Origin of the sequence: Streptomyces sp. SP18CS02, assembly GCF_036322365.1 — a bacterium.
Lineage (GTDB): Bacteria > Actinomycetota > Actinomycetes > Streptomycetales > Streptomycetaceae > Streptomyces.
The window spans coordinates 56996-170008 of the sequence record NZ_JAQYXC010000275.1 but is presented as its reverse complement, the minus strand read 5'-3'; the positions used below and the strand labels follow the sequence as shown (position 1 = coordinate 170008).

102 protein-coding genes, 1 tRNA gene and 10 pseudogenes (2 of these 113 only partly in view) are annotated in these 113013 nt (G+C 70.7%); 58 read left to right on the top strand and 55 right to left on the bottom strand.

Features of this window, described 5'->3' with window-relative positions; genetic code table 11:
* Both PUR26_RS11875 and PUR26_RS11870 read left to right on the top strand, forming a co-directional pair.
* Nucleotides 1-835 carry the final stretch of a CocE/NonD family hydrolase gene (locus tag PUR26_RS11875; protein ID WP_329871872.1) on the top strand. 902 nt of this gene lie to the left of the window's left edge, so the window shows 835 of its 1737 coding nt (coding positions 903-1737); its start codon lies beyond the left edge, outside the window; its stop codon occupies nt 833-835.
* A 127-nt stretch (nt 836-962) separates the two neighbouring features.
* Nucleotides 963-3020, top strand: coding sequence for a pectinesterase family protein (locus tag PUR26_RS11870; RefSeq protein ID WP_329871870.1), 2058 nt, complete (start codon nt 963-965; stop codon nt 3018-3020).
* Between the two features lie 295 nt (nt 3021-3315).
* Here the strand turns inward: PUR26_RS11870 and PUR26_RS11865 are convergent, their stop codons facing one another.
* On the bottom strand, nt 3316-3660 hold the full coding sequence (locus PUR26_RS11865; RefSeq protein ID WP_329871868.1) for a hypothetical protein: 345 nt from the start codon (nt 3658-3660) through the stop codon (nt 3316-3318).
* A 581-nt stretch (nt 3661-4241) separates the two neighbouring features.
* Nucleotides 4242-4556: a hypothetical protein gene (locus tag PUR26_RS11860; protein ID WP_329871866.1), complete on the bottom strand. Its 315-nt coding sequence runs from the start codon at nt 4554-4556 to the stop codon at nt 4242-4244.
* Nucleotides 4557-5130: 574 nt separating this feature from the next.
* On the opposite strand from PUR26_RS11860, the gene PUR26_RS11855 reads away from it, so the two are divergent.
* The 3 genes from PUR26_RS11855 to PUR26_RS11845 all read left to right on the top strand — a co-directional run bounded on the left by PUR26_RS11855 (nt 5131) and on the right by PUR26_RS11845 (nt 6963).
* Nucleotides 5131-5373, top strand: a complete 243-nt coding sequence (locus tag PUR26_RS11855; protein WP_329871865.1) for a hypothetical protein — start codon at nt 5131-5133, stop codon at nt 5371-5373.
* Nucleotides 5374-5745: 372 nt separating this feature from the next.
* Nucleotides 5746-6345 (top strand): hypothetical protein, encoded by a 600-nt coding sequence (locus PUR26_RS11850; protein WP_329871863.1) that lies wholly within the window; start codon nt 5746-5748, stop codon nt 6343-6345.
* Nucleotides 6346-6783: 438 nt separating this feature from the next.
* Nucleotides 6784-6963 (top strand): DUF6381 family protein, encoded by a 180-nt coding sequence (locus PUR26_RS11845; RefSeq protein WP_329871861.1) that lies wholly within the window; start codon nt 6784-6786, stop codon nt 6961-6963.
* A gap of 307 nt (nt 6964-7270) precedes the next feature.
* On the opposite strand, the gene thpR is transcribed toward PUR26_RS11845, so the two are convergent.
* Nucleotides 7271-7855 (bottom strand): RNA 2',3'-cyclic phosphodiesterase, encoded by a 585-nt coding sequence (gene thpR, locus PUR26_RS11840; RefSeq protein WP_329871859.1) that lies wholly within the window; start codon nt 7853-7855, stop codon nt 7271-7273.
* Nucleotides 7856-8201: 346 nt separating this feature from the next.
* Here thpR and PUR26_RS11835 point away from each other — a divergent pair, with 346 nt between their 5' ends.
* The 3 genes from PUR26_RS11835 (at nt 8202) to PUR26_RS11825 (ending at nt 10416) form a co-directional block, all read left to right on the top strand.
* Nucleotides 8202-8774, top strand: coding sequence for a dihydrofolate reductase family protein (locus PUR26_RS11835; RefSeq protein ID WP_329871857.1), 573 nt, complete (start codon nt 8202-8204; stop codon nt 8772-8774).
* A gap of 291 nt (nt 8775-9065) precedes the next feature.
* Nucleotides 9066-9407: a DUF5713 family protein gene (locus PUR26_RS11830; RefSeq protein ID WP_329871855.1), complete on the top strand. Its 342-nt coding sequence runs from the start codon at nt 9066-9068 to the stop codon at nt 9405-9407.
* Between the two features lie 535 nt (nt 9408-9942).
* Nucleotides 9943-10416, top strand: a complete 474-nt coding sequence (locus tag PUR26_RS11825) for a hypothetical protein (RefSeq protein WP_329871853.1) — start codon at nt 9943-9945, stop codon at nt 10414-10416.
* Between the two features lie 365 nt (nt 10417-10781).
* Here PUR26_RS11825 and PUR26_RS11820 read toward each other — a convergent pair whose 3' ends face one another.
* The 3 genes from PUR26_RS11820 to PUR26_RS11810 form a co-directional block, all read right to left on the bottom strand.
* Complete coding sequence (locus tag PUR26_RS11820) at nt 10782-13229, bottom strand: ADP-ribosyltransferase domain-containing protein (RefSeq protein ID WP_329871851.1); 2448 nt, start codon at nt 13227-13229, stop codon at nt 10782-10784.
* Nucleotides 13230-13490: 261 nt separating this feature from the next.
* Entirely contained in the window at nt 13491-15767 is a 2277-nt protein-coding gene (locus tag PUR26_RS11815; protein WP_329871849.1) for a S9 family peptidase, read from the bottom strand.
* A 123-nt stretch (nt 15768-15890) separates the two neighbouring features.
* Entirely contained in the window at nt 15891-16559 is a 669-nt protein-coding gene (locus tag PUR26_RS11810) for a DUF4097 family beta strand repeat-containing protein (RefSeq protein WP_329871848.1), read from the bottom strand.
* A 666-nt stretch (nt 16560-17225) separates the two neighbouring features.
* Between PUR26_RS11810 and PUR26_RS11805 the strand changes: the two genes are divergently transcribed.
* Genes PUR26_RS11805 through PUR26_RS11795 form a run of 3 tightly spaced genes read left to right on the top strand, consistent with a single transcriptional unit; the run spans nt 17226 to nt 21825 of the window.
* A complete protein-coding gene (locus PUR26_RS11805; RefSeq protein WP_329871847.1) occupies nt 17226-18695 on the top strand; it encodes an aldehyde dehydrogenase family protein in 1470 nt (489 codons plus the stop codon).
* The gene (locus PUR26_RS11800) at nt 18692-20227 is read left to right on the top strand and encodes an APC family permease (protein WP_329871845.1); all 1536 of its coding nucleotides are present in this window, start codon (nt 18692-18694) and stop codon (nt 20225-20227) included. The genes PUR26_RS11805 and PUR26_RS11800 overlap by 4 nt, the downstream gene beginning before the upstream one ends.
* 35 nt (nt 20228-20262) lie before the next feature.
* On the top strand, nt 20263-21825 hold the full coding sequence (locus PUR26_RS11795; RefSeq protein ID WP_329871843.1) for a GMC family oxidoreductase: 1563 nt from the start codon (nt 20263-20265) through the stop codon (nt 21823-21825).
* 163 nt (nt 21826-21988) lie between these two features.
* Here the strand turns inward: PUR26_RS11795 and PUR26_RS11790 are convergent, their stop codons facing one another.
* The 3 genes from PUR26_RS11790 to PUR26_RS11775 form a co-directional block, all read right to left on the bottom strand.
* Nucleotides 21989-23266: an FAD-dependent oxidoreductase gene (locus tag PUR26_RS11790; protein WP_329871841.1), complete on the bottom strand. Its 1278-nt coding sequence runs from the start codon at nt 23264-23266 to the stop codon at nt 21989-21991.
* A gap of 619 nt (nt 23267-23885) precedes the next feature.
* Nucleotides 23886-24434: a hypothetical protein gene (locus PUR26_RS11780; protein WP_329872023.1), complete on the bottom strand. Its 549-nt coding sequence runs from the start codon at nt 24432-24434 to the stop codon at nt 23886-23888.
* Nucleotides 24435-25056: 622 nt separating this feature from the next.
* Complete coding sequence (locus tag PUR26_RS11775) at nt 25057-25575, bottom strand: cupin domain-containing protein (RefSeq protein ID WP_329871839.1); 519 nt, start codon at nt 25573-25575, stop codon at nt 25057-25059.
* Between the two features lie 249 nt (nt 25576-25824).
* Here PUR26_RS11775 and PUR26_RS11770 point away from each other — a divergent pair, with 249 nt between their 5' ends.
* On the top strand, nt 25825-26484 hold the full coding sequence (locus tag PUR26_RS11770) for a hypothetical protein (RefSeq protein WP_329871837.1): 660 nt from the start codon (nt 25825-25827) through the stop codon (nt 26482-26484).
* Nucleotides 26462-26538 (top strand) — tRNA-Met (locus PUR26_RS11765). The genes PUR26_RS11770 and PUR26_RS11765 overlap by 23 nt, the downstream gene beginning before the upstream one ends.
* Before the next feature lie 549 nt (nt 26539-27087).
* Here PUR26_RS11765 and PUR26_RS11760 read toward each other — a convergent pair.
* From PUR26_RS11760 to lanL, 4 genes are all read right to left on the bottom strand, one after another.
* Nucleotides 27088-27894 (bottom strand): ABC transporter permease, encoded by an 807-nt coding sequence (locus PUR26_RS11760; protein WP_329871835.1) that lies wholly within the window; start codon nt 27892-27894, stop codon nt 27088-27090.
* Between the two features lie 96 nt (nt 27895-27990).
* Entirely contained in the window at nt 27991-29091 is a 1101-nt protein-coding gene (locus tag PUR26_RS11755) for an ATP-binding cassette domain-containing protein (RefSeq protein ID WP_329871833.1), read from the bottom strand.
* Nucleotides 29092-29806: 715 nt separating this feature from the next.
* Nucleotides 29807-29962, bottom strand: coding sequence for a VenA family class IV lanthipeptide (locus tag PUR26_RS11750; protein WP_329871832.1), 156 nt, complete (start codon nt 29960-29962; stop codon nt 29807-29809).
* Between the two features lie 3 nt (nt 29963-29965).
* Nucleotides 29966-32674 (bottom strand): class IV lanthionine synthetase LanL, encoded by a 2709-nt coding sequence (lanL, locus tag PUR26_RS11745; RefSeq protein WP_329871830.1) that lies wholly within the window; start codon nt 32672-32674, stop codon nt 29966-29968.
* Nucleotides 32675-33575: 901 nt separating this feature from the next.
* Between lanL and PUR26_RS11740 the strand changes: the two genes are divergently transcribed.
* A complete protein-coding gene (locus PUR26_RS11740) occupies nt 33576-35084 on the top strand; it encodes a DUF4246 domain-containing protein (RefSeq protein WP_329871828.1) in 1509 nt (502 codons plus the stop codon).
* Between the two features lie 12 nt (nt 35085-35096).
* Here PUR26_RS11740 and PUR26_RS11735 read toward each other — a convergent pair.
* Nucleotides 35097-35384 (bottom strand): annotated as a pseudogene (locus tag PUR26_RS11735) (nucleotide disphospho-sugar-binding domain-containing protein); the annotation flags it as partial.
* Here PUR26_RS11735 and PUR26_RS11730 point away from each other — a divergent pair.
* Both PUR26_RS11730 and PUR26_RS11725 read left to right on the top strand, forming a co-directional pair.
* Nucleotides 35380-35967 (top strand): GlxA family transcriptional regulator, encoded by a 588-nt coding sequence (locus tag PUR26_RS11730; protein ID WP_329871826.1) that lies wholly within the window; start codon nt 35380-35382, stop codon nt 35965-35967. The pseudogene PUR26_RS11735 and the gene PUR26_RS11730 overlap by 5 nt on opposite strands.
* Before the next feature lie 593 nt (nt 35968-36560).
* Nucleotides 36561-37751: a glycoside hydrolase family 6 protein gene (locus PUR26_RS11725; protein ID WP_329871824.1), complete on the top strand. Its 1191-nt coding sequence runs from the start codon at nt 36561-36563 to the stop codon at nt 37749-37751.
* A gap of 364 nt (nt 37752-38115) precedes the next feature.
* Here the strand turns inward: PUR26_RS11725 and PUR26_RS34670 are convergent, their stop codons facing one another.
* Entirely contained in the window at nt 38116-38871 is a 756-nt protein-coding gene (locus PUR26_RS34670; RefSeq protein ID WP_443077041.1) for a helix-turn-helix domain-containing protein, read from the bottom strand.
* A 238-nt stretch (nt 38872-39109) separates the two neighbouring features.
* Here PUR26_RS34670 and PUR26_RS11710 point away from each other — a divergent pair, with 238 nt between their 5' ends.
* The gene (locus tag PUR26_RS11710; protein ID WP_329872011.1) at nt 39110-39775 is read left to right on the top strand and encodes a DUF4097 family beta strand repeat-containing protein; all 666 of its coding nucleotides are present in this window, start codon (nt 39110-39112) and stop codon (nt 39773-39775) included.
* A 324-nt stretch (nt 39776-40099) separates the two neighbouring features.
* Nucleotides 40100-40699: pseudogene (locus PUR26_RS11705) on the top strand (Tn3 family transposase); the annotation flags it as partial.
* Nucleotides 40700-40748: 49 nt separating this feature from the next.
* Here the strand turns inward: PUR26_RS11705 and PUR26_RS11700 are convergent.
* Both PUR26_RS11700 and PUR26_RS11695 read right to left on the bottom strand, forming a co-directional pair.
* Nucleotides 40749-41462 carry a response regulator transcription factor gene (locus tag PUR26_RS11700; protein ID WP_329871822.1) on the bottom strand — a complete coding sequence of 238 codons (714 nt, stop codon included), beginning with the start codon at nt 41460-41462 and terminating at the stop codon, nt 40749-40751.
* Nucleotides 41459-42298: a sensor histidine kinase gene (locus PUR26_RS11695; protein ID WP_329871820.1), complete on the bottom strand. Its 840-nt coding sequence runs from the start codon at nt 42296-42298 to the stop codon at nt 41459-41461. The genes PUR26_RS11700 and PUR26_RS11695 overlap by 4 nt, the downstream gene beginning before the upstream one ends.
* Before the next feature lie 137 nt (nt 42299-42435).
* On the opposite strand from PUR26_RS11695, the gene PUR26_RS11690 reads away from it, so the two are divergent.
* The 3 genes from PUR26_RS11690 (at nt 42436) to PUR26_RS11680 (ending at nt 46779) form a co-directional block, all read left to right on the top strand.
* Entirely contained in the window at nt 42436-43146 is a 711-nt protein-coding gene (locus PUR26_RS11690) for an ABC transporter ATP-binding protein (RefSeq protein WP_329871818.1), read from the top strand.
* Nucleotides 43143-45452 carry an ABC transporter permease gene (locus PUR26_RS11685; RefSeq protein WP_329871816.1) on the top strand — a complete coding sequence of 770 codons (2310 nt, stop codon included), beginning with the start codon at nt 43143-43145 and terminating at the stop codon, nt 45450-45452. Before PUR26_RS11690 ends, PUR26_RS11685 begins: the two co-directional genes overlap by 4 nt.
* Nucleotides 45453-46587: 1135 nt before the next feature.
* Nucleotides 46588-46779, top strand: coding sequence for a hypothetical protein (locus PUR26_RS11680; RefSeq protein WP_329871814.1), 192 nt, complete (start codon nt 46588-46590; stop codon nt 46777-46779).
* Between the two features lie 162 nt (nt 46780-46941).
* Here the strand turns inward: PUR26_RS11680 and PUR26_RS11675 are convergent, their stop codons facing one another.
* The 4 genes from PUR26_RS11675 to PUR26_RS11660 form a co-directional block, all read right to left on the bottom strand.
* Nucleotides 46942-47982 (bottom strand): vWA domain-containing protein, encoded by a 1041-nt coding sequence (locus tag PUR26_RS11675; protein WP_329871812.1) that lies wholly within the window; start codon nt 47980-47982, stop codon nt 46942-46944.
* 588 nt (nt 47983-48570) lie between these two features.
* Complete coding sequence (locus PUR26_RS11670) at nt 48571-48696, bottom strand: hypothetical protein (RefSeq protein ID WP_329871811.1); 126 nt, start codon at nt 48694-48696, stop codon at nt 48571-48573.
* Between the two features lie 305 nt (nt 48697-49001).
* Nucleotides 49002-49130, bottom strand: coding sequence for a hypothetical protein (locus tag PUR26_RS11665; protein WP_329871810.1), 129 nt, complete (start codon nt 49128-49130; stop codon nt 49002-49004).
* Between the two features lie 73 nt (nt 49131-49203).
* Entirely contained in the window at nt 49204-50163 is a 960-nt protein-coding gene (locus PUR26_RS11660; RefSeq protein ID WP_443077048.1) for a GlxA family transcriptional regulator, read from the bottom strand.
* A gap of 150 nt (nt 50164-50313) precedes the next feature.
* On the opposite strand from PUR26_RS11660, the gene PUR26_RS11655 reads away from it, so the two are divergent.
* A complete protein-coding gene (locus tag PUR26_RS11655) occupies nt 50314-50769 on the top strand; it encodes a hypothetical protein (RefSeq protein WP_329871806.1) in 456 nt (151 codons plus the stop codon).
* A gap of 604 nt (nt 50770-51373) precedes the next feature.
* Here the strand turns inward: PUR26_RS11655 and PUR26_RS11650 are convergent.
* Nucleotides 51374-52261 carry a DUF1963 domain-containing protein gene (locus tag PUR26_RS11650; RefSeq protein ID WP_329871804.1) on the bottom strand — a complete coding sequence of 296 codons (888 nt, stop codon included), beginning with the start codon at nt 52259-52261 and terminating at the stop codon, nt 51374-51376.
* Between the two features lie 256 nt (nt 52262-52517).
* Between PUR26_RS11650 and PUR26_RS11645 the strand changes: the two genes are divergently transcribed.
* Complete coding sequence (locus PUR26_RS11645) at nt 52518-52835, top strand: hypothetical protein (RefSeq protein WP_329871803.1); 318 nt, start codon at nt 52518-52520, stop codon at nt 52833-52835.
* Between the two features lie 34 nt (nt 52836-52869).
* Here PUR26_RS11645 and PUR26_RS11640 read toward each other — a convergent pair.
* Both PUR26_RS11640 and PUR26_RS11635 read right to left on the bottom strand, forming a co-directional pair.
* Nucleotides 52870-53142, bottom strand: a pseudogene (locus tag PUR26_RS11640) (transposase); the annotation flags it as partial.
* 551 nt (nt 53143-53693) lie between these two features.
* On the bottom strand, nt 53694-54092 hold the full coding sequence (locus tag PUR26_RS11635; RefSeq protein ID WP_329871801.1) for a winged helix-turn-helix transcriptional regulator: 399 nt from the start codon (nt 54090-54092) through the stop codon (nt 53694-53696).
* Between the two features lie 77 nt (nt 54093-54169).
* On the opposite strand from PUR26_RS11635, the gene PUR26_RS11630 reads away from it, so the two are divergent.
* Complete coding sequence (locus PUR26_RS11630) at nt 54170-55114, top strand: NADP-dependent oxidoreductase (protein ID WP_329872010.1); 945 nt, start codon at nt 54170-54172, stop codon at nt 55112-55114.
* 119 nt (nt 55115-55233) lie between these two features.
* Here PUR26_RS11630 and PUR26_RS11625 read toward each other — a convergent pair whose 3' ends face one another.
* Both PUR26_RS11625 and PUR26_RS11620 read right to left on the bottom strand, forming a co-directional pair.
* A complete protein-coding gene (locus tag PUR26_RS11625) occupies nt 55234-55398 on the bottom strand; it encodes a hypothetical protein (RefSeq protein WP_329871800.1) in 165 nt (54 codons plus the stop codon).
* Between the two features lie 133 nt (nt 55399-55531).
* Nucleotides 55532-55930, bottom strand: a complete 399-nt coding sequence (locus PUR26_RS11620) for a thiol-disulfide oxidoreductase DCC family protein (RefSeq protein ID WP_329871798.1) — start codon at nt 55928-55930, stop codon at nt 55532-55534.
* 289 nt (nt 55931-56219) lie between these two features.
* On the opposite strand from PUR26_RS11620, the gene PUR26_RS11615 reads away from it, so the two are divergent.
* Nucleotides 56220-57464, top strand: coding sequence for a WD40 repeat domain-containing protein (locus PUR26_RS11615; RefSeq protein ID WP_329871796.1), 1245 nt, complete (start codon nt 56220-56222; stop codon nt 57462-57464).
* An 806-nt stretch (nt 57465-58270) separates the two neighbouring features.
* Here PUR26_RS11615 and PUR26_RS11610 read toward each other — a convergent pair.
* Nucleotides 58271-58789: a HEAT repeat domain-containing protein gene (locus tag PUR26_RS11610; RefSeq protein ID WP_329871795.1), complete on the bottom strand. Its 519-nt coding sequence runs from the start codon at nt 58787-58789 to the stop codon at nt 58271-58273.
* 430 nt (nt 58790-59219) lie between these two features.
* Between PUR26_RS11610 and PUR26_RS11605 the strand changes: the two genes are divergently transcribed.
* The gene (locus PUR26_RS11605; RefSeq protein ID WP_329871793.1) at nt 59220-59753 is read left to right on the top strand and encodes a 2'-5' RNA ligase family protein; all 534 of its coding nucleotides are present in this window, start codon (nt 59220-59222) and stop codon (nt 59751-59753) included.
* A gap of 353 nt (nt 59754-60106) precedes the next feature.
* The gene (gene yidD / locus PUR26_RS11600; RefSeq protein ID WP_329871791.1) at nt 60107-60547 is read left to right on the top strand and encodes a membrane protein insertion efficiency factor YidD; all 441 of its coding nucleotides are present in this window, start codon (nt 60107-60109) and stop codon (nt 60545-60547) included.
* A gap of 582 nt (nt 60548-61129) precedes the next feature.
* Here yidD and PUR26_RS11595 read toward each other — a convergent pair.
* The 4 genes from PUR26_RS11595 to PUR26_RS11580 all read right to left on the bottom strand — a co-directional run bounded on the left by PUR26_RS11595 (nt 61130) and on the right by PUR26_RS11580 (nt 64739).
* A complete protein-coding gene (locus PUR26_RS11595; protein ID WP_329871789.1) occupies nt 61130-61840 on the bottom strand; it encodes a hypothetical protein in 711 nt (236 codons plus the stop codon).
* Between the two features lie 184 nt (nt 61841-62024).
* Nucleotides 62025-62999, bottom strand: a complete 975-nt coding sequence (locus PUR26_RS11590; protein WP_329871788.1) for a hypothetical protein — start codon at nt 62997-62999, stop codon at nt 62025-62027.
* A gap of 307 nt (nt 63000-63306) precedes the next feature.
* Nucleotides 63307-64149, bottom strand: coding sequence for an alpha/beta fold hydrolase (locus tag PUR26_RS11585; RefSeq protein WP_329871786.1), 843 nt, complete (start codon nt 64147-64149; stop codon nt 63307-63309).
* The gene (locus PUR26_RS11580) at nt 64146-64739 is read right to left on the bottom strand and encodes a TetR/AcrR family transcriptional regulator (protein ID WP_329871784.1); all 594 of its coding nucleotides are present in this window, start codon (nt 64737-64739) and stop codon (nt 64146-64148) included. Before PUR26_RS11580 ends, PUR26_RS11585 begins: the two co-directional genes overlap by 4 nt.
* Before the next feature lie 201 nt (nt 64740-64940).
* Between PUR26_RS11580 and PUR26_RS11575 the strand changes: the two genes are divergently transcribed.
* From PUR26_RS11575 to PUR26_RS11565, 3 genes are all read left to right on the top strand, one after another.
* Nucleotides 64941-65369 carry a hypothetical protein gene (locus tag PUR26_RS11575; protein ID WP_329871782.1) on the top strand — a complete coding sequence of 143 codons (429 nt, stop codon included), beginning with the start codon at nt 64941-64943 and terminating at the stop codon, nt 65367-65369.
* 429 nt (nt 65370-65798) lie between these two features.
* Nucleotides 65799-66395, top strand: coding sequence for an SMI1/KNR4 family protein (locus PUR26_RS11570; protein ID WP_329871781.1), 597 nt, complete (start codon nt 65799-65801; stop codon nt 66393-66395).
* Nucleotides 66396-66912: 517 nt separating this feature from the next.
* Nucleotides 66913-67494, top strand: a complete 582-nt coding sequence (locus PUR26_RS11565) for a GNAT family N-acetyltransferase (RefSeq protein WP_329871779.1) — start codon at nt 66913-66915, stop codon at nt 67492-67494.
* Nucleotides 67495-67548: 54 nt separating this feature from the next.
* Here the strand turns inward: PUR26_RS11565 and PUR26_RS11560 are convergent, their stop codons facing one another.
* Nucleotides 67549-67767 (bottom strand): hypothetical protein, encoded by a 219-nt coding sequence (locus PUR26_RS11560; protein WP_329871778.1) that lies wholly within the window; start codon nt 67765-67767, stop codon nt 67549-67551.
* A 624-nt stretch (nt 67768-68391) separates the two neighbouring features.
* On the opposite strand from PUR26_RS11560, the pseudogene PUR26_RS11555 reads away from it, so the two are divergent.
* A pseudogene (locus PUR26_RS11555) lies at nt 68392-68551 on the top strand (transposase); the annotation flags it as partial.
* Between the two features lie 57 nt (nt 68552-68608).
* On the top strand, nt 68609-69040 hold the full coding sequence (locus PUR26_RS11550) for a VOC family protein (protein ID WP_329871776.1): 432 nt from the start codon (nt 68609-68611) through the stop codon (nt 69038-69040).
* 144 nt (nt 69041-69184) lie between these two features.
* Here PUR26_RS11550 and PUR26_RS11545 read toward each other — a convergent pair.
* Both PUR26_RS11545 and PUR26_RS11540 read right to left on the bottom strand, forming a co-directional pair.
* Nucleotides 69185-69354 (bottom strand): annotated as a pseudogene (locus tag PUR26_RS11545) (IS5/IS1182 family transposase); the annotation flags it as partial.
* A 230-nt stretch (nt 69355-69584) separates the two neighbouring features.
* Nucleotides 69585-69974, bottom strand: coding sequence for a Dabb family protein (locus PUR26_RS11540; protein ID WP_329871773.1), 390 nt, complete (start codon nt 69972-69974; stop codon nt 69585-69587).
* A gap of 81 nt (nt 69975-70055) precedes the next feature.
* Here PUR26_RS11540 and PUR26_RS11535 point away from each other — a divergent pair, with 81 nt between their 5' ends.
* On the top strand, nt 70056-70682 hold the full coding sequence (locus PUR26_RS11535) for a TetR/AcrR family transcriptional regulator (RefSeq protein WP_329871772.1): 627 nt from the start codon (nt 70056-70058) through the stop codon (nt 70680-70682).
* 46 nt (nt 70683-70728) lie between these two features.
* Here PUR26_RS11535 and PUR26_RS11530 read toward each other — a convergent pair.
* From PUR26_RS11530 to PUR26_RS11520, 3 genes and pseudogenes are all read right to left on the bottom strand, one after another.
* A pseudogene (locus PUR26_RS11530) lies at nt 70729-71504 on the bottom strand (transposase family protein).
* A gap of 44 nt (nt 71505-71548) precedes the next feature.
* Nucleotides 71549-72178, bottom strand: coding sequence for a class I SAM-dependent methyltransferase (locus tag PUR26_RS11525; RefSeq protein WP_329871771.1), 630 nt, complete (start codon nt 72176-72178; stop codon nt 71549-71551).
* A gap of 514 nt (nt 72179-72692) precedes the next feature.
* Nucleotides 72693-73169 carry an LIC_13387 family protein gene (locus tag PUR26_RS11520; RefSeq protein WP_329871769.1) on the bottom strand — a complete coding sequence of 159 codons (477 nt, stop codon included), beginning with the start codon at nt 73167-73169 and terminating at the stop codon, nt 72693-72695.
* 544 nt (nt 73170-73713) lie between these two features.
* Between PUR26_RS11520 and PUR26_RS11515 the strand changes: the two genes are divergently transcribed.
* Nucleotides 73714-74298 (top strand): TetR/AcrR family transcriptional regulator, encoded by a 585-nt coding sequence (locus PUR26_RS11515; RefSeq protein ID WP_329871768.1) that lies wholly within the window; start codon nt 73714-73716, stop codon nt 74296-74298.
* A gap of 297 nt (nt 74299-74595) precedes the next feature.
* Here the strand turns inward: PUR26_RS11515 and PUR26_RS11510 are convergent, their stop codons facing one another.
* Nucleotides 74596-75168, bottom strand: coding sequence for a hypothetical protein (locus PUR26_RS11510; RefSeq protein ID WP_329871767.1), 573 nt, complete (start codon nt 75166-75168; stop codon nt 74596-74598).
* Nucleotides 75169-75471: 303 nt separating this feature from the next.
* Between PUR26_RS11510 and PUR26_RS11505 the strand changes: the two genes are divergently transcribed.
* Nucleotides 75472-75672: a DUF1918 domain-containing protein gene (locus PUR26_RS11505; RefSeq protein ID WP_329871765.1), complete on the top strand. Its 201-nt coding sequence runs from the start codon at nt 75472-75474 to the stop codon at nt 75670-75672.
* A gap of 458 nt (nt 75673-76130) precedes the next feature.
* Here PUR26_RS11505 and PUR26_RS11500 read toward each other — a convergent pair whose 3' ends face one another.
* Both PUR26_RS11500 and PUR26_RS11495 read right to left on the bottom strand, forming a co-directional pair.
* Entirely contained in the window at nt 76131-76571 is a 441-nt protein-coding gene (locus tag PUR26_RS11500; RefSeq protein WP_329871764.1) for a hypothetical protein, read from the bottom strand.
* Between the two features lie 634 nt (nt 76572-77205).
* Nucleotides 77206-78285, bottom strand: coding sequence for a tetratricopeptide repeat protein (locus PUR26_RS11495; RefSeq protein WP_329871762.1), 1080 nt, complete (start codon nt 78283-78285; stop codon nt 77206-77208).
* A 368-nt stretch (nt 78286-78653) separates the two neighbouring features.
* Between PUR26_RS11495 and PUR26_RS11490 the strand changes: the two genes are divergently transcribed.
* Entirely contained in the window at nt 78654-80171 is a 1518-nt protein-coding gene (locus PUR26_RS11490) for a SpoIIE family protein phosphatase (RefSeq protein ID WP_329871760.1), read from the top strand.
* 111 nt (nt 80172-80282) lie between these two features.
* Here the strand turns inward: PUR26_RS11490 and PUR26_RS11485 are convergent, their stop codons facing one another.
* Nucleotides 80283-80939 carry a DUF5701 family protein gene (locus tag PUR26_RS11485; RefSeq protein ID WP_329871758.1) on the bottom strand — a complete coding sequence of 219 codons (657 nt, stop codon included), beginning with the start codon at nt 80937-80939 and terminating at the stop codon, nt 80283-80285.
* 542 nt (nt 80940-81481) lie between these two features.
* Here PUR26_RS11485 and PUR26_RS11480 point away from each other — a divergent pair.
* Nucleotides 81482-82261, top strand: coding sequence for an alpha/beta fold hydrolase (locus tag PUR26_RS11480; protein WP_329871757.1), 780 nt, complete (start codon nt 81482-81484; stop codon nt 82259-82261).
* A 483-nt stretch (nt 82262-82744) separates the two neighbouring features.
* Here the strand turns inward: PUR26_RS11480 and PUR26_RS11475 are convergent, their stop codons facing one another.
* Nucleotides 82745-84022: an epoxide hydrolase family protein gene (locus PUR26_RS11475; RefSeq protein WP_329871755.1), complete on the bottom strand. Its 1278-nt coding sequence runs from the start codon at nt 84020-84022 to the stop codon at nt 82745-82747.
* 62 nt (nt 84023-84084) lie between these two features.
* On the opposite strand from PUR26_RS11475, the gene PUR26_RS11470 reads away from it, so the two are divergent.
* Nucleotides 84085-85047: a helix-turn-helix transcriptional regulator gene (locus PUR26_RS11470; protein WP_329871753.1), complete on the top strand. Its 963-nt coding sequence runs from the start codon at nt 84085-84087 to the stop codon at nt 85045-85047.
* Here the strand turns inward: PUR26_RS11470 and PUR26_RS11465 are convergent.
* The 3 genes from PUR26_RS11465 to PUR26_RS11455 all read right to left on the bottom strand — a co-directional run bounded on the left by PUR26_RS11465 (nt 85044) and on the right by PUR26_RS11455 (nt 88228).
* Entirely contained in the window at nt 85044-85268 is a 225-nt protein-coding gene (locus tag PUR26_RS11465; protein WP_329871751.1) for a hypothetical protein, read from the bottom strand. The two genes, PUR26_RS11470 and PUR26_RS11465, sit on opposite strands and share 4 nt — an antisense overlap.
* A gap of 897 nt (nt 85269-86165) precedes the next feature.
* The gene (locus tag PUR26_RS11460; RefSeq protein ID WP_329871749.1) at nt 86166-86822 is read right to left on the bottom strand and encodes a hypothetical protein; all 657 of its coding nucleotides are present in this window, start codon (nt 86820-86822) and stop codon (nt 86166-86168) included.
* Nucleotides 86823-87874: 1052 nt separating this feature from the next.
* A complete protein-coding gene (locus tag PUR26_RS11455) occupies nt 87875-88228 on the bottom strand; it encodes a hypothetical protein (RefSeq protein WP_329871748.1) in 354 nt (117 codons plus the stop codon).
* Nucleotides 88229-88727: 499 nt separating this feature from the next.
* Here PUR26_RS11455 and PUR26_RS11450 point away from each other — a divergent pair, with 499 nt between their 5' ends.
* Nucleotides 88728-90782: a PA14 domain-containing protein gene (locus PUR26_RS11450; RefSeq protein ID WP_329872008.1), complete on the top strand. Its 2055-nt coding sequence runs from the start codon at nt 88728-88730 to the stop codon at nt 90780-90782.
* Here PUR26_RS11450 and PUR26_RS34665 read toward each other — a convergent pair.
* Nucleotides 90746-91046, bottom strand: a pseudogene (locus PUR26_RS34665) (precorrin-6A/cobalt-precorrin-6A reductase); the annotation flags it as partial. The gene PUR26_RS11450 and the pseudogene PUR26_RS34665 overlap by 37 nt on opposite strands.
* A 42-nt stretch (nt 91047-91088) precedes the next feature.
* Nucleotides 91089-92033 (bottom strand): LysR family transcriptional regulator, encoded by a 945-nt coding sequence (locus tag PUR26_RS11440; protein WP_329871747.1) that lies wholly within the window; start codon nt 92031-92033, stop codon nt 91089-91091.
* An 89-nt stretch (nt 92034-92122) separates the two neighbouring features.
* On the opposite strand from PUR26_RS11440, the gene PUR26_RS11435 reads away from it, so the two are divergent.
* The 7 genes from PUR26_RS11435 to PUR26_RS11405 all read left to right on the top strand — a co-directional run bounded on the left by PUR26_RS11435 (nt 92123) and on the right by PUR26_RS11405 (nt 97803).
* Complete coding sequence (locus PUR26_RS11435) at nt 92123-93043, top strand: zinc-binding dehydrogenase (RefSeq protein ID WP_329871746.1); 921 nt, start codon at nt 92123-92125, stop codon at nt 93041-93043.
* Nucleotides 93040-94032, top strand: coding sequence for an alpha/beta hydrolase family protein (locus PUR26_RS11430; RefSeq protein ID WP_329871744.1), 993 nt, complete (start codon nt 93040-93042; stop codon nt 94030-94032). Before PUR26_RS11435 ends, PUR26_RS11430 begins: the two co-directional genes overlap by 4 nt.
* 250 nt (nt 94033-94282) lie before the next feature.
* The gene (locus PUR26_RS11425; protein WP_329871743.1) at nt 94283-94798 is read left to right on the top strand and encodes a lytic polysaccharide monooxygenase auxiliary activity family 9 protein; all 516 of its coding nucleotides are present in this window, start codon (nt 94283-94285) and stop codon (nt 94796-94798) included.
* 329 nt (nt 94799-95127) lie between these two features.
* Nucleotides 95128-95508 carry a hypothetical protein gene (locus PUR26_RS11420; protein ID WP_443077037.1) on the top strand — a complete coding sequence of 127 codons (381 nt, stop codon included), beginning with the start codon at nt 95128-95130 and terminating at the stop codon, nt 95506-95508.
* A gap of 188 nt (nt 95509-95696) precedes the next feature.
* Nucleotides 95697-96476: a calcium-binding protein gene (locus PUR26_RS11415; RefSeq protein WP_329871741.1), complete on the top strand. Its 780-nt coding sequence runs from the start codon at nt 95697-95699 to the stop codon at nt 96474-96476.
* A gap of 581 nt (nt 96477-97057) precedes the next feature.
* The gene (locus tag PUR26_RS11410) at nt 97058-97465 is read left to right on the top strand and encodes a hypothetical protein (RefSeq protein ID WP_329871740.1); all 408 of its coding nucleotides are present in this window, start codon (nt 97058-97060) and stop codon (nt 97463-97465) included.
* Nucleotides 97466-97470: 5 nt separating this feature from the next.
* Nucleotides 97471-97803, top strand: coding sequence for a winged helix-turn-helix domain-containing protein (locus PUR26_RS11405; RefSeq protein WP_329871739.1), 333 nt, complete (start codon nt 97471-97473; stop codon nt 97801-97803).
* A 168-nt stretch (nt 97804-97971) separates the two neighbouring features.
* On the opposite strand, the gene PUR26_RS11400 is transcribed toward PUR26_RS11405, so the two are convergent.
* A complete protein-coding gene (locus PUR26_RS11400; RefSeq protein WP_329871738.1) occupies nt 97972-98763 on the bottom strand; it encodes an alpha/beta fold hydrolase in 792 nt (263 codons plus the stop codon).
* Between the two features lie 125 nt (nt 98764-98888).
* Between PUR26_RS11400 and PUR26_RS11395 the strand changes: the two genes are divergently transcribed.
* The 4 genes from PUR26_RS11395 to PUR26_RS11385 all read left to right on the top strand — a co-directional run bounded on the left by PUR26_RS11395 (nt 98889) and on the right by PUR26_RS11385 (nt 103114).
* Entirely contained in the window at nt 98889-99530 is a 642-nt protein-coding gene (locus tag PUR26_RS11395) for a TetR/AcrR family transcriptional regulator (protein ID WP_329871737.1), read from the top strand.
* A gap of 822 nt (nt 99531-100352) precedes the next feature.
* Complete coding sequence (locus tag PUR26_RS11390; RefSeq protein WP_329871735.1) at nt 100353-100862, top strand: DinB family protein; 510 nt, start codon at nt 100353-100355, stop codon at nt 100860-100862.
* Between the two features lie 452 nt (nt 100863-101314).
* Nucleotides 101315-101968 (top strand): WD40 repeat domain-containing protein, encoded by a 654-nt coding sequence (locus tag PUR26_RS34660; protein WP_443077036.1) that lies wholly within the window; start codon nt 101315-101317, stop codon nt 101966-101968.
* Between the two features lie 234 nt (nt 101969-102202).
* Nucleotides 102203-103114, top strand: coding sequence for a MerR family transcriptional regulator (locus tag PUR26_RS11385; protein ID WP_329871733.1), 912 nt, complete (start codon nt 102203-102205; stop codon nt 103112-103114).
* A 271-nt stretch (nt 103115-103385) separates the two neighbouring features.
* On the opposite strand, the gene PUR26_RS11380 is transcribed toward PUR26_RS11385, so the two are convergent.
* Nucleotides 103386-104615: a hypothetical protein gene (locus tag PUR26_RS11380; protein WP_329871731.1), complete on the bottom strand. Its 1230-nt coding sequence runs from the start codon at nt 104613-104615 to the stop codon at nt 103386-103388.
* Between PUR26_RS11380 and PUR26_RS11375 the strand changes: the two genes are divergently transcribed.
* The 4 genes and pseudogenes from PUR26_RS11375 to PUR26_RS11360 all read left to right on the top strand — a co-directional run.
* Nucleotides 104524-105114 carry a DUF2625 family protein gene (locus tag PUR26_RS11375; RefSeq protein ID WP_329871730.1) on the top strand — a complete coding sequence of 197 codons (591 nt, stop codon included), beginning with the start codon at nt 104524-104526 and terminating at the stop codon, nt 105112-105114. The genes PUR26_RS11380 and PUR26_RS11375 overlap by 92 nt on opposite strands.
* A 14-nt stretch (nt 105115-105128) precedes the next feature.
* On the top strand, nt 105129-105740 hold the full coding sequence (locus PUR26_RS11370) for a DinB family protein (RefSeq protein ID WP_329871729.1): 612 nt from the start codon (nt 105129-105131) through the stop codon (nt 105738-105740).
* 310 nt (nt 105741-106050) lie between these two features.
* A pseudogene (locus PUR26_RS11365) lies at nt 106051-106155 on the top strand (IS5/IS1182 family transposase); the annotation flags it as partial.
* A gap of 107 nt (nt 106156-106262) precedes the next feature.
* Nucleotides 106263-106445 (top strand): annotated as a pseudogene (locus tag PUR26_RS11360) (IS5/IS1182 family transposase); the annotation flags it as partial.
* A gap of 45 nt (nt 106446-106490) precedes the next feature.
* Here PUR26_RS11360 and PUR26_RS11355 read toward each other — a convergent pair.
* Nucleotides 106491-107483: a GlxA family transcriptional regulator gene (locus PUR26_RS11355; RefSeq protein WP_329871728.1), complete on the bottom strand. Its 993-nt coding sequence runs from the start codon at nt 107481-107483 to the stop codon at nt 106491-106493.
* Between the two features lie 52 nt (nt 107484-107535).
* Here PUR26_RS11355 and PUR26_RS11350 point away from each other — a divergent pair, with 52 nt between their 5' ends.
* Nucleotides 107536-107931, top strand: a complete 396-nt coding sequence (locus tag PUR26_RS11350) for a cupin domain-containing protein (RefSeq protein ID WP_329871727.1) — start codon at nt 107536-107538, stop codon at nt 107929-107931.
* Between the two features lie 106 nt (nt 107932-108037).
* On the opposite strand, the pseudogene PUR26_RS11345 reads toward PUR26_RS11350, so the two are convergent.
* A pseudogene (locus tag PUR26_RS11345) lies at nt 108038-108175 on the bottom strand (IS5/IS1182 family transposase); the annotation flags it as partial.
* A gap of 642 nt (nt 108176-108817) precedes the next feature.
* Here PUR26_RS11345 and PUR26_RS11340 point away from each other — a divergent pair.
* Together PUR26_RS11340 and PUR26_RS11335 are read left to right on the top strand one after the other, a co-directional pair.
* Complete coding sequence (locus tag PUR26_RS11340; protein ID WP_329871725.1) at nt 108818-109012, top strand: hypothetical protein; 195 nt, start codon at nt 108818-108820, stop codon at nt 109010-109012.
* Nucleotides 108966-109382: a hypothetical protein gene (locus PUR26_RS11335; protein WP_329871724.1), complete on the top strand. Its 417-nt coding sequence runs from the start codon at nt 108966-108968 to the stop codon at nt 109380-109382. The genes PUR26_RS11340 and PUR26_RS11335 overlap by 47 nt, the downstream gene beginning before the upstream one ends.
* 62 nt (nt 109383-109444) lie before the next feature.
* Here the strand turns inward: PUR26_RS11335 and PUR26_RS11330 are convergent, their stop codons facing one another.
* The 4 genes from PUR26_RS11330 to PUR26_RS11315 form a co-directional block, all read right to left on the bottom strand.
* The gene (locus PUR26_RS11330) at nt 109445-110449 is read right to left on the bottom strand and encodes an NADP-dependent oxidoreductase (RefSeq protein ID WP_329871722.1); all 1005 of its coding nucleotides are present in this window, start codon (nt 110447-110449) and stop codon (nt 109445-109447) included.
* Nucleotides 110450-110566: 117 nt separating this feature from the next.
* Nucleotides 110567-111124, bottom strand: coding sequence for an aldo/keto reductase (locus PUR26_RS11325; RefSeq protein WP_329871720.1), 558 nt, complete (start codon nt 111122-111124; stop codon nt 110567-110569).
* A gap of 159 nt (nt 111125-111283) precedes the next feature.
* Complete coding sequence (locus PUR26_RS11320; RefSeq protein ID WP_329871718.1) at nt 111284-111640, bottom strand: aldo/keto reductase; 357 nt, start codon at nt 111638-111640, stop codon at nt 111284-111286.
* 36 nt (nt 111641-111676) lie between these two features.
* Nucleotides 111677-112363, bottom strand: coding sequence for an SDR family oxidoreductase (locus PUR26_RS11315; protein ID WP_329871717.1), 687 nt, complete (start codon nt 112361-112363; stop codon nt 111677-111679).
* Between the two features lie 113 nt (nt 112364-112476).
* Here PUR26_RS11315 and PUR26_RS11310 point away from each other — a divergent pair, with 113 nt between their 5' ends.
* A protein-coding gene (locus PUR26_RS11310; RefSeq protein ID WP_329871716.1) for a TetR/AcrR family transcriptional regulator crosses the window boundary here: on the top strand, nt 112477-113013 show its 5' portion. 24 nt of this gene lie beyond the right edge of the window; only the first 537 of its 561 coding nucleotides appear in the window; its start codon is at nt 112477-112479; the stop codon falls past the right edge of the window.

The following is a 113013-nucleotide window of genomic DNA, read 5'->3' as shown; positions in this document are numbered from 1 at the left end:
CACCACCCTGCTCGTCGGTCCCTGGAGTCACACCTCTGCGCTGCAGCAGGGCTGGCCCGAGGTGTTCGCCGAGAGTCTCGCCTGGCTGCGCGCACACCTGTGCGACGACCCCACCGGCCTGCGCCCCACCCGGGTGCGCGTCCACGTCGGCGGCGAGGACGCGTGGCGGGACCTCAAGGACTGGCCGCCCACGGCCGGAGAGGCGTCCTGGTTCCCCGACACCGACGGAACCCTCACCCAGGACGCGCCCGGCCGGTCCGGACCGCTGGCGTCCTTCCGCTACGACCCGGACGACCCCACTCCCTCCGTGGGCGGGCCCCTGCTCTCCCCGGGGGCGGGCGCACGCGACAACACCGCCCTGGAAGCGCGGAAGGACGTCCTGACCTTCACCGGCCCGCCGCTGGCCGAGCCCCTGGACGTCATCGGCCCCGTCCGCGCGCGGCTGCGGGTCTCCACGGACGGCGGCCACACCGACGTCTTCGCCCGCCTGTGCGACGTGGACCCACACGGCCGTTCGGTCAACGTCTGCGACGGACTGGCCCGGCCACGCACCACCGGGCAGGGCCCCTCGGAGGTCACCGTGTCGATGAGCTCCACCGCCCACCGCTTCGCCGCCGGGCACCGTCTGCGCCTCCAGATCAGCGCGGGCGCCCATCCGCGCTTCGCCCGTAACTCCGGCACCGCCGAGCCGTCGGTCGAGGCCACCACCCTCGTGCCGGTGCGGGTCACGCTTCACGCCGGCTCGGCGCTGTCCGTTCCGCCGGAGCCGGGGGCGCACGGCCCCACGACATCGGACAGCCCGGCGGCGATCCGGTGGAGCGGGACCCCGGAGTGACACGCGGCCGGTGCGGCCGGCACGCGGAACAGAGATCGGCAACCTTTCCGGCGGCGGCGGCAACTCACCCATGGCCGTCCCGCCGGGTGCGGGCGGCACACCCCCACATACGGAACGGAAGCCGAACATGCATGAGAAGCGCAGCAAGCCACGTCACCGCAGGCGCAGGAGGGCACTGGCCGTCGGCGCTCCGCTGGCACTGACCGCCGCCGTCGGCCTGTCCTACGGCACCGACTTCGGGCTGCTCGGGGAGGACGCCGGATCCCGGGCCGCCGCGGCGGCCGCGCCGTCCTGGGCCGATGACGTCGCCGACGGCTTCGCGTCGGTCGACGCACTGGGCCAGAACGGGACGTACGGCGGACGGGGCGGCAAGACCGTTACCGTGCGGACACCGGCCGATCTGGAGAAGTACGCGACGGCCTCCGAGCCCTACGTCATCGTGGTGGCCGGGGTGATCACCATGAATCCCAAGGGCAAGGAGATCAGGGTCGCCTCGGACAAGACGATCGTCGGGTCGGGCACCTCCGGCCATATCGTGGGGGGCGGCTTCTTCCTCGGTCAGGGCGTCCACAACGTCATCATCCGGAACCTCACCATCCGGGACTCGTACGAGGGCGTCTGGATGGACAAGGAACACGACTGGGACGCCATCCAGATGGACGGCGCGCACCACGTGTGGATCGACCACAACGACCTGCGCCACATGGCCGACGGCCTGATCGACAGCCGCAAGGACACCACTTTTCTGACGGTCTCCTGGAACAAGCTCAGCCAGAACAACAAGTCCTTCGGCATCGGCTGGACGGAGAACGTCACCGCCGACATCACGATCCACCACAACTGGATCCGCGAGTCGGAGCAGCGCAACCCGTCCACCGACAACGTGGCCCACGCGCACCTCTACAACAACTACCTCCAGGACCTGCCCGGTACGGCCATCACCACGGCGTACGGCAACTACGCCCGCGGCAAGACCAGAATGGTCCTGGAGAACAGCTACTTCGAGGGCCTGAAGAACCCCGTCACCAAGGACGCCACCGCGGCCCTCGTCCAGCGCGGGAACGTCTTCTCGGGCACCAGCGGACGCAACGAGAGCGGCGGTACGGCGTTCGATCCGAAGGCGTACTACGACTACACCCTCGACAAGGCGGCCGACGTCCCGGCGCTGCTCACCTCGGGCGCCGGGCCGCGGGCCTCGCTGGGCACAACGGCGTCCACCGCTGCCGCCGGCACGACCCTCACGGTCGCGAAGGACGGCAGCGGCCAGTACACGAGCGTGCAGAAGGCCGTCGACGCCGTCCCGGCCGGAAACACCTCCAGAATCGTGATCCAGGTCAAGCCCGGTACCTACCGCGAGACGGTCAAGGTCCCCTCGAACAAGCCCTTCGTCACCCTCCGGGGCACCGGCGCCGGCCGCAAGGACACCGTCATCGTGTACGGCAACGCCGCCGGAACGCCCAAGCCCGACGGATCGGGGACCTACGGCACCGGTGGAAGTGCCACCGTCGCCGTGGAGGCCGACGAGTTCCAGGCCCGCAACCTCACCATCTCCAACGACTTCGACGAGGCGAGGAACCAGAGCCTGAGCGGGCACCAGGCGGTCGCGTTGCGTACCGCCGCCGACCGGGTCCTCCTCGACGGCGTCATCGTCAGCGGAGACCAGGACACCCTGCTCCTGGACAGCGCGGGCAAGGACAGACTGGGCCGGGTCTACGTCACCAACTCGTATGTGATCGGCAACGTCGACTTCATCTTCGGTCGCGCCACCGCCGTGATCGACAGGTCCGTCATCACCCTGAAGAAGCGCTGGGACGGTACTTCGGCGGGCTATGTCACCGCTCCCAGCACCTCCGCCGATCGCAAGGGGTTCCTCATCACCCGTTCGGCCGTGAACGGTGACGTCTCGGACAGGAGCTTCTTCCTCGGCCGTCCGTGGCACGCCGGAGGCGACGCCACTCTCGACCCCCAGACCACCGTCCGCGACTCCACGCTCAGTGGTGCGATCAAGTCCGCCCCCTGGACGGACATGGGCGGCTTCTCCTGGAAGGGGGATCGTTTCGCCGAATACCGGAACACCGGACCCGGCGCCGGTTCCGCCGGTGGCGACCGGCCGCATCTGACGGACTCCCAGGCAGCCGGACAGGAGATCGCGGACTGGCTCGGCGACTGGACCCCGGCCTCCTGATCGCCCTCCTCCGAGCAAGGCGCCACAGGGGGCTCCGAGCGCGCGGCGACGACGACGCGGCCGGCCCGGGCGTGCCGGTCCACCCCCCGTCGTCCGACGCTCCGGCCGTACCGGTCGATCGCACGGTCGGGGCCATCGACGCCTGAGCGGCGAACGACCTGACAGATGACCGGGGGAGTAAAGGGAGGGCGGGAGCGGCAGGGGGGAGGAACCGGCGATCCCGCCGGATCGGCCGGGTGGACGGCCCGGACCACAGTCTGCTCGGCACGCCCCTTCAGGCGTGCCGAGCGGCGACTCAGGTCAGCAGGTCGGAGGCCGAGTCCTTGGCGGGACCGAGGACGTTCTCCAGCGCGGCGCCCCGGTGGACGAGGACGCTCCTGGCCGAAGCCGGTACATGGGCGATTCTGCGCTCGTCGGTCTCGTAGACCACCTTGCCCTGACAGTCCTTGTCGTCGTACAGCTTGGCCTCGTACCCCTTGGGCACCTCGATGGTCCTGGTCTTGTGCGTGAAGTTCACGCACACCTGCTGTTCGTTCGTGTCGACGGCGAGGGTCTCGCCGGGGCCGGCGGCATACGCGCTCTGCGCCCCCAGGACCGGTGCGAGGACCATGACGGCCAGCAGCATCACTCTGTTGCTCATGCCCGGCACAACGACCGGACCGCGCCCGCGTCACCGCGATGCTCCCGTCGACGCGGGCAGGACACTCCGGCCGGCCACCGGCGGGTGCTCCGGCGGCCGTCGGCCACTGAGGGGGCTGGGCGGTGCCGTTGCCCGCGCCACTGACAGGGCCTTGACGTTGCCGGATCCCATCGGTCGGCCCATGGGCGAGCGTGTGCTTGTCCGCACCCGCCCTCACCGATGACGGCACGGCTGCCCGACGTGCGGGCCCGCGCCGGTCCCGGCGGCGGAGGTGCGGGCCGCCGTACGAACGGGCTTGTCGTCCGCGGTTCTGGCTGTGTCTCGCGCGCGCATGTGCGGGCCGGTCCGCACGGGCTGCCCGGGTCCTGGTCAACCCCTGTCTCTCGCGGGCGCATGCGTGGGCCATTCCGGGGGCATGGACTCGACCACTCCTGGATACGCCCGCGCGCGTCATACGGCCAGGTACGCGAGGGCCGGGCAGTCAGGGGCGCCCGGCCGGACCGCACCGAGGGTACGGAGCGTCTGCGCGGCCCGGCCTGCCGCGACGGGGCCTGTGGCGGCGGGTCTCACCGCGGACACCGTCAGCTGCCGGTCCAGCCGAACTCGCTGTGCAGGACATCGGTTTCCTCTCTGCCGAGCCAGTCCAGCACGTACCGTCGGTCCCCGAGCCGGAAGACCCCCATGGACCAGTCGGCGAGCTCCTCGTCGAGTTCCTCGGCCGAGATGAGACCGTCGTCCGGACCGGCGGTCCCCTGGCCCGGCCCGACAGGCGACAACGCCCACTCGGGGAGCTCCTGGGCGTCCACCCACCGCCTTCGCCAGAACGGTCCGGTCCGCCACCACACCGTCGTGACCCGGATCAGCAGCAGGCCGACCAGTTGTTCCCCATCCAGCACACGCGCGGCGGCGTGCCGGTAGGGATCAAGGCGCGCATCTGTCGGCGGCTTCGGCCGCTCACGTCGGAACACCCCCACATTGTCCAGGCCGCCGTGGCGCGAACGGGCCACCACCGCCTCCCTTGACCCGATCGGTACGGCCGAACCCGAGCGGAGAGGAGGGACGCAGGGCGGAAAGCCGTATGCGAACCGATGGAAGCGCACATCGGGGGTACACGCGGAACATGGCGTCGTGAGTGTGTCGCCCCGGTGGAAGAGGCAGCGACGTCAAGAGGACAGCGGAACTCTACGACTGTGGGGAATCACAATGACCCGGATGACAATGGCCGCCCTGGACGCCTCCGCCGCCCCCGCGTGGCTGCACCTCGCGATCATGGTGGCAGCCGTGCTCGTACTTGTCTACAGCCTGACCAGGCGCAGCAGCTGACTTCTTCGGGTGCTTCGGCACCAGCCCGGTCCGCGGGGGACCTGACGACGGCTGTGAGGAGCGGCGGACCCCCGACGGCCCGCCCGGCCCGTCCGAGTACCCTCTGTCCGGCGGCCGCACAGCGGCCGACCACGGGGGGAGAGACCGATGTTCGACTGGATCGAGTTGTGGCTGCGCAAGACCGGCGGGCTGTGGGTGATGGGCGCGGGCATGGTGGTGTACGCGTTCGCCCGCGACTGGTGGATGCCGTTGCGTGCTGTCGTTCTGGTGACCGGCGTGATGGTGCTGGTGGGCGGTGCGATGGAGACGGGCAAACTGATCCGGAGACGGCGCTCCGCCACGGCCGAGCTGGACCGCCTGGAGTCCGAGCAGCACAACAGCGTGTCCTGATTTCCCCACGTCCCGTCCGTACCGTGAGCTACGGGTCAGGGTGACCCGGCCACCACCGCGTGTGGACGGTCCGCACCACGGGCGGTTCGAGTACGCGGTGCGGGACCGGAAGTGCCTGGACGGCTGCCGCGACGCCCTGCGGGCGGGCGAACGGCAACGGTGCCGATCTGAAGGCGACCCATCCCGTCGGGGGCTGTGAGCGACCCGGTGCGAACCTCGCGCGGCCGACCCGGTGCGAGCACGCCGTGTGCGTCTCCCGGCTGCTCCGTTCGCACCATCCGCGATGGCGCGCGCGCTCACCGCGGGTGAGGGTGAGGAGAGTGCCGGCCGTCTTCGCCGGTGCTTCGACGACCCGCGCGAGGGAGCCCGATCATGTCCGAACGCAACACAATGCTGCGCAGTTTGCACGATGTGGGGCTGGCCGCCTGGTTCGGCGGCTCCCTGATGGGCGCGGTCGGGCTCAACGGCGCGGCCCGCGAGGAGGGCGGCACCTGGGCCGCGACCGCGAGGATCGCCAGCTCCGGCTGGGCGAAGTGGACGCCTGTCAACGCGGCGGCGATCGCCGCCCACCTCTTCGGTTCAGGCGGCCTGCTCGTCGCCAACGCGCCCCGGGTGGCCGCCCAGCAGGGCGTCGCCGCCTCGACGCTCGCCAAGACCGTCCTGACCGGCGCCGCCCTCGCGGCCACCGCCTACACCCGGATGCTGGGAAAGAAGATCGAACTCGCCTCGTCGTCGAACCCCGAGGACGCCGAGAAGGCGGCCAAGCACCCGATCGACACCGAAAAGGCCCAGAAACACTTGGCTTGCATGCAGTGGACCATCCCGGCGCTGACCGGCGGCCTGTTGATCCTCAACGCCCTGCACGGGGAGCAGCAGCGTCCCGCGGAGCAGGTCCACGGGATGTGGCAGCGTGCCCGCTCCATGACTCCCGCGATGGTGCCGTCCATGCCGCACTGGCACGGGTCGCACTGACCGGGCGCCAGGCAGGCCATGCACCGGGCCTTGTCGGACCGGGCGAGGAGCCCCACGAGCCGCTTCGCCCGCCGGCCTCCGCCCGCCGCCTCCGGCGCACCGGCCCGCCGCGGGCCGAGTCGGCGTCCGCCGTGCGGACACGGCGGGACGTGACCGGCAACGGCCTCCTTGGCGCCGGTGACGGGCTCGTAGGGGACCCGACGGTTCTCCCGGATACGGGCGCCCGGGGCCCCGCGGGTCCTGTCGGCGACTTCGGCACACGGCCCGAAGCCGATGGACGGGCCCGAGGCCGGCCTTGGTCTGACCGACGTCGCGTCCAGGACCGGCGTCCGAACGGATGACGGCATGTGCCGCCCCGGGATGCGCGCACCCCGGGGTGCTGTTTCGCTGGAGTTGCCCGCCCGGTCCGGGGCCGGCCGATGTCTGATGGAGTGGATCATGAGCGGCGCAGATGAGTTCGATGAACGCATCCGGCACATGCGTGCCAAAGCCCAGGAGATGGAGCAGGAGGCGGAACGGGCCACGAACCCGCAGGAGCGTCAGCGGCTGAAGGACAAGGCCCGCCGGCTCAAGCAGCAGAGCGACCGCGAGAGCAGTGAGGGCATCGACCCCATGTAGTGGCGGCCTCCTGACCGGTCTCGTCGTGCAGACCGAGGTCGCTCCAGGCACACCACTGCCTCGCGGTCGGCGAACAGCAGGACGGAGAACCACCCTGAGCGGCCCGGGGGAGCGCCGCCGCATGGGGGGCGCCCGCACAGTGACGTACGGCTCGGCCCTCAGGGCGTACCGGTGCGATGATCGCGGCGGCGCCAGGCCGGGTTGGCGGCCGGCCGGGGTCCGGGCTGGGAGCCGCCCGCCCGGAGGTCGTCGCGGGCCCGCAGGCCCGACGGGAAGCCCTCTTCCGCACCCGACCGACGGGGCCGGTTCATCCCGCGCCGCCGAATGCCCAGTGCTCGATGTCACGGTAGTGGATCGGACCGGGGCCGCGGCCGAAGTTGCTGCCGACCAGGTGCAGACGCTCGGCCTGCCAGGTGCGGCCGGTGAACGCGGACAGTCCCGCGGCTGCCCGTACCGCGCTGGAAGCGTCGTCGCGGCGGCAACGGGCGAGCGTCAGATGGGGGGTCAGCGGCCGGTCCATGAAGGTGACACCGTGTTCCCTGACCAGCGCCCGCACCTCCCCCGCGAGCAGCCGCAGTCCTTCGAGGTCCCCGTCGACACCGCTCCACAGCACCCGCTCGTCGAAGTGCCCGCCGCCGCGCAAGGCCAGGCGCAGAGGGCGGTGTCCCGCCGCGAGTCGGGCGAGCGGCGTCCGCAGGAGGGAAACCGCTGACCTCGGCAGCTCCCCGAGGAACGCCAGTGTGATGTGCCAGTCCTCGATACGGTTCCACCGCATGCGCGGGTAGGCGTCGTAGGCGGGCCGCAGTGCCTGCGCCAGTTCCTCCTTGGCGTCGTCGGGCGGAGCGAGGGCTATGAAGACGCGTACGGTCGCGGCCTGGATCTGTTCGTTCACGAAAGACTTCGTACACCATCGGCGCCGGCCGGCGGTACGTGGTGGCTTCTCGTTCCACGAGACGCCCGGTGTCTCGCGGGCCGTCCGCTGGACCGCCAGGGCGCCGCCCTCAGCCGTGCCGACGAGCACGGCGCTGGACACGCTGATCACGGCTTCCCGTGGGTGTGGCTCACGGGCGTGGGCGGGATGGCCGAAGCCGCGGGGGCGGGGCCGGGCGAGGGCCGATGACTTTCTCCATGATCGGCAGTCGTAGATCATGATTGGTGCACCGCGGCCATGAGTGTGGTGGAAGCGTGCGCCGACCGGATCCACCGAGAACCAGACACGAGATACCGAGGAACCCCAGATGCGTACGTTGATCAGCACCGCGTTCATCTCTCTCGACGGCGTCGTGGAGGGCCCGGGTGGCGAGCCCGGTTACCGGAACTCGGGGTGGACGTTCAAGGATGTCGATTTCCTTCCCGAGGCGTTCGAGATCAAGGGCCGGGAGCAGAAGGAAGCCACCGCGATGCTGCTGGGCCGCGTCAGCTACGAGGCGTTCAGCGCGGTGTGGCCCGACATGGAGGACTTCGCCGACTACAAGGACATGCCGAAGTACGTCGTCTCCACCACCCTCGCCGAGGACGACCTGGTGCCGAACTGGGGCGAGACGACGATCCTCCGCTCGCTCGACGAGGTCGCCGCCCTGAAGGAGACCGAGGGCGGTCCGATCATCGTGCACGGCAGTGCCTCCCTGAACCGGGCGCTGTCGGACGCCGGTCTGATCGACCGCTACCACCTGCTCGTCTTCCCGCTCCTCCTCGGCGCGGGCAAGCGCCTCTTCAGCTCCACGGACAAGGACACCCAGAAGCTGAAGCTGGTCGAGCACACGGCATACGCCAACGGCCTGCAGAAGAACGTCTTCGACGTCGTCCACTGACAACGCCCCGCAGCCGTCCCGCCGTCCCGCCGTCGCGCCCGCGCGCGGCACCGGCGGCACCGGCGGCACCGGACGTGGCACTCGCCCGATGGACCTGCCCGGTGGGGTCCTGGATCACCGTACGGACCAGAGGGACCCGCGAGGTGCGGTCCGGGGCCAGGCAGGTGGTTCGGTCCCGAACTCGTTGCGCGAGTGCTGGTCGCGACCCGTCCGGGACAACCGGCGGCGTCATTGTCAGTGGCCCCGTGCATGATCGAGGCGTCAGTTCCGCCACGGGGAGGGGAAGGCGCCATGCGGATCACGAACCAGCAGGTAGCAGGGCACATGTTTCTGCGACAACTCTACGCGGACGGGTACTTCCCCGATCACGTCGTCGACAAGGGCAGGGAGATCCTGCTGCGGCTGTGCGAGCGGATCGAGGCTGAGCAGCCTCCGGATCTGGCGGCCGTCTATGCGCTCTCCCACGCCGCGACGGAGGAGTTCAACCTTCTGGAGGCGGAGTTCGAGGCAGCCGGGAGTGAGATCGAGACGGTTGCGCGGGAGGAGATCGCTGAGGACTTCTGGTTCGTCGCATCGGCCTACGGGTTCACGGGCGCGGACGTGGAGGAGCTGATCGCCACCCGGGACTGGTGAACGACGCCCCGAAGGCCGACGGCGGGGCAGAGCCATGCGTGGAGGGGCTGTGGTCAGCACGGTCGGGTCGCTCGCGTGGCCTCCCGAGCCCCAGCCCGAGCCGGGGTGCTCGGTCGCTTCGGGCACGGTCCCGACCACGGTGAGCGCCACGCGGCCCTGCAGCGCTCACGAGGACGGGGGATTCTGTCCCTGCTCCGCCACGAGGTGGGTCTTGGTGGTAAGGCCGCGATGGGAGAGCCCGGGAACGGCGCTGTTCTCTTCCGGCGCCTTGATCACGGCTCGGGTGTCCCGGCCCGTCGATGAACTCCGGGGTACAGGGCCGGCCGGAGACCCTGGAACACCGGCCGGGACCGCCCGTCCTGCGAGGACCGGCAGGCCGGTCGTCGTGCCCAGTGTCACACGGTCCCCGGCTGCCGTGGACGCCCAGCCTCCGGCCTGCGGAATCCTGCTGAGAGAAAGTGACAGTCAGCAGTGTCGAATCCCGGATGTCGTCCAGAGCAGGTGGCTCGTAGGCTCTCGGTGAAGGGGAGGTGCAGTGGAGATCACGGTGCAGTGGGTGAAGACATCCTGGACGAAGCAGTCCCGGGGCGGGGAGGCCGCTGCCCGCAGAAACGCGGTGCCGGTGGGCTTCGTGTTGCCTCAGGCGTCCTCTGCCTCTGCCCACTTCGTCCAGATGTGCGAGCGCGACGGGTTCGAGCCGCGCGTGAGCCAGAGGGACCTCCGCGCGATCGGCGTCAGTCTGCGGGAGGAAGGTGACCGGCTCCGTGTGCTCGCTCGTGTGGAGCCGCTGTTCGGGCTGCCGCCTCGGCCGCGCAGGCCGCCGGCGGTTCGACTGCTTCCGGGGCAGTGGGTCCGGTGGCAGCTGAACTACCGGTTCTCCAGTGCCATGGGCATCCGCGGCTGGTCGTACTGGCTCGACACGTTCAACATCGGCTATGGACCCGTCGAGCGGAATGTCTTCCTCTCGGATCCGACCGTGATCGTCGATGAGCGCGGTCCGGTTCGGTAGAGCAGGTGGGGATGATCGGCTGCCCATCGTCCCCTTGGGGCACGGGTTGAGTCGAGGCGAGGCAGGCGTGGGCCCGCCGGCTGCCGGGTCCGCTGCTTGACGCCGGGCATGGGAGACCGAGAAGGACGACGAGGACGGCCTGCCCGTGTACGCCGCACCCGTCGGGCGCCCCGCCCGCGTGTCGCTGCACCCTGATGCGCGTACGACATCGGGGAAGGCGCCCCCGCCCCGGCCCCGCCCGGCCCCGGCCAGTCCCGGCCAGGTGCGGGGCGGAACACGAGCGGGCGGCGACGGCTTTCGGACGCCGGATGTGCCCTGGCGGTCAGGCCGCCGAGAGCGCGTCCGAGGCCATCACCGGACACTCCCTAGGACACCAGCCCCTGCCCCTCCAGTTCGGTCAGCCGCACGGTGCACAGCCCCCCACGCTCGGCCTTCACCTCCGTCACCTTCAGCTGCGTGCCCGGCGCGAGGATGTACTCCTCCTCGCCCGTGAACGCGGAGTACCGCCGGATCCCCACCGCACGCGCCGGGGTCACCTCGAACAGGGTCCGCCTGCCACGGCTCCCGAGAAACGCCCGAGCCACGCTCAACTCGGACGTGCACGACGACACGCCCCACCACGCCACCGTCCGCCCCAGCGGATACTGGGACCGCAGATCCAACGCCACACCACGCCACAACGGCCGGGTCTGCGCAGGCAACGCCGTCACCGCCGAGAACAGCAAACGCAGATACGGCAGATACGGCACCAAACGCTCCCGGTCCGGAGAACGCAGCACGGCATTGATCTCTCGGTAGAAGGCCGACTCGCACGTGTACAGGTACAGCGCCGAGATCGCGTCGGCGGACAACCCCTCCCCGGACAGCCCACTCGCGTGCTCCGCCTCCGTCGCCTTGGCTTCCCCGAACCGGCTCGACCGCTCGATGTGCCGGTCCAGCTGCGCGAGCACCTGTGTCACCGGCTCGACGGCCTTCCGGAAATCCATCAGCGGGGTGTCGAACACCCCGGTGACCGGCGGCAGGACGAGCCCCTCGTCCTTGGCGCTCGTGAGCCGCTCCAGGTACAGCTGGTGCAGCTCCATCGTGGACGTGATGAACGCCCCCATCCGCTTCGCGACACCATCACCGTCCGGCCCGCCGGCCTCTGCCGTCCTCTGGTCCCAGCCCTTCCGGGGCAACCAGTCGACCGGCTCGGTCCCCACCGCTGCCAGGGCATCGTTCACCTGGGCGAAGTGGTCCCCCTCGCAGAAGATGTCCCCCTGCGCCGCCGGATTCGCGTGGTCCAGATGCCGGACCTCGACTCCTGGATACTTCTTCTCCAGCCGCTGGACGGCCCTCTTCAGACTACGGGCGTGCGCGCCCCACCAGGCGAACACCACACCCCGGTCCTCCCCCTCGGCATCCTGCTTCGCGCGAAGGATCTCCTCGACGACCTGCTCGGCCACGGGCCGCCAGAACGACGTGTGCCGATCGGTCGGCATCGCCCCGTCCGCACTCGCCGTGAGGGAGGCGTTCAGCAGCAGCACACCTTGAGTGAGCATCGCCTGGAACCACTCCGGCGGCTGTACCGTGTCCTCCTTCTTCAACAAGGCCCGGACCTCGGCGATCGGCGTCTTCTTCGGAATCCCGTACTTCCACATCGCGGCCGCCTTGATGATGCAGCGCATGCTGACCACCCGACCGAACTGGCTGTCCTTCCAGTCGCCGAAGGTGTTGTCGAACATCGCGATGCCGGTCGCGCTCTCCGGCCGCGGATACGGGTTCTGGCCGAAGGCGACCACCTTCCACTTCTGCGGCGGATGCGGCTTCAACGCCTGGAACGTCAACTCGCGCACCGGGACCACCTCGGCACTGCGCTTCGGACCGATGAAGTCGGCGGCCGAGGGCTGTGCCTCGATGACGGGCCCCAGCAGCGGCAACCACGGCTCGCCACCACCGGTGAACAGTTCGGCCAGCCCCAGCGGGTCCCCGGCCGGGGTACCCGTCCCGCCCGCGGCCGGAACGTCGACATCGTTCGCGAGGGCCGAACCCGCAGCGCCCGAAGCGGAAGCCCCCGCGGGGTCACTGGCAGCCTGAAGGGGGTCGACGGGGGAAGCGCCGGCATCCCCGGCCTGCCCGGTGCCGGCCTGCGGAACGTCCGTTCCAGTGACGGACGGAGGCAGTTGTTCCGGCACGCTGATCCGCACTCGCCGCACGGCCCCCGCGCCCTCGATGTCGTCGAGCTGCCCCAACACCGCGGCCCGCAGTTCGTCGTAGTCCGCGAACCCGTGGTCCTGGAACAGGGTGTAGCCGGTCCACATCAGGTTGGCGCACACCCCCGCGGGCACCCGCCCTGTCTGCGCACCCAGCCCGACGAGCGCAACCGACCGGATACTGCCGGGCTGCTCCCGGTTCTGCAGATGCACCGCCTGAAACGCGGCCGCGCACGCCAGCGCCACGTTCATGGTCTCGCTGATGTTCTGCGAGGACTGCCGCATGGTCGGGGTCGAGATCAGGTACCGCGGCACGACCGCCCCCGACGGGACACACACCGCGCTGCCCACCGGCAGGCCACCGCCGAACCGATCGCGTATCGCCCGCTGGACCCGCACCTGGATTCCGGCACCGAGATGCCGCTTGACGACGGCGTCGACCCCGCCGTCCATCCGGCCCCGCGCGTTGGTGGGGGACACCCAGGCGTCGACGTCCACATCGAGGATGGAGCCCCGCTGGATCTCGACCTCGGGCGTATCCGCGAACGCGGACCGCCAGGCCGCCACCACCTCGGCGTTGACATCGACCAGAACGACTCTCAACGCACGCTCGACACCCACGAAACCACCCCTCTCGCGCACACTCTCTCGAACGTTCCTGAAGCTACAGCGGCCCACTGACAACGCCGGTGTTCCGCCCCTTCGCTGCCGCCGGGTGTGGTCGCCGAACGGTTCATGGGGGGCCGGGGCGCGGTTGAAGGATGGAGCCGGGCCAGGCCGTCGAGCGCCGTGAGACCGGGGCACGGGGCGGCCCCCACGCGCCCCGGCGGCCGGCATCGCTGCCGGGGCGGGCCTCCTGGTTCCTCCTCCGTGGTGCCGCGCTCAGGCGAACAGCTCGGCGAGCAGTTCGGGACCGACGGCGATGGAGGCGGGGCGGTAGGCGGGTGGTTGCGTGCCCATCAGTTCGCGCACCAGGAAGTCCCAGCAGCGCTTGCGGACATAGGCCAGGCAGTCGATGAACGTGTGCTCGGCCCCGGGCACGATGAGCAGCTCGAAGTCCTTGTCGGCGGCGATGAGCCGGTCGGCCAGCCGCAGCGTGTGGTCCGGGTGGACCTGGTCGTCCATCTCGCCGTGGACGAGCAGCAGCTTGCCCGTCAACCGGTCCGCGAGGTCCACGTTGGAGGAACGGGCCCACGCCGTGGGATCGTCCGCGCCGTCGTAGGTCTCCACGAAGCCCGGGTTGAAGCAGCGGGCCTCGTGCGAGCCGGAGAGGGCGACTCCGGCCGTGTACACCTCGGGGAAGTCCAGCATCGCCCGCGCTGCGGCGAACCCGCCTCCGGAGTGGCCGAACGCGCCCACCCGGTCCAGGTCCATCCACCGCCGGGTCCGGGCCAGCTGCCGCAGTGCCGAGGCGTGGTCGGCCAGACAGCCCGCGTCGGCCAAGCGGCCGTAGGAGGCGTCATGGAAGGACTTGCTCCGCCCCGGGGTGCCTCGCCCGTCCACTGCCACCACCACGAAGCCAAGCGCTGCGAGGGGCTCCGCGTCGAGACCTGTGCCGCCGGGGTCGAAGCACGGGGCGACCCGGGTGACCTGCGGGCCGGGGTAGAGGGTGTCGACCACCGGATAGCGCCGGGCGGGATCGAATCCCCGCGGCCGGTACAGCACCCCGTAGATGTCCGTCACCCCGTCCGCCGCCTTGACGCGGAACCGTTCCGGCGGAGTCCAGCCGGTGGCGGTGAGCCTGCTGATGTCGGCGCGCTCCAGCTCGACCAGCACGCGCCCTGCCCAGTCACGGACGCGGGTCACCGGCGCGGTGTCGACGGTGGACGCGGAGTCGAGGAAGTACGCCTCGTCCTCCGGCATGCTGATGATGTGGTCAAGCTCGTCGTCGGTGACCTTCTCGAAGCCTGAGCCGTCCAGACCGACCCTGCACACCGTGCGCCGGTACGGATCCTCGTCGACCAGCCCGGAGGCGGTGAAGTACACCACCCGCTCGGTCTCGTCGACGCGCAGGATCTGCCGCACCGCCCACTGCCCGGAGGTGACCTGCCCGAGAAGCGCGCCGGTGCGCAGGTCGTACCGGTACAAGTGACCCCAGTCGTCCCGCTGCGAGTACCACAGAACCTCGTCGGCCAGCACCCGCACGATCGGCGGCTCGAACAGCCACTGGTTGGGCTCCACCCGGGTGGCCCCGGTCTCGGTGAGCACGGCAGTCACCTCGCCGGTGGCCGCCTCCATCCGGTTGAGGGTGAGGGTGCGCTGGTCGCGGGGCCGGCTGAGGTAGTACACCGCCGAGCCGTCCTGCGCCCACCACGCCCACTTGGCCGTGATCGGCGACAGCTGCGACATGAGCAGCGGCTCGTCCTGTGCGCGGACAGCCGTGCCCTCGACGACATCCAGGACGACGAGTCCGGCCTGCGGTATGTTCTCGTCCCCGGGATGGGCGTACCGCTGGGAGTGCGTGACGGGTGCGCCGCCGTCGGCGGGCCTGGCCTCCACGAGGTGGGTCCGGCGGACGCCCCGCTCATCGGTCCGGTGCGTCAGCACCTTCGTCGAATCGGGCGACCAGGCCACCGCGGGCGGCAGGTGCGGCAGGCCGATCTTGCGCAGCAGGGTGGGGTTGCCCGTGCTGTGCGGGCCGGTGCCGTACTGGTGGTCGGGTTCGCCGTCGGTGGTCAGGGCCCACTCGTGCCCGTCGGACAGCGAACGAGCCCACAGGTCGTGCCCCCGCCGGTACACCGCGGTCCTCCCGTCGGGCGACAGCACCTCCAGCGGGTTGCCCGGTGGTGTGAACTCGGCCCGCTCACAGGTGTAGCCGTCCAGGCGGCAGCGCCAGTGCTCGCCGAACGCGTCGAACTCCACGGCGTTCTCCGCCAGTTCGACGGCCATGAACGGCAAGGCCTCGGGATCCACCTGCTGCCCGGACGCGATGGCCAGAGCCTCGGCGAGCCGGTTGTGGTCGAAGGCCGGCTCGCGGGTGCCCGCCGCCGGGTCGACCAGCACGAACCGCCTGCCGGCTCCGTTGCTCACCGCGTACCAGAATCGGGCGCCCCCGTCGGTCCACTGCGGTCTGACTCTGTCACCGATCACGAGTTCGCCGGGGCGGGCGGGTCGGCGCAGGAGCTGCTCCGCGGCTTGGTAGTCCTGGGTGGTGCTCATACTCTTCGTCCGTCCTCGGTGGGGGTCTTCGGTGCGGGTCTTCGGCATGGTGGTGTGATGCCGCGGTGGCGGCATCAGGGCAACGGGTGTTGCGTCACGGCGGGTTTACTTGACGATGCTCCGTCAGAGGCTGTGGGCGGTGATGTCGCCGTGGGCGGTGGTCGCGCGGATGTCCAGGTCGGCGGCGCCGTCGGTGTTCCTGAGCGCGTTGTGGACGCGGCCGTAGGAGGTGCCGGCGTCCAGGCAGGCTGAGGCTCCGCGGGTGGCGCCGACCCGGATGTCGCCGTGCTCGGTGCGCAGGGTGAGGGTGCCGCGCACGGCCTCGGCGATGTGGAGGTCGCCCTTCAGGGTGCTGATCTCGGCGGTGCCGCCCAGGCGGCCGACCGTGATGTCACCGGCGAGGAGGGTAAGGCGGGCGCCCGCGGTCTCGTCGAGCCTGACCGTGGCCTGCGCGCCCTCGAAAGCCACGTCGCCGAGCCGCCCGACGCCCCGGAACCCGGCGCTGGCCGTCTTCGCCTCGACGTGGGAGCCGGCGGGCAACTGGATGGTCACCTCGACGGATCCGCAGGCGCCGAGGATCCGGTTCTGCGCCGGCGGGGCTTCGACCCGCTGGACGCCACCGTCGTATGTGACCGTGGTCTGCTCGGCCGCCTCGACGTCCCGGCTCTTGGAGGCGTCGGAGGGCCGTACCTCGACCGTGGTGCCGGCGCGGTCGGCGCCGACGCAGCGGATGCGTCCGGCGGGGATGTCGAGGACGGCCGAGACCGAGGCGGGGGTGTCGAACTTCTGCATGGTTTCTCTCCTGCGACTCGTTGTTTCCGACACTGGAAACGCTACGTTGCATTCACTAAATCGGCAACATATGTGTTGCGTATGGCTTGGATTAATGCAGGTCAGAGCATGAATTTCATTGCAATGGATCAGATTTTAATGCAACGAATCCGTCGCGTGTGTTGCAATGTTGGGTGCGTGAACGCTACGGCGGAGGCGCCTCGGGCCTCGGAGGGGAGCCCCGGTGCCGGGAGGCACGCTCACCCGGCGGAGGAGCCGGCGCGTCGGGCTGAGACCCGGCCGAGGGGCTCGCCAGTGCGGAGCTCACCGGGCACGTCGACCGTCCGACCTCGATGATCACCCCGCCCGTCGCCGCGCCACCGACCAGGTACGCATGGCGCGTCCTTCTCGTGCCGGGGGCCTGTGCACCGGTGAGCCGGCGGCGGTGCGGCGCGCAGGTGACGTCCTCCTGACCCGCTCCCGGCGGCAGGGCCGACGGGAGACCGTGGCATGTGCGGGCAGCGGGGCCGGAGCGGCAAGGACCGAGACCGGCGCCCGTGGCCCCGGGAACCGCTGGTGAGGTTTGACGGCTTCCGTCCGCCGCGCTGCGTCATCCGGCCGTCCCGGCTACTGTCGGCTGCGAGGCACCGGACGTCCGCAGGGGCGCCGTCCGACCTGGAGGTCGTCATGCCCGAGCTCTTCATCGGTGGGGACTGGACCGCCGCGGCCGAGGGAGGGACGCGGGAGATCCGCTGCCCCGCCGACGGATCGCTCGTGGCGACGGTCGACGAAGCGGGGGCCAAGGACGCCGCCGCAGCGATCGCCTCGGCCCGCGAAGCCTTCGATCGCGGCCCCTGGCCCCGCACCCCGGCCACCGAGCGTGGCGCCCTGCTCCTGCGCACGGCCGATCTGCTGGAGCGCGACAAGGAGGACTTCGCCCGCGCCGAATCCCTCGACACGGGAAAACGGCTCGTGGAGAGCCGCTACGACATGGACGACATCGCCAACTGCTTTCGCTACTTCGGCAACCTGGTCGCGGCGGGCGGTGGCGACCGCGTCGTGGACACCGGGGACCCGGGCGTCGACAGCAGGGTGGCCCACGAGCCGGTAGGCGTGTGCGCGCTGATCACGCCGTGGAACTACCCGCTGCTGCAGACCGCCTGGAAGGTGGCGCCCGCGCTCGGCGCCGGGAACACGTTCGTACTCAAGCCCAGCGAGCTGACCCCGCACACGGCCGTCATGCTGATGCGGCTGCTCACCGAGGCCGGTCTGCCCGCGGGCGCGGCCAACCTGCTGCTCGGGGCCGGCCCCGCCGCCGGTGCTCCGCTCACCGAGGACCCGCGGGTGGATCTCGTCTCCTTCACCGGCGGACTGGTCACCGGCCGGCGCATCATGGCGGCCGCTGCCCCGACCGTGAAGAAGGTCGCCCTGGAACTCGGCGGCAAGAACCCCAACATCGTCTTCGCCGACGCGGACTTCGAGGCGGCGGTCGATCACGCGCTCATGGCGGTCTTCCTGCACTCCGGACAGGTCTGCTCGGCCGGTGCCCGGCTGCTGGTCCAGGACACCCTGCACGACGCGTTCGTCGACGCCGTCGTCGAACAGGCGCAGCGCATCCCCCTCGGCGGCCCCTTCGACGAACACGCCCGCACCGGCCCGTTGATCTCCGCCGCCCACCGCGACAAGATCGAGGCGTATGTGGCCGCCGGGCTGGCCGAGGGGGCGGTACTGCGCTGCGGCGGCCGGCGCCCGGAGGAGCCGGAACTGCGGGGCGGCTTCTACTACCTGCCGACCGTCCTGGACGACTGCGACGCGGGGATGTCCGTCATCCGCGACGAGTCCTTCGGCCCGGTGCTCACCGTGGAGCGGTTCCACGACGAGGACGAGGCGGTGACGCTGGCCAACAGCACCGTATACGGGCTGGCGGGCGCGGTGTGGACCCAGGACACGGCCCGCGGTCACCGGGTCGCGTCGCGCGTGCGCGCCGGCACCATGTGGATCAACGACTTCCATCCGTACGTTCCCCAGGCCGAGTGGGGCGGCATGAAGCAGTCGGGGTTCGGCCGTGAACTGGGACCCGCCGGGCTGGCGGAGTACCAGGAGGCCAAGCACATCTGGCGCCGGCTCTCACCCGCCCCCCAGCGGTGGTTCGCATGAGCACGGGTGCGACAGGCCCCCAGGGACACGACGAGGTGCAGGGCGACGACTCGATCGCCGAGATGGGCTACCGGCCCGAACTGAAACGTACTCTCGGCAACTTCCACACGTTCGCCGCCGGCATCAGCTACATCTCGATCCTCACCGGCACCTTCCAGCTGTTCTACTTCGGTGTCACCTTCGGCGGACCGGCCTACTGGTGGTCGTGGCCCATGGTCTTCGCCGGCCAGCTGATGGTGGCGCTCTGCTTCTGCGAGCTCGCCGCCCGCTATCCGGTCGCCGGGTCGGTCTACAACTGGGCGAAGAAGATGGGCGGCCCGCACGTGGGCTGGCTGGGCGGCTGGATGATGACGACGGCCACCATGGTGACCCTGTCGGCCGTCGCGCTCGCCTATCAGATCACGCTTCCGCAGATCGACGCGTGGTTCCAGTTCGTCGGCGACGGCAGCACGCCGACCGACGTGGCCGCCAACGCCGTCCTGCTCGGCACCGTGCTGATCGTCTTCTCCACCCTGGTCAACGCGTTCGGCGTCCAGCTGATGGCCCGGATCAACTCGGCCGGGGTGTTCATCGAGCTGATCGCGGCGGTCGCCCTGATCATCTTCCTCGCTGCGCACATCACCCGCGGGCCGAGCACCGTGCTGACCGACACGTACGGCCTGGGGGCCGGCCACAGCCTCGGCTACTTCGGCGCGTTCCTCACCGCCTCACTCGCCTCGGCCTATGTGATGTACGGCTTCGACACCGCCTCCTCCCTGGGCGAGGAGTCCCACGACCCGAGCCGCAACGCCCCCCGGGCGATCCTGCGGGCACTGATCGCGTCCTTCGTGATCGGCGGGCTGATCCTGCTGTTCGCCCTGATGGCCGTGCCCGATCTCCAGGCGGAGGAACTGTCCACCGGCGGACTGCAGTACGTGGTGCTGGTGACCCTCGGCTCGACGATCGGGGACATCTTCCTGTGGTGCGTCGTCGTCGCCATCACGGTGTGCGTGCTGGCCGTGCACGCCGCCGGCATCCGGCTCATGTTCGCGATGGCCCGGGACAACAATCTGCCCGCCGGTTCGGTGCTGGCGAAGGTCAGCCCCCGCTTCAGGACGCCGGTGATCCCCGCGGTGCTGATCGGCGTGGTCGGCGTGGTCATCCTGCTCATCAACATCAACCAGCCGCAGATCTTCTCCGTGATCACCAGTATCGCGATCATCATGATCTACGTGGCGTATCTGATGGTCACGGTGCCGATGCTCCTCCAACGGCTGCGCGGCACCTGGCAGCCCCAGGAGGGCCGGTTCTCGCTCGGCCGGTTCGGGCTGCCCGTCAACATCCTCGCGGTGCTGTGGGGGGTGGCGATGTCGCTCAACCTGGCATGGCCGCGGGCCGAGGTCTACAACGCGACGGGCCCGCAGCACTGGTACCTGCGCTGGGGGGCGTTCCTGTTCATCGGCATCGTGGCCGTCGGCGGCTTCGCCTACTACTGGTTCGTGCAGCGCCACCGCACGGGCGTACTGGCGGAGCACCGGGCCGACGCCCCTTGACCCCGGCGCCACCGGCCCTCGCCCTGGGAGAGAACATGCCCGCACACATCTCGCCGCCGGAGTTCGACTACGTCGTCGTCGGCGGCGGAACGGCCGGAGCCGTCATCGCCGCACGTCTGACCGAGGATCCAGGCGTCAGCGTCTGCGTGATCGAGGCGGGACCCTCGGACGTCGGCGACGACAACATCCTCCGGCTCGACCGCTGGATGGCACTGCTCGAGTCCGGCTACGACTGGGACTACCTCGTCGAACCCCAGGAGAACGGCAACAGCTTCATGCGCCATGCCCGGGCGAAGGTCCTGGGCGGCTGTTCCTCCCACAACTCCTGCATCGCCTTCTGGGCGCCTGCCGAGGACCTCGACGAGTGGGCCGCACTGGGCTGCACCGGATGGAGCGCGGCCGAGTGCTTCCCCCTCTACCGCCGGCTGGAGAACAACGACGCCGCCGGTGACCACCACGGACGTTCCGGTCCGGTACGGCTGCGTACCGTGCCGCCCGACGACCCGTGCGGCAGAGCCCTGCTGGAGGCGTGCGCGGCGGCCGGGATCCCGACCACGCCTTTCAACACCGGCACCACCGTCGTCCGGGGCGCGCACTGGTTCCAGATCAACGCCCGTGAGGACGGCACGCGGTCGTCGGCCTCCGTGTCGTACCTCCATCCGATCCTGGGAAAGCGGTCCAACCTGGAGGTGAGGACCGGACTGCAGGCCAGGCGGCTGCTGTTCGGCGAGGACGGTCGCTGCTCCGGCGTCGAGTTCCTGCTGCCCGACACCGTGCACACCGGAGCGGTCGCCGCCCGGCGCGAGGTGATCGTCTGCTGCGGGGCCATCGACTCGCCGAAGCTGCTGATGCTGTCCGGGATCGGCCCCGCGGAACACCTGCGCGAGGTGGGCGTCGACATCCGGGTCGATTCCCCCGGTGTCGGATCCCACCTCCAGGACCACCCGGAGGGGGTGATCATGTGGGAGGCTCGGCAACCCATGGTCACCACCTCCACCCAGTGGTGGGAGATCGGCATCTTCGTCGATACCGAGCAGGGCCTCGACCGGCCCGACCTGATGTACCACTACGGCTCGGTGCCCTTCGATCTGAACACCTACCGGCGCGGCTATCCCACGTCCGACAACGCCTTCTGCCTCACCCCCAACGTCACCAGGGCCCGCTCCACCGGCACCGTCCGGCTGCGCACCCGCGACTTCCGGGACAAACCGAAGGTCGATCCGCGCTACTTCACCCACGATCACGACATCCGGGTGATGACGCACGGCCTGCGCCTGGCCCGCGAGATCGTCTCCCAGTCGCCGATGGCCCAATGGGCCGGCACGGAACTGGCCCCCGGCGCCGGAACCGAGAGCGACGAGGAACTCTTCGCCTACATCCGCGAGACGCACAACACCGTCTACCATCCGGCCGGCACCGTGCGGATGGGCCCCGGCCACGACGCCGACTCCCCGCTCGACGCCCGGCTGCGGGTCAAGGGCGTCCCCGGTCTCCGGGTGGCCGACGCGTCGGTGATGCCGTTCCTCCCGGCCGTGAACCCCTGCATCACCACGATGATGATCGGAGAGAAGTGCGCCGACATGATCAAGGCGGGATGATCTGAGAACCACGCGCGCGGACCGCCCTCCTCGGGCGCCGGCGAGCCGGTCCTCTCTCCGCCGGATGGCCGGCCGCACGGCCGGCAGCCTTCCGGAACCCGCTGGAGCCCACGTGTGGTCTCCGCCGACGCCCCACACGGGAACACGCTCGTCGCCGCCCGGCTCAGCTCGCCGTCGTTCGGCGCACGGACACCGCCGGAGGGCGTTCGCGCAGGGCGCCGTAGGCCAGGAAGTACGCCGGCACCCTGTTCAGCCAGCGTGAGGTGCCGATCCGCTCGGCCAGCCGCCTGGCGCGCTCGGGGTCGCCGAGGGGAGGCCGGCCGAGCAGTACCGGCGCGATGACGCGGGCGTGCGCGAAGCGCTGGAGGCCCTGGGTGGCCGCCGTGGTCGGCCGGCGGCGTCGCTGCACGCGTCGTACGGCAGCCGCCAGACCGGTCGCGTCGTCCGTCAGCGGCCCGACGAGGTGGCGGGCGGCTGCCACGGCGTCCTGGACGGCGAGGTTGATGCCGATGCCGAAGACCGGCGACATGGCGTGTGCCGCGTCGCCGATGCACAACAACCCCGGCCGGTGCCAGCGCCGGAGCCGGTCGAGCCGTACGTCGAGCAGTTTCACCTCGTCCCACGACACGAGGGTGGGCATCCGGTCCGCGACCCACGGGACGGCGGCTCCGTACGCTTCCCTGAACCGGTCGAGACCGGCCGCGCGGAGCCGTGCGTCGCTGCCCTTGGGGATCAGCGCTGCGCATTGCCAGTAGTCCCCACGGTCGATCATGGCGCTGAGGAACCGGTCGCCGACGCCTCCCACGAGCCCGTGCGGGTCTCCCTCACGCCGCGGCAGCCGGAACCACCAGGCGTCCATCGGGCAGCGGAACCTCCGCAGCTCCAGGCCGGGCAGCGAGCGGGCCAGTGAGCCCCGGCCGTCACAGGCCACCGTGAGAGTGGCCCGCAGCTCGCCGGTGCGTCCGTCGGACGTACGGTAGGCCACCCCGCTGACACGTCCTCGTTCCACGAGGAAGGAGGTCGCCTCGGTGTTCATGCGCAGGGAGAAGGCCGCTTCACGTCCTGCCTCGTCGGCGAGGAGGTCAAGGAGGTCCCACTGCGGCACCAGTGCGATGTAGTTGTACCGGCCCCGCAGCGCGCCGATGTTTCCCACGGTCAGCAGCGAGCGGTCGGGGCCGAGGGGCAGCTGGATCGTCGTGACCCGACGCTGCGGCAGCCGGGCGAACCGCTCACCGAGGCCGAGCTCCTCCAGCAGTGCGAGGGTGGTCGGATGCACGGTGTCGCCCCGGAAGTCGCGCAGGAAGTCGCCGTGCTTCTCCAGGACTGTCACCTCCACTCCGGCCCGGGCCAGGAGCAGGGCGAGGATCATTCCCGCGGGGCCGCCGCCCACGACACAGCACGTGGTGCGCTCCCTCGCCTCCACGGGGTTCTCCAGGATCATCACGCTCCTCCGTCCCTCGGCCGTACGCAACAGTCACACTCGGGCGCATACCATCCAACAGTGGCAAACTCTCGCGCGTGATCGCCACACGTCACGTGAGGCACGATGAGTCAACAGCCGGTCCCTCTGCCCTGCACGGACCGGCTTTCGCGGCAGATTCCTTCCCGCTCCGCCGGCAGCTGCGCGCGAAGAGCCCGGTCCGGCGCGCCGTCATCGCGGGCGGTCCGCACGCCTGGCCGGTCACACGTTACGAGGACGGACTCGCCGCCCCGGCCCCGGACTCGTCCCGGCAGGCCGGGCCGAACTCGTCGCGGACTTCGCACTGCCCCTCCCGGTCACCGTGATCAGCGAACCGCTCGGTGTGCCGATGGACGACCGGTACGACTTCCACCGACGCGGTACGTACGCCGCGCCCGCCCGCACGCTCCGCCTTCACAGCGCAAGCACCAGGACGCCGTGCGTGGTGGGTTCCCCGGGCGCTGTCCGGGACGATCGGAGGACCATGCACGTGGGGACGGAACGGGCGGGTGGTTCCGGCGACGGCAGGACCGCTGGGGAAGCGTCCGCACGGGAGCGCCCGAAAGCGCTCCCGTTCCGCCGGAACGGCAGCCCCGTGGGTTCAGGCTGTGTGGTGGTCGGGGTCGCCCTTGGTGAGGTCGTAGACCTTGCCGTCCGCGTCATGCACGACCCACTGGTCGGGCCCGGCCGACCGGTTGGCGAGGATGTACCGCTGCTCCAGCGCGGGATCCAGAGGGTTGTCCAGGGAGATGTACTGGAAGGGATGGGCCTTGCCCGCTCGTTTGATGGCCTCGAAGGCGTCGGCGGGGGTGAGTCTGGGGCCTTCGACGGGCATGTTGCCCAGCCACGCGCCGTGTCCCTTCCGCGGTTCACCGACGGCGCCTCCGAGTTCGGCCTCGATGTAGGCCCCGAGGTCCGGCGCGGTCTCCACCGGCGATGGGGGCGTGCCGTAGATGAAGATCCAGTGGGTGAACCTCGACATGTCCTCCGTCGGACCGTCCGGCGCGTAGCCGAAGGCCGTCACCAGCCGCATGCCGGGGTAGACCGCGCGCGTCTTCTTCGTCGCCCTGCTGTACAGGTCCCGCCATGGATCGGAGCTTCCCGCCCGGGCAGGGCTGGTAGCGGTCTCGGTATCGACGTGTTGTGCCATGTGAACCTCCATCGCCTTTCGTGGTCATCGCCGAAGCGGCGCGAAGAGCGGAACCTCCCGTTCGACTCCTGGCCGTGGCAGCCACCCGCGTGGGCTGGTTGCACATCGGGGCTGACACGCGCCGGTGAAGCGCCTCTCCCGGGGATCCCAGCCTCCTTGGGCGCACCGTCGAAGGCTGGCCAGGTCATGGGCTTCGCGCCGCTCTCCTCGTATCGGTACCGTGGCATGAAGACGACGGCATTCCGGCGCTGTGGTCCGGACCAACGGAACCACTCGTTCGTGCGCACCCTGAGCGAACCCCTGCCCGGGAGACGTCCGGCGGCAGCAGCCTTCCCGTGTCGGCCGCATCCGGAGGAGCGGCCGAATCGTCCGGGGTCTCGGTTCACGGGACGCGAGGGCCTGCTTGAAGACCCGGATCCGGCCCCGGTACCTGCGCAGCGGGACGAGGACGCTTCATGAATCCGGGATGGCTGCTCGTGGCGGCCTGCGAACTGTTCCTCCTCGTCGTGGCGCTCGCCTCGCAGCCCGCGGCAGTCGCCCCCCCCGCTGACCCGCGGCACGTTCGCCCGTACCGGTGGCGGCCGTCGCGGCGGGGGACCGGTAGCCCCGCAACGGACCCGAGCTACTCCGTACCGGGCCCGAAGTCCTCCACGAAGTAGCTGTCGTGCCGGATGCGGAACTGCTTGAGCTCCTCGCCACCACGCTGCGCCATCTCCGCGACCCCCTCGAAGTACTCCTCGCGCAGGGCGCCCGGGGAGAAGAGCATCAGCATGGACATGGGCTCGTCGGTCACGTTCCTGAAGCCGTGCAGGCCGCCCACCGGTACGTACAGGAAGTCGCCCTCGCGGCCAGTGACCCACTTCTCGCCGTTGTAAAGCTCCAGTTCGCCGGAGAGGATGTAGAAGGACTCCGACATGGCCTTGTGGAAATGGGCCTTGGCCCCGGCGGACCGCGGGCCCAGCTCCACCTTGTACAGGCCGAATTCGCCGCCGGTCGACGTGTTGGTGGCGAGGTAGTGGGTGGAGCCGCCGGGCGAGGAGATGTCCGGCGGAGTGTTCGCCGGGCGGAAGGCCGCGTTCACTTCACCCCTGTCCCCGTGGTAGCGGGGCTCCGGGTACTCAAGGTGTTCCGGGTACGACATGCTGCGCTCCTTCTGCGGGGATCTGGGGGTTCGGCGGGTCTGGGGCCCCTGGTCCGGTGGTCTTCTGCATGATGGCCCCCGCCTCCGGAGGGCGGCATCAGGCTTGCGGATGATCTCGGTTCGGCCCGGGCTGAGGGTCGGTGTCGTCCTGTCGCTCGGACTCGTCACGGGCTGCGGCTCACTCCTCCGACGGCGACCACTCCTCCGCCCCAGCCGAAGGGCGGCGGATCGAGCGCCCCGGGCGGTGCCGTGCCGGAGGGACTTGGCTACAGCGGCGCCGCTGTACCGGGCCTCGCCGCCAGGCCCGCGTGGAGCCTGCCGCCCGCCGACGCCATCGCCCTCGGCGAGGCCCTCCTGTTCGTCGAGGACGCCCCGGGCGAGCACGCCCTCGGCCACGGGTACGCGTGGGAGCCGGTTGTCGGCCCGGTCGGCACTCTCCACGTCACCGACGAACCCGAGTCGGCCACCCTGGAGTTCCGGGGCGTGCAGGCTGGCGAGGTGCGCACGACCCTCAAGGCGACCACCGGGCCGTGTGGCTGGTCGCCACCACCTGGCACGACGGTGTTCCCGGCGGTCGCGGTGTGCGCCCGCGCCACGACGGAGTCGGACGGACTGAGCGAAGAGAAGACCACCCCCACGGTCACCGTCTACGGCAGCGGCGGCGGCGTGCTGGGCTGCTGCATCCACGTGTTCCACCAGCACCTCGATACGGCCGGCTGGGCAGCCATGGGGGTCGTCGGGGCCGACGCCATCGCCGTCAGCCGCTCCCCCCGAGGGCCGGCGGGCCCCCCGTCGGGCTCCGACGACGGCGCCGTGGTCCTGAGCGGTACGCGGACGGTGGCCGGCCACGGCAGTGCTGTCCGTGCCGTACAGTGGGTGTCACCGACGCGGGGTGGAGCAGCTCGGTAGCTCGCTGGGCTCATAACCCAGAGGTCGCAGGTTCAAATCCTGTCCCCGCTACCAGTCCCGGCCCCCTCGACACACCGTTGAGGGGGCCGGAAGCATATGCGCCCGCCGGGTCCGGCTGCTGCTGTCGACGCCCGGCCGGGACGGACCTGAGGGGAGCGGACCCGAGGTGGGCCAGGCTGAAGGACATGACTCGGGGGTGCGTGGCTCCGCGGTGCCCACCTGGCAGGCTTCTCACTCATCGACGGAGATCTCGACGGAGATCTCGGCCGAGCGCACCTGGGGGAGCGGACCTCTCGGGGGCACGGCTGGAGGGCCGACCTCGCGGTCCATCGCCGGAACGGCGAGTCGGCCCCCGTTCGGGGACTGACGGCCGGTCAGCCTCAAGGTACGCGCATCGACGACAGGACCAGCCTTCCGCAGGCCCTCGTCCAGGTGCTGCGCGCGTACCGCGGGGAGCGGCCGGCGGCCGGCCCGCACCCACGGCGGGCAGAGTAGCGGCGGAGCTTCCGACGACAGGGTCGACCAGGTCGCGTACGACGCGGGCGGCCCCGGGGGGCCGGCCGGGCCCGGATCCCAGGGGGCATCCCCACTGGGGCGGCCCTGTCACTCCGGGCGGTTGAAGCGGTGGGCAGCCCACAGAAGGGCGATTGCGCCGCTGGTCAGGAGAAGGGCGGCTTCGAGGGGCAAGGGCGGTTGCCAGCCGGCCCATTCGATGCCGCCGACGGCTGCTTGGTCGGGTACGCGCAGCGCGATGCAGCGGCGGAGCAGGTCCACCCCGTAGGCGAGCGGATTGGCGTTTGCCAGTGTGTGGGCCCAGCCGGGCATGGTCTGCAACGGGAAGAAAGCGCCGGAGAGGAACAGCAGCGGCATCATCACCAGGCCGAGCAGCATGTGGAACGTGTCGGCTCTACGGAGGCTGACGGCCACGGCCAGGGCCAGGGCGGTGATGGTGAAGGACGCCAGGACCATGCCGGCCAGGAGCAGCATCAGGAGGGGCGGGTCGTAGGGCAGGCCGACGGCCCCGGCGAGGCCGAGTAGGACGGCGCCCTGGGCCGTGGCGACCAGAGTGCCGCCGACACAGCTTCCCAGGAGCAGGGTGGAGCGGCTGACCGGGGCCATCAGGAGTTCTCGTAGGTAACCGCTTTGCCGGTCGGTGATCAGGCGGACGCCGACCATGATGGCCGGCACCTGCACCGTCATCATCAGCATCCCGGGGAAGAGGTAGGTCTGATAGCCGACGCCCAGTGAGGTGTTGGGGATGAGAGCGGCGAGCCCGCCCCCCAGGATGAGCAGGTAGAGCACGGGGTGGAGCAGCATCAGCGCGGTGTGGGTGCGCTGACCGGCCAGACGCAGCAGATCCCGGTAGACCAGGGCGTGGACCGCGCGCAGTTCGTGCCGCAGACGGGCCATACGTACGCGTCCTGAGGTGCCGGAGGTGCCGGAGGTGCCTGGGCTTCCTGGGGGGTGGGAGGCATGGAGGAGCGTGGGAGAGTTCATCGGCCGCCGTCACCTTCCGCCGTGGTCTCGCACAGATCGGGATTGGTCGGGATTGATCGGAGTGGCAGGGGTGGTGGGGGCCGAGGCCTGGCCAGGGTGTGTGGCGTGGAGGCTGCGGCCGGTGTGGTGGAAGAAGACGTCGTCCAGCGTGGGCGGCGTCGCGGAAGCGGAGTGCACCGCGATGCCATGGCTTGCCAGCGCCGCGCACAGGCGGGGAATCCAGGCGCTGCCGTCGGGCACCCGCATCCCGACCCCGTCGGTGTCCACCGCGGCGGCGGGATGCGACGGCAGGACCTGTCGCATGACCTGTTGCACGATGTGTTGTGCCGTCGCGTCGTCGCTGGTGTGCAGCACCACCCGGTCATCCCCGATCGCTGTCTTGAGCGCAAGGGGCGTACCTTGTGCCACCAGTCGGCCGCGGTCGATGATGGCGAGGCGATCGCAGTGCTCCGCCTCCTCCAGGTAGTGGGTGGTGACGAAGAGCGTGCTGCCGTGCCGGTCTCGCTGTGCTCGCAGGTGCTCCCAGACCTGGGCGCGGGCGTGGGGGTCGAGTCCGGTGGTCGGCTCGTCCAGGAACAGCACGCGGGGGGCGTGGAGCACTCCGCGGGCGATCTCCAAGCGGCGCCGCATGCCACCCGACAGGGTGCCTACCGGGGAGCGCCGCCGGTCGGTCAGACCGACCATCTCGAGTACCTCGGTGGCGCGTCGGCGGGCATGGCGACGGCGCAGCCCGTACAGACGCGCGTGCACGTAGAGGTTCTGGTCGGCCGTCAGGTCCGGGTCCAGGGCGCTGTGCTGGAAGAGCATGCCGACCTGTCGCCGTACCTGGTGGGGCCGGGTGACCACGTCGGCCCCGGCCACCGTGGCGTGACCGGCGGTGGGGCGGGCCAGGGCGCACAGCAACGCGATGGTGGTGGACTTCCCGGCGCCGTTGGGGCCGAGGAAGGCGAAGGTCTCGCCTTGTGGCACGTCCAGGTCGAGGCCACGCACGGCATGGGTGGTGCTGCCGTCCGGGCCCGGGTAGCTCTTGCCCAGTCCCCGCGCGCTGATGGCGTGCACGGGCTCGGGAGAGTTCTGTGTGGCGTTCGGGCCGGTGATGGGTGCTGTCATGAGGACTTCCTGGACGCGATGATCGTCACCGACGTGCAACCAGGGTCTTCCGTTGGGATCAGCCCGGCAGGATCCGGACGAGGGGCGGCGAAGACGATGGGGCGGTGGTCGGCAGGTGCGCCTCGTGGCGCCGTCGCGCCGGCGCCACCATGGCGCCGTGCACACACGGCGGCCGGCGGGGATGCGGCGGTCGGGCGGCCGGCGGTACCGGTGATGCCCGCGCCGTCGAGGAGCGCGGTCAGGGCCGGGCTCGCGTGGGGGTTCATCCGCCGGGCGGCGACGGTGCGCCGGCCGGTCGGGGCCATTCCGTCGGCGGTCGCGGTGATGTGGATGTACGGGCGCGGGGCCAGGGGGCTCATGTCGTCTCGTGGCCTTACAGGTCGTGGCATCGGCGAGGTCATGTCGCCGACCCGGCAGGTCGGGGGCTGGTTCCGGGGGAGTGTGCGGCAGAGCCGGCACGGAAGTCCGCCGGCTGCTGCGTGAGATCTCCGGCAGTTCTCGCGCGGTCGCACGGAGGGGCACGGGGCTGCTCCGGAGTCGGTGACCGGCGGTGCTGCTGAGAGGTGGCACGACCACGCGGCCGGAGTGTGCTGCGAAGCTGCGAGGCCGCGCCTGAGATCCGGCCTGGGACCGGCCGGCGCCGGGGCCGGCGATCCGGCAGTCGCTCCGGCCGGCGGCTGTCCGGACAGCCGCCGGCCGGATGGTGTGGTCGGGTCTAGGCGCAGCTGACGCCGACACAGATGGTGTTGAGAAGGGTCAGCAGGCCGATGCAGTCGCACGTCGCGGCGAACGGCGTTCCGTCGACGCTGACGGGGTCGGTCTCCGGCAGGGCGTGAAGCCGGGCCAGCAGGTCGAGGTCCTTGTTCTCCATGGGTTACTCCTTCTTCTGTGAGGTGGCGGCAGAGCTCTCTGCCGCCACGGCCGGCAACTGGACCATCCAGTGCCGGGGGTCGGCGTGGCGGATCCGCGTGAGGAAGGCCAGGATTCCGGCGGACCCGTCGCTCCAGCTGGTCGAGACGTCCCCGTACTCGTTGGGGAAGACCACGTGGCCGTTGCGGTGGGCGCGTTCGGAGAGGATGAGGCGGGCCAGCTCCTCGGCCATGGTGTGGTAAGCGGGGTCACCTGTGGCGTCGGCCATGTCGAGGAGGAAGTCACCGTTGCCCGCCAGCCCGTGGCACTGGGTGAGGGCGGCGCGCGAGGCACGTTCCATGACGGCGTGCGTACCACGACGGGCGAGATCGCCGAACCTGTCGTCACCGGTGACCTGCCACAGCCGGACGAGGAAGGTGCCGATGCCCGCGGCGCCGTGGCACCAGTACGGGGCCGTGGGAACGCCCGTGGCCTGGGCGGGCCAGTGGGCCGCCGAGCCGGTGAGTACGGCGTTGGCCAGCAGGAGCTCGCCGGCTTGCACGGCCAGTTCCCTGTGTTCGTCCCGTTGGGAGACGGCCGAGGCGGCCAGGAGGAAGAAGCCGATGCCGGCCGTTCCATGAGCGAAGCCGAGGTAGCGTTTGCCGACTTCCTGGGCAACGGCTTCCGCGGGCACCGCCCAGCCCGCTCCGGACGGCTCGCGCTGGACGGCGGCGGCCAACCGGTCGGCGGCGTCGACGGCCAGTTCGGCGAAGCGCGGATCCCCGGTGCGGTGCCACAGGTGAAGGGCGGCGAGCCCGCTGCCCGCAGTGCCGTGGGTGATGTCGTGGCTGGGCGTGGACTGTTGTGGTGCCAGGGCCACGGCCAGTGCGTGGTCCATGAGTCGTCGGTCGTCGACGGCACGTCCGGCGTCGTAGAGGGCCCAGGCGGTGCCACGACCGCCGAAGTGCAGACCGGGGCGTGCGGAGCCGGTGTCGGTGCGGCGTGCGATCCAGTGGCCCGCGGTGGAGATCAGTCCGGGCAGGCGGGGGTCGCCGGTGAGTTCGCAGTACCGGGTCAGTACTGCCAGTACCCCGGCAGCTCCCTGCTGCACCGTGCAGGGGTCGCTCTCCCCGGCCGTGGTGGACACGGGCCACAGCCGTCGGTCGTCCTCCGGGGTCATCGAGTCGACGAGGTGCTGGACGAGCCCGGCCACCGGATCGTGCGGGCCGTCCTCCCGTGCCGGGCCGGGGGCGACGGCAGGCAGCACCGGTCGCGTGGCTGTCGCCCTCCCGAGAGCCTCGCGGGCCCTGGGGGGGTTCCAGCGGGCGGCAGGGTCGTCCTTCATCAGCCCGAGGACCATGTCGGCCAAACCGTCCGGCAGGCGCAGCGGCCCGGCGCAGGCGGCCAGCCAGGTGGCGAGCCGCTGTTCCGGGGCCCTGGTGGCAGGCTCCTCGGGCAGCAGGTTCGGCACCTTCCCGGCCAGGACGAAGCACGCGGTGGCGCCCAGACTGTAGTAGTCGGCCGTCGGGGAGACGGGTGCGTCGACCAGGCGTTCCGGGGCGCTGAAGCCCGGCGTCCCGACACGGGTCGGCAGGGGTGGGTCGTCCTTCAGTACGGCCAGTTCCAGGTCGATCAGACGCAGTTCCCCGTCCGGGCGGACCATGACGTTCCCGGGGCTGAGGTCCCGCAGCACGCAACCGTGGGCGTGAGCCGCGGCGACCAGGTCCACCAGGCGTGCGACCAGGGCCAACGCGTCGGCGCGGTAGCGCTCGCTTCCGGCGTCGCGGAAGTGTTCGGCGACCCAGGTGCGCAGGGCGACCCCCGGCACCTCGTCCTGGGCGAGGAACAGGTGCCCGCCGTGTTCGAACAGCTCCAGCGGCTCCGGAGCCAGCCCCAGGCCCCGGAGCTTCTCCAGGGTCCGGGCCTCGGCGCGCAGCCAGTCGCGGACGTCGCGGCCGGAGGCGTCGGCCTCCACATGAGGCCGGGCCTCCTTGATCACCACTGGGGCGCCCGTGCGGACGTCGGTCCCCCGGTAGACGCCGCCCTTGTTCGTGTGCCGGATCGCCTCCCGTACCGCGAAGCGGCCGCCCAGCACCACCGGGCTGCTCGACGCGTCCGCCGTGCGGGGCGGGACGGGCACCGTCGCGGGGAACGGGCAGACCGCCCAAGGGGGCGGAATATACTGGCCGGTCCGCCTGTCCTCCACGGGATTGCCGTCGGGGTCCTCGATGAACCACACCAGCAGGCCGTCGTCCGACAAGCGGCGCCGGCCGACGAAGGATCCGTACCGGTAGTGCACCAGGCTGTGTGCGGCGTAGGGCTGGTCGGACAGGATCCGGGGGCCGGCCAGGCCCGCCGTGGCCCGGTGCAGCTCCTGGGCGAGCCGGGCCGCGTCGGCGTCGGAGCGCGGGTAGACGGTGATGAACTTGCCCGAGCTTCCCCGAGGCGTGGCACGGGAGTTGAGCGCGCTCACCTGGTCGAGCGACCGGGCGAACTTGAACGCTGATTCCTCGCGCAGCAGTACGTCCAGAGCCTTGGCGAGGACCGCCGGCGCGGAGGCGGCCGTCGCCGACAGGTGCAGCTTCCAGCCCTGTTCGCGTCGCGACCCGGACCGGGGCGCGACGCGGTACCACATCTCGTCCGCATCGGCGGTCCAGCGCGTGACCGTATCCGTGGCGTGCAGCGCTTGGTGGAGGAGGCTCTCCAGTTCGGCTTCGGTAGTGTGACTCGTCATGCGTGTCCCTCCCAACGGCGAGAACCGCTGGGAGGGATGTGCCCTAGGGCATGGACATCCCTACACACACCTGACCGGATTCATCCCATCCGGTAAGCGTGCGGGGCTGTTCTCCTGTCAGGGGGCGCGCCCGGCGCAGAAAGAGGTGCGCGGACGCACACGCGCGTGGGCAGCTCCCCTGCGCGCCTGGCCCCGCCGGCCGGCACTTGTTGCTGCGGATACGCCTGGTGACCGGTGTCCCCGGCACTGCTCCAGGGAGTTCACTTGATGGGGCGTGTGCGCAACGGCCCGGGATCCGTTCGGCGGACGCTCACCCTCTCATCGCGCCACGTCCGCCGAAGCCCGCATGGACGACTGAGGACGCCCGCACGGATCACCATGTCCCAGCTCAGTGGCAGGCGTTGATCGCCGCTCGTCCGGGAGCCGCTCCGGTGCGGTCGAGGACGGGGCGGGCAGGTGAGTACGGCCAGGCGGGGAACAGGCGCCACACGCTGCCGCACGATGGCCGTGCGGCGGGCGGACGGGAAAGACACGCCCGTGAACGTGGTTACGGCGCCGCCCGGACGGCGGCCGGGATCCGCGGGTGCCTGGCCGTTGACAAGGCCGAACGGCAGGCCTGCGGAGGGTGGCCGCGCAGCCGGCACGGTGACCAGGGCCTGGCGCCTCCGCCACGGAGCGTTCGGGGTCCTCCGCGCGGCCGGAGCGAAGAACGTCACGGCGTCCCGCGCCGCAACACCTGCGACTCCCCGTCCCGCTCCTCGGCCTCGGACGAGCGCGAACCGGGCATCACGCGGTCGAAGCCCTGGCTCCCGGACCGGCGAGGAAAGGGACCGGGGCTGCGATGTCAGTCCCCTGAAGTATCCTTCCCGCCACCGCACACCGACTGGGAGGACCAAGAGAATTGACTGGCATGTCTGCTTTCCCGCTGCCCTTTCACACTTCCCGTTCCATATCATTCGCGACACCCCGAACGCTGCGGGAACTCCAGATGATGCAGTGCAGCTCCCACATTCGGGCAAAGCCGGGGTGGTTCGACAAGGTGAACGATGCCGACATCGTCGCCAGATGGACACGAGAGGCACTCGCCCAGGGCCTCACCGAAGCGCAGGTCCGTTACGTGCTCGCCGAACTCCTGCATTACGCCATGCTGCGGGACGGACGAACGGGCGTCGAGGTGTCCGCCGTCGACGGGGTGTGGCAGTCGGACACCCTGGTCGACGACAACCTCAGATCCCGTCTGCGCGAGGCGGTTCGGGTTCTGGAACAGGTCCCCGAGGCAGAACGGGACTGGCATCCAGGATCCGACGGCCAGGTACTGGATCTGGTTCACCCCTCACTGTTCTGCTTGGTGAGAGAGGTGAGCGGTGCGCCCGAGAGGGCTTGGAAGAACCCGACGGACCGCTATTCGAGGTACGAGTTCTCGGAGAAGTTCCAGTGGCTGCCCACGGACGTCGACATCAGCGACGATGGCGATGTCACCTTCCGTTCGTACGTCAACAACGTCCACCCGGAGACCCACCGCGAACTTGTCTCCGTCCTGCCGGACTTGTTCGCGCGCCTGCGCCCGCTGCTGGAGAACGTGCTCACCGATCTGCGTCATCCGCGGCCCCTGCGCATCGAGGCCGATCCTTTCGGATGGTACGACTCGGAGCCGGAGTATCCGGACAAATCCTCCTATGGCGATGACGGGGCCTACGCGGAAGCCCTCCGTGTATGGGGAGAGGCCCAGGACGACTGGTGGGAGAACCGCCGCCCGGTCATCCCGGACGCCCCGGCCTTCGTCCCGCCCGAGCTGCCCGATGAATCCGCCCGAGTCGACCTGCGCGGACGCCGTCTCCAGGTCATCGTCAAGCTCGCCACCATTCATCTCACCCCGGACAAGCCCGAGTACGCCGGCGGCTCCTGGCATGTCGAGGGGATGATGAACGAAAGGATCGTCTCGACCTGCATCTACTACTGGGACAGCGAGAACATCACCGAAAGCCAGCTGAGCTTCCGGGCGGCACTCGACGACCCGTACTACGCGCAGAACGACGACAACGGCCTGCGTGAGGTCTACGGCCTGGAGGACGAAGACGCACTGAACCAGGTGCTGGGATCGACATCGACCCCGGCGGGCCGCTGCCTGGCGTTCCCGAACGTCCTGCAACACCGCGTCGGATCATTCCGGCTCATGGATCCCACCCGCCCGGGACATCGCAAAATTCTCGCGTTCTTCCTCGTCGACCCATCGGAAAGGATCGTCTCGACATCCGATGTGCCACCGCAACAACCATGGTCCGATACCTCGACCATGACGCTTGAACAGGCCAGGAAATACCGCGAACAGCTCATGCAGGAACGCAAGTTCTTCATCGACGAACACAACGAGCAGCTCTACGAACGAGAATTCTCACTCTGCGAGCATTGAGTTCTTCCATCCTCAGCCGACCCTGTCGAGCAGCAGCTTCGCGGCCACCATCGCGCCGTCGGTGCGGATCGAGCCGGCCACGGCGGTGGCCGGTGCGCGGGTTTCGGGCAGGAGGGCCGTCCTGAGTGCGGCCGACAGGGACTCGAAGGACGGGTTCGGGCCGTCGTGCGCCGCGCCGATGCCCAGGCCGGCCACCTGACCGGCCCAGTACGGCTGGTCCACGAACTGGGGGATCACCACCTGGGGCACCCCGGCCACGGCAGCTGTCGTCGTGGTGCCCGCGCCGCCGTGGTGCATGACGGGCACAAGGCTCGGGCTTCCCCGGGGCCTGCTCCAGGAGCGCCATCCCGAGGTGACGGTCAACGCATCGGTGCTCTATGTGGACCATGGCTCCGTCATCACCGCCGCGGGCACCGCCGCCGGCATCGACGTCTGCCTGCACCACATCCGCGGCGACCACGGCGCCGACGTCGCAGCCCGCGTCGCCCGCCGCATGGTCGTGGCCGCACACCGCGAAGGCGGCCAGGCCCAGTTCGCCGAACATCCGGTGGGCCAGGTGCCTCCCGACGACCCGATCAGCAACGCCATGCGGTACGCCCTGGACAACCTGCACCGGCGCCTCACCGTCGACGAGCTGGCCGGCGTCGCCCTCCTGTCCGTACGGCAATTCGAGCGCCGCTTCGTGGAAGCGGCCGGTGGACCGCCAGGCCGCTGGATCACGCACCAGCGGATCCGGGCCGGCGCCGCACTGCTGGAGTCCGCGGATCATGCGATCGACGCAGTGGCGGCCCGGGTGGGCCTGTCCGTGGCCGGTTTCCACCACCATTTCCGGGTGCCCATGGGCGTCAGTCCCTCGACCTACCGGCGCCAGTTCCGGCCCTGACCGGCACCGCCGGGCGCCGCGGGGACGGTCACGCGCCCCGGAGTGATCGCAGTCGTCGTGCACCGGTCTCCTCGCCGGGCCGGCGTGGCCGGCGACTCACGTCTGCTCAGCCGGAGAGGATGCGGCCCTGGCGTCGGGCAGGGAGAGGCCGGATGCGCTCAGCCGGTGGCCCAGCCCGCCCCGGGGGCGTGCGGGCCGGGTCAGCGAGCGTTCCGCGCCTGCGGCCGGGCGTGCGGATCGCGCGGGCGCGGAGCGCGCGGTCCGGTGGCGGGCGGTTCCGTTCGGATCAGGCGGTCGTTGGTTCGGGTGTGCTGTCAACGGATGCGCCTCGGGCGCCGATGAAACCGTCGCTCCCCGAACGCATGCCGGAGCGGGATGGTCGCCGACGTCGATCACCGGAAGGTGATCGACGCGATCGGCATGGCAGGGTGTTCACCCGCCGGGAAAGCACGGCGACTGGTCCGGTGCCCGCAACTGGTTCGGCGTGCAAGGTACTTGACCGGGCGACGAGGGCTCCGGGAGCCTCATGGGAGCGCTCCCAACCGCCGTGGGGGTGCTTCCGGGTGTGCTGTCGTGACGGAGGTCTTCCTCTCATGCGCCGCAGAATCGCTGCTCAGTTGCTCGCGTTCTCCATGGCTCTCGCGGTCGCCTTGGCGGCGGGGCCGGCGCCCGCCGCTGCCGGTGCGCCGTCGGATACCTCCGGCTCGCCGGGGAGTCGTCTTTACACGCCGGAGGCGAACCCTGGGGCGTACCGGCAGGTCGTCGGGCTGCTGCGGGACGGCCGGTATGCGGATGCCTCCGGCGTTCTCGCCATGGTCCGCACGCCGCAGGCTGTCTGGTTCGGCGATCAGACGCCGGCCGAGGTCGAGCGTCGGGCCCGGGCGGTCGTCCGGGACGCCGCCCGCGAGCGGGCCGTGCCGGTCATCGCCCTCTACAACGTGCCCGGCCGTGACTGCTCGAACTACTCCGGCGGAGGGGCGTCGACCACGGCCGAGTACCGCGCGTGGGTGGACGCCGTCGCCCGGGGCATCGGCCGTCACGACGCCATGGTCGTCCTTGAACCCGACTCGCTCGCCCTGCTGCCCGCGGACTGCGGCCAGGACGACGAGCAGGGGACCAAGACCAGTGCCCGCTACACCGAGGTCAACCATGCCGTCGTCGCGCTGGAGCGGCTCGCCCGCACCAAGGTCTACCTGGACACCGGCCATCCGGGCTGGCACAGCGTCAACTCCATCGTGCCGCGCCTGATCCGGGGCGGCGTCGGTGAGGCCACCGGATTCTTCACCAATGCCTCCAACTACCGCACGGAGGAGGACAGCCACTGGTACGGCACATTGATCTCCTCCTGCATCGGCCACGTCGAGGACGGCGGTGCCGTCGCCGACTGCCCCGACCAGTTCTGGCCGCGTGCTGACGCCGAGGCGTGGATCGCGGACAATGTGACGACGCCGGTGTCCCGGATGAAGCACTTCGTCACGGACACCAGCCGCAATGGCCTGGGCCCGTGGTCTGCGCCGGCCGGTAAATACACCGACGCGCAGGAGTGGTGCAATCCGCCTGGCCGGGGCCTTGGGGACCGCCCGACCACCGCGACTGGTGACCCGCTGTACGATGCCCGGCTCTGGATCAAGATTCCCGGTGAGTCGGACGGCCTGTGCCTGCGGGGCACCGCCGGCCCCCAGGACCCCGAACGCGGCATGGTCGATCCTGCGGCCGGCGCGTGGTTCCCCGAGCAGGCGCTGGAACTCGTACGCCTTGCGCAGTCGCCGCTCCCGCGCCGCTGAGGCGCCTTCGGTCTTCCCTCGCCGGACCCGGCACGTTCTGTCGTACGGTCACGGGCTCCGCCGGCGGCCGCGGATGGCCGCGTGCCGACCGGTGTCGCCCGTGCGGGAACACCGAAGAGGCAGGGGAGGGGCGCCTGCCGGCCGCCCGGCGCCTGCCAGGCACGTGCGCCGGTCGGCCGGCGGAGGCAGGCGGTGGGGGCGCGCACGCGGCCGTCCGGCACCTCACCGCCCCGGCGTCGAGGGGCGGTGAGAAGCGAGGCGTCGAGCCCACGCACCCTGGCTGTCAGGGGCGGTGATGGGGGCTTTCCGTTCCGGAGGCGCGGGTCGGTCTGGGTTCTGCGGCTGTGGCGACCGGAGGGTGCGTCTATGGGCGGTGCGGGTCCGGCCGGCCGGTGTCGTCGGGGGTTGCCGGGGGTCTGGTGTGGAGGACTTCGCGGGCCTGCTCGGCGGCGCGGGTGATGCTTTCGCTGATGAAGTCCAGGAAGCGGGCGATGTTTTCCAGGCGGTGGGCGGCCGGGGTGTGGGAGCCGAGGACGGCGACGCCTTGGCGTGCGGTCTCGACGAGCTGGTCGTTGGCCCGGGCGCTGGCGATCGTCGCCTGGTAGAAGAGCTCGTCGTCGACGACGTAGCGGTCGCGGCGGCGCTCGTCGCGTTCCCGGCGAACCAGGCTCTGACTTTCCAGGAAGGCGATCGCTTTGGAGATGGAGGCCGGACTGACCTGGAGGCGCTGCGCGAGCTGGGAGGCGGTGTGGCTGCCGGCGTCGGTGGTGAACAGGCAGGTGAGCACCCGGGCTGCCATCTTGGGCAGGCCCGATCCCATGAGGACGGTGGTGAGCGTCTCCTCGTACTCGGCCACGGCCTCGGCGTCGCCTCCGTACGGCTGGGGTGCCGCTACGGGTCCTCGGGAGGATGTGGGCCTGCGCCGGTGGGCGCGGCGTTCGGTGGCACGGTGGGCCAGATCGGCGCGGTAGGCGGCGGGGCCGCCGTTACGCATCACCTCGCGCGTGATCGTCGAGGTCGGACGCTCCAGGCGCCGGGCGATCTCGGCGTAGGGAAGGCTGTCGGCCAGCCCCAGCGCAATCTGCTGGCGTTCCTGCTGGGTGAGCCTGCCTCCCGGCATCGTGTTCTCCTCGGTGGTCCCTGGTGCTGGTGCCTGATCCCCGCACTATAGCGTTCACTTCTCTTCCATTGCAATGATCGCACTCGCCATCGTTGCGTTATTCGCTAGCTTGTTGCAACGGTTTTATGGCACTGAGCTGCTTACATGCCACTTTTTCGCAACGACTATGTTGCCACTTCATGGAAAGCAACGTAGCGTTTCCGGTGTCAGAAACAACCAGTGAGTACCGGAGAGCATGATGCAGAAGTTCGACACCCCCGCCCCGATCTCCGCCGTCCTGGACATCCCCGCAGGACGCGTCCAGTTCATCGCCGCCGACCGCGCCGACACCACTGTCGAGATCCGGCCCGCCAACCCCTCCAAGAGCCGCGACGTGCAGAGCGCCGAGCAGACCACCGTCGCCTACGCCGACGGCGTCCTGCGAATCCGCACCCCCGAACCCAAGAATCCGCTTTTCGGCGCCTCCGGATCCCTGGAGGTCACCGTCCAGCTCCCCGCCGGCTCCCGCGTCGAGGCCAAGGCCGCCGGTTCCGAGCTCCGCGGCGTCGGCCGCCTCGGTGACATCACCTTCGAAGGTGCATACCGCCAGATCAAGATCGACGAGGCCGCCGGCATCCGCCTCACCGCGGTCGACGGCGACGTCGAGGTCGGCCGGCTGGGAGGCCCCGCGGAGATCAGCACGGCAAGGGGTGACATCCGGATCGCCGAGGCCGTGCACGGTACGGTCGTGCTGCGCACCCAGTCCGGCGACATCACGGTCGCCGCCGCTGCCGGCGTCTCGGCCGCCCTGGACGCCGGAACCGGCTACGGCCGCGTCAGCAACGCCCTCAGGAACGACGGCGCCACCGACCTCGACATCCGCGCCACCACCTCCCACGGCGACATCACCGCCCGCAGCCTCTGAAGCGGCGGAACCAGGAGTGTTCGGCCGGGCCCACCGCGATCGAGATCCCGCCGATCGCCGCCTACGGCCCGGCCGCCCGCCTCATGGGCCAGCGATCCACGTCCAGGACGTGGACACCCCGCGCAAGCCGCCTCACGCGACGGCGGGAACACACGACGATGAACAGCGCGTCCGGCTCGGCCCGGGCGACCCATGCGAGCCCGCGGTGTATCGAAGCGTTCGGCGGACTATTCCTTCGAGACAGCCGTCCGGAACGTCGACGCCGTTCTCGCGGCCAGGGGCGTGACCGCGTGACCCGGGCGCTGCTGCGAGCCATGGCTCAGGGTGCCGAAGCCGGAGCCGCTGGACGAGCCCACGGGGCCGGCCGCCCTGGAGGAAGAGGCGGTACGCCGCTGGGGCGTGCTCGATCTCCTGGACGTGCTGAAGAGCGCCAGCTTTCTGACCGCCTACACCGACGAGTTCACCTCGGTCGCTGCGTACGAGCGCATCGACCGTGATGTCTTGCAGCGCCGCTTGCTGCTTGCGCTCTTCGGCCGGGGCACGAACATGGGCACCCGGGCGATCGTGGCGACCGGCGAGTATGGCGAGGGTGAGGCCGCGCTGCGGCACGTCCGCCGGCACTGCATCACGCTCGACAACCTCCGGGCCGCCGTGACGAAACTGGTGAACGCTACCTTCGCGGCCCGTGACACCGAATGGTGGGGCCGCGGCAATGCCTGCGCGTCGGAATCGAAGAAGTTCGGGTCCTGGTCCTCGAACTTCATGACCGAGCACCACGCCCGCTACGGCGGCAACGGCGTGATGATCGACTGGAATGTCGAGCGGAAGAACCTCTGCATCTATTCCCGGCTCAAGAGCTGTTCGTCATCCGAGGTTGCGGCGATGATCGAGGGTCTGCTGCGGCACTCCACGGATGCCGAGATCGAGTCCAACCACGTCGACACGCACGCCGCCTTGGTTGTCGGGTTCGCGTTCACGGCTTGGTGGTGTCAGCGGACTCGCCCGGTGAGACGAGTCCTGTCTCGTAGGCGAGGACGACGGCCTGGGCCCGGTCGCGCAGGGTCAGTTTGGCGAAGATCCGGGCCACGTGGGTCTTCACCGTCGCCTCACTGAGCGTCAGTTCCTGCGCCAGTTCGGTATTGGAAAGACCCCGGCCCATGAGCGTCAGCACCTCGCGCTCGCGCGGCGTCAGCGCGGCCAGGTCTCGGTGGACAGCCGGGGTCGCAAGGCCCGAACCGGTTCTGGGGGCGCCAGGGGTGAAGCGCTCCACCAGGCGGCGGGTGATCGAGGGTGCGAGTAGGGCGTCACCGGTGTCGACCAGGCGTACGGCGGCGGCCAGATGCGCGGGGGTGACGTCCTTGAGCAGGAAGCCGCTGGCTCCTGCAGCGAGGGCGGCGTAGACGTATTGGTCGAGGTCGAAAGTGGTCAGCATGATCACCCGGCAGTCCGGGTGCTGCGCGAGTATGCGGCGGGCGGCCTCCAGGCCGTCCATCACGGGCATCCGGATGTCCATCAAGACGACGTCGGGCCGCAGCTCGCGCACGGCGGCCACCGCCTCGGCCCCGTCGCCGGCCTCGCCCACCACGTCGATACCGCGCGCGGTGAGGATCAAGCGGAAGCCGGTGCGGACCAGCTCCTGGTCGTCGGCGATCACGACGCGCGGGGCGGGCCCGGCGGGCGTCGTCACGGGCGGTCCAGCGGGATCCGGGCGCGCACGCGGTAGCCGCCGCCGAGGCGTCGGCGGGCGTCCAGGTCGCCGCCGTAGACCGAGACCCGTTCCCGCAGGCCGAGCAGCCCGCGTCCTGTTCCGTCCGCCCGGCCCTGCCCTGCCTCCTTCCGCGCGGGCGCGCCGCCGGACAGGACGCTCGGTCCGCTGTTCAGCACCTCGACGCGCAGGCAGTGGTCCGCGTACCGCACCGTCACCTCGGCCTTCGCCCCGTCTCCGTGTTTGAGCGCATTGGTCAGGCCTTCCTGGATGATCCGGTAGGCGGTGACGTCGATCCCGGTCGGCAGCGGGCGCGGCTCGCCCGAGACCCGCATCTCGACGGGCAGGCCGGCGAAGGCGATCCGGTCGACCAGCGGGCCGAGCCGGCTCAGGCTCGGCTGCGGCGACAGGTCCACGCCGTCGGGCTCGTCCTCGCCGTTCTGCGCGGGTGCGAGCAGGCCGAGCAGGTGCCGCAACTCGGTCATCGTGTTGCGCCCGGCGGCCTCGACGGCGCTCATCGCCGCCGCGGCCTCCTCGGGCATGGTGGCAAGCACCTCCCGGGCGGCCCCGGCCTGGACCACCATCACGCTCACGTTGTGGCTGACGATGTCGTGGAGCTCGGCGGCGATCCGGGCCCGCTCGGCGTCGACCGCCGTCCGCGTCGCGCTCTCGCGCTCGCGCTCAAGGAGCCAGCCGCGCTCCTCGATGGCCTTCCGGTGCGCCCGCCGTGCCCGGACCGCCGCCACGTACAGCCACCCGGCGGCGCCAATTGCCGCTGCCAGGGCGATGACCAGCCAGATCGTCCAGGATTCCCCCACCCGATCATCTTCGCAGATGCCCGCCGCACCCCGCATCGGCCTCCGGAAGCAGCTCCGTACATCCCCAGGATGACCTCACCCGACGGATACATCCGGGGAGTGACGCCCCGTCATCGGGTCCGCCCTAGGTTCGAGCCATGACAACCGATCATGACAATGCCCGGCAAGTAGTGGTGCGGCTGGACGGCGTGCACAAGGAGTACGGCGACGCGAAGGCCCTGGACGGCCTTTCGCTGGAGATCCGCACGGGCGACGCGGTCGCCGTGATGGGCCCCTCTGGCTGCGGCAAGTCCACCTTGCTCAACATGGTGGCGGGCCTGGACCGGCCGACCTCGGGCACGGTCGAGGTGCAGGGCCACGACCTTGGGAAGCTGAACGAGACGGCCCTGGCGCTGTTCCGGCGGCGGAACGTCGGCATGATCTTCCAGTTTTTCAACCTCATCGACGACCTGCCCGTCCTGGACAACGTGGCCCTGGCCGCCCAGCTGACCGGCACCCCGGCTCGCCAGGCGCGCCGCCGCGCCCTGGAGCTCCTGGACGAACTCGGTGTCGCCCTGCGCCGCAACAACTATCCGGCAACGCTGAGCGGTGGCGAGCGCCAACGCGTGGCCGTGGCGAGGGCGTTGATGAACCGCCCGGCCCTGCTCCTCGCCGACGAGCCGACCGGCGCCCTCGACAGCCGCTCGGGCGAGCAGGTCATGGACCTGCTGATCGACCTCAACCAGATCGGCCAGACCCTGCTGATCGTCACCCACGACCCGCAGCTGGCCACCCGCTGCGCCAGCCGCCTGGTCGAAGTCGCCGACGGCCGGATCGCCCGTGAGAGCACCCTGGAGGCGGCCGCGTGAGCGCCGTGTGGAGAGCCTCGCGCGCGGCTGTGAAGCGCCGTCGGCTCCAGACCTTCGTCATCGGGCTCGTCGTGCTCTGCTCCACCACGACCGTTCTGCTCGCGCTGGCCCTGCTGACCGCGGCCTCGGACCCCTTCGACAAGGCCTACGCCGCACAGCGCGGCGCCCATACGACGGCATCCTTCGACACCACCAAGGTCTCGCGGGAGCAACTGGCGCGGACCGCCCGGCAGGCCGGTGTGGAGGCTGCCGCCGGTCCGTTCGGGCAGGCCGTCGTCGACATCCCCAAGGACTGGCTCTGGATGGCGGGCGGCACCCTCACCGTGGTGGGCCGGGCCGATCCGGCCGGCCCCGTGGACCGGATCGAGCTCCTTGAGGGACGCTGGGCCACCGCGCCGGGTGAGATGGTCGTCAACTGGTCCGTCCAGGGCTCCCCCGGCAAGGAGTTGCTCGGCACCGAGCTGGAGGTCCCCGGCGGGGCGAAGCTGGCCGTCGTCGGCTTCGCCACCAGCATGAGCAAGTCGGCGAGCGCCTGGGTCTCGCCCGAGCAGATGGCCGCACTGCACCCGACCTCCGCCCAGATGCTCTACCGCTTCACCGACTCCTCGAACCAGGCCGGGTTGAGCGCCTCGCTGGCCCGGGCCACCACGGGGCTGCCCGCGGACGCGCTGACCGGCACCCAGACGTACCTCACCCTCAAGCAGGCCTTCTCCGCGCTGGCCGACTCCTACCTCCCGTTCATGACACTCTTTGGCGTCCTCGGTCTGCTGGTCTCCGTCCTGATCGTCGGCAACGTGGTCAGCGGGGCGGTCGTCTCCGGCTACCGGCACATCGGGGTGCTCAAGGCCCTGGGCTTCACGCCGAACCAGGTCGTCGCCGTCTACCTGACGATGCTCTCCGTACCGGCCGTGGTGGGCTGCGTCCTTGGCACACTGGTCGGCAACGCGCTGGCCGGACCGATCCTGAAGGTAGCGTTCACCGGCATCGACGTGGGCCGGGCCTCGGTCGGCGACTTCAGCCCCTGGGTGTCTGTGGCCTGCCTGCTGGGCATGCCCGCCCTCGTCCTGCTCGCCGCGCTGGTCCCCGCCCTGCGGGCCCACCGGCTGCCCGCCGCACTGGCCATCAGTGCGGGCGGCGCGCCGCGGACCGGGCGCGGGCTGCGCGTCCAGCGGATGCTCGGCGCCACCCGGCTGCCCCGCCCGGTCAGCCTGGGCCTCGGCCAGCCGTTCGCCCGCCCCGCCCGCACCCTGCTCACCATGGCGGCCATCGTCCTCGGGGTCACCACAGTGACCTTGTCGACCGGACTGACCAGCACCCTGCTCGCGTACGGCGAGATCGGGCGGGAGGACGGCGGCGCCAGGATCCACGTGACGACCGAGGGGTCGGGCAACGACCGGACGCCGCCCCGCCTCGGCGACGCGCAGATCGAGGAACGGCTGCGCTCCCTGCCGGGTGCGGAAGGAGTACGGGCCCGCGCGCTCTCCCAGGCGAACATGACCGGACAGAACCAGCCCGTCTTCGCCGACTTCTACCGCGGGGACGACTCCGTGTACGACCACAGCATCGTCAGGGGCCGGGCGCCGAAGGCGGCGGGCGAGATCGTGGCCGGGCCGGCCTTCCTGACCCAACGCGGCCTGAAGCTCGGTGACCGGGTCACGCTGGAGCTGAACGGCAGGAAGCTCACCGTGACCGTCGTGGGTCAGCTCGTCGAGGGCAACGCCCGTGCGCTGGAGTCAACTTGGGAGAGTTTCACCCGGCTCACACCCAAGGCCCACGCCACCGAGTATACGGTACGGCTGGCCCCCGGCGCCGACGCGCGCACCTACGCCGAGGCGGTCACAGCGCTCGACCCGGCCTTGCACGCGTCGGTCCTAGACTCCGGCAACGCCGGCACCGCCACCGTCGTCACCTTCGCCACGGTGTTCACGGTGCTGCTGGCCCTCGTCGCCTCGCTCGGCGTCTACAACACCGTGCTCCTGAACACCCGTGAGCGGCGCCGGGACCTGGGCATGCTCAAGTCGATCGGCATGACGCCCCGGCAGGTGGTAGTGATGACGGTGACCTCGGTGGCCGGGCTCGGCGCGGTCGGCGCACTGCTCGGCATCCCGCTCGGCGTCGTGGCGCACCGCCTCGTCGTGGACCATGTCGGCGTGGTCGACTTCCCGGCGTACATGAAAGACGTGTGGCACGCTCCGCAGCTGGCCGCGATGCTCCTGGCGGGCGTGCTGATCGCCGTCCTCGGTGCCCTGGTCCCGGCCCGGTCGGCGGCCAGGATGACCATCGCCTCGGTGCTGCACACCGAGTAGATCACCTGTCAGCACCAGCCTCTGGATCAGGGTCAGCGCGGGAAGCGGCCCGGTCACGCGTGCGGTCCGCCAGTGGCGAGTCACGCCACGCGGCCCGCCGCGCCCAGAATCGGGCGACCAGCGCTTTGCCTTCGATCCGACTGGCCGATCTCCGCGAGGTCTGCTTATCGGACGTCCGGCGCCTGATGGATCGTCGAGGTGATGCCGCGGTAAATGTCGGATGCAATGCGGCAGAGACTCTACCGTGATCATCCCGACCTGCGGCGGGGCATTCCGGCTGCCGGGGTGAGGTGTACGCATTTACTGCGGCAGGACCGGGAGGACGGACGGACGTGATGATCGAACCGGTACCCGAGTCCGGGAGGGGGCGCGCTCCGGCTGCCGCGCGCCCGGGTGGTGTCCCTGTCCGCCCCACCGTCGTCCTGTACCGCGGCGGTCGAGCGATACCTCACCGGCGCGGGCATCGCGAAGCCCTCCGCGCGGATCTACCGGACCCCGCTGACGACGTGGGGGTGGACGCTCACCGGCGAACCGGCGCCGCCCGGACCCGCGCGCCGGGGCGCGAAGCCGCCTGTCTTCCCCCTCGCCGCGATCGACGACCCGGCACTGCCGGAAATGCCGGCAGAGCTGGCGGCGGCGCGGGCGGACGAGATGGACGCCGACACCGTCAACCGCGAACTGTCCATCGCGCGCAAGGCGATCGGCTGGTGGCAGCGCCAGGGCTGGATCGACGGCGACCTGACGATCGGGATCGAGCGGCGGCCGGCACCACCGGATCGCACCAAGGCCCTCGCCGAGAACCAGATCGCCGCCCCGTGGCGCCTCGACGTCACCCTGCGGGAGAAGACCCTCTGGGAGATGCTCTATGAGTCCGCCGCGCGGGCCGACGAGGTGCTGTGCCTGAACGTGGAGGACCTGTATCCGCAGGACAAGCGGGGCACGATCACCGCCAAGGGCGGGGCGACGGAGTGGATTCACTGGCAGTCCGGCACCGCCCAGCTCCTGCCCCGACTGATCGCCCGGCGCGCCCGCGGCCCGCTGTTCCTCACCGACCGCAAGGCCCCGGCCATAACCCCGGCGCTAGACGTTGTGCCCGGAGACAAGCCGTGCTCGGCTCTCCTGCCACCGGGCCGAGGTGATTTTCGAGGAGAACACCCGGCTTTGCCAACCCGTACGCCTCATCGAGGTCATCGAGGACGCGACCGCAACCCCCACATCGGGATCGGCGCGAACAGAGCCGGCCACCACGGCGATCCTCAAGAAGGACCACCCAGCCATCGCCGAAGCCGTACGAGAGACCGCCGCCGTCGACCTCGGCGAGCGCTGACGGTGACCAGCGGACCGACGACAACGCACCTCCCGGCCCGTCGGTGCCGCCCTGATGCATGCAACCCTGCCGCTACGGCGCGGACGGCCCCGCACCCCCCGGCCCGCACCGCCCCGGCCAGCAGCGGACGGCCCTCCAAAGGTCGGCGGGGCATCCAGGGCGTCAGGCCATCAGCAGGAGCCGCGTCTGCGCTACGAGCTTCCGGTTCACGCTGGTGCTCTGCACGAAGATCGTGAAGTCGTCGTTGTGGTCCGGCTTGATGCGCACCTCCACGTCCGGCAGCCCGAGCAGGGCCCGGGCCTCGGGCCCCGTGAACACCCGGTCCGTCTTCTTCTCCAGAACCGCGATCTGCTTGCGCGCCTGGATCTTCTCCGGCTTGCTCAGCTGGTAGAACGCACAGCCCGTACGGTAGGTGTATCCGCTTTCGATGACCCAGTCCCGGATCGCCGCCTCACGGGCCACCGGAATCAGCTGGTAATCCGACGACTTCGCCGGCCTGAGACCCGCCGCCTTGATGGTGTCCTTGTTGACCGCCTCCGCGCCCGTGGAGAACACCGCCCGCGATCCCCGGATGCCCTTGGCGCGGCCCACCATGAACTTCTCGGTGGCCTCCTGGATGACCTGCCCGGCCTCCTCCAGACCATGGGTGCTCGTGGCGTCCCAGATGGCGATGTTGTCCTTCGGGAAGCCGCACTGCATGGCCTCGCGCTTGCCCATCTGGTCCGGCACAAGGACGGCCAGGGTCCAGTTGTCCTCCTGTGTCTCGATCATCTCGGCCACGGCGTCGACCAGTGCGCGCGGATCCCGGGCAGGGGCATCCGGGGACCGATGACTCGCGTTCTCCTGCCCGTCGGTCAGTACGAACGTCAGGAAACTGTGGTCGCCGTACAGCTGGGCCGTCTGTGCCAGCTCCCGCTGTGACTTCAGCGCGGCCGCCAGCAGAGCCGTCATTCCACCGACCCGGTACAACTGCTGCAGCGACGGCATCCGGAGTACGTCCTTGTCGTAGATGACGCACTCCACCTTGTCCGCGAAGACGTACACCGTGACACGGGTTTCCTGCTCCAGCTCCCTCGATCGCCGGGCAAGGTACTCGATCTGCTGGTCGGCGACCTCGACGACCTTGCGGCTCAGGTGCGACATGGACGAACTGGCGTCCAATACAAGAGCGACGTGATTGATGAAGTTCTGGCTTCCGGACATGACGGCTCCCCCTCTTCCCGATTCGAGGCTCCTACCGTCTCACCCGCCACTGACAATTGATCTCGGCTCCCGGACCCGATACCTCCCGCGCACGGCGGACGTTGCACCGCTTCGAGGTCTTCCGCGGCCGGCCCGGCATCCGCAGCGCCCACGAGAAGGGCGGAGCCGAGGTCTCCGGATCGGCTGGTTCGCCGTAACCACCTCGTCCCTGTCCCGAAGACGGCACGCTGCGGTCCCAGCGGTCCATCATCGCGTTGAGCTCGGCGACCTCCGGACTCGTCCCCGCTCTGTGGGCGAGTACGTCGAGGCCGGACAGCCGTTGCCGGCACCCGCCCCAGAGCAACTCACCGGCCGGACGAGGTCCGGTGCGCGCCGTACGTCGTGTGCTCGTCCGGCTCGGCGTACGGGGGGTCCGCGGCCCTCGGCGCAGGTGTGCGTGCGTGGCGCGGACCCGGTCCCGTCAGCCTTCGTGGGAGTCCTGCGCGAAGCCCGCGCCCCGTGGGTAAGGGCAGCGCCACGGCGGCCGGAAAGGGGGGTGCCCCGTCCGCCGTGTGATGCGCTGCCCTCAGCAACGCCGTGCGGCGTTCCTCAGAGATCGTCGCGAGCCGACTCCATGATGACGGCCCAAAGAGCGCGAACGCTCAGTGCGACTGCCACACGTGCAGCGAACTCCCGAACGGTCTTCGACCACTTGTTCGGCGACTTGTCGCCCATGTCCTCTCCTCCTTCTTTTGTTGGTGGCCGGGCCGCCGCGGAGATGCGGCGGCCCGGCCTTTCCCCCGAAAAGAAGGCGAAGACGCGCCCAACCTGGCAGTGCCACAAGGAACTTGACACGGCAGGTGACCATGTCCATGGGCAGCCCTGAGCGTCGCTCGGTTCCCGCCGGCCGCTGGGGAAGTGTCTTCACCACGGCGTCGCTGGCCAGACGGGATTGTGAAGCCACGACCTAAGGTCCGCGTGGCGGCTCGGCCGGCTGCCTGCGCGGGCGTGCAAGGACGTGTGCCGTGGGCTTCGTCGAGCTACCGGATCCGGCCGTCGAGGGTGAGGAGCAGGAGGGGGCGCCGGGTGGCCGGCGTTCCCGCCGTGCAGGCGACACAGGCGCCGCCGCCGAGTGCGAGCCTGGCGAGAGTCTTGGCCGCCAGGGGCATCTCGGCTCCATGCGTCACCGCCTCGCCGAGCGGTGGGCGCAGCCCGTCGGACGCCGGAAACCCGGTCGGAACGTCAGTGGGAAGGGCGCGCCGTGTGCGCGTGCCGGTATCGCGACGGCGGGATTCCGTAGTGGCTGGTGAACGCTTGACGCAGGGTCTCGGCAGAGCCGAAGCCGCATCTGGTGGCCACGCTTCCCAGGGGGAGCGTGGTCGACGCGAGGAGGTGTGCGGCGGCCTCCGTGCGTGTCCGGCGCACGAATCGGCCCGGGGTCTGCCCGAGATGCTCCATGAAGAGGCGGGTGAGGTGGCGCGGGGTCACACCGGCGAGCGCCGCAAGCGCCGTGGTGCTCAGATCGCCGTCCGGGTGGCCGGCGATGTGGTCGACGAGCCGCCGGACCGATTCGTCGTGGGGCGGGGGGACGGCGGTGAAGAGGCTCACCTGTGCCTGGTTGCCCGGCCGTTGCAGATAGGTCACCAGGTCGCGGGCGACCTGGCGGGCCAGCTCGGCGCCGTGGTCCTCCTCGATGAAGGCGAGGGTGAGGTCGAGCGCGCTGGTGATGCCTGCCGCCGTGTACACGTCGCCGTCGCGGATGTAGATGGGGCTCGCGTCCACGGTGACCTCGGGGTGGCGGGCGGCCAGCCGGGACGCGAACCGCCAGTGGGTTGTGGCGCGGCGCCCGTCCAGCAGCCCGGCGGCGGCCAGGATCGTCGCCCCCGTGCACACGGACGCCACTCGTCGGCTCTCCCCGGCCAGCCGCCGGACGTGCCCCACGAGCCGGGGATCGGCGGCCGCCGCTTCGAAGCCCACGCCCCCGGACACGATCAGCGTGTCGAGCGGCCCGACGAGGCGCTCGATGGACTGCTCACTGTTCAGGGTGAGCCGGGAGCCGCAGACGATCGGACCGCCCCCCGGTGCCGCCAGCACCACGTCGTAGGGGCGGGCGAGGGAGCCCAGGTGGTTGGCCATGGACAGGGTGGTGGTCACACAGGCGATGTCCAGCAACTCGGCCGTGTCGTAACCGACCACCACCATCCGACGTCCCGTCATACAGCAGACCATACGCCGGAAAGACCACTGCCCCAAGATTCCGGACATGACCGCGGCCACGACGCGCGGGCACAGCCCGCCCGGCCGAGGGTGGACGTCACACACGACGTTTCCACGACCGGTTCTGGAGCCCGAATGACAGCCAGTCACACCCCGAAGTCCCCCGCCGGCACGCCATCAGCCGCCGGGCGCGTTCTGCGCCTGCTCGGTCACCGCTGGCCGACCTGGCTCGCGCTCGCGCTGGTGGCCGTCACCTTCATCGACGGCTCCCCGCCGCTGACGTTCCTCGCGGCGCTCCTCATCGTCATGCCCCTGTGCTACCTGGGCTTCGGCGCGCTGCGCGCGGAGCTCCGCCGGCCGGGCGTGCTCGCGCTGCAGACAGCCGGACTGCTGGCCTTCGCCACGCTCGCGCCGGTGGCGCTCCTGGTGGACCGGACGGCGGGCCACTACGTGGTCGCGGCCGGCTGGTTCGCCCACGCGGTCTGGGACCTCGCCCACCACCGTGCCGGCAGAGTCGTCCCGCGAGCCTGGTCGGAGTGGTGCGGCGTCGTCGACCTGTTCGGCGCCGCGGCGATCGCCCTGTCGGCCTGACATTCACGAACCGGCGCCGGGGACCGCGGGCCCGGGCGCGGAGGGAATCCCGGCTTCCTGGAGTGGGCGAAGCCGTGCTCGACCGGTGCGCGTCCGACGGCGCGGACCCGGTTGGCTTCCTTCTCGCCTGGAGGGAGCCTGTGGACGAGGGCGGTGGCGTAGCCGGTGACGATCACGAGGCCGAGGATGTCGTCGCCCAGGCCGCGGAAGCCGAGGTCCGCCAGTGCCCCGAGGCCGGCGGGGCGCGAGGGCACCGGCGTGGTGACGCCCGCGCCGCGCGGTTGCGGGCTGCGGGCAGGTCACAGGCGGGTGGTGAACCGGCCGTCGCTCCGGGCGCCGCGTGCTGGGGGCGTACTGCGGGCGATGCCGGGACCACAGCCAGCCGGCATGAAGAGAGGACCGCCGGGGCCGACACGGAGTTCACCGGACCATGACACAGGCCAGCAGATTCGGGGACGGCCAAAATCGAGGACGGGTGGACAGACACGCGAAGCTCCTGACGGACACGGGTGATCTGTCGACACCCCGTCCAGCAGGAGCTTTGTCGTCGGGCGGCACTGTCCGACTCGCGGTCGCACCGCCGCTTCGGAAGGAGGTCGGTGTTCTACTCGCTGAACTTGGTCACGGGAAGCGCCTTGTCCACCCGAGCAGCGGCCAGGTCGTCGTGGCGGATCGTAAAACTCCCGTAGTAGTACTCGTCGGCCACGGGAAAGCGGGCGAGCGACATCCATTCGCTTGTCAGCCGGTGCTTTTCCTGCCCCACATGGGAAGACCACTTCGCCACCGGGATGACGATCTCGCCGGCCTTCTCCAGCCGCGCGAGGGTCTGCTCCGCAATGCTCGTGACCACCTCGTCGTCGGCGTACCCGCCGATGCAGCCGCTGGCGAGCCCTTCGTCGGGCCAGAGGTCGTAGGCGAGAGCACAGAGTTCGTCCAGGTGCGGGATGTCACGCTCCAGGTCACGGGCCAACTGTCGTGGGAAGGGCGACAGGTCGTCCCAGTCCTCGTACGCGTCATCGTCTTCGTCCGTCGTACCGAACCACGGGGGCAGCTCGGCGAGGAGTGTGGCGCCGACGTCGTACTGCTTGCCGGCGAACTCGCAGTGGGGGGAGCCCGCGACCGCGGTAGCGGTGCCTTCCATTACGTACACGACTCGCGCGTACCTCCCGGTATCGTCGGGGTGATCCTCCTCGTGGGCCAGGAAGAAGAGCAGCGTCCCGTCCGCCGGCAGGCCGAAGCCGTCGACGCTCGGCAGCGCCCCGCAATCGACGGAAAAGATGAACGGCAGTGGTCCGTTGCCGGCGGACGGCCAGTTCATGCCCACCGGCAGCCGGGGCAACCCACCGAGCTGCCCGACCGGAACGCCACTGGAACCCCCGCTCGACCCGATCGACAAACGGAGGTGCTGGCCGAACCTGCTGATCTCGTTGTCCGGGACGCCCAGCTCAAGCGCCGCACGGCGAAAACGCCCCTGGTGATCCGTACCCGACATGATCCCCCCTTCCAACCTGGCTGTACCGGAGGGGTGCTGGCGGGCAGACGGTCTACTCCGCGGACAGCCACCGGCGACCAGCGCGAGCACCCCGAAAGCCTGTCACACCACCTCCTTCACCTGCGGTTTCACGTTGGCGGAGGATCAGTTCGACTGCGGAAGTCCCGGCGGTGCGCGAGAGCCGGACGCCCAGGGGTGACATGCGCCTGCTGCTCGTTGGTGCGCTTCTGACCGCAGGTTGCGCCATACTCCACGAGTGACTTCACCGATAGGCCCCGTAGTCCTCTTCGATGACGACTACTACATGTACGTCCTCCGGGACCGGGCGTCCGCCGAGGCATGGTGGGAGATGCCCGACGAGTACGCCTGCGGGTTCGATGCCCTTGCCAGACCGTTGCGCATGACGGGTGGGCCGCATCAGGTCATGCTTGAGCTCAGTGGTGATGAACCGGCCGAGGCAGAGCTGCGTCGTCTCGTCGCCGACCACTACCAGCGGTTCCTGCGTGGGCGGACGCCGCCTCGAACGTCCGATCTCGCAAAGTTCGTCGCGGGACTACCTGTCGAGGACTCGTGACGCGAGTTCGCTCGTCCGACGGCGCGCCGGCGCATCAGCAAGAGAGGCTGCGGTAGCAGTTGAGGGTGCGGGCGCTGGTGAAGGCGGGGAAGTGGTCGGCTTTGCGTTCGTAGCGTCGGTGAAGGCGGCGGCAGCCGGCGAGCCAGGACATGGTCCGCTCGATGGTCCAGCGGTGCCGACCCAGCCGCTGTGAAGTCTCGATGCCTTTGCGTGCGATGCGGTGGGCGATGCCGCGTCCACGCAGCCGTCGACGCAGGTGGGGGTAGTCGTAGCCCTTGTCCGCGTGGAGCTTTCCCGGCTTGCGCCGCCGGTCGACAGGATTCGGATCTGTCGGGTCTCCCTTCTCAGGGCCCGCAAGTCACACATCGCCTGCTGCGAAAGTCGTAGTGGTCCGAGTCGGTGGCGAAGGCCCGGACACCCGGCGGCAGGTCACCGGAGACCGAGAGGAGGTGGCTCAGGGAGCGAGCCGGACCCATGACCTCTGACAGGTCGCCGACCTGCGCATCGAGATCGACGTACTGCATCGGCCTTCGCCCCCGTTCATGGCTTCCTGCTGGCCGACGGATCGTCGCGCATGCTCACCAAATGAGATGACGTCTCACGGAGAAGGGTCCGGAGGCGGCCGGAACGGCCGACGCCGAGCGGATCGCGGACTCCGCGTGGGTGCACGCGCGCGTACGCGTGGGGGCGAGCCCCGGTCACCGCCGCCAGGCGCGGTTCCATGACCGAACGTGAGAGTTCGACGGCGTCCGTGGGCCAGGGGCGCCGTGCGTGTCGATGCCGACAGCGGTGGGGCGGGCCCTTCGGTCAGGTGATCGTGGCGCTTTCCGCATCGCCGAATTCCGCATCACCGAAGCGTCAGCCCGGGGCGTCGTAGGCGACGCGGGCGGCGTGCACCTCGTCCATGTGCTCCTCCGCCCAGACCTTGATCGCGCGCATGACCGGCAGCAGCGAGCGGCCGAGCGGGGTCAGCGCGTACTCGACGCGGACCGGGACGGCGGGGGTCACGGTACGCGAGACCAGCCCGTCGCGTTCCAGGTGCCGCAGAGTCTGCGTGAGCATCTTCTGGCTCACGCTCGCCAGCCGACGCTGCAGTTCGGTGTACCGCTGTGGCCCGTCGGCCAGCGCGTTGACGGCGAGGCTGACCCACTTGTCGGAGATGCAGTCGAGCAGGTGCCGGGCAGGGCATGCGGCGAGGTAGGCGTCGTAGGCGACGCTCGCCTCGGCCCGGCGCTGGGCTGCCGTGCGGGTGGCCATGGCTCTCCTCTGGGTACCGTACGCACCACGAAGTGCGTACTTCCCGTTGGAGAGTAGCGCTCCCTACGGTGTGCGACATGATCGCTGAAGAGAAGATGCGGGCGGTGGTCGCCCGTGGCTATGGCGGACCCGAAGTGCTTGGGCTGGTGACGGTTCCGCTGCCGGAGCCCGGACCCGGGCAGGTGCGGATACGTGTCGAGGCCGCGACCGTCAATCCCGTGGACCTGGCCACCCGTTCCGGCACGCTCGTCGAAGCCGGACTGATGGCCGGCCGCGAGCACACGGGGATCGGATGGGACGCCGCGGGTGTCGTCGACCGGCTCGGGGCGGGCGTGACGGCGTTCGCCCCGGGGCAGCGGGTGGTCGGGCTGCGTGACCTGCTCGATGTTTCGCTGGGCGCCTACGCCGAACATCTCGTCCTGGACGCCGCCGCGGTCGCGCCCGCACCGCCCGGTGCCTCCGCCGCGGCCGCGGCGACGCTGCCGTTGAACGGCCTTACCGCCCTCCAGGCACTCGACCTGCTCGACCTCGGTGCGGGCGACACCCTGCTGGTGACCGGAGCCACCGGGGCGGTCGGCGCCTTCGCCGTCGAGCTGGCGGTACGGCGCGGCCTGCGTGTGGTCGCCCAGGCCGACGTCACCGGCGACGCGTTCGTTCGAGGCCTGGGCGCCGAATCGGTCGTAGGCCGTGACGCAACCGATCTCGCGGCCGATGTCCGCCACCTGGTACCGGGCGGCATCGACGGCGCGCTCGACACGGCAGGACTGGGCATCCACGCCCTGGCCGCTGTCCGCACCAAAGGCGCCTTCGCCACGGTGGTCGGCGGTTCGGCTCCGGTTCCGTTGCGCGGCATCAGGGTCCACCAGCAATGGATCAGTGCTGACGGGGATGCCCTGGCCGAGCTGGCCGCCATGGATCTGACGCTGCGGGTTGCCGAGGTCCTCCCACTCGAACGTGCTGCCGAGGCGCACCAACGCCTTGCGGCGGGTGGGATTCGCGGCCGGCTGGTGCTGGTTCCCTGACCCGGCCCCGACGGGCCGTGCCCGCTCTGCGACGGTTCGGCACATCGGCCGGGCCGCAACGGTCGCTCGCGGAGGGGTACGACAGCTGGAGAGCCCCGGCCTCGGTACGGCGGCTCACGTCAGCGCCCCAGCCAGATCTCCATGGTGGTGGCGCGCTCGCGCGGCACGCGGTACGGCGACCGGACGATGCGCGCCCGGGACACCGCGGTACTCGCGATGCTCTTGGAGGCCGCCCGGATGACCGAGCCCGTCGACGACCCGGTCGCCGAGGCGCGCCGCTGCACCGAGTGGTCTGGGCTCTGGGCTCTGGGCGCGCGCCGACGGCCGTCAAGCCCGGCTCGTACCGGCTGCTGGCGGACGGCGGGCAAGTGGGTGTGTGACCGGTGCGGAGCCGAACCCTGACGCCCTGGCGCCGGCTCAGGACGGCCTGGTGGGGGATGGCCGTTGCGGAAGCGCGGCGCAGGCCGCCGTGCCGCCTGGGAGCCGTCGCCGGTTGATCGCGATGATCCGGTAGGCGCCATGAGCGATCCAGCGCACCGGTGCCAGAGTGAGGACCGCCCCCAGCACCCCCCATGCCCTCCCCGAGTTCATCAGCAGCTTCGCCACCGCTTGCGCGCCGCCGTGGACCTCGCCGCTGGGGGCCACCCATAGCGCCTCGTACTCGGCCCGTTCCTGGGACACCCCCAGCAGGTCCAGGTCTGCGGACTGCCACGCGGTGAACTCACAGGAGGGGTGAAGCCGGCGCCGAGCCGCTTCCACCGAGGCCGTACAGAAACCGCAGTCCCCGTCATAGACAACCACCGGACGCATTCTCATGCACCCATGGTGCCCCCCCGCGCACGCGCAGGCCGCAAACCCGTCCGTGGACGCCTCAGCGGTGGAACGCCGCTCCAGCCCAACCAGCCGGCCGACCCTGCTCCTGTGCCTCGCCCGCAGCACGGCAACCCTGTTGGCACCTGGACGGAAGCGCCCCTGCGGCCGCGCAATCCGGCGGGGGAGTACGAGCGGCCCCAAGGGATCCCGCAGATCGAACCGCTCTGTCCGCAGGGCCGTGCGCCCGCCGCGCGGCGGGGACTGTCGGTGCGGTGCACTATTGTCCCCCGCCATGGACACGGACGAGATCACCCTGGTGCACCCGGGCTTCCCGAAGCCGAAGAACGTGCGGCTGTGGGTGGACGGCGGGTGGCTGCGGCGGGAGAGCAGGACCGGGGCGGCGGGCACGCCACGGCAGAGCGGCAAGGACCATGGCTCACCGGATGCGGCCCGGTGCGCCTTGGCGAAGGAGGGGAGCAAGCGGATGCACGACGGGTTCGTGCTGCTGCGCGACCCGGCCGAGGTGGCCTTCGGTGAACCGGTCCTGATCTGCGCCGCGCCGAACCGCTGCTCGTCCGCGGCCCTCGACCTGCACCCCGAGGGCCACACCGTCGTGGTCGGCACGACGTTCCAGCGGGCCGACGGTGCCGAGATCCACCTGATCGACGTCAGAACGGGCATACGGCAGCTGGTGCACACGGAACCGCCCGGGACGCGGCAGACGTTTCTCCACACCGTCCGCTTCGACGCCGACGGACGGGGCGTGGTCTATGCGCTCAACGGGCACACCCGCTATCTGGACCTCGACACCGGCACGTCGCGCGCCCTCGCCTCCTACGAGGAGGGCCGGACCGCGAACTTCAATCCGTTCCGCGTGCAGCCCTCGTGGGACCGGGCCCGGAGCCGGCTGCTCGTCTTCGACACCGGAGACCGGGTCCGCGTACTTGACGACTCGGGAGAACCCCTGCTGGACCTCGACGTCACCCTGCGCCCCTCGTGCCGCGCGGGCGCTCTGTCCCCGTCCGGGCGCCTGCTGGCCCTCGCCTTCGACATGCACGACATCGAGGTCTGGGACGTCGACTCCGGTCGACGGGTGCACCGCCACCCCTTCCCGTTCCCCTTCGACCGGAGTCCGGCCGGCTGCGGTGTGGGCTCGCTCGGCTTCGACCCGACAGAGCGATACCTGATCGCGAACGGGGGCTACGCCGAAGGACCCTGCTTGATGGCACTGGACACCGGGAGGCTCGCATGGGCCGTACCGGACCCCTCTCGAACGGACCGGTGGGGGACGTGCTACGGATGGAGTTTCTCCCCCGACGGCTTCCAGCTCGCGGCCGGCGACCGCGGCACGGTCTGCCTGCGCGATGCCGCCACCGGCGCCAAGGCCCCCGTCCAGCCGTTCCGCACGGGAACAGGGCGCACCCATCGAGTGGTGTTCTCGGACTCCGGGGAGCTCCTCGCGTGCGGGGGTGACAGTGGCAGCATCGTCGTGCTCCGAGCGGGCGGCGGCCCCCGGGCCGTCCAGGCTCTTTCGTAGCCCCGCGTCGTCGACCTCACCTCCGGCAGCCGGGTGGCGCGGCGGGTGGGGGCCGCCGTCGGCCGTGGTGGAGGTCAGGAGGCCGTCGCGGCCCGACGCGAAGGGCGTTCGGCGGGTGCCGTGCCGCGGACCCGGTCCGACGCCGCACCGCGCCGGGGTCGGTGGGCCTGGTCATCCGCCTTACGAGCATGGCCATGTCGAGTGATCCGCCTCCCTGCCCATCCTCCACGGCCGTGGGGGCGCCGTCCTCACCGCCGACCGAGACGGGCTCGTCCTGGACCGCCCGAGGGAGCGGGTCACCTTCGTGCCGGGATCCTTCGCGCGGGTGCGCGCCGGGGGCCGGACGGTCACGATCGAACTGCGGGCCCGGCGAAGCGCCGCCCCGGCCGTCCACCAGGTGGAGGACGTGAGTGAGGCGGCCGCCGCCGTCTTCGCCGACGGCGGACACCGCGGTGTCGGTCATCGCCATGGTCCCGATCGGCGGGGTCACCTGGGTGAGCCCCGGGATCGGCGTGTACACGGTGCGGCGGTGGCCGCGCGAGCGGTGGCTGCGCCGGCACGGCATCACTGTGACCGCCGTGTCGGCCGCACGCCCGGCGCGTACGTGTACATGGATGGCACCGGCACTTACCGGGGCTTCATACATGGCGAGGACGGCCCGTACATCACGGTCGGCTACGACCTCGCGCGATCCCGCGGACGTGCTGGTGCCGCAGCCCCCGGCTCCGTACACGACAACGGAAGTCGTTCGACGACGGCTTCGGGAGTCGGCCGGGCGTTCCGGACGAGGGGCTGCGACTCCGCGGTCAGAGCTCGCCGCGGCGTGCGAGCTGCTTCACCGCGTTCTCACGGATGATCTCGTTCTCGGCGTCGCGCAAGCTCTTGAGGGCTTCTCGGGCCTGCGGGCCTGGAATGGCGCCGAGTGCCCAGATCGCCTTCACCGCGAGCGCCCGGTTCTCGTCCCAGTCCAGGTACTCGGGTACCCAGCGAGTCGCCAGGACCAGCGTCGGTACCGTCCTGGGCGAGCGGAGCCTGCCCAGCATGCGCACGATGTCCTCGTACTCCCTGTGCCAGTCGGCGGGGAACAGCTCGGTCAACGGCTCCAGGAACTCCTCGACCGAGGCGCCGGCGGCGGCATGGACGAGCAACGCCATCTCGACGTCGTCGGCGTCCCGGCGCTCCATGGCGTCCCTCAGCAGCCGGAGCGCCAGGACCCCACCGTCGGACTCGCCGAAGTGGGCGAGCACCTCGTCGATCGTGCGCGTCGGGGGCGAACACGGTGCGACCGCCAGGCCCATGACCAGATGCCGCTCCTCAGGGGTCATCGCCTGATCACCTCCCATGCGTCGAACGCCCCAGGTCTTGGGTGGACCCTAGCAAGATTGTTCTCAGCGGGGGCCTCCCGCACTCGTGAACATCGGCCTGGCCGCCAACAGGCGCCCTCTGAGCTCATCGACAAACGACTTCCGTTCTCGCGAACAGAGCCACAGCCCCCGCCCTCCGGGCGGACGCCGACACTTTCCGCGCACTTCCCAGCCAGACTCCTGCGTCAGGAGCTTGGTGCACATGTGCGGGCTTGCTGCGCCGAGCCCACCAACAAGCAGATACGGCGAGGCGTCCACAGGCCCGTCCGGACGTGGAGAAGGACTCCCGGCGCGGGGGCGGACCGGCCGAGGGGGACGACGTGGCCACGCACCGGGGTCCGACCCGTCCTGGTGCGTGGACCGCCGGACCGGCCCCCGGTACGCTGCGCCGGTGCGTACGGTCGAGCTCCTGCTGAACGAGGCGGCGGACCTCGCGATCCGGGAGGCGTGGCGGCGGCTCGCGGACGCGGGGCTGCCCAGCCAGGCGCGTCACCGCAGCCCGACCAACAGCCCGCACCTCACCCTGGCCGCCTGCCCGGAGCTGACCGCCCCGATCCGCTGGGAGCTCGCCGAGGTGGCTGCCGCTCTGCCGCTGCCCGTGCGGTTCACCGGCGTGGTCCGCTTCGAGCGCCCCACCTCGGTGCTGGCGTGGGCGCTGGACCCCGACGCGGCGCTGACCGCCCTTCACCGCCGGGTGTGGGAGGTGGTTGCCTCGGACAGTCCGCCCGACTCCCTCAATCCCTTCCACGAGCCGGGCCGCTGGCGTCCGCACGTCACGCTCGGCCGCACACGGCGAGCAGGCGCGTTCGCCGATCGGCGGGTACCCGAGCTGTTGCCGCAACCGCCGCTGACGGCGCAGCTCGTCACCCTGCGCAGTTACGACACCGAGAGCGGAGCACTGGAGATCCTGTCCTCCGCTCCGTGACCGAACGTCCCCGCCGGTGCGGCCGCCCTGGCCGGGCATCGCACTCGTAAGGCAGCGACCGGGATCGCCAAGGATGTCTCGACGCGACCTCCTGTGAACGCGCGACCGAGCCGGTACCGGACCAGCCTGCGCCCGCCTGCGTCGTCCAGGCGTGTGCCTGGCGGGGCCCGGACACCGCCCTCGGGCGCGGCCTGGGCGGAAGGGCGCTGCGCGATCCGGAGCGCCGGGTGCGAACAGCGCCGGAGCTCATCACGGGCATGTCGTTGCTCTCGACGCCTGCGCGGTCCGGGGAACCTGACGCGTCCCATTCCTCGTATGATCGTTCTCTGTGTTGCGATGGGGGAGGGCGAGCAGTGGCACGAAGCGGTGAACACGCTCGGAGGGGGAACGCGGCGGGCGAGGAGCGCGAGGGGTGCTGCGCGACGACGCTCGACACGCTGACGCACCCGTGCTGCTGCGGCGGCGTGGGGATACAGGCGGCCCTGCTGCTCGCCGTTCTGCGCCCTTCGCTCACGACCGTCGGCCACGGCGCCGACCCCGTCGCGCCTCCTCCGGGCGGAAGGGTGGCCGCCGCGATGTACCGGTCCATCCGCCACTACCGCGTCGCGATCAGTCCGACCCGCCCGCCGTGCTGCCCCTACACCCCGAGCTGTTCCACCTACGCGGTGCAGGCGCTCCACCGCCACGGGGCTCTCCGCGGCGGCCGGCTGGTCCTGGCGCGCCTGCTGCGCTGCCGGCCCGGTGCCGCCCGCCGCCGGGACTTCCGGGACCCGGTGCCGCCGGGCCGCAGCTGACCCGGACCCCGGCGGACGTCCGCCAGGGGCTTGGAGCCGGAGATCCGCGTTCCAGGGGCTGGAACGCCGGAATGTCCACGACCGCGTCGCGTCACTCCGAAGGGGTTCTGCCACGCCTCACCGAGAGCATCCCGGCCGCCTGGGGCACGGCGGTATGGACCTGAGCGAAGGCGACCGTGTCTCCTGGAGCGAACGATCTCCCCTGGGGCGATTCTCACGCTCGGCATCCCGTTCCGCGGCCCGCGTGAGCCGGCAACGGTGCTCGCGGCACTTGCCCCGCACCGACCAGCAAGCACGTGTACAGGCAGCGTTGCCGGGTTGAGGTGGAAGGTTTGCGAGCTGACGGGACAACGGGTGCGGGGGACCGTCGGGGACACGGAGCGCGGTACTCGGGCCGGTGCGGGCCTTCGCCGACGACGGGGCGCCGGTCGACATCGCGGGCGTCGGACTGCGCATGCTGCTGGGCAGGCTCGCTCTGGCCGGGGGCGAGGGCTCAGGCAGGGGCAGTGCGTGCGTGCATGCGGTCGGTCCGGGTGGAGGCTCGGCATCCACCTGAGCGGGCGGGGTACGCACAGCCGGGTGTCAGCGGACGCCGGTGCTCCGCAGGGCGGTGCCGGCGAACTCCTTCGTCCGCTCGACCGCCTGCCTCATGGCAAAGTGCCGTGTGCCGCCGGGCGGGAAGTAGTCGATCGTGCCGACCGCGCCGTAGTCAGCCCAGAAGCAACTCGTCATCGGGAAGCCGTCGGCGAGGTTGTGCCGACAGGCGAGCGCCAGGGTTCCGGCGGCCACGACGGTCGGCTCGCCAACTGCTCTGCGCTGTCCACCGGGCGGCAGGGAGGCCGCGACCGCCTTCTGTACGGCGGCCACCGGGTCCGGCACGGTGCGAAAGAGTTCCGTACGGGCGATGAGGTCCGGCGCGGCCACGGTTCTGCCGGACTTGGTCAGTTCGATGGGCGGAAAGCCCTGACAGGTGGTCACGGTCTCGTCGGCGTCGCTCGACCGCGGGGACAGCTCGTCCGTGCCGGAGAGGGAAAGGTCCCAGCCGCCACCGAAGCGGAACGTGGAGCTCCCCTCTTCGCACTCCAGCTGTTCCATCACGGGCAGCCCGACGGCGGTGGGGCGGGTGCCCGGATCGGGCGCGAGCCTGCCCGTGACCGGCCCGGGAGCCGTACTCGCGGAGGCGGATGCGCCCGGTGTGCCGGAGGCAGCGGAGACGGAGGCGGGTGACGCCGTTTCGCCGGCCCCCGGCCCGCATCCCGTCCCGAGGGCGCCGAGCACCGCCAGTGCCGCCACCGAATTCCTCGCGCCGCGCCTGTCCATGCCCCATGTCCCCCCGACGTCGAAAACGATCAAGAGAAGCTTACGGGAGGCCCGACGGCAGTACGGGGCAAACGCGCCGCGCCGTGCTGGGCGACACCGCGCGCGGCACGGGCAGAAGCCCATGGAAGAGGCGGGCCGCGGGATCCGTCTGTTCGTCTCAGTGTCGACGGCGCCTGTGGCGGTGCCGGTACCAGAGCGCGCCGACCGCGGCGGACGCCGCGGCCAGGGTGATGCCGAGGACCGGCCAGCGGCTGCCGGCGATGCTCAGGCCGGTCAGCAAGGTGACGGCGGTCAGGACGAGCGGCACGAGGAGGGAGAGGAGCGCGCGGAGTGCTGCCGCCGCCACGTCCGGTTCGGGGCGGGAGATCCGGTACCGCAGGGCGGGCGCGGTATCGGCGAAGTAGAAGGCGAGGACGCGTCCCGCCAGGCGTGCGTCGGCGCGCTGGTAGGCCACCGCCATATACGGCAGCCAGACGAGGGGGGCGACCATTCCGACCAGGAACACCACGCCGAGGAGCAACCATCGCCACACCTGGACGGCGACCCGGCGTACGCGCCCGCCCGCGCCCCGGTCCTCGTCGCCCGGCGCGAGCACTCCGAGGAGGTGGGCCATGCGCAGGGTGACGTCCCACAAGGCCACCCATCGCCTCCAGCGGGCAGGTGGCCCGGCGGCAGGTCCGGTCGTCCGGGCGAGCGCGTCCTGCGCCCGCCGGGTGTCCGCGTACACCCCCTGGAGGACGAGGAGTTCAGCGGCGCGGGCGTTCGCCATGGGATCGCGGCCATCGAGGGCGGCCAGCTCCAGGACCGTACGTGCCTGTCTGAGCAGTGCCGCGCAGAACGCGAGGGGGATGAGTACGAGGAACGGGCCGCCCACGAGGGATCCCTCCGATACGACGGCCCGTCGGCCGATGGCGACCACCCGGGCCCAGAGCTCCTCGTCGGTGGCGTCGGGGTGGTCCCGCCGAAGCCCGGCGATCGTCCCGGGCACTGCCGGGCCGATCCGGCGGACGGCGAAGTCGGCGAGCACTTCGGGGAGGTGCCCGGGATCGGAAACGACCGACGCCAGCAGCGAACGTTCCGGGGAGAGCTGCTTACGGGAACCCGCCGTGTTCGGAGACTCCAGGTGCGGCACGAATCTTATTATTCATTACGAAACGCTACCTATCGAGATTTATGGCGCGTTCCCGCCTTTTTGGCTTGACGTTTCCGCGCGTGACCCGGACGCGGCGGAGCCGGCGAGACGGCTGATGGGTCCAATGAACCCGGGCATCCCGGGATTCCGCGGCGGCGCCGATCCCGTCAGGTCCGATGACTCATCCGCTGCCCGGGAAGCAGCGGAACAGCGGCACAGCGCCCATAGGCATTCCCACGAGCGGACAGCCGCAGGTGTGAGGTTCAGTGACCATTCCGGGATGGGCGGCGATCCGGGCGCGCCATATTCAGGTCTGGACGCGGGAGACCTTTCGGAGGAGCTCGCCGAACTCGGTGGGGTGCGTGGTGAGGCCGGTGTGCCCGCCGGGAAAGAGCAGGAGTTCCGTGCCGAGGCGCTCGGCCAGAAATGCGGCCGGACGGTAGGGCAGCTCGCCGCGTGAGTCCTGGCCGCAGGCGAGCACGAGCCGGTCCGACAGGGCCTCCAGCCGGTGGATGTCAGGGGAGTAGGACATGAAACTCGGCACGATGCGTCCGACGAAGTAGGGCAGGTTGGCCATGGTCCGCTCGACCCGCGCCGCCGCCTGCGGCGGGAGCTCGATCTCGGCCCTGGGCCCGGTGGTGTCGCCGTCCTTCTTCAGGCCCGCGGCGAACACCGCCATCGCCGGCATGAGCCCCTCGGCGCGGAACGTTGCCTGCACGCGCGCGATGAGGACCCGATGTTCGATGGCGTCCGGCAGGACCTCCACCACCGGCGGCTCGTGCGCTATGAGGCGTTCGACGCGCTCGGGATGAGTGGTGAGCAGGTGCAGGGCGGCGATCGCGCCCGAGCTGGAGGCGAAGACACGCGCGGGCTCACCGGGCGACAGCAGTTCCAGTAGCCGGAAGGCGTCGTCGGCGTGTTCCGCCACGTGCTGCTCGGCCTCGGGGTCGTCCAGCGTGCTCCGGGACATACCGCGCGGGTCATAGGTCGCGACGGTGTACGCGGCGGCCAGGTCGTCGGCGATGTCGTCGAAGGAGGCGGTACCGCCCGTCCCTCCTGGGATCAGCAGCAGGAGCGGGCCCCGGCCGCGCACTTCGTAGTGCAGGGTCGCGCCGTTCACGCGCAGGCTGCCCATGGTCGGACCGGTCATGCGGAGTCACCTTCTCGGGACGGGGGCCAGTGCTCCAGGAGCGTGTGGAGGGCGTCGAGTGCGCGGATCCAGGACTGCTGTGGTGAACGCTCGTGTCCGAACCCGCCCGCGGCCTCCAGGGCGACGAAGCCGTGGAAGGTGCTGCGCAGCAACCGGACCGCGTCGGTCAGGTCGGGTTCGGCCAGTCCGTAGCCGCGCAGCATGCCGTACGTCAGCTCGACCGCGCGTCGTGGTCCAGGGGCCTTCGCGGCCAGTTCGGGGTCGATCCGGATCGGGGTCTGTGTCGCCGCATAGCGGCCCGGATGCGCGTGGGCGTACTCCCGCCAGGCGCAGGCGAACGCGACCAGTGCGTCCCTGCCTGCCCGCCCGGAGGTCGCCTCCGCGATGCGGATGGTCTTCTCGTCCGCCGCCAGCAGCGCGATGCGGCCGCGCAGATCCTCAAGGCCGCGGACATGCGTGTAGAGGCTCGCGTCCTTCACGCCCAGGCGCCGCGCCAGCCGCGCCATGGTCACCTGGTCGAGCCCGACCTCGTCCGCCAGCTCGGCCCCCGCGATCGTCACCCGCTCCGCCGTCAGTCCTGCCCGCGCCATGCACCCTCCCTAGTTCCTAGGAGTGCTAGTTTTAAACTAGGGGTCCTAGGGATGTCAACTGGGCGGAGTCGCTCGCCTGCTGGGCGCGGATGGATCAGGCGCCTCGGCCCGCCGGCACCCAGCACCTGTGCGCGGTTGCGGAGTGGTATCTGATTGCGTCCTGATCCATGACGTACCCCTTCCGAGAGAAAGGCCTGTTCCGTGTGGCATGAGTGCACACCGCTGCTCGACGAGGAGCCCGGCCCAGCCGGGCGGGAGATCACCGGCTGGCGCATTCCCGGCATAGGGGAGATGGATATCGAATCGGAGGGATTCCGGCTCACCGTAGAGCCCTCGGGCGAAACCCTCCGAGCGGAGCTCGCGTTCGCCGGGGCGTACGCCGAGTCACCGACCGAGCCGTACCGTCCACTGGGCCCGATGACGCTGGTGCTGGAGGAGGCGCGCTCGCTGCGGCTCCTCACGCCGGGGACTCCGGCCGGACCGCTGTGGAAGCGGTTCCTGCGCGGTGAGCCGTTCGACGAGGTCCTTCGGATGACGTGGGACGAGACGGAAGACACGCTCCATGTGCGCGACGGCGGCTCGGCGCTCGTCTGCCGAGGCGGGGCCTGGCGCTGGGAGACCGGCGGCTGAGCGATCCACGACCAGGCGGCCGCGCAGCTTCCGCCGAACGCCGGGCTGCCTGATCGATGCGCGCCGCCGGCCTTTCCCCAGACCGATCGCGAGACATGCGGCAAGGTGCCGGCCTGCCAAGGCGACGACATGGACACGGCCGGCCACACCGGCCAGCCCGGCCGGGCCGGGGACCGGCGTCGCCCCGGGGGGTCGGGAGCCCATCGGATGCGGCCGGGAACGACCCGGCGTAGGAGAAGGGCCCCACCCGGGCGAGGAGGCGGAGCGAGGCGAGTTGGGGGGCGATAAGAAGCTACTGCCCGGTCGCTTGGGAATGGGCCCATCGACGTGCGCGTCGGGCCTCGACGCCGTAGCCGTCGGCACGCGGCACAGTGGTGTCCGTCCCGGCCACGGCAGCGGCCCCGCGACGGCCCCTTTCCGCAGCAGGAGATGATCCTGCTGCTCAGGGGGGTGCGGCTGAGTCGTAGGCTGCGTGTCATGCCGCTATTCGAAGAGGTCATCGCGACGTTCTGGGACGACGGTGATCACGGCGTCCAGAAGCGTCTGACGGACGAGATGGTGCAAGAGGCCGAGCGTGCGCTCGGTGTGACGCTGCCTGCGGCTCTCCTCGACCTTCTGCGGATGCAGAACGGCGGCATCGTGGCTGCTGCACACGATGCCTTCCCCACGAGCCGGCCGACCTCGTGGAGCCAGGACCACGTGCCCTTCGACTTCCTGATGGGCATCGGGCGACGCGACGGGACGACCTCCCTGCTCGACACCCCGTACCTGGTAGAGGAGTGGGGTATGCGAGGGCCACTTGTGCTGCTCTCCGGCGACGGGCACTGCTGGATCGGCCTCGACTATCGCGGCTGTGGGCCGAAGGGCGAGCCCCCGGTCACATGGTTCGAGAACGACCTCGGCGCCGAGCTCGTCCTGGCAGGTGACTTCCGTTCTTTCGTGGAGGGCCTCACTTCGGGCAGCTCGTTCGACAGCTCCGCTGGTGATTCTGTACCGGATGGCACGCCGGCCTCCCTCCGCACCTGAACGACGCTGCCCACCGGACTCGTCACACGCCTGGTGCGGCGGGGAAGGAGCTGCGAAGCGGTCGATGCGGGGGGAGCGGGGACGACCGTGATCGGTGCACCGACGGACTGGCCGCCGCGACGGGCCTGCGCCGCACGGACGCGGAGTACCGCCATCACCGAGCAGGCGGCCCGCCTGCGCGCCGATGCCGAGCCGACCGCGCGCTGCCGGCCGGGCAGCCCTCGTCGGCATCCTCCACGTGCCGCGGAGCGGTCCCCTGCGGCGCGAGGTCCCCGCGGGGGCCGGGGGCCGCTCGGGGGTGACGACGTGGCGCCGGCTGCGGGACTGGCCCGAGACTCCACGTCCCGACGCGTCCGCACGCGGCCCTGCCGGCCGAGCTGCGCCGTGCCGGCCTTCTGGACCTGGACGACCGGGCCGTGGACAGCTTGCGAGTCCGAACCTCATGGCCGGCGGTGGTCCCGAGGGCCAGGCCGTCTCTTCCGGATCCCTCCCACGGGCGTGCGATAGGTTGGCCGCCATGACTGGACTCGGACCTGTCACCTGCCCGCCTGCCCCGATAAGGACCGAACGGCTCCTGCTCCGCGAGTCCGAGGCCCGAGATCGTGCGGCGTTCATCGAGCTGTTCGCATCGCCGGAGGTGGGCGCCTACGTGGGTGGCCCGCGACCGCGGGATGAGCTCGAACGGGCGGTGCCCGCGGTGCCCGGGCGGCGCCCCGGCCTTTTCGTGATCGACCTCGACGGGGCGATGATCGGCATGATCACGCTCGACCGGCGCGAAGCGGAGCGTCCGGGTCATGTGCGTCCGGAGGCCGGGGAGGCCGAGCTCGGTTACATGCTCCTGCCGGAAGCATGGGGACGCGGGTACGCCGCCGAGGCGTGCGCGGCGGTACTCGGCCGGTTCGCCGACACACTTCCCGGCGAGCCGGTGGTCCTCTGCACCCGGACTGCCAACGGCCGCGCGATGCGCCTCGCGGCGAAGCTGGGGTTCACCGAGGTGGAGCGGTTCCAGGAATACGGCGCCGAGCAGTGGTTCGGCGTGTGGTCCTCGGTCACGCCTTCGTCGGCGGAACCGGCTCGGATCTTGGGACCACGCGGCTGACCGGACGCGCCTCGGGTCGTCGGGGGTGAGCCGACGACCCTGGGTCGTGCGCGGTCAGTAGCCGCCGCTGCCGGAGAGCCGCTGCCCGTCGTAGGTGCCGCCGTGGCAGTACCAGTAGCCGCTGCTGTGTTTCGTCGGATAGCCGCCGCCGTACTTGCAGTCCCCCCAGGACACCTGGGGTGTGGCCGTCCCGGCCGCGAAGGACCCGGTGGCGCTCGTTGCTGCGAAGGCCAGGGTTGCGAGGGCCAGGCCGAACAGTCGTCGAACACGCATGGCTTGCTCCTCTCGGGGTTAGCCCGTTCGGGTGTTCCCAGGATGGCCACACGGTGCGCTCGCAAGCACACATGATTACTCCGAACGGATGACGCTGGACCTGGGGAGAGGCGGGTGTCGCGCGCCGGTTTCCACCGGCCGATCAGGTGCGTGACCTGGGCGGTTGCCGCTTCTGGTTGACCGGGACAACCGCGCTGGGGCCGACGATCCCGGTCTGCCGACCGCTGCCCCGCGACCGGTACCCATATGCCGTGTCACGCTCACGCCGTGTCACGCCGTGGTGGGACCGGCCGACCCGCCTCGCGGCCGGCACCCCGCCACCCACGTACGGCTCGCCGATGGCACCGGCCGCCGTCCGTCATCCCGTGCTTCCGGGGGTCAGGACGACGGTGGTGTCTTTTCGCCGGGGGTCACACTCGCGCTCGCGCGGAGGAACCGGGAGACGGCAGCCTCTTTGACCGCCGCGTCCATCACACACATCGCTCTGTCCTGCCCCTGCTCCGACGACTTGTCCCACGACATCGCCCCGAACGGCGCCCGCGGGACGGAACTCTTGCCGGGGCGGGCGTCGAACGCAAGCGTCAAGGCCCGTAGCCGGCGCCTTCCGCCGCCCCTTCGGGTGCGTTGTTCGAGCTGGCGGAGGCGGTTCTGTGCGGGGACGGGCCGGTGAGATCGCTGGTCGAGCTGTCGCTGGTGGGCGAACACCGCCGTGGTCATGGGGGGGGTCTACGCCGCACTCGCCCAGGGCCGGGTCGACGCGGACCGGCTGCGGCAGGCTCTCGCGACAGCGTGCGGACCTCTCGACCTGGGGAGATGAGCAGGGCCTTGTTATCGTGCGCCGATGTCAACGATCAAGCAGTTCCAAGTGACCTTCGACTGTGCGGAGCCTGCGGGCCTCGCCGCCTTCTGGTGCGAGGTGCTGGGGTACGTCGTACCGCCGGTCGCGGAGGGCTTCGCCACGTGGGAGGAGTACCACCGCTCGCTGCCGCCCGAGGATGAGATCTACTTCGCGTGCACCGATCCCTCGGGTGTGGGCCCGCGCTTGCTCTTCCAGCGAGTTCCCGAAGGCAAGGTCGTCAAGAACCGGGTGCATCTCGACGTGCGGGTCGGCACAGGGCTCGTGGGTGACGAGCGCCTGGCCACTCTCGAGGCCGAATGCGCACGGCTGATGGCGCTCGGCGGGAAACACGTGCTGACGCAGCGCGCCGATGGCGTCAACGAGTCGTGCATCACGATGCAGGACATCGAGGGCAACGAGTTCTGCCTCAGCTGAATCCTCGCCTGAATCTCCTCCAGGACTGCGAGGTGGGGAGTCGTCTCCGGCCTTGGGGAACATCGGGGCAGCTGATATCGGCTGCCCCGACGTTCCCCAAGGCCGGTCTCCCGTGGACCTCTCAGGTCCCGCACACGGCGGAAGTCATCTCGTGAGGGCGAGGTTGCGCAGGCCGGCAACGCCGTACATCGCGCGTGGCGCACACCGTCGCCTCTCAAGGGGCGGTCGCGCAGGGTCTTCCATATCTGTATATGGGCGAAGGAATGCTCGACGCGGGCGCGAGCCCGTTTGTGGCTCTTGTCGTGGGCCTGCTGTCAGTGGGGGCGTTCCAACGTGATCTCAACGTGCGGCGTCGAGCGGTGCGTCGCACTTGATCACTCGGTTCGGTAACCGCCGTACGCAGAAGCGGCCTTCGTCTGAACACCTGCTCCGACCAAGGAACACACACGTCCAGTACGAAGGCCAACGATCAAGCTAAAGGCTGTCCCGTTACTGCGGTGGGGCACTGGGAAGGTGCGGTGCCGACTGCTGGCGTCGGGCTCCTTCAGGCCGCCAGCAGCGGGCCGAGTTCGGCGGCCCACTCCGGATAGAGCGCGACCTTCTCCTCATGCAGGGCGAGGATGTCCCGGGCCAGGGCGGGCGCCATGTCGTCGGACAGGTCAGGGCCGATGGCGATCCTGGCCAGGTAAGGCATGATCTGCGGGTCGCCGGCCAGGTGAACCGGGTCGTGCATGTAGCGCCGCAGGGCCGGCAGGTCGGTGATGCCCACGCAGTAGGCGTGGGTGAAACCGTCGGGATCGCCGAGGCATTGGCCCACCGTCGAGAACGACACCGACTCGACAGAGGCCGTACGCCGCATCACCGCGAGTACGTGCTCGCGCTCCTCCTCGGTCGCGGTCTCCTTGAACGTGAAGCGCAGCATGTGGACGATCATGTCTGTCCCACCCCTCCCATGTAGACTGAACCCACTGGTTCAGAAATTCGTTCCAACCGGTTCAGCCACTACACTGAACCCATGGGTTCAGAAGTGTCAACCGGGGGCGGGGGTCCCGCCCGTGGACGGATCGAGCGGCGACAGGCGATCCTGGACGGCGCGTTCGCGGTATTCACGCGACGTGGCTACGCCCAGGCGTGCGTGAAGGAGATCGCGCAGGAGGCGGGTGTCGCCAAGCCGACCGTCTACAGTCACCTGAACGACAAGGAGAGCCTCTACCGCGAGGCCGTGGAGGCCGCCGCCGACCGGGTCGGCGCACAGAGCCTCGCCATCGTCGAGCAACTGCGCGAGGCAGCCGCGGACAGCGACCCGCGCGTGTCACTCACGGCCGTGGCCCACGGCCTGCTCCAGGCGTTCCGCAACGAAGACGCTCGCGCCGTGCGGCAACTGGCCTGCGCCCAGGCGGCCCAATTCCCCGACCTGGCGGCGAGCGTACGTGAGCGCACAGCCCTACGGGTACGTTCCGCCCTCGCTGACCGCCTGGCCCGCCTGGCTCTCGCCGGCCGCCTGCGCCCGTGCGACCCGGAGCTCGCCGCCGAGCACTTCCTCTCCCTGCTCACCGGCCCGTTGGAGTACCGCCCCGACGCCGTCCCGGACACCGTCGCTGATACTGCGATGAACGTCTTCCTGCGCGCTTACGGAAATTGACCCCCAACCTGTGCTCAGCTCTCGCAGGGGCGCAGGGGCGCGCCTTTCACTGGTCGAGGGCCAGGTTGTGCAGACGTGCGATGCCGCTGGCGGCCCAGTGGAGCCGTCACCGCGGCGACGGCAGTCCCGAAGGATCTTCCAGTCTTCATCCGGGCGAAGGCGTGCTTGACGCGGGCGTGCACCCGGCGGTGTGAGGCGTTGTGGTCGTCCTTCCAGCCTTCGAGCCGGTCCTGGCCAGCCTTGCGACGGTGCGGGATGAGAGCGCCGGTGCCCTGGTGTCCACCGTCGGCGAGGACGGTGGCCCTGCCGCGGGCGCTGTCGATGCCGGACTCGGTGAAGGCAGTGCAGTCGTCGCGGCTACCCGGTAACGGGCGGCCGACGGCCAGCACGAGACGAGTGTCGGCATGCACCAGCACCTGTGGGTTCGCCGGGTAGCGGTAGGTCTTCGAGGAGGTCGAGACGCTGCGGTCACGGGTGGGTACCAGGGTGCCATCGCCGATGACGGCCTCATCTGCCTTCGGCTTGCGGCGGGCCCGGGCGAGGGCGAGCAGTGGGCTGTGCCGGTCGATGATCCGGCCGACCGCTGCCGGGGAGATCCCGAAGAGCGGCGCTGGCTGCCGCGTCGTGAGGCCAGTGCGGTGGTACATCGCCACCGGCAGACCCGGTCCTCCAGGCCCAGTGCCCACGGCCGGCCGGGCCGTGACGGCGTAGGAGCACGTCCGCCCTTGATCCGTACCGCCTGCGCCAACGCTGGAACTGAGCCGGACACAGCCCGGTGAACGCCTGGATCACCACGGCCCGTCGAGCGGAGAGTACCTGCACGACCAACCCGACGCCGACCGGCTCACCGCGTCACGAGACAGCCTTCAGGGGAGGCGGGCCAGCAAGTGGGCGTCGAGGAAGCCCCGTTCGGAGGCCGGGTCGTGGAGCAGCCGGGCGAACGTGACGAGCCCGGCCCCGGCAAGCAATCCGGCGAACCGGTCCACCGGCCAGCTGTAGGCGGGCGTCACCTTGTGGTCGAAGCGGACCGGCTCCGGCCCGTCGGTCGCGAAGAACGAGACCAGGAACAGACCCCCTGGGGCCAGGACACGTACCTGTTCCGCGAGCAGCGCGGGCAATTCCTCAGGCGGGGTATGGATCATCGAGTAGTGGGCCAGCACTCCGCCGAGCGTGGCGCTCCCGACCGGCAACGCCTCCATGCGTGCCTCGTCGAACCGCAGCGCCGGATGGGCCCGCCGGGCGTGGTCGACCATTGCTGGGGAGAGGTCGATCCCGAAGGCGTCCAGCCCCAGGTCGTGCAGCATGGCCGTCAGATGTCCCGGTCCGCACCCGATGTCGGCTGCCCGGGGGTTCCCCGTCCCGCGCACCAGCTCGGCGAAGGTGCCGATCATGTTCCGCGAGAACGGCTGGGTCTCCAGCCGATTCGCGAACATCGACGCGTACAGCTCGACGATCCCGTCGTAGGCCGCCCTGGTCTCGTCCTGGTGCTCCGTCACGGGAGAGGAAGCTAGCATCCGCGCACCGTCGCGGCTTCTCCGCCCCCGTGCCGCCCCCACCGCTTGCGCGCCATCTCCTTCGGTGGGCCCCCCGTAACGGATGGGGGGCCGGACCGGGCACCGCCCGCGGCGAGGCCTCGCCGGAGGTGGGCCCCGCCCACGTCCGATGCCGAGGCGGACGAGCAGCGCAACGCTGTCGACGATGCATCGACCGGGTCGGACGACACCGGCACACCCTGCCGTCGTCGATCACTCAAGACTCGGTCATGCGCACGGCGATCCCATGGGCGGAAGGGACAGGCAGGCTGCAGCATGCGGATCCACTCCGCCGCTGAGGCCGCCAAGGCCGCCAAGGTCGCCAAGGTCCCTGAGGTCGCTGAAAGCGCGCCGGAGCGGACTGCGCGCCACGGCCGCTCGACCCGGACCGCGGCGGCGTTTCCGCCTCTCCCTTGACGACGTCTCCGGCAGGGAGGGGGTGTGGATCGCCCGTACACCCCTCATGACCTGCGACACCTCACGAGGCCGCGCGAGCGGCAGGGACCGCCCTGCGCAGGGACAGGGCGAAAGCGCAGCTGGTGATGGTGAGGATGATGATCGGCGGAGGCGGCAGCAAGAGGACGGATATCGCCAGAACGGCCAGGGAGACCGTGAGGGTTGTCCATCCGAAGGCGGTGCGGCGCTGGACAAGGGCGGGGGCGTGACGGACGGCGACGAGGACCAGGAGGCCGCAGGCGATGATGAAGAGGGCCATGGTGATGCTGATGCCGTTGAAAACATCAAGGACCGTGCGTTCCAGACCCAGCAGGGTGAGGGTGGCCTCCCGCATGACACTGTCGGTCTCACGTTGTTGCGGGGTCTGGCCGGCCAGTGCCAACGCGGCGGAGAGGCCGAGGTGGCCGACGCCCAGGAAGACGAAGCCGTAGGCGCCGACCACGAAGGGCCGGACGGAATCCGCCAGGCGAGGGGGGCGGGGTGTGACTGTGGGGTTCACCGTTACTCCTTGACGTGGCTGGGTGTGAGGGCGGGGCCGAGGGTGGTGGCCGGCTGAAGGCCGCGTCCAGGGGGCTCGGCGCCAGCGCCTGCGGCGTGGCTCGTACGGCCAGGTTCCTGATGGGCGCGGCGAGTGGGCGGGAGAGCCGGGCGAGTTCGCCGATGCGCCGGGAGCGGCGGCTGATCCGGGAGATCCGCCGGTATCCGGATCTCGTACAGGCGGCGAGCGTGGCCGGGCCGTCATCGGCGGGCGCGAGGAGCTGCGCCGCGACCACGGCGTCCTTGCTGCCCTCGGAGCTGCATGGGCTCAAGTCGGGGATCATCGCGTGGGCGGCGTCGCCGAGCCCGGCCGATCGTAAGGAGGCGTGTTCGCACACGGTGACGCGCCGTCCGGGGCGGTTCGGGCCCATGGCCGCAGTCGGGCCTCCGATGCCGCCTCCGGCCACAACGCCATGCCGAACCCTCATGTCGACCGCCCCCCGTCTCCGCAGCCTCTACACCTGTAGAGACAGCATGCCCGCACTCTACATCTGTAGAGTGCGGGCATGTCCGTCCCTGACCGCCGAGACCTGATCGCCGACGCCGCGATCAGCACCGTGGCCACTGCCGGGCTGCGCGGCCTGACCCATCGGGCGGTCGACGCCGCCGCGGGCCTGCCGGCCGGCAGCACGTCGTACTACTTCCGCACCCGCAGCGCTCTGATCAACGCCTGCTACCTGCGCCTGGCCGAGCTCTCGGTAGCCGACGTGGATCGCTGGGCGGCGGACCAAGGGGGTCCGGACCTGGACTCCGCAGCAGGCGCGCTGGCCGCTCTGCTGCACCACTGGCTGACAGCGGCACGCGAGCGCCAGCTCGCCCGCTTCGAGCTCAGCCTGGAGGCAACCCGTCGGCCGGAGCTGCGTGCCGACCTGCAGACCGCCGGCGACGCCGCACGGTCAAGGGCCGTCGCCCTGCTGGCAGCGCTCGGAGCCCCGCGTCCGGTGCCGGCAGCGGATCTGCTCGTCGCCTGGACCGACGGCCTGCTGTACGACCGGCTCGCCGGCGCGCTCGCCGCGACCCGCCCGCTGCCCGAGGTGACCGAGCTGACCACGGTGGTCCGGCGCATGCTCGAAGCCGCGCTCTCCACCTGACCGCAGCCGACGACCGCGTCAGCGCGAGACCGTGTGCGGTCCGGCGATCGCCTCGGGATCGTGTGCACGCGGCTGTCAGTGCGAGCGACCCGGCTCGCGCCCGGCACGGGGCAGCCCTTGGCCACCGGTACTCAGGCGATCGGTGAGCTGACAGTCGTCCGGTCCTCCCGCTCCGGCGCTGCCGTCGTGCAACCTGGTCGACGAGGAAGTCGAGCACGGCGCACGGCCTCGCTGCCAGCCGCCCGTCCTCCGAGCCGGAATTCCGCTCGGACAACCGGCGAGGCGCTCGGAGCTGGATCAGCGGACTGGCAGAGCACGGACGTGGTCAGGTGAGAGGCGCAGCTCATATGGCAGACAGCAGTCGGAACAGAGGGTCGCGACCAGTGTTCCGCAGGCGCAGACCTGGTTCAGCCCGCCATCGGGAGTCGCCCCGCAGCATGCGGAGGAGGCGTGACGCGTCGTCAGCCCACGGGAGTCCTCCGGGTTCATGACGACATTGCCTCGCGGCCCTCGGGAGGCCAGCGGCTGCCCGTCGATGTCGTGGAGCGTCCCACGGCGCGGCGTCGCAGGGCCGGGTATTCCGGCAACGACGAGGGGCGGGTCGTACGGTTCCGTCTCGATCGCGTAGCAGCCCAGCGGCACAGTGGCCGGCGACGGTCCCATTTCCTCCGCCTCCCACCACGCGTAGAAGGGAACCTCGGGCACTGCGGGCAGACGCTTCAGCGGCCCCGTCAGCACAGCGCCGCAGGCAGCGCACGCGAACACGGCCGTCCGGGGCAACGCCTCCTCGACCATGGCCGCGACGTGTACGGCGTCCTGCTCGCTGCCCGGCTGGGCACCGGACGCCTCCTGATGACGCTGATCTGCCATGGAGGAACCGTACTGAATCGCGCTGACCGTCCGGCGGCCGCATCTGCCGAACCCAGAGCCGCGCTCCACCCCGCGGACTGTTGCCACTGTTCGGCGAGCACATGGGTGGACCGCCACCGCTCCGCCCCTCTCGCCCAGGAGCGGACCGGCGAGGCCTTCGTCGACGCTCGGCCATCCGGGTGCGGGCAGCCAGAGCGAACGGTACTTCCCGTTCCCGGACGGGTAGTGGACTGCTGGCCCCTCACGCCGGTGTGGCGCGCCTGCGGCTGCGTGGAGGGGAATCCAGTCGAAGAGGAGTTGACTATGCACGCGAGCAAGGGTGACCGCCTTGTGGTGCACGGCCGGGTCGTCGGCAAGCAGGACCATGTCGTGGAGATTGTCGAGGTGCTGGGGCCCGACGGAACCCCGCCCTACCGTGTACGCGCAGAGAACGGCCACGAAACGATCATGGCTCCTGGACCGGACTCTGTGATCGACCACCGCAAGGCTTCGGACCAGGGCTGAGGCAGCAGGCGTTCTGTACCACGGGCGTCGTGGCATCCGCCTGAGCGGTCGGGCCGTCGTGGCAATGCCGTCCTGCGGGCCCAGCCGCTCAGGACGTCTCGCCTGCTTCACTTGACGATGCACCACCTCGCATCGATGTGTGGCGCTCCTCGCCTGCCCCTCGCCCGCGTCCAGCCGGGGAAAGCGGGCTTGGCCAAACGCCGGTGTGCTCCTGATGCTCAAGGCACCGTCAGCGCGACAGCCGCCTCGATCTGCCCGGTCGGGGGCGGCTGCTCCTCGACCACGTCCAGGTCGGTGCCGGCCAGTTGCGCTGTCGGCTGCCCGTACGGCAGCGGTTGTTCCGTTTCGCAGGGGCAGGGGCAGGGGCAGGGGCAGGGGCAGGGGCAGGGGCAGGGGCAGAGGCAGAGGCAACCGGCCGGCGCCCATGCTCACTGAGGGGGGTGACGTGCAGTGAGGGACTAACGCCGAGGATAGGGGGTGTAGATGGTGGCCGGATCGGAAGGCAGCGGCGGCCGATCAGGGCAGAACTGAGGAAGGTCGTAGCTGGGTATCAGGAAACTGCGGTAACCGGGAGGGGCGGAGCTCTCTGCCCAGAACATCCCGCCGGCGATCACGTGGCCGTTGCTGCCGGGCCCGGCCTCCAGAATGAACGCGCGCCAGTCGTGCCAAGGACGACGGTCGGCAGCCCGCAGCTGCTCCTCCTCCGGCCCGGTGGCCAGCCGTATGGTCAGCGACTGGTAGTGATCGCGGATCGACAGTGCGCCGACATCCGTGAACAGAATCTCCACGGTGGTCAGCCCGGCATCGGTGTCCCCTTCACCGCGGAACAGCACCTGACTGTGCGCGATGACGTAGGTGAAGAGGCGCAGGGGCCGCTCGAAGGAAACCGGCAGGTCCACCAACTCGGTCCGGCACCCCGACACAACAGCCCTCCACCTCTGCACCCGCTGGCACCTCGTCCTCGGGCTCTCTGCCACGGGGAGGCGAAGCGGAGTCACTTTACCCGACGGACGGCCGGGCGGCCGCTGCCCAAGGACCATTCGCCGGAGAGAGCCTGGCGGCCCGGATTGTGAGGGAGACCGGGGGGCGGGGCCAAAAGCCTTCGCCCGGACGGGCGACGGCGAACGCGAGAAAGGGCGCCAGCGGCCAGCACACCCGGCCGAGCCGCTGCAAGGCGCCGCACCCCGAAGGCATCCGTCACCAACCCCGCCTGCCGCGCCCACGACGGCACCGTCTCCCGCACCCACGACAGCACCGTCCCCGCCGCCCAGCCACCGTGGTGATGATTTGTCAGGCATACCCCGACGCTTCCTGGTCGGCCGCAGGCCGACGTGGTGAACGCGCAAAAGGGATGCTCTCGCGGTTGCGGTCGAGCAGCACGCCGGAGGGTCCGGACCCGGCCGACCCGTTAGGCGCCTGGACGGGAAGAGCGAGCGGCTGGACCCGTACCGGGATGTGGGCACGCCGGGGGAGTGCAGCTGCCGGTCACCACGGGAGATCCAGGCTCGTCCACGGCCCAGGCCAAGAAGCCGGTCATCGCGGGGGATGCCCGCGCACCGCCTTCGGACCGTCCAGGCGATCACGGAGATGAGCGACGGCCTCCTGCGGCCGGCCTCGCCGCACCAGGCGTTCAGCGAGTGCGACGGCAGCGTCCACCGTCGCGGAACGCAGGAGCTCCTCGTCGGAGCCGGAGAACCCGGCCGGCTCCGCTTCGGCGTCCACGGCACGGCCGCTCGCCTTCATGACCTCGGCCCTCATGGACGCCTGCTCCTGGTGGTCGCGGCAGTGGCGGGTGTAGTGGTCGTCGATCCAGGTGAGGGCGTCGTCGGCCCGCCCGGCATCGACCAGGATGCGGCAGAGCAGGTGGACAAGCCAGTCGCAGTCGCCGCCGGCCTTCTCCGCGGCCGTGCGCAGCACCGCCACCGCCTCGTCCTGGCGGCCGTGGCGGGCGAGAAGCTCGGCGAGGCCGGAGGCAGCATGGGGATTCCCGGTCCCGGCGGACTGCCCGAGCAGGACGACCGCTTCCGGGATCCGGCCCTGTTCCTCCAGCAGCTCGGCCAGGGCGGCCAGGGCGTACTCCTCGCCTCCGTCGGCCGGGAATGCGCGCAGTTCGGCCTCTCGTCCATGGCGGCCCAGGAGACGGGCAAGCTGCTCGGCGTGGTCTGCGTACACGACACCCTCGACACAGACGTGGCTGTTCAGCAGATGGATCGCCTCGTCGATCCGGCCTTGGAGCTCCAGAAACCTGGCGTGCAGGGGGACGGTGTCCATGGCCTCCGGGCTCCAGCGACCGAACGGGTGCGTCGGGCCGTTCCCAGCAGCGGAGAGCAGCGCGGCGATCCCGGCGTCGCGGCCCTTGCCCGCGGCGAGCTCCACCAGCTCCCCGGCGAGCAGGAGGTCCCCGGCCCGCGGGCCGAGGAGGGTGACGACCTGGTCGAGGTGTCCCTGCCGAGCGAGCAGCCGGGCCAGAGCACGCAGGGCGTACCGGTGCCCCGTGCCGGCGAGCGGGCGCAGCAACCCGATGGCCTCCTCCTCCCGCTCCCAGTCGGCGAGCAGCCCGGCGACGGTGTCGACGGCAGGCCACCAGCCGGTCGCCGCGAACGGCTGCAGCAATGCCAGTGCCGTCGCCCGTCCCTCCGGGCCGGACTCGGAAGCTGCCTCGGCGAGCCGACGGGCGGCGAACAGCCTGGGACGAGGGGCGGAGCGTCTTCGCCGTGTGGAGAGCGCCCTGCCACCGTCGCAGTGGCCCGGTCGGCAGCTGTGCCATGGCCCAAGCCGGGGCGTGTCGAGTTCGTTCCTGATCCGTATCGGCTGTCGGCTCCGGCTCGGTGACGTCTTGTGCACTGTCGTCACAGTCCGTTTCGTATGCGTGCAGGCGGCGCGGGTGGACGATGGAAGAGCCGGGGCACGACCGGCCGGCTCACGGTGCCGTCTTCGGCTCGCGTTGGCCGCGTGATCAGCGGCCGGAAGGAGAACCGCAGATGGGTACAGGCGATTCCGCGCAGGACGGTCCTCCCGCGTCGGGCCCGGTGCCATCGAAACTCGGCGGCCTGCTCGACGTCCTGAACGTCGCCGCCATCCTCCTCGACGCCAAGGGCAAGATCGATCTGTGGAGCCCGCAGGCGGAGACTCTCTTCGGCTACTCCGCCGAGGAGGCGCTGGGGCGGTATGCGGGTCACCTGTTGATCGACGAGGAGCACCTGGAGACGGTGCTGGAGCTGTTCGCCCAGGTCATGGACGAGGGCGCGGACTGGGCCGGGGTCGTGCCCGTCCGGCACAAGGACGGCAGCACGCGGCTGGTGGAGTTCCGGAACATGCGGTTGCAGGACGACGAGCACGACTACTACGCACTGGGCCTGGCGACGGACCAGGCGACACTGCGACGGATGGAGCGGGACCTGGCCCTCGCGGCCCAGCTCGTGACCCAGTCGCCGATCGGGCTGGGCCTGCTGGACACCGATCTGCGCTACATCTCCGTCAATCCCGCGGAGGAACGGATGAACGGCGTGCCCGCCGCCGAGCACGTCGGCCGCCACGTCCATGAAGTGCTGCCGTTCCTGGACGCGTCCTTCGCGACGGCGATGCGCGAGGTCCTCACCACCGGCGTCCCGGTCGTGGACCAGTACACCGTCGGCAGGACCCCGGCCGACCCGGACCACGATCACGCCTGGTCGATCTCGTTCTACCGGCTCGAATCCCCCAACGGGAAGATCCTGGGGGTCGCCACCTCCAGCGTGGACGTCACCGACCGGCACCGCGCCGTCGAAGAGCAACGCCGTACCGCCCTCACCCTTCAGCGCAGCCTGCTGCCCCACCCGCCACCACGGCGGCCGGGCCTGGACATCGCCTTTCGCTACCGCCCCGCACAAGCCGCTGTCGAAATCGGCGGCGACTGGTTCGACGTCATCCCCCTGACCGGCGACAAGACCGCCCTCGTCGTCGGCGACGTCATGGGCAGCGGCGTCACAGCCGCCGCCACCATGGGACAGCTTCGCACCGCCACAAGGACCCTGGCCGATCTCGATCTGAGCCCTGCCCAGGTGCTGCACCACCTCGACCACATCACCGACGGTCTCGACACGCTGGCGACCTGCGTCTACGCGGTCTACGACCCTGCCGCCGCCCAGTGCCACCTCTCCCTTGCCGGACACCTGCCACCCGTGCTCTTCCACCCGGACGGCACACGGGAACTGCTCGACCTGCCCACCGGCGCCCCGCTGGGCGGCTGCGGCGTCGCCTTCCGGACCACCTGCCTGGACATCGGTCCCGGTGACCAGCTCATCCTCTACACCGACGGCCTCGTCGAGGTGCGTGACCAGCCGATCGACACCCGCCTCAACTGCCTCCTCGAGGCGCTCGACAACCCTGGCCGCTCGCTGGAGGAGACCTGCGACCTGCTGCTGAACGCCCTGCGCCACCCCGGAAACCACGATGACGTCGCCCTGCTCATCGCCCGCACCGGACCCGGTCCGGCCCACGGGCAGACCAGCCGCTTCTGATCCGCCCCCGATGCCCGGCGGTGAACCGGCGCCCCGGCACGCTGTCGCGGCGCACCCCTCCCCGTCCCGGGCGGCCGGCAACCGGCTCAACCACGCTTCGGGTCGGCATGACTAGCCTCTGCGGCCCGTGGCGGAGGCGAAGCCCAGCCAGGTGTGACGGTTGCCCCACCAGCACCAGCCGATCTTCGGGGCGTCGCGTCGCTCACGGCCGTCTCGCCCTGTGCCGTTGCTGATCCAGATCGCCGGGGTGCGGGCGTCGAGGGCACCGTTGGCCTTGCGCAGCCGGGAGCCGATGGTCATGAAGCAGTGGTTGCGCTCGAGGACCGCCGGCTGCTGGAGCACCCAGTGAATGCCTTCGGTGAGCAGCAGCGGAGTGCGGTCCTCGCCGGTGAGTGCGGGCAGTGCCTCGTCGGGGCTCCAGTTCGCCATGTGGTCGCCGCGGTCGAGGCCGGTGAGGACGTACAGAGGAGCGTCGGGCAACTGGACGGTGCAGGGGGCGAAGCGGTCGACGTCGGGCATGTCGGTGACGACGAAGCCGGGTTTGCCGTCACGGCGGAGCAGCGATGCGAGGGCGGAGGCGGGGGCGTGGTCCGGGTGGACGGCGAGCAGTGCGCCGCCGTCTTCGTGGCCGGCGTTCTCGGCGAAGGTGCGCAGATCGTCGGCGGACATCCGCGCGAGTTCGTGCACCCCGAGCTCGATCAGACGGTCTGCCTGGGTGGCGAGCGGCGGGAGCGGGGGCGCGGTGACGGAAGACGAGGTGTCGGGCAAGGGACCTTCTCGGTTCGGAGTCCGGAGCAGTGGGCTTGAGGTCGAACGACGGGGCCCACCGGAGGGTTCCCTGCGCGGCCGTGCCGCCACAGGCGAAGCGCGTCGGGACCGCGCGACACCCCTGCATCGGCCTTCGCAGGTCCCGCGACCCCGCTGATCCCGTGGGGGGGCAGGGACGTCACCGGACACAGCGGCGCCGTGACGTAGTTCGGGATGCTGGAATGCGGAAGCAGCCGTGAGCAGGGGAAACGCGTACTACTGGAACGGCGTACCGGGACGTGGCGCACTGCGAAGAAGCCGCCGGCAGAAGGGCCTTCGAGGACACGACCGCAAGCATGAGGACACGATCTCAAGCATGAGGACAGGGACACGACCTCAAACGTGAGGACACGACCTCAACCATGACGACGCGGCAGGCGGCTTCGGCGGGGGTGCCTTGTTCTCGGGTTCAAGGGAGGGGCTGCGGTTACGGCCGGCCGCGACCTGCCGGCCTCGATGGTTACTCTCGTCCGACACCGATCTTGACTGCAGGGGAGCAGACTGTGCGTACCGCCACCGTGACGGCCGACGGAGACCAGATCCGCTGGGTGGAGCTGCCGGGCCAGGAGCCTACCCGCGTCTACATACACGGCCTGGGCGCGACGTCGGCGGCCTACTTCGCCGAGGTCGCGGTCCACCCTCTGCTGGCCGGCCACCGTTCGCTGCTGATCGACTTGCTCGGGCACGGCATCAGCGACAGGCCGACGGACTTCGGCTACACCCTGGAATCGCATGCCGACGCTCTCGCGACGGCCCTTGATTCCGCTGACGTCACCGGCGCCGAGCTGATAGCGCACAGCATGGGTGGCTCCGTGGCCATTGTCCTGGCCGCCCGCCACCCTCACCTCGTCTCCCGCCTGGTACTGGTCGACGCCAACCTCGACCCGATCCCGCGCGCGCCCGGTTCCAGCGGCAGCAGCGGCATCGCCGCGTACTCCGAGCGGGAGTTCCTGGCAGGCGGCTGGAAAGAGGTGCGCGACCGGGTCGGCCCCCACTGGTGGTCCACCATGCGCCTCGTCGGCCGGGAAGCCCTCCACCGCAGCGCGACCCATCTCGTCCACGGGACCGTTCCCACCATGCGCGAACTGCTGCTGGGCCTGAGGATTCCCCGCGCCTACCTGCTGCCCGAGGCCGACGGTCCGCTCCCGGGCGCCGACGCACTCATCCACGCCGGGGTGTCCGTCGTCCCGATCCCCGACTGCGGCCACAACGTCATGCTGGACAACCCGCAGGCTTTCGTACGCGCCACCGCAGCGGCACTCGCGGACCACACCCAGGCATAGCCGACATGCGGGCGACTCCCATGCCAGTGGGCTCGGCCGTCTCTTGTCCTTTCTTGTCCTTGGCATCGCCGGCGTCGCGTCGGGGAGGCCGTCCGAGGGTTCCCGGCCAGGACACGACGACTGCCGACGTGGCCAAGTCCCTTCCGCAGCCTCCCGCGGAAGGGACTCCCCGGGGTGCACTCGGTGTGTTCCGTCTGCGTCCGGCAGCGGTGGCAACAACCCGCCGGCCTCGTGAGCAAGGCCCAGAAGCACCGGGGGTATGCCGCCCTTGGACGTCCCCTTCACCGACGAGGGCCTGGAGGAGGTCCGCGCCGCTGCGGCCGCCGAAGGCAAGTCCCTCAAGCTACGCCCACGGCTGCCGCTGGGCGCGTCAGGTGTCACGTGTACCGGCTGTGCGCACCTCGCTGGGATTCGCGCGACCGCGCGGCCTGGTCGCTGTGCCGGGTGCTGCCGGCATGCCGCGTGGCGGCTGTCCGGAGGCCTTCACCACGCGCTGTTCTGGCGTCGGCCCCTGGGTTCCGCTGTCGGTATGCTCCTGAAGAACTCACGTACGTCCTGGACAAGCAGGTCGGGCGCTTCCATCGCGAGGAAATGGCCGCCGCGGTCGAGTTCGGTCCAGCGCACGATGTTGTGGTCGCGTTCGGCCCAGCGCCGGACGGTCACGTCGTGGGTGGAGAGCAGTACGGCGGTGGGCACTGTTCCGCGTAGGCCGGCCGCCCGGTCGTCCTGTTCGGCACTCCATGCGGGCCCCTGGGAAGCGGCGGTGTCGGGGCCCGCGCTCGGCTCGTCGGCACCCTCACCCCCGTCCCACGTGCTCGCGGTCATCTCCTCGTAGTAGATCTGGGCGGCTGAGGCGGCGGTGCCTGTCAGCCAGTACAGCGAGACCTGGGTCAGGACGCGGTCCCGGTCGACGCTGTCCTCGGGCAGCCCGTCCGCCGGGTCGGTGAGCTCCTTGAACGTCTCCACCGTCCAGGCCAATTGGCCGACCGGGGAATCGGTGAGCGCATAGGCGACGGTCTGCGGGCGCTTGGAGTTGCACTGCAGGTAGCCATCGTTGAAGTCCTGCATGGCCTGCCAGCGCCGTTGTTCGGCCTCGGTGAGGCCGTCCGTCTCGCCCTCCTCCCCGACCGGAAAAGCGATCATGGCGTTGACGTGGATGCCGATCACGTTCTCCGGGGCGTGTCCGCCCATCCGAGGAGCAACCCACGAGCCGGTGTCGTAGCCATGAACGCCATAACGCGTGTAGCCGAGACGGGCCATCAGACGGGCCAGCACCGCTGCCATACGGGCCGAGTCCATTCCCGGCCCCGCCAGCGGGGTGGAGAAGCCGAATCCCGGCAGTGAGGGGATGACCAGGTGGAAGGCGTCGGCAGGATCGCCACCATGCGCCCGGGGATCGGACAGCGGACCGATGACGTCGAGGAAGTCGGCCACCGACCCGGGCCAGCCGTGCAGCAGCATCAGTGGTGTGGCGCCGGGCTCGGGTGACCGTACATGCAGAAAGTGGATGTTCTGCCCGTCAAGGGTGGTCAGGTATTGGGGACACGCGTTGAGCGCCGCTTCGTGTGCCCGCCAGTCGTAGGCGGTGAGCCAGTACTCGGCCAGGCCCCGCAGATATGTCACCGGGACGCCACGGCTCCAACCGACGCCGGGCAGTTCGTCCGGCCAGCGGGTGGTGGCAATGCGGGACCGGAGGTCGTCGAGCTGATCCTGCGAGACATCGATCCGGAACGGGCGGAGGTCAGGGGGCGTGTTCGTCATGGCCGTGACGCTACGACTCGCTTAGGCCGGTTCCCTTCCTAAGAGTCCGGCATCCTGGATCCATGCTGGAAACCTCCGGGCGGCTGCTGAGGCTGCTGTCACTGCTGCAGTCCCCTCGTGAGTGGTCGGGGGCCGATCTTGCCGAACGCCTCGGCGTCAGCCGACGCACGCTGCGTCGTGATGTGCAGCGCCTGCGGGACCTCGGCTACCCGGTCGAAGCGACCCAGGGCACCGCCGGCTACCGGCTCGGCGCCGGGGCCGGGTTGCCGCCGCTGCTGCTCGACGACGAGGAGGCCGTCGCGGTCGTCGTGGGCCTGCGCACCGGGGCGTCCGGCTCGGTCGTCGGAATCGAGGAGTCCGCCCTGCGTGCCCTCACCAAGCTGGAGCAGGTGCTGCCTTCCCGGCTCCGCCACCGGGTCACCACCCTGCACACCGCCATTGTCCGGGCCGGAGCGGCACCAGCCCCCAAGGTCTCGGCGGACACCCTCATGGTGATCGCCGACGCGTGCCGCCGGAAGGAGCGGTTGCGCTTCGACTACACAAGCCCCCGCATCGGGTCCAGCGTCCGGTCGACCGAGCCCCACAGCCTGGTCAGCTTCGACCGCCAGTGGTACCTGGTCGCCTGGGACAACGACCGCGACGACTGGCGCACCTTCCGCGTCGACCGTCTGGTGCCACGTACTCCGCCCGGCCCGAGGTTCACACCTCGCGAACTCCCCGGCGGTGACGTGGCCGCCTATGTGGCCCGCCGCCTGTCGGCGCGGACATGGCCCCTCCAAGCGACCATCGCCCTGCATGAACCCGCCACCGTGGTCGCCGACCGCCTCTGGCCCGGCATGGGGGTCGTCGAGCCGGTCGACGATGACAGCTGTCTGCTGCACCTGGGGGCCGGCACCGCTCGCGACCTCGCCTGGATGATCACATCGGTGGACACCGACTTCACCCTCGTCGAGGCTCCCACCGAACTGGCCGATGCCCTTCGCGCACAGGCCACCCGCTGCCTGAATGCCATAGAGCGGGTCTAGACGAGGAAGCCGCCCAATAGGTCCTCGCCCCCGGCAACACCGGCAAACGCGTCCGCGTCTACGGCGGCGCGCGCACGGAGGCGCTGGCCAGACTTGCCGCCAAAGACGTCCGCACCTGGCTCAACCAGCTCCGCATCGAAGGGGCCACTCTCACCTGGCACGTCAACAGCCCGCTTCACCGTTCCCGGCTCCGCCGCATCCGGTTCCATGATCTTCGCCACTCGGCGGCCACCCTCCTTCCAGAGCAGGCGTCGACGGGCGGGAAATTGCAGGCCACGAGGTCAGGGCAGGATCCGACGAGGACTCTACCCTCCTGCAACTTAGCGACCTGAGCTGGGACTTTGGCGATCAAATCCCATCTGATGCAGGATTTGCCCTCTGAAGGGGAGGGTGAAAGTGGGTCTACAGCGACGCGCCGAGCTGGCGGGGGCAGCTCGCCTGGAACTGGTCTCCGGGGCAGCCCAGCTGCGTCCGCAGGACGCGATGGTCGAAGCCATGGTGCGGGGCTGGCGGGCCCAACAAGCCGCTCGCGGGCTCCGTGAGGACACGGTCACCGCCCGGGAACGGCTCGTACGGCGGTTTCTGGAGCACTCCAACGAATACCCGCGGGCCTGGACGCCCGGCCACGTGGACGAGTGGTCACTGTGGCTGACCAGGGTTCGTCGCCTATCGCGACGCGTTGAAGCTCCCGAAGGCGCTGACCGTCCACTCCGCTCGCCACTCCTACGTCACCCACCTCACGGAGGACGGGGTTGACCGCCGGTTTCTCCAGCAGCAAGTCGGTCAAGGCGAGACCTTCCGGCCACGACCTGGGGAGTGTCTTGCCGGTCTCGCCGGGCTCGCGACGCCCGGCATCGCGCCTCGCCGCGTTGTCCTCGGTCGACGATGTCCCCCGTAGCCTTCCGGGCACGGGGGACCCTCACCCCGTCGACACTCTCCTCCGCCTTGCGACGCGTCCCCTCGGCCCCGGAGGGCCTGGAGCTGCCCAGGCACCTAACGCCTCACCCGGCCCGGCGGCCGCCCACGCCTCACGGCCGGGCGGGGGTCGGCCGGCGCCGGGGCTTCGGAGGCTCACGCCGGAGCTTTCGGAGCTTTCGGAGCTTTGGAGGCTCAGAGGATCAGGCGTCGGGGTTCATGCCCTGGGCGGTTGCCTTCAGCCGGTCGACCTGGAGCTTGGCGAGGTCGTTGTAGTTCGGCTTCTCCACAAAAGTGCCATCGCCGTTCACCACGGTGACGACGCTGCCCATGCGCATCATGACCATGGTCTCGCCCTCGGCGTCCTCGAACGCCTCGGTCTCCTCGGCACCCGCCGCGATCTCCACCGGCTTCGCCTTCTTACCGTCCTTCTCGGCCTTGCGGCGCTCCTCGGTGACCAGGGCCTTGTACGTGGCCCTGGCGTCGTCCGGACTCTGGAACGCCAGGATGCCGAAGACGACCTCACCGTCGTACTCGGAGCTGTCGCCCCTGCCGCTGTCATCCGTGTCGAAGTCGGTGCCGCCCATGCTGAGCAGTCCGCCGCAGTTGGACTCGGTCGATTCGGCGCAAGCCTCGACGGCCTCGTCGCCGACCTCGACCTCGATGTCGTCGCCCTCGAAGCCCTTGGGGGCGCTCGCCTTGCTGGGGAGGGCGGTGCGGACCATGTCCGGCGTCAGTGTGACCGGGGGCTTGTCGCCGTCCCCGCGGAAGGCGTCCAGACCGTCGTCCGAACCACCGCAAGCCGTCAGTACGGCTGTCAGTACCACTCCGGCCGCTATTCCCCGTATTGCCTTGCTCAACGTCAGCCCCTCGTGCATGTTGTTCATTTGACGTGGACACTTAAGCGCATCAGGGCTGAGCGCACCAAATGCCTTTCGACCCCGCCATCAGCGCCCCGCCTGCCTCACCCCACGAGCGGCTCCCCGGTCTGCGTGCTTCCCGCCACCCCGCTCGCAGGAACTGGCGGACCCGCAGGTGGACGGCCCGGAACAGCGGGCACCCACCGAGTTGGCAGGCGCCTGCGACGCAACGAGGTGATCGCCAGGCCGCTCGGCATCGATCAGCCAGAAGTGCTCGTCGGCCCCTTCGGTGGAGCCCCACTCGATCAGCCCCTTGACTCCTGGCGCGTGGATCGCATGGGGATCGACGGCGGAGACGTCTCCGAGTGTGCTGTCTGTCCTGATCGACCGACAGGGAAACCCGCCGCTGTGTCAGGAAGTCGAACACGAGGCCCTCGTCGCTCGCGCCAAGAGCGGCAGCTGTCACACCGAGCCGGCCTTGGCGGTTCCTCGGCTCGGGCTCCGGTGCCGGCGAGGCGGCAGGAGTCGGCGCCGGTCTCGATGATGACGCCGTCGAAGGTGCGGCGGTCGAGGCTGTCCGCGCAGAGCCAGGGCGGGTGAAGGTGTCGTTCAGCTGCTTCTCGTCGGCGGCCTCACCAGCTCGTTGACGAGCTCCGTCGCGGGGGTGCAGCGGATGCTGCAGTGGTGATCTGGCACATGCACCGGGGAGCCGGAGGTGAGCCGGGGCGCCCGTCAGGCGGTGTCGGCGCAGCGTGCTACGACAGGGGGAACCGAACGCAGGCGCAACGGGGGAGAAGCATGACGTCCGAGGAAGCTGGTATTCGATCCCGAGAAGGTACGTGCCCACGGATTCGGGCTGTACGAGGGAACTCAGCTCGACGTGCGCGCGGTGATCTCGGCCATGCCGAAGGACGACAAGGACGGCTTCCTTCTCGAAGAGGTCGCCTGGAGCCGCTTCGGGCATGCCTACGGCCCGGGTGACGATGTGCCTGAGCGACTGGCCCGCTTGCGCTCCCAGGACGCCGAGACGGCCGGGCAGGCCCCTGGACCTGCTATGGGGGAGTGTCGTTCACCAGGGCACGGTCGGCTCGGTGGCCCCCCTGACGGTGCCTCGCCTGATCGACGAGAACACTCCCCGGGTCCGCGCGAGCCTCGTGCTGGCCGTTGCCGAGCTCGGCCGTGAGCACGCTGCCGCCGGCACCGCGTCCTGGGCCCATGCCCTCTGGGCTGATCGCACACAGCCCGCGGATGTCCGAGTGCCGGCGGCACTGGCCTGGCTCTGCCTCGTAGACGATCCCGTCCCGGACGATCTGCGGGCAACGCTTGATGATCTGACCGCGGATGGCCTGGCAGACGTCCTCGACGATGTGCCGTGGATGGCACATGTCGACGACAACGGACTCCACCGGACCCTCGATCACTCGACAACGCGCGCCCGGGCGTCCGGTGGGACGACCCCTGGGCCTGACGTCGGCCGTGTCCGGCCGTCCCGACTCATCAGCGAAGCGATGCACGACCACCGGCGAGGCGAGGATGAGGGTGCGGCTCCTGCCCGCCCTCACCCAGCCGGGCCCTCTGCCGGCAACGCGGGCGGCGGGCAGCGAGGTGACCGGCGGCGGGGAGAGGCCGTCGGCGGTCGTAGTCGATCGCCCCGGTGAGGAATCGGTCGAACGCGAAGCAGCCATGACCGTCCGCTCACTGGGCGCAGCTGAGCGTACGACATGCCGCACGGCAACCGGATGCCGCGCCGCCACGGGTGAGCGGTCGAACGCCCCACCGGTATAAGGGCGTTCCGCCGAAAAAACGTACGAGGCGGGGGCAACCCTGCCCCCGCCTCACGAGTCACACCAGTGTCTGGCATTACACATGATCCGCCTTGGTCCGGAAGGGGCCCCTTTCTCCGTGATGACTCGTATCCGGCTGAGCACGCTGGCCGCGACGGCCGCTCTCGCCGCCGCCGGCGGCCTGATCACCGCCGCCCCGGCCTCCGCGGCCGTGACCTGCACCTCTCCGGCGTGGACGGCGCAGTACTTCGCCAACACCTCGTTCAGCGGCACCCCGAAGCTGACCGCCTGCGACTCGGCCATCGCCGAGAACATGGGCTCCGGCGACCCGGCCGGCGTCACGCTGCCGAACGACAATTTCTCGATCCGCTGGTCCCTCACCAGGGACTTCGGCTCCGGCGGTCCGTTCCGGATCTCCGCGGCCACCCAGGACGGGATGCGCGTCTACGTCGACGGCGTGCGCAAGATCGACCTGTGGAAGAACGTCTCCGCGACCGCCCGTAAGACCCTCGACCTGAGCCTCCCGGCCGGCCGGCACACGATTCGCGTGGACTATGTCGCCTGGACCGGCTCCGCCTACGCCGGATTCACGTACGCCGCGCGCACCCAGGCGAGCGTCGACACGGTCAAGCCGCTGAACCCCACCGGCCTCACCGCCGCGTACAACCGCGACACCGCCAAGACCGCCCTCCGCTGGTCGGTCAACAAGGAGATGGACCTCGCCGGGTACCGCGTGTACCGCAGGCTGAGCACCACCCAGTGGGCGAACGTCGGCGGCACGTCGCTGCTCACCTCCCCCTCCTTCGTCGACGCGCCGCCCGCGACCGGCCAGACCTTCCTGTACGAGGTCCGCGCCGTCGACAAGGCCGGCCGCGAGTCGACCGGCAGCCCCGACGTCACCGCCACGACCGTTGACCGCACAGGTCCGGCGGCGCCGACGGGGATCACGGTGCAGGGTGACTCGTACATCAACACCCTGCGCTGGCAGGACGTCGCCGACGCCGACCGTTACGAGGTCCACGCGGCCGACACGGCCACCGGCCCGTTCACGCTGCTCGGCAGCACCAGCGGGGCGATGTACGAGGACCGGACCGCGCCGGTGAACAGGTACCGGTACTACCAGGTCCGTGCCATCGACGTGGCGGGCAACGCGGGCGCGTTCTCCGACACGGCGGCCGGCGACGGCGTCGACCGGACCCCGCCGGAGGCCCCGACCCACATCACCTCGGGCGTCGGGCCGGAGGGCAACCACATCTACTGGAACATGCCGGGCGAGTTCTTCCAGGACCACGACAACGGCGGGCACTTCCGTGTCTACCGCTCGCCGGGTGCCACGCTCGACCGGACCCAGCTCACCCGCGTGACCTGCACCTACTACAACGTGCAGGGTTCCGACCCCATGGAAGGGCACTGCACGGACACCGGCATGGCCCAGGGCGCGTACTACACGTACGCGGTCACCGCGGTCGACGCGGCCGGGAACGAGTCCGAGCTGTCCGGACCGGTCACCGTCCGCACCGCCGACCGCGTCGCGCCCGCCCCGGTCACCGGCGTGAAGGCCACCCCGCGCAAGGACGGCGTGCTGGTGAGCTGGGCCGCCTCGAACGAGGACGACATCGAGCGGTACACCGTCTGGACCGGCGTCCGGGTGGACGACGACACGGTCACATGGGTCAGCTCCCAGTGCCGGGAGGGCCAGAGCGACCCGCTCGCGGTCCTCTGCGGCGACCTGCCGGACGGTGAGACGTATGTGTACGCGGTCGTCGCCAAGGACCGCTGGGGCAACGTCCTGCAGCCGGGTGCCGCGGGCGTCACCCACGTGGACGCCACCGAGCTCGAGGTCCGGCCGTCCGTGCCGGTCCACAGCGACTGGCCGTTCGGCCTCGTGTCGCACGACACGGTGACGAGCGGCGGCTACGGACCGACGGCCAACTGGCGCTGCGAGAACACCTATCTGTGCCCGTCGGTCACGGGCTACCGGGCCAACCGGTGGAACCCGGCGACCGAGGCGTACGAGCCCCTGCCCGGCGGACTGCTGCCGGTGGAGACGCGCAGCTACGCGGACTCCACCGCGACCAGGGGCAATACGTACTTCTACACGCTGGAGGCCGTGCGGGCCGACGGCAGCGTGGCCGGCGTCTACCCGTGGTACACCGTCGTCCAGGACCGTGTCTGAGGGACCGGGACAGGTTCCTGGGCCCGACGCCCCCGGGTCCGACGTATGACCCAAGCGGCCGCCTCCTCCACGGGGGCGGCCGTTCCCACACCCTGGAGAACGGGAGGCCGACGGACCACGAGCACGGCGATCCCGCCTCGCGGGCCGCTTCGAGCTTCGGAGCGGTCGCGGCGGCCCCGCTGTCTCCCTGTGACGAGGACGTCCGTCCGGTGCCGGAGCAGCAGCGCGCTCGCCGCCGGGGGTGAAGGGGCCCCGGCCGAGGAGGAAGGATCCGGTCCGGCATCGGCGCTGCCCGCTTCGACGACATCATGCTCGTCCGGAGCCGGGATCACCCGTGGGTGGTTCAGGCAGCCAGTCGCGGGTCGGGTCGTACTCCAGCCATCGGTTTCGCCCGGCTTCCTCGGCGCAGGCGGCGGCGAGGCCGCCCAGCCCCGGGTGTCCCTTTCCGGTGCACCACAACAGCGACCAGGCGTACAACGGCGTGGGGTCGATCAGGGGGACGGAGCGCAATCCCGGGACCTCCGGCAGTGGCACATCAGCGGGAACCAGCGAGAAGCTTCGTGGCCCGCCCGCCACCTCGGCCAGGAAGTGGGCGAGCCCCAGGTTGACGCTCGTGGCCGTGCTCTGGATGCCGAATCGGTCGGCGAACCGGTGGAGGAAGTCGAGCCGGTCCAGCGCACCGGGTGCCCACAGCGTGCTGTCGCGCAACTGGTCCGGTCGCAGAGCCGGTTCGGCCGCGAGCGGATGGTTGGTGCTCAGTACGGCATCCACCGGTTCGAGACGGACGAGGCGGTGCGCCAGCCCCACGGGCAACGGGGGATGGACTCGGCCGAAGGCCGCGTCGATGTCGCCGCGCAGCAGTGCCGTCGTCACCGACGGCAGGTCGCGCCCGTGCCCCAGAGCCAGTTCCCCGGCTCGTCCGGCGACCTGGGCCAGCGTCCGCATGGGCGCGTAGAGGTGTCCCCAGACGTCCACGCGGAGCGGATGTTCCTCCCCGGACACCGCCGCGACTGCGGCATCGGCGGCGGCCACGGCCTGCCGGGCAGGTGCGAGGAAACGCCGTCCGGCCGTGGTGAGGCGTACTCCGTTGCCGCCGCGCTGGAAGAGCTCGGTGCCGAGCAGGGATTCCAGCCGTGCGATCCTCTTGGACAGCGCCTGCTGGGAGATCGCGAGCGTCCCGGCGGCCCGGCCGAAGTGCAGTTCTTCGGCGGTGCGCACAAAGGCCCGTACCTGCGCCACGTCGAGATCCATGGCTCCCACCATAGGTGACAACCATAAGTTGTCGGCTCTGCCTGTGCGTTGTTGGACCGCACGGTGGCCATGGAGGTTGCATCCTTTCCATGCAAAGACTGATCCCCACGGGAGAATCGGCGCGCCCGGTCGCCTTCGCCGAGGTCTCCCAGCCCGTGCCGGAGCCCGGTGAGGCACTGATCAAGGTAGAGGCGTTCGCCCCGAACCGGGGCGAGACATTCCTCCTCGAACATCCCCGACCGGGGCTGCTGCCCGGCAAGGACATCGCAGGGCTCGTCGTACAGGCGGCAGCCGACGGCTCCGGCCCCGGCATCGGTACCCGCGTCGTCGGGCACCCGGCACAGGGCGGCTGGGCCGAGTACGCGGCCGTGCCGACGCACTCGCTCGCGGTGCTCCCGGACAGCGTCGACAGCGCTCGGGCGGCGGCTCTGCCCCTGGCCGGGATCACTGCCCTGCGGCTGCTGCGTACGTCCGGTTCCCTGGCCGGCCGACGGGTGCTGCTGACCGGCGCCTCAGGCGGCGTCGGCCACTATGTCGCCGAACTGGCCGTAGGGGCCGGAGCGGCGGTGACCGCGGTGACGGCCACACCGGCTCGCGGCGAGCGGCTCGCGGCACTGGGCGCGCGGGTGGTGCACGAGGTCGAGACGGCGCAAGGGCCGTTCGACGTCGTGCTGGAGTCCGCCGGCGGGCCGGATCTGCCACTCGCCCTGTCGAAGGTCCGCCCGGGCGGCCTGCTCATCTGGTTCGGCCAGGCGAGCCGAACACCTGTGACCCTGGACTTCTTCCACCTCCTCGGCGGGCCCGAACGCGTGACGATCCAGCACTTCCACTACGCCGGGGCACCGTACGGATGCGATCTCGCGGCACTGGTGGGCCTGGTGGAGCAGGACCGGCTGCACCCGGAGATCGGCCGCATCGCCGACTGGACACAGACCGCCGAAACCCTGGTCGACCTGCGAGAGCGCCGGATACGCGGCAAGGCCGTCCTGCTGGCCGGAGGAGCACGATGAACCCCACCGAGTTCGCCGCCGCCCAGTGGACCCGCGCCACCGGCGCAGGCGTGGACCCGCACGAGTACCGGCGCGTCACCGATGGCCTCATCTCCATCGCCGACTGGGGCCCGGCCTTCCGTCGCACCGGACACGGCTACCTCAAGCGCGCGGAGGAGGCGGCATCAGCCCGCTCGACGGGCGAGTACCTGCTGGTGGCGGCCCGGTGGTTTCACCTGGCCACCCTGGCGCCGTACGAGGAAGCACGTCGTGCGGCCGTCGAGGCGGATCACGCCTTGAGCGGAGCTCTCACCATCCTGGAGCCCGGAGCGCGGCGTGTGAACGGTGAGGGGTTCACCGGCTGGCTGCGTGGTCCCTCCGACGCGCCGGGGACCGTCATCGTCGTCCCCGGACTGGACTCGGCCAAGGAGGAGTTCCTCGACCTCGTGTCGGCGCTGCTGGCCCGAGGACTGGCGGTCTTCGCGATGGACGGCCCCGGTCAGGGGGTGCTCGCGGCCACCACGACGTTCGTGCCGGACTACGAGCGGATCGTGGGCCGGGCCATCGACGCCCTCGGCGCCGCACGCATCGGGCTCGTCGGGCTGAGTCTGGGCGGCTATTTCGCGGCCCGGGCCGCGGCGCTCGAGCCGCGCGTGGCGGCCGTCGCCACCGTCAGCGGTCCTTTCCGCCTCGACTGGGAGGAACTGGCCCAGCCGGTACGGGACATCATGGCCCAGCGCGCCGGAGGAGCCGACGCCGCCCACGCTTTCGTGCAGCAGGTGGACCTCGCCGCCCTGGCGCCCCGTATCGCGGCTCCGCTGCTGGTCGTGGACGGAGGCCAGGATGTCATCCCCGGCGTGACGAACGGCGAGCCCCTGGCCCGCCTGGCGCCGCACGGCACCTACCTGTCCGTCCCACACGGCGACCACCTCCTCGGAAACGCACGGCCGGACTGGCTGCCCCGCCTCAGCGACCACCTCGCGCACACCCTGGGGGGAAGACCAGCATGAACCGCTGCGCCGGGAAGACCGTCGCCGGGGAGGGGCCTGTGCCCGTCCATCGCGTCGCGGGGACCGCTCATCCCGCCGGACCCGCGGCAGTCGGACACAGGGGGCGCGCCTGGGTCTGGTTTGGTCTAGACCAAGCAGGGTACGCTCACTTCGCTGCCCCTGGCCGTCCCCGCGGTCATGGAGCCGCTGCTTGACATGCTCATGCTCACCTTGTCCTCGGGTGGGCACGAACCCCCACACAGGAGTTGTCATGAAGAGCAAGAAGATGCTGGCCGCCGCCATCGGTGCGGGGATCGCCCCGCTCCTGGCCGTAAGCCTGCCGACCGGCAGCGCGAGCGCGCACGGCTACATATCCTCGCCCCCCAGCCGGCAGGCCCAGTGTGCCGCCGGTGTGGTCTCCTGCGGTTCCATCAAGTACGAGCCGCAGAGCGTCGAGGGCCCCAAGGGCCTGATGAGCTGCAGCGGAGGGAACGCCGCCTTCGCCGAGCTCGACAACGACAGCAAGGGCTGGAAGGTCACCCCGGTCGGCCGGACGACCAGCTTCAACTGGCGGCTGACGGCACGGCACGCCACCAGCACCTGGCAGTACTACGCGGGTGGCCGCAAGATCGCGGAGTTCAACGACGGTGGCGCCCGGCCGGGTGAGACCGTCACCCACCAGGTGAACTTCGGCAGCCTGACCGGCAAGCAGAAGGTCCTGGCCGTGTGGAACATCGCCGACACCGCCAACGCCTTCTACGCCTGCGTGGACGTGAACGTGAGCTGACGCGGTGCCGCACCACCCGGCCCCGCCGGGACGGACCGGCCCTGTCGGGGCCGGCCGGAGCCCCGGTGCCCGGAGCGGACGGTGTACTGCCCGCTCCGGGCACCGGGCCCTCTCCTCTCCCGGCCGCCCGGCGGCCGGGAGCCTTCGGACGACCGCGTGCGAGCACATGCGAAAGGGTGGGTACGGCGGTGGAGAGAGTCGGCGAGCGAAGGCCGGGCCCCTCTCGGGGCCTCGCCCCGGAGAGAACCGACGGCGGGCGGTCCACCCGGGCGGCCCGATGCCTGGCCGGCCGGGTCCAGCGGTGCGGCCCGGGGCTCCTCAGGGTCTGCGTGGGTACGGTGTTCCTCTGGTTCGGCGTCCTGAAGTTCTTCCCCACGGCCAGCCCCGCCGAGGGGGTCGCCGTCCGGGCCGCGACGAAGCTCACCTTCGGCCTGCTGCCCCCGGACATGGTGCTACGGGTGCTCGCGGCGTCCGAGACGGCCATCGGCCTCGGCCTCGTCACGGGTGTGCTGCTCCGCGTGGTCCTGGTGGGGTTCTTCGCCCACATGGCCGGCGTCTTCTCCGCGCTCCTGCTGCTCTCCGGGGAGATGTGGCAGGGGGGCGCGCCGGTCCCCACCCTGGAGGGCCAGTACATCATCAAGAACGTCGTCCTGGTCGCGGCCTGCCTCGTGGTGGCGGCCGACGAGTGGGGCCGGGCGGCACCACCATGAGGACATCCGGAGCACCGCGGCGCGTCGGCCGCGGCGCGGTGGATCGCCCCGAACACCCCACACGCCGGCCCCCGTTCAGGAGGGCCGGTCATCAGGACGCTGCCGTCACGACCGCCCGCCGGGTCCCCGGCAGCCACCCATCCCGCCATCAGGTCGGCCCATCGGTCGCCACATCGAGACGAGGTCCCATGAACCGACACGGAGCCACCGCCCGCGCTGTCGCCGTGACCCTGATCGCCACCGGCCTCGCCGCCGCCCCGGCGGCAGCCGCCCCCGCCTCCACCGGGACGAAGGCCCGCGTCGGCGCCGACTGGGCGACCCGGTCGATCGTCTTCACCGCCGCCGTGGGACAGGCCAACGACCTCCACGTGATCCCGATGGACCTCGGCGCCGGGGTCCGGCGGATCGGTTTCCGCGACGCGGTGCCGCTCGAACCCGGCGACCACTGTGCGTACCTCGAACCCGGGGACGACACCTTCGTCGTCTGCGAACTGCCCCTGCCCACCGGCAGCCCCCGGCCGGACAGGATCGACGTCTTTCTCGGCGACCGCGACGACACGATCGTCACCAGCGACCCCGCGGTCGCCACGGTCCACGGCGGCCCCGGCGACGACACGCTGCACGCCCACACCGCGCACACGGTGCGGGGCGACGCGGGGGACGACATGGTCATGGGGCGCGCGGTCCTGGACGGCGGCGACGGCATGGACCACCTGATGGGCGACGACACCGGCCAGCGGCTGTGGGGTGGCAGGGGCGACGACATGATCGAGGCCTACGGCGGTGCGGACACCGTGCACGCCGGCCCGGGCGACGACCACGCCATGGGCGGGGACGGCCGCGACATCCTCCTCGGCGGCCCCGGCGACGACACACTGCACGGCGAGGGCGACGACGACCTGGTCGGCGGCGGCCCCGGGAAGGACACCGCGGAAGGCGGTCCCGGCCGCGACGTCGTTCTCCCGTAGGCGCGCCCCGGGCCCCGGATGCCCCGTCCCGCCGGCGCCGCCCGTCGGCGGCGTGCACAGCACGCGGCCCGGACCCCGGAAGCCGAGACGCCCGCGCCGCGCTCCGGCCGCACCCTGGCGGTGACCGGAGTCTGCCGCGACGCATCAGGCTCCGGCCGCGGAGGACGCACTCACCGCGTGCCCGCCAGGAGGCATTGCGACGGGCGCGGGCGGGCACCTCCTTCGCTGCCGCCTCCTTCGTTGACACCTTCTTCGCTGATGGCGTCTTCGGCCTGGGCATCTCGTGGACCTTGCCGTGCACTCCGCGCCCTCACCGCGCCTTCGCCGGTCCGGGTCGCGATTCGAATCCCGGATGTGACGGCGCTTCGGAGACCTCTCGCCGGCTGTGGGCGGCAGTCCCCGGCGGGGACCGTCCGTCAGGGCGGAGGCGGGCCGGCCGACTTCGGTCCGGAGGCCTCGTACCGGAGGCCTGCCGCGTACCGGCGCAGCCGACGTCCCGATATGGCAAGTACTTGCTACTCTGGAAAGTAGATGCCGGGGTGGACAAGGGGCTGCTCTGGAGACGACGGGAGGGGCGTGCGATGAGCGAACAGATCGGTGCAGCCGCAGCGTTGAAGGGGATCGCGGGGATCGAGGCGACTGCGCGGGGGCGAAGCCGCTGGTACGTCGGATACCTATGGCTCTTCGCGACCTGGCAGCTTGTCCTGGTTCCCGCCGTGCTGCTGTGGCATGGACCGGTGGGGACACTGACCAGCACACTGGCGAATGCACTCGTGGTCATGGGGCTGTCCCTGTTCGCCACGCGACAGCCTGTGGTTCCGCATGGCTACGGCCGGCTGCACCTCAAGGTGATCGGCGCCTGGGCGGCTGTCCATGTCCTGACGCTCGCCCTCGGCCTCACCGTCTTCGTGGACAGTCTCGCCTACGCGACCGTGGCTGCCTTCGCCTGCGCGCTGCCGGCCGCCGCGGCGGCCTGGCGGGAGGAGTGATCCGCATGAGGCCGGAATCCTCGGCGGACACGGGCCAGGGCCCGCACCCGCGACACGCCCTCGCACCCCTGCTGGCCTCAGCTGTGCGTCTGTCGATCGTCGCGGCCCTCGCTGCTGTGGAGAAAGCCGAGTTCGCCTATGTACGGGATCTCGTCGAAATCACCGACTCCGCCTTGTCGAAACAGGTCTCGCGCCTGGAAGAAGCGGGCTGGGTGGCAGTCGAGAAGGGGCAGGTCGGACGTCGGCCGCGGACCTGGCTGCGTCTGACCGAGGACGGAGCAGCCATGTACCGGCGTCACCTTGCCGCGCTCACGGCGATCGCCGGCCCCCTGCGGTGACAGGCGGGGGCCACTCACACGGCCGCGCGGAACGCCGGCCGACGGAGCGGTCGGAAGGGCCGGCCGGGAGTCTCCGTCGGCGGCCAGTTGGTGGGGAGTCATCCGGCCGTCGACGGTTGCGGTGCGTCCCGTCATGGGAGGGAGGGCGTGACGGGCAGACCGGCCCGGTCAGTGCTTTCGGTTCCGTGCGAGGAAGTCGTTGATGAGCTTCCCCCATTCCTGAGGGCGCTCGGCGAACGGCAGGTGTCCGGTCGGCAGTTCGGCGACCTCGGCGGTGGGGACGGCGGCGGCGAGCTCCCGCTGGAGGTTCGGGGAGATGAGCGGGTCGGCGGTGGTGACGACAACGAGTGCCGGTACCGAGATGCCGGCGAGGTCGCCGCGGACGTCGGCCCTTCGGACCAGGTCGACCTGGTCTCCGGTGCCGACGGGGAGGGCAGGCGCGAGCTGCTCGGCGGCGGCCTGAACCTGGGCCGGGGTGAGGGAGTTCAGGACCGGTTCGCTCAGCGCCATCAGGTTCAGGTACTGGGTCAGCACGGTGTGCTGACCCGATTCGAACAGTTGGTGCCAGATGGATGCGGCGAGGGCGGTGCGGGTGTCGGCGTACGCGAACGTCGCACTCAGCACGAGTGAGCTGACCCGTTCGGGATGACGCGCGGCGAGGCGGATCGCGACGGGGCCGCCGAGCGAGTACCCGCTGACCGCGAAGGTGTCGAGCCCTTCGGCGTCGGCCGCCGCTATCAGCTGTTCCACAAGCTCATCGATTTCCAGGGGTCCCTGGGCCTTCGGGGTGGCGCCGGCGCCGGGGTAGTCGATCCCGACGACGGTGTGCTGTGCGGCCAGCGCATCCATGATCGGTCCGTAGTTGGCCTCGATGCCGCCACCCGCCCCGTGGGCGAGGAGGAGGCCGGGGCCGGCGCCGCGGACGGTGCGGGCGAAGGCAGCGGGTGCGCTCGTGGTCATCGGGGTTCCCTCTCATGGGGTCGGCTGGTCATCACCCAGCTTTAGCGGTCGCTAAAGCTGGGTGATGGGGTGACTCTAGCCGAACTTCTTTAGCGATCGCTACGGACTGGCGGTAGGCTGCGGTCATGAGCAGCGGACACACCCCGGCCAAGGCCGCCCCCAAGCGGAGCCGACGCGCCTTCGACCGCGACCAGGCCCTGGCCGCCGCCCTGCGCGAGTTCTGGACCCACGGTTACGAGACGACCTCGGTCGCCTCGCTCACCGCGGCGATGGGGATCAACCCGCCGAGCCTGTACGCCGCCTTCGGCGACAAGCGGCAGCTGTTCGACGAGGCCGTGCGGCTCTACGTACGCGTGCACGGAGTCCCGATACCGCAGGGCCAGGAAGCCCGCTCGGACATCGCCACCATGCTGCGGCACCTCGCCGCCGACTACACCGACCCCAGTCACCCGCCGGGCTGCCTCATCATCACGGCCGCGAGCAACTGCGGCCCCGGCTCGCAGGACGTGAAAGCCAAGCTGCGCGACATGCGCGAGGAGGCCAAGGCCGCGATCGCCACCCGTATTCGCGCCGACATCGACGCGGGGCTGCTGGCCGCGAACGTCGACGCCGACGGACTGGCGGCCTTCTATGCGGCGGTCATTCAGGGGATGAACCAGCAGGCATGCGACGGCGCGGGGCGGGACGCGCTGGACCGAGTGGTCGACGCGGCGATGGCGGCGTGGCCGCAGGCGCCGCGCGAGGCGGTGCCGTCGGCACCCTGCTGACGACCACCCGTTCCTTTGTACCGGCCGCGCCCGACCCCGGGACGTAGAGTGACGTCGCACCTGCCCGTACGCGGGGGACTCCGATCGGCCGCGGACAGTCGAGGGCACGGTCGGGCTGGACGTCCCGTGGCCGACTGCCTGCCCGGGTTCGGGCTGGACCCGGAGAGCGCGGTGGGGACGCCGCTGCAGTACTTCTGCCGGCCCCGCGGCCGGCCGGGATGTGCGAGCCGCCTCCCGAGGCCGGCTATGGAGCGGCCGACCGCAACGAGCGCGCGAGACACCCCCCGCAGCCCCCGCCCCGGGAAGCGGGGACGGACACCGCGTGGGAGCACACCGCCTCGTTCGTGTGCAGAGCGGCCTGCGGGCGGACGGGCGCGGCCGACTGGAACTCCCTCTCGGCCGGCGGACCTCACCAGCCTGTTCGGAGCGGCATCGGGCCCAGGGCCCCTTCCGCCTCTCCGCCCGTGCCCGGTCTTCTTCGGGGGCACATACGGGCCGCCGGACGACGCCGGGCACCGACCCCGACCGCGGTGACCTCCGCGGTCGGCGTCCGCTACGACGTCGGCTGCGGCCGACCCGCTCGGCCGGCGTACGCGGGACGTGGCGCTGAAACCCCTGCGAGGCGATGCGCCCGGATCGCGGATTCCCCGTATCCCTGTTGCTTGCGTCCGTATGGTCCGTGGCACGGGCGGGCGACGACCAGCGGGACCGCTCGCCCACCTGACCAAGCGGTTCGGCACCGCCGCCGACTGAGATCGAAGACGCGTCATGCGGACCGGAAAAGCGGCTTGAGGCAAGGAGCGGGCAACTATGGTTGAGGTCATGACGATCATGCCGACAGTGGAACCGGCCATCTTCCACGCAGCGTTCCGCGATCAGTTCGAGGTGTTCCTCGACGAGCATCGTTCCGCGCTGCACGACAGCTTGAACGGGCTGACCGAAGAGCAGGCCCGCAGGTCGCTGGTCACCTCCAAGACGACCCTGCTGGGCCTGCTCAAGCACGCCGCGTTCGTCGAGAAGGTCTGGTTCGACGAGGCGATCACCTGCCGGTCCCGCGCGGACATCGGCATTCCCGCCACGCCCGACGAGTCCTTCGATCTCGACGACGCCGACACCGTCGCCTCGGTCCAGGACGCCTACCGGCAGGCGTGCGCGGCGTCGCGCGAGGCCACCGCCCGGCTCACGCTCGACGATGTCGTACAGGGCAACCGCCGGGGCCCGCTGCCGCTGCGGTGGGTCTACCTGCACGTCCTGCGTGAACTGGCCCAGCACTGCGGCCACGCCGACATCCTGCGCGAGCAAGTCCTCGACGGCACCACACCGGTCGGCTGAAGCGGTGTGCTCCTGCGCGGGGACCGGTTCGGGCTACCGACACGGGGTCCTCGTGCTCGCGCCGTCTCCTCAGCGCTGATCCCGCACCGAGGGCCGCCGGAGACGTCGCCGGACTGCGGCCCCCGCTCCAGGGCTCCCTTCCCGGCGGGCGTGCCCGGCATCCGTGCGCCGGAGCCGGACCCGCGGTGGGGCGTGGCCACATCACTGGACCATCCGGCCCGAGCGCGGGCCGCGGATTCCGGCCGCCGACGGCCCGGTGTCCTCAAGGCCCTCGACAGGCCCACCGCCGACGGTGGGAAGATCACCATCACGTCCGTCGCACGCGCCGCCGACGTCCACCGCGGTCCGCTCCACCGGCACAGTGACCTCCCGGGCGGGTCCGGCTGGACGGCTTTCAGCCCGGACGGCGGAACCCTCGTCACCGGCGGCTTCCCCTCCTCGGCGGTGCATGTGTGGGATACCCGGAGCCACCGTCGGCTCGGACCCTCGAAGCGGTGAGCAGAACGATTGCCTCCGTTGCCTGCAGCCCGGACGGCAGCATCCTGGTCACGGCGGGCGGAGGCGGAGAACTGCGGCTGTGGGACGTCACCACCCACCGCCGCCTCACCACTCTCACTGACCACACCGGCGTCGTCGTGTCCGTCGCGGTCAGCCCCGACGGCCAGACACTGGCGACGACCGGTGACGACCGCACCGTACGCTTGTGGGACATCGATACCCACCAGCAGTTGGCCCTGTACACCGGTCACACCGGTGGCGTGCAGTCGGCCATCTTCGCCCCGGACGGGGACGCCCTCGCCACCACCAGCAGCGCCGACGGAACCGTACGGCCCACGAGAAGGAATGGCACCGCTACGTACCTGACGGAGTCGCGTACCACCGGGTCTGCCCCTGAGCCGTGCCCGAAACCACGACGCGCATCCGCACGACAGCCCCTTGCCGGATTCGCCGGCCTCCGCCACGAGCACTTGCGTTATGGGTACGGACTGGCCCGCGGGGGAGACTCCGACACACCGGCGCATGGGCAGAAGCGGATGGTCCCCGCGCGGTGGGGCCAGTGGCCGGAGGGGAGACGCGCGGCCCGGAGGGCGGCACGGTCGTGTTGACGGGCCTCAGCTTCCCCGGTGACCCAAGGGAGCGATCTCCTCCCATGGCCTCCAGGCGTTGGTGCAGCCCTCGGGTCGGCTTCAGCAGTACATGGACGGTGGCGTGTCCGGCCCGGACGCGGTTGGCGAACCGGCCGCTCCGCAACGGGGCCCTGTATATGGGGTTGCACCTTCCGTAGCGGCATGTGGTCCGGTGGACTTACGTCCCGATCCCTTGAGGAAAGGTCCTTGCTCATGCATTCGTCTTTCACGCCACCCCGCCAGGTCAAGATCGGTGACGCGGCGGCCTTCGTCGGCAGCACGCCACGGGCGATTCGCCATTACCACGAGATCGGGCTGCTCCCCGAGCCTGAGCGGGGCGGCGACGGCCGCCGCCGCTACGGGTACGAGGACATGATCCGCCTGCTGTGGATTCGCAGGATGGCCGATGCCGGGATCGCCCTGGACGACATCCGTGACGCCTTTACCACCGGCATGGCTTCCGCCGGTGCGGACAGCGGAGACGGGATAGCGGGCATCCTGGAGCGGTTGGAGGCAACTCTCGCCGAGCAGGAGGCGCAATTGCGGCGGCAGCGGACCGTCGTGCAGCGGATGCGCACCGAAGGCAGCCGGATGGGCCTGCTCTCCGGTTTCGTCACCGAACGCCTCAAGAGCCTGCCTGAGGGCTCCCTGCGCCACGCGGACCTGGACAGTCTGCTGGTCACTGAGCGGATCTTCGGCCCGCTCGGCGCGGCCGTCCAGGCCACCCGCTTCGTCGCCTTGGCCACGCATCCCACCCTGCGGGAGGATTCCGACCGCATCGACGAGGCCGAGGAGGCACTCGATGACAGCGTCGCCGTCGATGATCCACGGGTGGTCCAAGTGGCCGTCGAGCGGCACGCCTTCGAAAGCGCCCTGCAGGCCGTCATCGAGGAGTCCGGCCTGGGGAAGGACGACGATGCCCTCTACGACACCTGGGAAACGTTGCACCCTGCTACCGCCGATGACGGCGAGGACGAGGCCGACCTCGGCTCTCACAGGCGGGAGGCTGACTCCATGAGCGCGTTCGAAGCCACCGGCAAGATGCCCTACGACTTCTCCCCGGCCCGTCTGCGCTGTATGGAACTGGCCGAAGAACTCTCCGCCCAAGACTCACCCGCTACCTAGGACACGTCCCAGCGGCCTTCGCCTGCCCCAACTCTCTCCCACCATCCCGACCCGGTGATGCCACCATCTCGGCCCGCTCCGACACTGTGGAGCAGCGGCGTTCGGTGCTGCCGCCGTCTGCCGCTGTCCTGTGGATGAGGTACGCCTCTCGGAAGGCCGGTCAGACCCTTCGCGCTCGGGAGCGCCGGTTGGAAGCACACGGCGGCACGCGCACGGTGACGGGGCGTTCGGGCTGGCTCCGGCAGATGACATGCTCGGTACGGGGGGCTGCTCAGGGGGAACGGAAGTCCTTCGCTTGCGGATACGTCACGTGGGTGCAGCCGCGTCGCTTCGTGATGTCGTCGACGTAGGCGCGAAGCAGCGCGGTCAGCGCCTGAGGGCCGAGCACGCTGTCATAGGTGTAGCTGGAGCTGAGGGTGTGCAGGGCGGGCTTGCCGTCGCAGATGGAGGAGGCCCACCACGCACCGCTTCCGTGTCCGGCCGTTCCCGCTGTGATGACCGTGTCCCCGTCGCCAAGGGCGTCGTATCCGACCGCGTGCGCGTCCGCGCCGAAGAAGGAGGCGGTCCGCAGCCACCACGGCGAGTGGGTGAGCGCGCTGCGTGCGGAATCGTGTTGGTCGTCGGGCAAGCCGTCGTCGATACGGTCCACCTGGTCGGGGCCGACCGCCAGAAGGCAGCTTTCGACGGGGGACGCGTCCAGGGCAGGTGTCGCGAGGGCGCGGTCCGGCAGCCGGCCTTGCCCTTGCTCCTGGATGTGCCGGGCGAACCAGCGGCATGAACCGTCCGTCGCCCGCGCGGGGCGGAGGCCGGAGGGTACGGACGGCAACCGGTGGTCAGGCAGGGCGGGCAGCCGGCTGTGGCAGCCGATCCGCTCGGTGAGCGCCGCGGTGGCCGAGCGGGCGATGCGGGCGAGACGCTCACGGTCCGCTGCGGAGACGTCGTCGTAGTCGGCTCTGGCCGTGACGTTCAGCAGCTTCGGGGCCGTCCCGCGGCTGCCGGGGTCGCACTCGGCACGGATGGTGGTGTACCAGTCTCCGTACCGGCCCAGGGTGCCGTTGCCGATGGGCCGCGGTTCGGGGCGCCGGTCGGCGATCGCGGTGACATCGGATCTCTGACGGCGGGGACTGTCGTGGAACGGTTCGAGATCGTTGTCGTCACCGATCCAGTGCAACGGCGTGAAAGTGCTGCTGACCCGCACCGTCAAGGTGAACAGACCTGTGGTCTTGCCGGAATCGGGCACCTTGTAGACGGTGCAGGAACCGGGCAGCTCGTCCACATCGAGCCTGAATCTGTGGTAGTCGCTGGCTTCTGCCCGGATCATCCCGCCCTGGAGGTCCATCACCGCGGCTCCGGACACAAGCCGGTCGCACGCCGCGCTGATGGCGCGTTCGCTGGAAGCGCGGTCCCGGATGTCGTCGAACGTCAACCAGCCCGCGTACAGACTCAGTGCGATCCCGCCACACGCCGTCCACTGGCCCAGCCTGATCCACCCAGCGCGCATCGCGCACTCCCCTCGGAACCCGTCCGGCGATCACCGCCGCCCGGGCACCGAGCGTAGATGGACGGTCTCACGCAAGCCGAGGCAGGTCTGGCCACGCCGGCGTCGCCCAGCCGGTGCCTGCGGTGACACCCCCGCTCAGCGCCGGTTCCGCGCTCGCCCCGGAGCTTCCCCGGCGCGGCGACCGCACCACGGAACAGCGATCGGGTCCCGCGTCTTCCAGAGCGTCGGTCACGGCGTGCTGGGCGGGGTGTTCGCGCTGAACGGCCATGACCCGCGAGCGGCCGGTCGACCCGGTGTCCCAGGGCAGATGACCTGCTTCGCGCCCGACACGTCGGAATGGGAAGCGATGGAGACGGGTCACTCGGTATGGATCTCCCGGATGCTGTCCGGACGGCTGGAGACGTTCTATGAAGGGCTGCGCCGCCCAGGCTGGCGTGAGGAGGCGGCCGCGTTGCAGGTGGCAGTGCCGGCCGCAGGTCGAGCCCGCGGAGGCGCATGACAGGCTGATACCCCATGATCGATGATTTCGCGAAAGAGTACCTGCACCGCGGCCTCCGAGACATACGCGAGGCGATGCTCTGGAAGCTCGACGGGCTCGGCGAGTACGACATCCGCCGCCCCCTGACCTCGTCGGGTACCAACCTTCTCGGTCTGGTCAAACACCTGTCGCTTTTGGAGTCCGCATACTTCGGTGAGGTCTTCGACCGGCCGTTCCCCGAGCCTCTGCCCCGGTGGGACGATGCCGAGGAACACGGTGCCGACATGTGGGCGACCGAGCACGAGACGCGCGGCGAGATCGTCGACCGTTACCGCCGGGCCTGGGAACACTCAGACGCGACGATCACCGCCGTCGCCATCGACTCTCCCGGCCACGTGCCCTGGTGGCCACGCCCCGACGTGAAGCTGTTCGACATCCTGGTCCACATGCTCACCGAGACAAGCCGGCACGCTGGACACGCCGACATCCTGCGCGAACAACTCGACGGGTCGACAGGCACAAGAGCCCAGTACGCCACTTCACAGCGCGACGCCACCTTCTGGGAAGCCCGGTGGGCGAAGATCGAGCGAACCGCCAAAGCAGCGGTCACGCCCGATCATGCCGGTTCCCACGACTCCATGCGCTGAAGGTCAGTACGACCAAATTCGTTGGACAGGACAGCGACGACGTTTGCCCGTACATGGGTTTTGATCCCACTCTCCTGGTCCGGTCGGTCACGTACCTGTCACATCCGTCTCGGCAGGTATGCGGAGCCGGGGTGGCGATGGATCTGCGTCTGGTCGATGTCGAGTGGGCTGACGGTGCGGACAGCGGGCCGCGGAAGTCCGTCTGGAGGCGGTGTCCCGGGTCCGGTTCGAGTCGCGGCTGGAGCGTGACCGGGCCATGCTCCTCGATCCTGACAGGAGGGCGGCGGGGCTGGCCTCCCAGCCGTTCCGGGATCCGGCACGTGCGGCGGCTGGCCGGGCGCTCGGCCGGTCCCGCGGCGGGTTGACGACCAAGGTCCATTTCGCCTGCGACGGCCGGGGCCTGCCCCTTGCCGCCCGTGGTCACGGGGGCCCGCGACGGGGCCGTCCGGCCCCGACCCGGGGCACCACAGCACGTCCATGACCTCGTCGAAGACGGTGAAATCGCGTACATTGCCGAGGGAGAGGGCGTACTCGTCACGGGCGATCCGCCAGACCCCGCGGCGCAGGGGCATCCGGGCAGTGATCCCGGAGCGGTCGGACCAGAAGGCCAACCATGTGCGGCGCGGCCAGCCCGGCGGTGGACCGCCGGTCTTCGACCGCGAGCTCGACAAGGCCCGCAATGTGGCGAACGCTGCTGTGAAGCGACGATGAGACACATGCTCGTGGTTCGCCGGAAGGGCGATGCCGCCGTCAATTCACCTCCGGCCCGAACCGGCGCTTGTATGCCGACGGAGTGATGCCGGTCTCGCGGCGCATCAGCGTGCGCAGATTGGCAGCGGTGCCAAGCCCACTGCGCCGCGCGACCACCTCGAAACGGGACTCACCTCGCTCGATCAACCGGCACGCCAGGGCAAGTCGTTCGCCCGTGAGCCACGTCAACGGCGTCGTGCCCAGTTGCGCCTGGAACCGGCGGTGCAGCGTCGCCGGACTGACCGCCGCACGCGCCGCAAGGTCGGACACCGCGAGCGGTGAGTCCAACCGTTCCTGGGCCCACGCCAGGACAGGCGCCAGGGACTCGTCCGGCAGGTCGGGCATGGGACGCTCCACGAACTGCCGCTGCCCACCGTCCCGGTGCGCCGCGAAGACCAGTCGCCGGCTCACAGAGTTGGCGACCTCCGCGCCGTGGTCGCGGCGGACCACATGCAACCCGAGATCGAGCGCAGCCGCGCTCCCCGCGGCGGTGAGGATGTCACCGTCATCCACGAACAGCACGTCTGATTCGAGCCGGACAGAAGGGAAGCGGGCCCGGAAGGAATCCGCCCACTGCCAGTGCGCTGTGGCCCGGCGCCCGTCGAGGACTCCGGCCTCGGCCAGCGTGAAGGCGCCGCTGCAGAAGCCGACCAGGCGTGCACCGCGCGCGTGCGCCCGTCGGACGGCATCGAGCACGGCGGGGCGGCGGGGCACCTCGATGTCCGGGCGATTGGGGACGATCAAGGTATCCGCCGCGTCGGCCGCTTCCAGATCGGCAACGCCCGTGAGCGTGAAGAACCCGTCTCGCATCACAGTGCGGGGCTCCGGGGAGCAGAGGCTGAAGTCGTAGAGATCACGGCCGATCTCCGGTCTGCGCAGACCGAAGACCTCGGTCGCGCAGCCGAGCTCGAAGGGGTTCGAGTTCTCGTCCACGATCACAACGACCCGGTGTACGTCCGCCGCGTGGATTGCCTGCGAGGATTCTTTCGTCATGTGCGATTCCTAGCACTCACGGCGGCTGGGCGAAACGGCGCAGGATGAACCCATGAGTAGCGAACCCATGCCCCTCAGCAAGGCTCTGGCGTCCTTCGATGCCCTGTGGAGCCCCCGCATCGTCACGCGCGTCAACGACTATGACGTCCGCATCGCCAAGGTCAAGGGCGAACATGTCTGGCACGTCCACGACGACACCGACGAGTTCTTCCTGGTACTCGACGGCGAGCTGCACATCTCCTTGCGCGAGCCCGATGGGGAGCGCACGGTCCTGCTCCCTCGGGGAGCGGTCTTCACCGTGCCCCGAGGCACGGAGCACAAGCCGTACGCTCCCTCCGGCGCCGCAATCCTCATGTTCGAGCCCGCCGGGACACCGACCGTGGGTGATCGCCACGATGAGATCCCGGACCACGTGGACGCAACGACCGGGCACGTACTCGACACCTGAGACGACAGCCTTTCCGGGCGTCAGCCCGTCTCCGGGCACCGAGACACCGACAATCGGCGTCCGCCACTGAAGCGGCCCGTCCGGCGCGACGCGCTAAGACGTCGTTTCACTTGGTAAGTCGTCCGTAGTTGATGAGGCTAGTGGCGGTGGCGGTGAAGGCGAGGAAGCGCTCGGGCTTGCGTTCGTACCGTCGGTGCAGTCGGCGGCAGGCAGCGGAGAGCCAAGGCATGGTGCGCTCTACCACCGGAGCCTCCTCTGGGGCTGGGGAGGCCGGCTGCCGAAGGCGGGCGAGCCGCAGGGCTCCAGGGCGGCGCGCCCGCGCTGAGCGGTGGCGCGGTGTCGGCGATGCGCAGCAGGGAGCTGCGACGTCGCGGACACCGGCGAACCATCCTTCCTCGAAGCGCTGCTCGGACCTGTGCGGGGTGCTGCTCTCCGAGATCGGGTGTGGGCGCCGGCCACCGCCACGGCCCAGCTTCGGCATGATGTCGTCCGCCTGCTCGTCCGCGATCCCGATGACGGCCAGGACCTGGAAACCGTGAACCGCGCTTTCGTTGCCTCGTGTTGGTGTCGGCTGGTACGGGCCAGCTCCTGGCCGTAGGTGTCGGCATCGTGTTGTTCGGTGCGCGTGCTGCGCCTTCCTGCGAGTGGCGGGCGGTGAGGTCCATCGCGGAGAACGCGCCGTCGTGGATACGCAGCGCCACCTGATCGCGGTGCGGGACGTCGACCACGTCGAGGACGGGCCCGGTGCCTCGTACGAGGCGGAACATCCCGGAGGTGTGCATGGTGTCGCCGGTCTCGCGTCGTCGAGGAGCGCGCGGACCTTCGGCTCTGGACGGGTGAGGCGGCTGGAGGTCCCGCCGTCCTCCTCGTCGGCCGCCACTGCTCGATGCTGGACCCGCCGTCCGCGACCCCCTGGTTCGGCCCGGTGCGCGACTGCCTCGTCATGGCGCACAGCACCGCCGAGCTGGTCGTGCGGGAGGGCTACGGCCCGGGCGCGGCCGTCGGCGCCTTCGACGTCGGCCTGGTGCGCTGGGGTGCTGGCGAACGCGGCGGAGCTGCCGCAGGCCGCGCGCCGGCCTGAGCACTTCGTCGACGCCCAGCAGCGGCTGGCCCGTACCGTGTACGACCTCGTCGCCGAGCCGCTGCGGGAGTTCCCCGTGCCCGTGATCGAGGAGGCCGCGGACCTCGTGCGGCACATCGTCGCCGCGATGGCCGGACGCTTCGGCGCCCCGGAGGACGAGGCGTTGGTGCGCGTGCTGGCCTTCTTCGAGGGCTGGGACCTCACCGACGACTCGGAGGTCGGCACCCTCGCCTTCATCGGCCACCAGTCGCCGGATGAGTGGGCCGGGTCCATCTACTTCGGACTCGACTTCCACGAGGTGCGGCCCGGGATGGACCCGAGCGCCCTGACGCCCGGGCCGATGCCCGACTGGTCGCCGCCGGGCCGCTGAGCACGCGGGGGCGGGATCTTCTCGTTGCCGGAGGGTCCTGACACGGGTGTCCGGTGAGGGCCTTACGTCATCGTGACGACGACCTTGCCTGCCTTCGCACGTCCCTTCTCGACGTACTCCATGGCCTCCCGGGTCTGATCGAACGGGAAGACACGGTCGACGACGGGACGGATCTTCCCGGCCTCGATGAGCGGCGTGAGTTCGCCCAGCTGGTCGCCGCTGGCCTTCATGAACAGGAACGAGTACGTCACGCCGCGGCGCTGGGCGCGGCGCCGGGTCCTGAAGCTCAGTGCGCTCATCGCCAGTCGCAGGATCGGGTTCGCGCCCAGCTCGCGGGCGAAGGCCGCGTCGGGAGGGCCTGCGACGCTGATGACCTTTCCGCCGGGCTTGAGCACCTGCAGGGACTTCTCGAGCGTCTCACCGCCGAGGCTGTCCAGAACGAGGTCGTAGCCGTGGAGGACCGTTTCGAAAGCCTGCCTCTTGTAGTCAATGACGAGGTCCGCGCCGAGCTCCCTCACCAGGTCGACCTTGGCCGTGCTCGCGGTGGCGGCCACGTGCGCGCCCAGCCGCTTCGCCAGCTGGACGGCGATGGTGCCGAGGCCGCCGGAGCCCGCGTGGATCAGGACCTTCTGGCCCGGCTGCACCTGCGCCCGTTCGACCAGCGCCTGCCACGAGGTGAGGGCGACCAGCGGGAGGGACGCGGCCTCCTCCATGGTGAGCGTGGCCGGTTTGATCGCGACGTCGTCCTGGTGGACGGCGATGAGTTCGGCGAACGTGCCGATGCGGCCCTCGTCGGGCCGGGCGTAGACCTCGTCGCCCACCGCGAACCGTGTGACGGCCGAGCCCGCCCGGACCACCACGCCGGCGAGGTCGTTGCCCAGGACGAGCGGGAGACGGTACGGCAGGATCGCCTTGAGGTCCCCGTCGCGGATCTTGAGGTCCAGCGGGTTGACACTCGCCGCCTGGATACGGACCAGGACGTCGTCGGCGCCCACCTGCGGGTCGGGCATCTCGGCGGCGCGCACGCCGGCCCTGTCGCCGTACCGCTCGATCATGAAGGTCTTCATCGTTGTCTCCGTTGCCCGTCTGCGTGGGGCAGGTCTCTGTCCGTCCCGGACTCTCCCGGTAACAGGACGCTTTGCGGGATCTACTTCGGTTCCTTGGGGCCCGCTGACGCGGGAGCGTCAGTCCACGGGTGCGGCCGGGGCGATGACACGGTTGGTGTCGCCTTCTTGGATGCCGCTCAGGGACCCGGCGATCGCCTGTGGGGGACTCCGAGGGGCACCGCGCCGACTCCCGAGAGCCGGGCGAACTGCTTGGGGGTCATTGGACGTCGTGCGCGCCCGGGCAGTGGTCGAGCTGAGTGAGGTCGCGCGGCCCGATGGCCAGGGACGAGTGAGGTCGCGGACCGGGCGGCTCGCTCCCGTACCCAGGCCATAGACACCTGGCCGGGCGTCATGCCGGTCTCCTCGGCGATGGCCAGGACGGTGTCGACGACGGCGGTCGTCTGGTCGGTGCTCTTCAATGTGGATCATCGCCCCCAGGTCGCTCAGCCGCCCCTCGGTGCTGTGCCGGTACTTTCCGGTGAGCAGTCCGCCGCCGAGCGGGGACCACAGGGCGGCGCCGAGTCCGAGGCTCTCGGCCATGGGCAGGAGCTCGCGGTCGGCGGTGCGCTCGACGAGGCTGTACTCGTGCTGGATGCCCAGCAGGGGCGCCCAGTTCTTGAGGTCTGCGAGGGTCACGGTACGTGAGACGCGCCAGACGGAGAAGTCGGACAGGGCGGCGTGGTGGATCTCGACCTCACCAGGTCGTCGAGCCCGCGCAGGATCTCTTCCATGGGGGGGTGAGCCCGTCGGGGAAGTGCGGCCGGAGCAGGTCGATGTGATCGGTGCCCAGGCGCTTCAGGCCGGCCTCCACCGACGCGACCACGGTCTCGCGGCTGTTGCCCGTCCTGGAGACGCTCGGCTGGGACGCCGCCCCGAGGGTGAACTCGGTGGCCAGGACGAAGGGCGCGGGCGGCCCCGTCCCGCGTTCCGGTCGGCGCCGATGAGCTCGCCCGTCAGGTCTTCCGACTCGCCGAACCGGTAGGTGTCCGCGGTGTCGATGAAGGTGCCGCCCGCTTCGGCGAATCGGTCGGACATGCGGCGTGCCTCGTCCGGCTCGGCGCCGGCACCCCAGCGGGTGCCGGCGTTCGCCGTGCCGAGCGCGTACTCGGACACGCGCGGTCCGGTCCGGCGGCCGAAGGCCGTGTAACGCATCAGGTGGTCTTCTCAGAAGGGGGGGCGGGAGGTGTCTCACGCCGCATTCGGCGAAGCGGCCAGGCTCTGCCTGACGTACCGGGTGGTCTCGTCGGCGAGGATCTCGGCCAGGCCCGCCTCGATGCCCTGCAGAGCCTGGGCGGCGACATCGGCGGGGTCGGCCTTCTGCTCGGCGGGAACGTCCGCGGCCATGTCGGTGTCCATGTAGCCGACGTGCAGCGCCGAGACCGTGATCCCGCGGGGCGCCAGTTCTTCCCGGGCCGCGTTCGTCAGCGCCCAGGCCCCGGCCTTGGCCGCCGCGTAGGACCCGAGGCCGGCCGGGTGCAGCCAGGACAGGACGGACAGGACGTTGAGCACGGCGCCGCCGCCGTTGGATTCGATGACGGGCGCGAAGGCCCGCGTCACGGCGAGGGGACCGAAGAAGTTCGTCTCCATCTCCAGGCGCACCGAGTCCAGGTCGCCCGCGATCAGCGGCGTGGCGGTGGAGATGCCCGCGTTGTTCACCAGCAGCGTCGCGTCGGACGCGGCACGGACCGCGGCCCGGATCGACTCCTCGTCCGTCACGTCCAACCGCAACGGGAGGACTCCGGGCAGGTCCACCGTCTCGGGGCGGCGGGCCGCCGCGTACACCTTCGCCCCCCGCTCCACGAGCTGGGCGGCCAGCTGCCGCCCGAGCCCCCGATTGGCGCCGGTGACCACCGCGACCGCGTTCTTCAGTTCCATGCCCACTCCCAGCGTTCCGGGTGCCAAGCACCCTGCGCAAATTAGATTATGACCACAATCTAAACCCTGGTCTATGATAGATGTCAAACGACATCCAAATGGGGAGGTGGCTGATGGGCCGCGTATCGCAGGCGCAAGCGGAGGAGAACCGCCGACGCGTCGTGCAAACCGCCTCCCGGCTGTTCCGGGAGCAGGGCACACACGTCAGCGTCGCCGATCTCATGAAGGCGTCCGGTCTGACCCACGGCGGCTTCTACAAGCAGTTCGCCTCCAAAGAGGCGCTCATCGACGAAGCCACCGCCCACGCGTTCGATGAACTCGCCCGGCTCCGCAACGACGGACTCGAGCAGCACGACGGGCGGCGCGACGCCGCCCAGCAGGCGCTGATCGACACCTACCTCTCGATCGAGCACCGTGACAGCGCGGCAAACGGGTGCCCCGCCGCCGCGCTCGCCGGCGACATGGCGCGCCAGCCCGGAGATCACGAGGCTCGCCGCGTCTACACCGAGGGAGTGGGCGACTTCGCCGAGTGGCTTGCCACCGAGGACCAGGACGGCATCACCCGGCTGTGCACCATGCTCGGCGCACTCGTCCTGGCCCGGGCCACCAAAGGCTCCCCGCTCTCCGAGGAGATCCTCACCGCCGCACGC

Bases quoted from the DNA above. Each gene is read 5' to 3' on its own strand.
- PUR26_RS11870 (WP_329871870.1), top strand. From the start codon at position 963: ATGCATGAGAAGCGCAGCAAGCCACGTCACCGCAGGCGCAGGAGGGCA.
- PUR26_RS11865 (WP_329871868.1), bottom strand. From the start codon at position 3,660: ATGAGCAACAGAGTGATGCTGCTGGCCGTCATGGTCCTCGCACCGGTC.
- PUR26_RS11855 (WP_329871865.1), top strand. From the start codon at position 5,131: ATGTTCGACTGGATCGAGTTGTGGCTGCGCAAGACCGGCGGGCTGTGG.
- PUR26_RS11850 (WP_329871863.1), top strand. From the start codon at position 5,746: ATGTCCGAACGCAACACAATGCTGCGCAGTTTGCACGATGTGGGGCTG.
- PUR26_RS11845 (WP_329871861.1), top strand. From the start codon at position 6,784: ATGAGCGGCGCAGATGAGTTCGATGAACGCATCCGGCACATGCGTGCC.
- PUR26_RS11835 (WP_329871857.1), top strand. From the start codon at position 8,202: ATGCGTACGTTGATCAGCACCGCGTTCATCTCTCTCGACGGCGTCGTG.
- PUR26_RS11830 (WP_329871855.1), top strand. From the start codon at position 9,066: ATGCGGATCACGAACCAGCAGGTAGCAGGGCACATGTTTCTGCGACAA.
- PUR26_RS11815 (WP_329871849.1), bottom strand. From the start codon at position 15,767: ATGAGCACCACCCAGGACTACCAAGCCGCGGAGCAGCTCCTGCGCCGA.
- PUR26_RS11810 (WP_329871848.1), bottom strand. From the start codon at position 16,559: ATGCAGAAGTTCGACACCCCCGCCTCGGTCTCGGCCGTCCTCGACATC.
- PUR26_RS11805 (WP_329871847.1), top strand. From the start codon at position 17,226: ATGCCCGAGCTCTTCATCGGTGGGGACTGGACCGCCGCGGCCGAGGGA.
- PUR26_RS11800 (WP_329871845.1), top strand. From the start codon at position 18,692: ATGAGCACGGGTGCGACAGGCCCCCAGGGACACGACGAGGTGCAGGGC.
- PUR26_RS11795 (WP_329871843.1), top strand. From the start codon at position 20,263: ATGCCCGCACACATCTCGCCGCCGGAGTTCGACTACGTCGTCGTCGGC.
- PUR26_RS11790 (WP_329871841.1), bottom strand. From the start codon at position 23,266: ATGATCCTGGAGAACCCCGTGGAGGCGAGGGAGCGCACCACGTGCTGT.
- PUR26_RS11780 (WP_329872023.1), bottom strand. From the start codon at position 24,434: ATGGCACAACACGTCGATACCGAGACCGCTACCAGCCCTGCCCGGGCG.
- PUR26_RS11775 (WP_329871839.1), bottom strand. From the start codon at position 25,575: ATGTCGTACCCGGAACACCTTGAGTACCCGGAGCCCCGCTACCACGGG.
- PUR26_RS11760 (WP_329871835.1), bottom strand. From the start codon at position 27,894: ATGGCCCGTCTGCGGCACGAACTGCGCGCGGTCCACGCCCTGGTCTAC.
- PUR26_RS11755 (WP_329871833.1), bottom strand. From the start codon at position 29,091: ATGACAGCACCCATCACCGGCCCGAACGCCACACAGAACTCTCCCGAG.
- PUR26_RS11750 (WP_329871832.1), bottom strand. From the start codon at position 29,962: ATGGAGAACAAGGACCTCGACCTGCTGGCCCGGCTTCACGCCCTGCCG.
- lanL (WP_329871830.1), bottom strand. From the start codon at position 32,674: ATGACGAGTCACACTACCGAAGCCGAACTGGAGAGCCTCCTCCACCAA.
- PUR26_RS11730 (WP_329871826.1), top strand. From the start codon at position 35,380: ATGACGGGCACAAGGCTCGGGCTTCCCCGGGGCCTGCTCCAGGAGCGC.
- PUR26_RS11725 (WP_329871824.1), top strand. From the start codon at position 36,561: ATGCGCCGCAGAATCGCTGCTCAGTTGCTCGCGTTCTCCATGGCTCTC.
- PUR26_RS34670 (WP_443077041.1), bottom strand. From the start codon at position 38,871: ATGCCGGGAGGCAGGCTCACCCAGCAGGAACGCCAGCAGATTGCGCTG.
- PUR26_RS11710 (WP_329872011.1), top strand. From the start codon at position 39,110: ATGCAGAAGTTCGACACCCCCGCCCCGATCTCCGCCGTCCTGGACATC.
- PUR26_RS11690 (WP_329871818.1), top strand. From the start codon at position 42,436: ATGACAACCGATCATGACAATGCCCGGCAAGTAGTGGTGCGGCTGGAC.
- PUR26_RS11675 (WP_329871812.1), bottom strand. From the start codon at position 47,982: ATGTCCGGAAGCCAGAACTTCATCAATCACGTCGCTCTTGTATTGGAC.
- PUR26_RS11670 (WP_329871811.1), bottom strand. From the start codon at position 48,696: ATGGGCGACAAGTCGCCGAACAAGTGGTCGAAGACCGTTCGGGAGTTC.
- PUR26_RS11665 (WP_329871810.1), bottom strand. From the start codon at position 49,130: ATGCCCCTGGCGGCCAAGACTCTCGCCAGGCTCGCACTCGGCGGCGGC.
- PUR26_RS11660 (WP_443077048.1), bottom strand. From the start codon at position 50,163: ATGGTGGTGGTCGGTTACGACACGGCCGAGTTGCTGGACATCGCCTGT.
- PUR26_RS11655 (WP_329871806.1), top strand. From the start codon at position 50,314: ATGACAGCCAGTCACACCCCGAAGTCCCCCGCCGGCACGCCATCAGCC.
- PUR26_RS11650 (WP_329871804.1), bottom strand. From the start codon at position 52,261: ATGTCGGGTACGGATCACCAGGGGCGTTTTCGCCGTGCGGCGCTTGAG.
- PUR26_RS11635 (WP_329871801.1), bottom strand. From the start codon at position 54,092: ATGGCCACCCGCACGGCAGCCCAGCGCCGGGCCGAGGCGAGCGTCGCC.
- PUR26_RS11630 (WP_329872010.1), top strand. From the start codon at position 54,170: ATGATCGCTGAAGAGAAGATGCGGGCGGTGGTCGCCCGTGGCTATGGC.
- PUR26_RS11620 (WP_329871798.1), bottom strand. From the start codon at position 55,930: ATGAGAATGCGTCCGGTGGTTGTCTATGACGGGGACTGCGGTTTCTGT.
- PUR26_RS11615 (WP_329871796.1), top strand. From the start codon at position 56,220: ATGGACACGGACGAGATCACCCTGGTGCACCCGGGCTTCCCGAAGCCG.
- PUR26_RS11610 (WP_329871795.1), bottom strand. From the start codon at position 58,789: ATGACCCCTGAGGAGCGGCATCTGGTCATGGGCCTGGCGGTCGCACCG.
- PUR26_RS11585 (WP_329871786.1), bottom strand. From the start codon at position 64,149: ATGACCGGTCCGACCATGGGCAGCCTGCGCGTGAACGGCGCGACCCTG.
- PUR26_RS11580 (WP_329871784.1), bottom strand. From the start codon at position 64,739: ATGGCGCGGGCAGGACTGACGGCGGAGCGGGTGACGATCGCGGGGGCC.
- PUR26_RS11570 (WP_329871781.1), top strand. From the start codon at position 65,799: ATGATCCTGCTGCTCAGGGGGGTGCGGCTGAGTCGTAGGCTGCGTGTC.
- PUR26_RS11565 (WP_329871779.1), top strand. From the start codon at position 66,913: ATGACTGGACTCGGACCTGTCACCTGCCCGCCTGCCCCGATAAGGACC.
- PUR26_RS11560 (WP_329871778.1), bottom strand. From the start codon at position 67,767: ATGCGTGTTCGACGACTGTTCGGCCTGGCCCTCGCAACCCTGGCCTTC.
- PUR26_RS11550 (WP_329871776.1), top strand. From the start codon at position 68,609: ATGTCAACGATCAAGCAGTTCCAAGTGACCTTCGACTGTGCGGAGCCT.
- PUR26_RS11540 (WP_329871773.1), bottom strand. From the start codon at position 69,974: ATGATCGTCCACATGCTGCGCTTCACGTTCAAGGAGACCGCGACCGAG.
- PUR26_RS11535 (WP_329871772.1), top strand. From the start codon at position 70,056: ATGGGTTCAGAAGTGTCAACCGGGGGCGGGGGTCCCGCCCGTGGACGG.
- PUR26_RS11515 (WP_329871768.1), top strand. From the start codon at position 73,714: ATGTCCGTCCCTGACCGCCGAGACCTGATCGCCGACGCCGCGATCAGC.
- PUR26_RS11510 (WP_329871767.1), bottom strand. From the start codon at position 75,168: ATGGCAGATCAGCGTCATCAGGAGGCGTCCGGTGCCCAGCCGGGCAGC.
- PUR26_RS11505 (WP_329871765.1), top strand. From the start codon at position 75,472: ATGCACGCGAGCAAGGGTGACCGCCTTGTGGTGCACGGCCGGGTCGTC.
- PUR26_RS11490 (WP_329871760.1), top strand. From the start codon at position 78,654: ATGGGTACAGGCGATTCCGCGCAGGACGGTCCTCCCGCGTCGGGCCCG.
- PUR26_RS11475 (WP_329871755.1), bottom strand. From the start codon at position 84,022: ATGACGAACACGCCCCCTGACCTCCGCCCGTTCCGGATCGATGTCTCG.
- PUR26_RS11470 (WP_329871753.1), top strand. From the start codon at position 84,085: ATGCTGGAAACCTCCGGGCGGCTGCTGAGGCTGCTGTCACTGCTGCAG.
- PUR26_RS11450 (WP_329872008.1), top strand. From the start codon at position 88,728: ATGACTCGTATCCGGCTGAGCACGCTGGCCGCGACGGCCGCTCTCGCC.
- PUR26_RS11440 (WP_329871747.1), bottom strand. From the start codon at position 92,033: ATGGATCTCGACGTGGCGCAGGTACGGGCCTTTGTGCGCACCGCCGAA.
- PUR26_RS11435 (WP_329871746.1), top strand. From the start codon at position 92,123: ATGCAAAGACTGATCCCCACGGGAGAATCGGCGCGCCCGGTCGCCTTC.
- PUR26_RS11430 (WP_329871744.1), top strand. From the start codon at position 93,040: ATGAACCCCACCGAGTTCGCCGCCGCCCAGTGGACCCGCGCCACCGGC.
- PUR26_RS11425 (WP_329871743.1), top strand. From the start codon at position 94,283: ATGAAGAGCAAGAAGATGCTGGCCGCCGCCATCGGTGCGGGGATCGCC.
- PUR26_RS11415 (WP_329871741.1), top strand. From the start codon at position 95,697: ATGAACCGACACGGAGCCACCGCCCGCGCTGTCGCCGTGACCCTGATC.
- PUR26_RS11410 (WP_329871740.1), top strand. From the start codon at position 97,058: ATGAGCGAACAGATCGGTGCAGCCGCAGCGTTGAAGGGGATCGCGGGG.
- PUR26_RS11405 (WP_329871739.1), top strand. From the start codon at position 97,471: ATGAGGCCGGAATCCTCGGCGGACACGGGCCAGGGCCCGCACCCGCGA.
- PUR26_RS11400 (WP_329871738.1), bottom strand. From the start codon at position 98,763: ATGACCACGAGCGCACCCGCTGCCTTCGCCCGCACCGTCCGCGGCGCC.
- PUR26_RS11395 (WP_329871737.1), top strand. From the start codon at position 98,889: ATGAGCAGCGGACACACCCCGGCCAAGGCCGCCCCCAAGCGGAGCCGA.
- PUR26_RS11390 (WP_329871735.1), top strand. From the start codon at position 100,353: ATGACGATCATGCCGACAGTGGAACCGGCCATCTTCCACGCAGCGTTC.
- PUR26_RS11385 (WP_329871733.1), top strand. From the start codon at position 102,203: ATGCATTCGTCTTTCACGCCACCCCGCCAGGTCAAGATCGGTGACGCG.
- PUR26_RS11375 (WP_329871730.1), top strand. From the start codon at position 104,524: ATGTCGTCGAACGTCAACCAGCCCGCGTACAGACTCAGTGCGATCCCG.
- PUR26_RS11380 (WP_329871731.1), bottom strand. From the start codon at position 104,615: ATGCGCGCTGGGTGGATCAGGCTGGGCCAGTGGACGGCGTGTGGCGGG.
- PUR26_RS11370 (WP_329871729.1), top strand. From the start codon at position 105,129: ATGATCGATGATTTCGCGAAAGAGTACCTGCACCGCGGCCTCCGAGAC.
- PUR26_RS11355 (WP_329871728.1), bottom strand. From the start codon at position 107,483: ATGACGAAAGAATCCTCGCAGGCAATCCACGCGGCGGACGTACACCGG.
- PUR26_RS11350 (WP_329871727.1), top strand. From the start codon at position 107,536: ATGAGTAGCGAACCCATGCCCCTCAGCAAGGCTCTGGCGTCCTTCGAT.
- PUR26_RS11340 (WP_329871725.1), top strand. From the start codon at position 108,818: ATGCTGGACCCGCCGTCCGCGACCCCCTGGTTCGGCCCGGTGCGCGAC.
- PUR26_RS11330 (WP_329871722.1), bottom strand. From the start codon at position 110,449: ATGAAGACCTTCATGATCGAGCGGTACGGCGACAGGGCCGGCGTGCGC.
- PUR26_RS11320 (WP_329871718.1), bottom strand. From the start codon at position 111,640: ATGCGTTACACGGCCTTCGGCCGCCGGACCGGACCGCGCGTGTCCGAG.
- PUR26_RS11315 (WP_329871717.1), bottom strand. From the start codon at position 112,363: ATGGAACTGAAGAACGCGGTCGCGGTGGTCACCGGCGCCAATCGGGGG.